The sequence below is a fragment of the Hydrogenophaga crocea genome (genome assembly GCF_011388215.1).
GTDB classification, from domain to species: Bacteria; Pseudomonadota; Gammaproteobacteria; order Burkholderiales; family Burkholderiaceae_C; genus Hydrogenophaga; species Hydrogenophaga crocea.
The window spans coordinates 1387266-1502608 of the sequence record NZ_CP049989.1; the positions used below are offsets into that span (position 1 = coordinate 1387266).

The 115343-nt window shown below is 69.5% G+C and carries 87 protein-coding genes (2 of these 87 cut by a window edge); 56 read left to right on the forward strand and 31 right to left on the reverse strand.

Annotated elements, in window-relative coordinates; genetic code table 11:
* On the reverse strand, positions 1-321 hold the start of the coding sequence (locus G9Q37_RS06765; RefSeq protein ID WP_166226378.1) for an amino acid aminotransferase. The gene continues 876 nt to the left of window position 1, outside the view; 321 of the gene's 1197 nt are visible here — the first part of the coding sequence; it begins with the start codon at positions 319-321; the stop codon falls past the left edge of the window.
* Positions 322-609: 288 nt separating this feature from the next.
* On the opposite strand from G9Q37_RS06765, the gene G9Q37_RS06770 reads away from it, so the two are divergent.
* From G9Q37_RS06770 to G9Q37_RS06850, 18 genes are all read left to right on the forward strand, one after another.
* On the forward strand, positions 610-1245 hold the full coding sequence (locus G9Q37_RS06770) for an XrtA/PEP-CTERM system exopolysaccharide export protein (RefSeq protein ID WP_166226381.1): 636 nt from the start codon (positions 610-612) through the stop codon (positions 1243-1245).
* A gap of 65 nt (positions 1246-1310) precedes the next feature.
* Positions 1311-2870, forward strand: a complete 1560-nt coding sequence (locus G9Q37_RS06775) for an XrtA system polysaccharide chain length determinant (RefSeq protein WP_166226384.1) — start codon at positions 1311-1313, stop codon at positions 2868-2870.
* 15 nt (positions 2871-2885) lie between these two features.
* Positions 2886-3803 (forward strand): XrtA-associated tyrosine autokinase, encoded by a 918-nt coding sequence (locus tag G9Q37_RS06780; protein WP_166226387.1) that lies wholly within the window; start codon positions 2886-2888, stop codon positions 3801-3803.
* A gap of 19 nt (positions 3804-3822) precedes the next feature.
* Complete coding sequence (locus G9Q37_RS06785) at positions 3823-5406, forward strand: TIGR03016 family PEP-CTERM system-associated outer membrane protein (protein WP_166226390.1); 1584 nt, start codon at positions 3823-3825, stop codon at positions 5404-5406.
* A 3-nt stretch (positions 5407-5409) separates the two neighbouring features.
* Positions 5410-6564: an XrtA/PEP-CTERM system-associated ATPase gene (locus G9Q37_RS06790; protein WP_166226393.1), complete on the forward strand. Its 1155-nt coding sequence runs from the start codon at positions 5410-5412 to the stop codon at positions 6562-6564.
* A gap of 43 nt (positions 6565-6607) precedes the next feature.
* Positions 6608-7489 (forward strand): XrtA system polysaccharide deacetylase, encoded by an 882-nt coding sequence (locus G9Q37_RS06795; protein WP_166226396.1) that lies wholly within the window; start codon positions 6608-6610, stop codon positions 7487-7489.
* Positions 7490-7499: 10 nt separating this feature from the next.
* On the forward strand, positions 7500-8534 hold the full coding sequence (locus tag G9Q37_RS06800) for a FemAB family XrtA/PEP-CTERM system-associated protein (protein WP_240936553.1): 1035 nt from the start codon (positions 7500-7502) through the stop codon (positions 8532-8534).
* Between the two features lie 3 nt (positions 8535-8537).
* On the forward strand, positions 8538-9740 hold the full coding sequence (locus G9Q37_RS06805) for a TIGR03087 family PEP-CTERM/XrtA system glycosyltransferase (RefSeq protein ID WP_166226402.1): 1203 nt from the start codon (positions 8538-8540) through the stop codon (positions 9738-9740).
* Positions 9741-9742: 2 nt separating this feature from the next.
* Positions 9743-11644 carry an XrtA/PEP-CTERM system amidotransferase gene (locus G9Q37_RS06810; RefSeq protein WP_166226405.1) on the forward strand — a complete coding sequence of 634 codons (1902 nt, stop codon included), beginning with the start codon at positions 9743-9745 and terminating at the stop codon, positions 11642-11644.
* The gene (locus tag G9Q37_RS06815) at positions 11641-12777 is read left to right on the forward strand and encodes a TIGR03088 family PEP-CTERM/XrtA system glycosyltransferase (RefSeq protein WP_166226407.1); all 1137 of its coding nucleotides are present in this window, start codon (positions 11641-11643) and stop codon (positions 12775-12777) included. The genes G9Q37_RS06810 and G9Q37_RS06815 overlap by 4 nt, the downstream gene beginning before the upstream one ends.
* An 11-nt stretch (positions 12778-12788) precedes the next feature.
* Entirely contained in the window at positions 12789-13976 is a 1188-nt protein-coding gene (locus tag G9Q37_RS06820) for a glycosyltransferase family 4 protein (protein WP_166226410.1), read from the forward strand.
* Positions 13973-15199 (forward strand): glycosyltransferase family 4 protein, encoded by a 1227-nt coding sequence (locus G9Q37_RS06825; protein ID WP_166226413.1) that lies wholly within the window; start codon positions 13973-13975, stop codon positions 15197-15199. Before G9Q37_RS06820 ends, G9Q37_RS06825 begins: the two co-directional genes overlap by 4 nt.
* Positions 15196-16815, forward strand: a complete 1620-nt coding sequence (locus tag G9Q37_RS06830; protein WP_166226416.1) for an ArnT family glycosyltransferase — start codon at positions 15196-15198, stop codon at positions 16813-16815. The genes G9Q37_RS06825 and G9Q37_RS06830 overlap by 4 nt, the downstream gene beginning before the upstream one ends.
* Positions 16816-16824: 9 nt before the next feature.
* Positions 16825-16959 (forward strand): hypothetical protein, encoded by a 135-nt coding sequence (locus tag G9Q37_RS21930; protein ID WP_277345040.1) that lies wholly within the window; start codon positions 16825-16827, stop codon positions 16957-16959.
* 42 nt (positions 16960-17001) lie between these two features.
* On the forward strand, positions 17002-18369 hold the full coding sequence (locus G9Q37_RS06835; RefSeq protein WP_166226419.1) for a putative O-glycosylation ligase, exosortase A system-associated: 1368 nt from the start codon (positions 17002-17004) through the stop codon (positions 18367-18369).
* 78 nt (positions 18370-18447) lie between these two features.
* A complete protein-coding gene (locus G9Q37_RS06840) occupies positions 18448-19374 on the forward strand; it encodes a glycosyltransferase family 2 protein (RefSeq protein ID WP_166226422.1) in 927 nt (308 codons plus the stop codon).
* Positions 19364-20401, forward strand: a complete 1038-nt coding sequence (locus G9Q37_RS06845; protein WP_166226425.1) for a GNAT family N-acetyltransferase — start codon at positions 19364-19366, stop codon at positions 20399-20401. The genes G9Q37_RS06840 and G9Q37_RS06845 overlap by 11 nt, the downstream gene beginning before the upstream one ends.
* A gap of 25 nt (positions 20402-20426) precedes the next feature.
* Positions 20427-21848: a PIG-L deacetylase family protein gene (locus G9Q37_RS06850; RefSeq protein WP_166226427.1), complete on the forward strand. Its 1422-nt coding sequence runs from the start codon at positions 20427-20429 to the stop codon at positions 21846-21848.
* 13 nt (positions 21849-21861) lie between these two features.
* On the opposite strand, the gene G9Q37_RS06855 is transcribed toward G9Q37_RS06850, so the two are convergent.
* Positions 21862-23301, reverse strand: a complete 1440-nt coding sequence (locus G9Q37_RS06855; RefSeq protein WP_166226429.1) for an oligosaccharide flippase family protein — start codon at positions 23299-23301, stop codon at positions 21862-21864.
* 32 nt (positions 23302-23333) lie between these two features.
* The gene (locus G9Q37_RS06860) at positions 23334-24017 is read right to left on the reverse strand and encodes a 4'-phosphopantetheinyl transferase family protein (protein ID WP_166226431.1); all 684 of its coding nucleotides are present in this window, start codon (positions 24015-24017) and stop codon (positions 23334-23336) included.
* Between the two features lie 186 nt (positions 24018-24203).
* On the opposite strand from G9Q37_RS06860, the gene G9Q37_RS06865 reads away from it, so the two are divergent.
* The gene (locus G9Q37_RS06865; RefSeq protein WP_166226433.1) at positions 24204-25067 is read left to right on the forward strand and encodes a cupin-like domain-containing protein; all 864 of its coding nucleotides are present in this window, start codon (positions 24204-24206) and stop codon (positions 25065-25067) included.
* 23 nt (positions 25068-25090) lie between these two features.
* Here G9Q37_RS06865 and G9Q37_RS06870 read toward each other — a convergent pair whose 3' ends face one another.
* From G9Q37_RS06870 to G9Q37_RS06895, 6 genes are read right to left on the reverse strand one after another with little or no spacing between them, the layout of a single operon-like run.
* Positions 25091-25945, reverse strand: coding sequence for an alpha/beta fold hydrolase (locus tag G9Q37_RS06870; protein WP_166226435.1), 855 nt, complete (start codon positions 25943-25945; stop codon positions 25091-25093).
* Entirely contained in the window at positions 25942-26763 is an 822-nt protein-coding gene (locus G9Q37_RS06875; RefSeq protein ID WP_166226437.1) for an alpha/beta hydrolase family protein, read from the reverse strand. Before G9Q37_RS06875 ends, G9Q37_RS06870 begins: the two co-directional genes overlap by 4 nt.
* On the reverse strand, positions 26760-38246 hold the full coding sequence (locus G9Q37_RS06880; protein ID WP_166226439.1) for a non-ribosomal peptide synthetase: 11487 nt from the start codon (positions 38244-38246) through the stop codon (positions 26760-26762). The genes G9Q37_RS06875 and G9Q37_RS06880 overlap by 4 nt, the downstream gene beginning before the upstream one ends.
* Positions 38247-38263: 17 nt before the next feature.
* Positions 38264-39109: an alpha/beta hydrolase family protein gene (locus tag G9Q37_RS06885; protein WP_166226441.1), complete on the reverse strand. Its 846-nt coding sequence runs from the start codon at positions 39107-39109 to the stop codon at positions 38264-38266.
* Between the two features lie 4 nt (positions 39110-39113).
* Positions 39114-39920 carry an alpha/beta fold hydrolase gene (locus G9Q37_RS06890; protein WP_166226443.1) on the reverse strand — a complete coding sequence of 269 codons (807 nt, stop codon included), beginning with the start codon at positions 39918-39920 and terminating at the stop codon, positions 39114-39116.
* A gap of 14 nt (positions 39921-39934) precedes the next feature.
* The gene (locus G9Q37_RS06895; RefSeq protein WP_166226445.1) at positions 39935-52615 is read right to left on the reverse strand and encodes a non-ribosomal peptide synthetase/type I polyketide synthase; all 12681 of its coding nucleotides are present in this window, start codon (positions 52613-52615) and stop codon (positions 39935-39937) included.
* A gap of 316 nt (positions 52616-52931) precedes the next feature.
* Here G9Q37_RS06895 and G9Q37_RS06900 point away from each other — a divergent pair, with 316 nt between their 5' ends.
* Positions 52932-53942 carry a polysaccharide deacetylase family protein gene (locus G9Q37_RS06900; RefSeq protein ID WP_166226447.1) on the forward strand — a complete coding sequence of 337 codons (1011 nt, stop codon included), beginning with the start codon at positions 52932-52934 and terminating at the stop codon, positions 53940-53942.
* Between the two features lie 71 nt (positions 53943-54013).
* On the opposite strand, the gene G9Q37_RS06905 is transcribed toward G9Q37_RS06900, so the two are convergent.
* A complete protein-coding gene (locus G9Q37_RS06905; protein WP_240936633.1) occupies positions 54014-55912 on the reverse strand; it encodes an RIFT barrel domain-containing protein in 1899 nt (632 codons plus the stop codon).
* Positions 55913-56969: 1057 nt separating this feature from the next.
* A complete protein-coding gene (locus G9Q37_RS06910; RefSeq protein WP_166226449.1) occupies positions 56970-58376 on the reverse strand; it encodes a right-handed parallel beta-helix repeat-containing protein in 1407 nt (468 codons plus the stop codon).
* A gap of 95 nt (positions 58377-58471) precedes the next feature.
* Between G9Q37_RS06910 and G9Q37_RS06915 the strand changes: the two genes are divergently transcribed.
* Positions 58472-59794, forward strand: coding sequence for a UDP-glucose dehydrogenase family protein (locus G9Q37_RS06915; protein ID WP_166226451.1), 1323 nt, complete (start codon positions 58472-58474; stop codon positions 59792-59794).
* A gap of 24 nt (positions 59795-59818) precedes the next feature.
* Here the strand turns inward: G9Q37_RS06915 and G9Q37_RS06920 are convergent, their stop codons facing one another.
* The 5 genes from G9Q37_RS06920 to G9Q37_RS06940 are packed head-to-tail and all read right to left on the reverse strand — an operon-like array spanning position 59819 to position 65139.
* Positions 59819-60415 carry a chromate transporter gene (locus G9Q37_RS06920; protein ID WP_166226452.1) on the reverse strand — a complete coding sequence of 199 codons (597 nt, stop codon included), beginning with the start codon at positions 60413-60415 and terminating at the stop codon, positions 59819-59821.
* Complete coding sequence (locus G9Q37_RS06925; RefSeq protein ID WP_166226454.1) at positions 60412-61014, reverse strand: chromate transporter; 603 nt, start codon at positions 61012-61014, stop codon at positions 60412-60414. The genes G9Q37_RS06920 and G9Q37_RS06925 overlap by 4 nt, the downstream gene beginning before the upstream one ends.
* Positions 61014-61757, reverse strand: coding sequence for a 3-oxoacyl-ACP reductase FabG (gene fabG, locus G9Q37_RS06930; RefSeq protein WP_166226456.1), 744 nt, complete (start codon positions 61755-61757; stop codon positions 61014-61016). Before fabG ends, G9Q37_RS06925 begins: the two co-directional genes overlap by 1 nt.
* Positions 61758-61784: 27 nt before the next feature.
* On the reverse strand, positions 61785-63926 hold the full coding sequence (locus G9Q37_RS06935) for a 3-hydroxyacyl-CoA dehydrogenase NAD-binding domain-containing protein (protein ID WP_166226458.1): 2142 nt from the start codon (positions 63924-63926) through the stop codon (positions 61785-61787).
* Positions 63927-63930: 4 nt separating this feature from the next.
* Positions 63931-65139, reverse strand: a complete 1209-nt coding sequence (locus G9Q37_RS06940) for an acetyl-CoA C-acetyltransferase (protein ID WP_166226460.1) — start codon at positions 65137-65139, stop codon at positions 63931-63933.
* Positions 65140-65240: 101 nt separating this feature from the next.
* Here G9Q37_RS06940 and G9Q37_RS06945 point away from each other — a divergent pair, with 101 nt between their 5' ends.
* The gene (locus G9Q37_RS06945) at positions 65241-66404 is read left to right on the forward strand and encodes an acyl-CoA dehydrogenase family protein (protein WP_166226462.1); all 1164 of its coding nucleotides are present in this window, start codon (positions 65241-65243) and stop codon (positions 66402-66404) included.
* 13 nt (positions 66405-66417) lie between these two features.
* Here the strand turns inward: G9Q37_RS06945 and G9Q37_RS06950 are convergent, their stop codons facing one another.
* The 5 genes from G9Q37_RS06950 to G9Q37_RS06970 form a co-directional block, all read right to left on the reverse strand.
* On the reverse strand, positions 66418-67059 hold the full coding sequence (locus G9Q37_RS06950; RefSeq protein ID WP_240936556.1) for an ABC transporter ATP-binding protein: 642 nt from the start codon (positions 67057-67059) through the stop codon (positions 66418-66420).
* A 4-nt stretch (positions 67060-67063) separates the two neighbouring features.
* Positions 67064-67798 carry a general secretion pathway protein GspB gene (locus G9Q37_RS06955; protein ID WP_166226464.1) on the reverse strand — a complete coding sequence of 245 codons (735 nt, stop codon included), beginning with the start codon at positions 67796-67798 and terminating at the stop codon, positions 67064-67066.
* A gap of 9 nt (positions 67799-67807) precedes the next feature.
* A complete protein-coding gene (locus G9Q37_RS06960) occupies positions 67808-69496 on the reverse strand; it encodes an ExeA family protein (protein WP_166226466.1) in 1689 nt (562 codons plus the stop codon).
* Positions 69497-69555: 59 nt separating this feature from the next.
* Positions 69556-70113 (reverse strand): bactofilin family protein, encoded by a 558-nt coding sequence (locus G9Q37_RS06965; protein ID WP_166226468.1) that lies wholly within the window; start codon positions 70111-70113, stop codon positions 69556-69558.
* Positions 70114-70221: 108 nt separating this feature from the next.
* Entirely contained in the window at positions 70222-71130 is a 909-nt protein-coding gene (locus G9Q37_RS06970) for a crotonase/enoyl-CoA hydratase family protein (protein WP_166226470.1), read from the reverse strand.
* A 111-nt stretch (positions 71131-71241) separates the two neighbouring features.
* On the opposite strand from G9Q37_RS06970, the gene G9Q37_RS06975 reads away from it, so the two are divergent.
* From G9Q37_RS06975 to G9Q37_RS06995, 5 genes are all read left to right on the forward strand, one after another.
* The gene (locus G9Q37_RS06975; RefSeq protein WP_166226472.1) at positions 71242-72798 is read left to right on the forward strand and encodes an FAD-dependent monooxygenase; all 1557 of its coding nucleotides are present in this window, start codon (positions 71242-71244) and stop codon (positions 72796-72798) included.
* Positions 72795-72986, forward strand: coding sequence for a hypothetical protein (locus G9Q37_RS06980; RefSeq protein ID WP_166226474.1), 192 nt, complete (start codon positions 72795-72797; stop codon positions 72984-72986). The genes G9Q37_RS06975 and G9Q37_RS06980 overlap by 4 nt, the downstream gene beginning before the upstream one ends.
* Positions 72983-73435 (forward strand): MarR family winged helix-turn-helix transcriptional regulator, encoded by a 453-nt coding sequence (locus G9Q37_RS06985; RefSeq protein ID WP_166226476.1) that lies wholly within the window; start codon positions 72983-72985, stop codon positions 73433-73435. Before G9Q37_RS06980 ends, G9Q37_RS06985 begins: the two co-directional genes overlap by 4 nt.
* A gap of 28 nt (positions 73436-73463) precedes the next feature.
* On the forward strand, positions 73464-74072 hold the full coding sequence (locus tag G9Q37_RS06990) for a GAF domain-containing protein (RefSeq protein WP_166226478.1): 609 nt from the start codon (positions 73464-73466) through the stop codon (positions 74070-74072).
* 92 nt (positions 74073-74164) lie between these two features.
* Positions 74165-76513: a YgiQ family radical SAM protein gene (locus G9Q37_RS06995; RefSeq protein ID WP_166226480.1), complete on the forward strand. Its 2349-nt coding sequence runs from the start codon at positions 74165-74167 to the stop codon at positions 76511-76513.
* Between the two features lie 15 nt (positions 76514-76528).
* On the opposite strand, the gene G9Q37_RS07000 is transcribed toward G9Q37_RS06995, so the two are convergent.
* The 3 genes from G9Q37_RS07000 to pobA all read right to left on the reverse strand — a co-directional run bounded on the left by G9Q37_RS07000 (position 76529) and on the right by pobA (position 79366).
* A complete protein-coding gene (locus tag G9Q37_RS07000; protein WP_166226481.1) occupies positions 76529-77194 on the reverse strand; it encodes a DUF1294 domain-containing protein in 666 nt (221 codons plus the stop codon).
* A gap of 94 nt (positions 77195-77288) precedes the next feature.
* Positions 77289-78170 (reverse strand): CoA transferase, encoded by an 882-nt coding sequence (locus G9Q37_RS07005; RefSeq protein WP_166226483.1) that lies wholly within the window; start codon positions 78168-78170, stop codon positions 77289-77291.
* Positions 78167-79366, reverse strand: a complete 1200-nt coding sequence (gene pobA / locus G9Q37_RS07010) for a 4-hydroxybenzoate 3-monooxygenase (protein ID WP_166226485.1) — start codon at positions 79364-79366, stop codon at positions 78167-78169. Before pobA ends, G9Q37_RS07005 begins: the two co-directional genes overlap by 4 nt.
* 133 nt (positions 79367-79499) lie before the next feature.
* On the opposite strand from pobA, the gene G9Q37_RS07015 reads away from it, so the two are divergent.
* Positions 79500-80276: an IclR family transcriptional regulator domain-containing protein gene (locus G9Q37_RS07015; RefSeq protein WP_166226487.1), complete on the forward strand. Its 777-nt coding sequence runs from the start codon at positions 79500-79502 to the stop codon at positions 80274-80276.
* A gap of 6 nt (positions 80277-80282) precedes the next feature.
* Here the strand turns inward: G9Q37_RS07015 and G9Q37_RS07020 are convergent, their stop codons facing one another.
* On the reverse strand, positions 80283-82184 hold the full coding sequence (locus tag G9Q37_RS07020; RefSeq protein ID WP_240936635.1) for an RIFT barrel domain-containing protein: 1902 nt from the start codon (positions 82182-82184) through the stop codon (positions 80283-80285).
* Positions 82185-82797: 613 nt separating this feature from the next.
* On the opposite strand from G9Q37_RS07020, the gene G9Q37_RS07025 reads away from it, so the two are divergent.
* The 8 genes from G9Q37_RS07025 (at position 82798) to G9Q37_RS07060 (ending at position 91151) form a co-directional block, all read left to right on the forward strand.
* Positions 82798-84702, forward strand: a complete 1905-nt coding sequence (locus G9Q37_RS07025; protein ID WP_166226489.1) for an O-antigen ligase family protein — start codon at positions 82798-82800, stop codon at positions 84700-84702.
* A gap of 92 nt (positions 84703-84794) precedes the next feature.
* A complete protein-coding gene (locus tag G9Q37_RS07030; RefSeq protein WP_166226491.1) occupies positions 84795-86189 on the forward strand; it encodes a TIGR03013 family XrtA/PEP-CTERM system glycosyltransferase in 1395 nt (464 codons plus the stop codon).
* Positions 86190-86302: 113 nt separating this feature from the next.
* Positions 86303-86905 (forward strand): hypothetical protein, encoded by a 603-nt coding sequence (locus tag G9Q37_RS07035; protein ID WP_166226493.1) that lies wholly within the window; start codon positions 86303-86305, stop codon positions 86903-86905.
* Entirely contained in the window at positions 86902-87195 is a 294-nt protein-coding gene (locus G9Q37_RS07040; protein WP_166226495.1) for a hypothetical protein, read from the forward strand. The genes G9Q37_RS07035 and G9Q37_RS07040 overlap by 4 nt, the downstream gene beginning before the upstream one ends.
* Positions 87192-88142, forward strand: a complete 951-nt coding sequence (locus G9Q37_RS07045; RefSeq protein WP_166226497.1) for an HprK-related kinase A — start codon at positions 87192-87194, stop codon at positions 88140-88142. The genes G9Q37_RS07040 and G9Q37_RS07045 overlap by 4 nt, the downstream gene beginning before the upstream one ends.
* Entirely contained in the window at positions 88142-89233 is a 1092-nt protein-coding gene (locus G9Q37_RS07050) for a nucleotidyltransferase domain-containing protein (protein ID WP_240936636.1), read from the forward strand. The genes G9Q37_RS07045 and G9Q37_RS07050 overlap by 1 nt, the downstream gene beginning before the upstream one ends.
* A gap of 2 nt (positions 89234-89235) precedes the next feature.
* Positions 89236-89988, forward strand: a complete 753-nt coding sequence (locus G9Q37_RS07055) for a S1C family serine protease (RefSeq protein ID WP_166226501.1) — start codon at positions 89236-89238, stop codon at positions 89986-89988.
* Positions 89985-91151: an NAD(P)/FAD-dependent oxidoreductase gene (locus G9Q37_RS07060; protein ID WP_166226503.1), complete on the forward strand. Its 1167-nt coding sequence runs from the start codon at positions 89985-89987 to the stop codon at positions 91149-91151. Before G9Q37_RS07055 ends, G9Q37_RS07060 begins: the two co-directional genes overlap by 4 nt.
* Here the strand turns inward: G9Q37_RS07060 and smpB are convergent.
* The gene (gene smpB / locus G9Q37_RS07065) at positions 91093-91581 is read right to left on the reverse strand and encodes an SsrA-binding protein SmpB (RefSeq protein WP_166226505.1); all 489 of its coding nucleotides are present in this window, start codon (positions 91579-91581) and stop codon (positions 91093-91095) included. The genes G9Q37_RS07060 and smpB overlap by 59 nt on opposite strands.
* Positions 91582-91682: 101 nt before the next feature.
* On the opposite strand from smpB, the gene G9Q37_RS07070 reads away from it, so the two are divergent.
* Both G9Q37_RS07070 and G9Q37_RS07075 read left to right on the forward strand, forming a co-directional pair.
* Entirely contained in the window at positions 91683-92129 is a 447-nt protein-coding gene (locus G9Q37_RS07070; RefSeq protein ID WP_166226507.1) for a type II toxin-antitoxin system RatA family toxin, read from the forward strand.
* A 3-nt stretch (positions 92130-92132) separates the two neighbouring features.
* Complete coding sequence (locus G9Q37_RS07075; RefSeq protein ID WP_166226509.1) at positions 92133-92456, forward strand: RnfH family protein; 324 nt, start codon at positions 92133-92135, stop codon at positions 92454-92456.
* Between the two features lie 19 nt (positions 92457-92475).
* Here G9Q37_RS07075 and G9Q37_RS07080 read toward each other — a convergent pair whose 3' ends face one another.
* On the reverse strand, positions 92476-93024 hold the full coding sequence (locus tag G9Q37_RS07080) for a DUF4124 domain-containing protein (RefSeq protein WP_205710732.1): 549 nt from the start codon (positions 93022-93024) through the stop codon (positions 92476-92478).
* A 148-nt stretch (positions 93025-93172) separates the two neighbouring features.
* Between G9Q37_RS07080 and guaB the strand changes: the two genes are divergently transcribed.
* From guaB to G9Q37_RS07095, 3 genes are all read left to right on the forward strand, one after another.
* The gene (guaB, locus tag G9Q37_RS07085) at positions 93173-94642 is read left to right on the forward strand and encodes an IMP dehydrogenase (protein ID WP_166226511.1); all 1470 of its coding nucleotides are present in this window, start codon (positions 93173-93175) and stop codon (positions 94640-94642) included.
* Positions 94643-94712: 70 nt separating this feature from the next.
* Positions 94713-96329, forward strand: a complete 1617-nt coding sequence (gene guaA, locus G9Q37_RS07090; RefSeq protein ID WP_166226513.1) for a glutamine-hydrolyzing GMP synthase — start codon at positions 94713-94715, stop codon at positions 96327-96329.
* A 307-nt stretch (positions 96330-96636) separates the two neighbouring features.
* Entirely contained in the window at positions 96637-97839 is a 1203-nt protein-coding gene (locus tag G9Q37_RS07095) for a tyrosine-type recombinase/integrase (protein WP_166226515.1), read from the forward strand.
* A gap of 89 nt (positions 97840-97928) precedes the next feature.
* Here G9Q37_RS07095 and G9Q37_RS07100 read toward each other — a convergent pair whose 3' ends face one another.
* Entirely contained in the window at positions 97929-98174 is a 246-nt protein-coding gene (locus G9Q37_RS07100) for a helix-turn-helix transcriptional regulator (protein WP_015649464.1), read from the reverse strand.
* A gap of 79 nt (positions 98175-98253) precedes the next feature.
* Entirely contained in the window at positions 98254-99234 is a 981-nt protein-coding gene (locus tag G9Q37_RS07105) for a LuxR family transcriptional regulator (protein WP_240936558.1), read from the reverse strand.
* 91 nt (positions 99235-99325) lie between these two features.
* Between G9Q37_RS07105 and G9Q37_RS07110 the strand changes: the two genes are divergently transcribed.
* The 10 genes from G9Q37_RS07110 to G9Q37_RS07155 all read left to right on the forward strand — a co-directional run bounded on the left by G9Q37_RS07110 (position 99326) and on the right by G9Q37_RS07155 (position 106482).
* Positions 99326-99559, forward strand: coding sequence for an SPRY domain-containing protein (locus tag G9Q37_RS07110; RefSeq protein WP_033996783.1), 234 nt, complete (start codon positions 99326-99328; stop codon positions 99557-99559).
* A gap of 3 nt (positions 99560-99562) precedes the next feature.
* Positions 99563-100438, forward strand: coding sequence for a helicase RepA family protein (locus G9Q37_RS07115; RefSeq protein WP_166226519.1), 876 nt, complete (start codon positions 99563-99565; stop codon positions 100436-100438).
* The gene (gene repC / locus G9Q37_RS07120; RefSeq protein WP_166226522.1) at positions 100428-101297 is read left to right on the forward strand and encodes a replication protein C, IncQ-type; all 870 of its coding nucleotides are present in this window, start codon (positions 100428-100430) and stop codon (positions 101295-101297) included. The genes G9Q37_RS07115 and repC overlap by 11 nt, the downstream gene beginning before the upstream one ends.
* 716 nt (positions 101298-102013) lie before the next feature.
* The gene (locus G9Q37_RS07125; RefSeq protein WP_047350570.1) at positions 102014-102292 is read left to right on the forward strand and encodes a TraK family protein; all 279 of its coding nucleotides are present in this window, start codon (positions 102014-102016) and stop codon (positions 102290-102292) included.
* 319 nt (positions 102293-102611) lie between these two features.
* Positions 102612-102983, forward strand: a complete 372-nt coding sequence (traJ, locus tag G9Q37_RS07130) for a conjugal transfer transcriptional regulator TraJ (protein ID WP_166226524.1) — start codon at positions 102612-102614, stop codon at positions 102981-102983.
* 265 nt (positions 102984-103248) lie between these two features.
* Positions 103249-104034, forward strand: coding sequence for a P-type conjugative transfer protein TrbJ (trbJ, locus tag G9Q37_RS07135; protein WP_033996778.1), 786 nt, complete (start codon positions 103249-103251; stop codon positions 104032-104034).
* 15 nt (positions 104035-104049) lie between these two features.
* A complete protein-coding gene (gene trbK, locus G9Q37_RS07140) occupies positions 104050-104319 on the forward strand; it encodes an entry exclusion lipoprotein TrbK (RefSeq protein ID WP_026437069.1) in 270 nt (89 codons plus the stop codon).
* Positions 104316-105914, forward strand: a complete 1599-nt coding sequence (gene trbL, locus G9Q37_RS07145) for a P-type conjugative transfer protein TrbL (RefSeq protein ID WP_166226526.1) — start codon at positions 104316-104318, stop codon at positions 105912-105914. The genes trbK and trbL overlap by 4 nt, the downstream gene beginning before the upstream one ends.
* Before the next feature lie 2 nt (positions 105915-105916).
* Positions 105917-106189, forward strand: coding sequence for a hypothetical protein (locus G9Q37_RS07150; RefSeq protein WP_210768845.1), 273 nt, complete (start codon positions 105917-105919; stop codon positions 106187-106189).
* A 62-nt stretch (positions 106190-106251) separates the two neighbouring features.
* Complete coding sequence (locus tag G9Q37_RS07155; RefSeq protein ID WP_010378963.1) at positions 106252-106482, forward strand: type I toxin-antitoxin system ptaRNA1 family toxin; 231 nt, start codon at positions 106252-106254, stop codon at positions 106480-106482.
* Positions 106483-106725: 243 nt separating this feature from the next.
* Here G9Q37_RS07155 and G9Q37_RS07160 read toward each other — a convergent pair whose 3' ends face one another.
* Both G9Q37_RS07160 and G9Q37_RS07165 read right to left on the reverse strand, forming a co-directional pair.
* Positions 106726-107085, reverse strand: a complete 360-nt coding sequence (locus G9Q37_RS07160; protein WP_047350575.1) for a helix-turn-helix domain-containing protein — start codon at positions 107083-107085, stop codon at positions 106726-106728.
* Positions 107082-107450 carry a helix-turn-helix domain-containing protein gene (locus G9Q37_RS07165; RefSeq protein ID WP_166226528.1) on the reverse strand — a complete coding sequence of 123 codons (369 nt, stop codon included), beginning with the start codon at positions 107448-107450 and terminating at the stop codon, positions 107082-107084. The genes G9Q37_RS07160 and G9Q37_RS07165 overlap by 4 nt, the downstream gene beginning before the upstream one ends.
* A 329-nt stretch (positions 107451-107779) precedes the next feature.
* Between G9Q37_RS07165 and mads1 the strand changes: the two genes are divergently transcribed.
* The 5 genes in view from mads1 to G9Q37_RS07190 are tightly spaced (at most 58 nt apart) and all read left to right on the forward strand, a layout consistent with a single transcriptional unit that may run on beyond the window.
* Positions 107780-107980, forward strand: a complete 201-nt coding sequence (gene mads1, locus G9Q37_RS07170; RefSeq protein ID WP_010378957.1) for a methylation-associated defense system helix-turn-helix domain-containing protein MAD1 — start codon at positions 107780-107782, stop codon at positions 107978-107980.
* Positions 107981-108038: 58 nt separating this feature from the next.
* Positions 108039-110807, forward strand: coding sequence for a class I SAM-dependent DNA methyltransferase (locus G9Q37_RS07175; RefSeq protein WP_166226530.1), 2769 nt, complete (start codon positions 108039-108041; stop codon positions 110805-110807).
* A complete protein-coding gene (locus G9Q37_RS07180) occupies positions 110804-112858 on the forward strand; it encodes a DEAD/DEAH box helicase (protein WP_166226532.1) in 2055 nt (684 codons plus the stop codon). Before G9Q37_RS07175 ends, G9Q37_RS07180 begins: the two co-directional genes overlap by 4 nt.
* On the forward strand, positions 112851-114062 hold the full coding sequence (locus G9Q37_RS07185; protein WP_166226534.1) for a GIY-YIG nuclease family protein: 1212 nt from the start codon (positions 112851-112853) through the stop codon (positions 114060-114062). The genes G9Q37_RS07180 and G9Q37_RS07185 overlap by 8 nt, the downstream gene beginning before the upstream one ends.
* A gap of 38 nt (positions 114063-114100) precedes the next feature.
* Positions 114101-115343, forward strand: the 5' end (the start) of a protein-coding gene (locus tag G9Q37_RS07190; protein ID WP_240936560.1) for a TrlF family AAA-like ATPase. Its footprint extends 1385 nt past the window's final position; the window shows 1243 of its 2628 coding nt (coding positions 1-1243); the start codon lies at positions 114101-114103; its stop codon lies beyond the right edge, outside the window.

The window sequence follows — 115343 nt, forward strand, 5'->3', positions numbered from 1 at the left end:
GCCGGTGCCGCCCAGGGCCTGCACCGTGGCCACGCGGCCGGCCTTCACGGGCTCGCTGTCGGCGCCGAACACCAGGCCCTTGACCGCGTTGTCGTAGGCGGCGATGCCGTCGATGGGCAGGTAGCCGCGCGCGGCGGGCTTGTCCATCATGGCCTTCTCGGCCTGCTGCACGCACTGCAGCAGCGGCAGCTTTCCGTTCTCGTCGAAGTACACCCCGACACCGAGGTTGACCTTGTTGGGGTTGGTATCGGCGGCAAATTGCTCGTTCAGACCCAGGATCGGGTCGCGCGGGGCCATTTCAACGGCGGAAAAGAGGGACATGGAGCTTGGCTGGGTTGGAGGAAAACCCGGATTTTATGCGTCGCCCCGACCTCCCCGGGCCGGCGTTGGACATGGGTACCCACCACCGGTATTGGCACTGCCGCCGCCAATCCGTCGGGCCGACCGTTCGCGTCGACGAATCGGCTCTCGTGTGCAGTAATGCATGCCTGTCCCCCCTATGGGCGATGCACAGGGGCCGGGAGACATGCGGGTAAGGAGTACCTTCAGGTATAGTTTCCAAGTTGTTAACTTTTATTAACATTTACTCCCCGGTTGGAGGTGACGAGCATGCAAAAACATACGTCCGTTGGTTCTCGCGCGATGGTCTGGATGGGCGCTTTTGCCGCCGCCGCCGTGCTGGCCGGATGTGCTTCCACGGGGAGCTATCCGCCGGCTCCGGTGCAGGCCGCGAGCAGCGCCGGCTACAACTACCTCGTCGGGCCGGGTGACACCCTGTCCATCAACGTCTGGCGCAACCCCGAGCTGTCGGCCGTGGTGCCGGTGCGCCCCGACGGCAAGGTCTCGGCCCCGCTGGTGGACGAGCTGCTGGCCCAGGGCAAGACCTCGCAGGAAATCGCGCGCGACGTGGAGAAAGCGCTCGGCAAGTTCGTGCGCGACCCGGTCGTCACCGTGATCGTCACCAACTTCGTGGGCTCGCACGGCGAGCAGGTGCGCGTGGTGGGCGAGGCGGCCAAGCCGCAGGCGCTGCCGTTTCGCGCCCGCATGACCGTGATGGACGTGCTCATCGCGTCCGGCGGCCTCACCGAATTCGCCAACGGCAACAAGGCCACCATCGTGCGCGCCGCCGAAGGCAACAAGCGCTACAGCGTGCGCCTCGACGACCTCGTCAAGCGCGGCGACATCTCGGCCAACGTCGAAATGCTGCCTGGCGACATCCTGATCATTCCTCAGGGCTGGTTCTGATCGTTCTGACCTGAACGGCCGGCGCGGCTGCGCCGGCCGCTGGGCACTCCGGGGTTCGTTTCCGCATGCACGATTTCATCCAACAACTCGGCAACGCCTTGCGCGGCATGTGGCTGTACCGCCGCACCGGCGTGATCGTGGCCTGGCTCGTGGCCGCACTGGCCACCGTGGGGGTCATGTTCATCCCCGACCGCTTCGAGGCCAGCGCGCGCGTCTACGTGGACACGCAGTCCATCCTGCGCCCGCTGATGGCCGGTCTCACCATCCAGCCCGACGTGGACCAGCAGGTGGCCATGCTGGGCCGCACGCTCATCAGCCGCCCGACCATCGAGAAGCTCGTCGAGTCGACCGACTTCGGCGTGCCCAACGCCACCAAGGCCCAGCGCGACGCGCTGGTGGCGCGGATGATGCAGAACATCCAGCTCAAGTCGACCGGCCGCGACAACCTCTACACCATCTCGATGCGCGACGAGAGCCCGCAGTTCGCGCTGCACGTGGTGGACGCGCTCATGAAGGCCTTCATCGCCTCGCGCGAAGGCGCCTCCAGCGCCGACTCGAAGAACGCGCGTGAATTCATCGACGAGCAGATCCGCAACTACGAGGCCAAGCTCAGCGAGGCCGAGTCGCGCCTGAAAGACTTCAAGCTGCGCCACATCGACATGCAGACGCAGGGCAACATCGACATGGCCGCGCGCATCGCCGAGAACACCACCCAGGTGAGCCAGGCCCGCCTCGAACTGCGCGAAGCCGAGAGCGCGCGCGAAGCGGCCCGCGCACAGCTCGAACAGGCGCGCAACCTGGCCCGCGCGGCCACGCAGAACACCGGTGGCTTCGCCACGCCCGAGGTCGATGCGCGCCTGACCGAACTCAAGCGCAACCTCGATGGCCTGCTGCAGCGCTACACCGACCGCCACCCCGACGTCGAGAACACCCGCAAGCTGATCGCCGAACTCGAACAGCAGAAGGCGCGCCAGGTCGAGGAACTGCGCCGCCAGGCGCAGGCCGCCGGCACGCAGCGCAGCGGCATCGAGGCCAACCCCACGGTGATCGAGATGTCGCGCACCCTGGCCGCGGCCGAGGTGCAGGTGGCTTCGCTGCGCGCCCGCCTGGGCGAGTACGAAAGCCGTGGCGCGCGCATCCGCGAGCAGGCCAAGGCCGCACCGCAGATCGAGGCCGAGCTGGCCCAGCTCAACCGCGACTACGACGTGCACCGCAAGAACTACGAAGACCTGGTGGGGCGCCGCGAGACCGTGGCCCTGAGCAACGAGCTGCAGAGCGATTCGCGGCTGGCGCAGTTCCGCGTGGTGGAGCCGCCCCAGGTGGGCCGCCGCCCCGTGGCGCCCAACCGCGTGCTGCTGATGCCCGTGGTGCTGCTGGCGGCGCTGGCGGCCGGCATCGGCTCGACCCTGCTGCTGAGCAACCTGCGGCCGGTGTTCTTCGACGCCGCCAGCCTGCGCGGCGCGGTCGACCTGCCGCTCCTGGGCACCGTCACGCTGGTGCGCAGCGCCCAGGTGCGCCAGCGCGAAGGCCGCAGCATCCTGCGCGTCGTGGCCTCGGTGCTGGCGCTGGTCGTGCTGCTGGCGATCGGCATGGTGGCGCTGTCCATCCATCAATCCTCTGCCTGAACGGAACCCGAGCCCATGTCCAGTCTGATCGAGAAGGCCGCCCAGCGCCTCGAGCAACTCAGGAAAGCCGGCGCCGAGGTCCCGACCACGAGCGACCTGCCGCCGCTGCCGCCGCTGAACACGCGGCACGACGCCGCGCACCCGCGCCCCCTGTCCGCCGAGCCGGCGCGTCCCGCGGTGACCTCGCGCGTCGTCGAGCTCGACCTCGACGTGCTGTCGGCGGCCGGCATCATCACGCCGAACGCCCAGCGAAGCCCCACGGCCGACCAGTTCCGCGTGCTCAAGCGCCCGCTGCTGGCCAATGCCACGGGCAAGGGTGCGGTGCCGGTGCGCAACGGCAACCGCATCATGGTCACGAGTTCGATGCCCGGCGAGGGCAAGACCTTCACCGCGGTGAACCTGGCCATGAGCATCGCCATGGAGCTCGACCACACGGTGCTGCTGGTCGACGCCGACGTGTCGCGCCCCTCGGTCATGAAGACCCTGGGCCTGCCCTCGGGCCCCGGCCTCATGGACCTGCTCATGGGCGAGCAGCTCGAAATGTCCGAGGCGCTGCTGCGCACCAACATCGACAAGCTCTCGCTGCTGCCCAGCGGCCGCCCGCACGCGCGCGCCACCGAGCTGCTGGCCAGCGACGCCATGAGCGCGCTGGTCGAGGAGATGGGCCGCCGCTATCCCGAGCGCGTGATCGTGTTCGACTCGCCGCCGCTGCTCATGACCACCGAGTCGCGCGTGCTGGCCACGCACATGGGCCAGATCGTGGTCGTGGTGCAGGCCGGCCACACCCAGCGCGCCCAGGTGCGCCAGGCGCTCGAGACCATCGAGAGCTGCCCCATCAAGCTCATGGTGCTCAACCAGGTGCACAAGGAAGACAAGTCGTCCTACGGCTATGGCTACGGCTACAGCGCGGCGCCTTCGTCGGCCAGCGCCTGAACCCCGCAGGAACCCCGCCGTGACGCGAACCCCTGTTTCCCCCACGCCCGGCCTGCGGCACGCGATCGCCGCAGCCTGCCTGCTGGCGGTCAGCCCCTGGCTGGCCGCGCAGGGCCTGCCCGCACCGTCGAACGCCGCCGGCGCGGCCGACGCCACGCTGGAGAGGCCCTCGGGCCCGCCGCCGCGCCTGTGGATCGAGCCGCGGGTGTTCGTCACGCAGACCTATTCCGACAACTACCGCCTGGCCAACACCAACCGCGAGGCCGAGCTCACCACCGAGCTCGGCGCCGGGGTGAGCGCCGCATTCAACCTGCCGCGCCTCACGGGCAACGTCGACTACAGCCTGTCGGGCCAGGTCCCCGCGCTGGGCGTGGGCGAGAACCAGCGCCGCCAGGCCTTGCAGAGCGACCTGCTGCTCGACGCCTGGAACCAGGCGGCCTTCATCGAGTTCAACGGCAACATCGGCGACGAACGCGTGTCCGCGCTCGGCCCGCAGCCCGTGGGCGGCACCAATCCCACGAACCTGTCGGAGACCAAGCGTTTCCGCGTCTCGCCGTTCCTGCGCGGCACCTGGGACAACCGGCTCGACTACGAGCTGCGCTACACGCGCCAGAGCTGGCGCACCGCGATCTCGGACCGCTACGACATGGACGAGACCGGCTGGAACGCGCGCCTGGGCAGCGCGGCCGAAGTGGGCCGGCTGGGTTGGGAGCTGTCGGCCTCGCAGAACGAGATCGACTACAACGCCGGGCGCTCCACCACCTACCAGACCGCGCTCGCGCTGCTGCGCTACGCGTTCACGCCCACGCTGCAGGGCTTCGTGCAGGGCGGTCGCGAATACAACGACCTGCTCACGCCCGAGCGCACCGGCTACAACAGCCACACCCTCGGTGTGGACTGGCGCCCCGTGGAGCTCGCGCGCGTCGCGGCCTCGCGCAGCAAGCACTTCTACGGCAACGGCCACGACGTCGCGCTCGAGTACCGCATGCGCCGGGTGCTGCTGCGCTACACCGACGCGCGCAGCCTGAACACCGGCCAGCTTGGCCTGGACACCAACGGCGCCACGCTCAACGAGCTGTTCAACAACCTCTACCAGTCGCTCGAACCCGATCCCGTGCGCCGCGCGCAGCTGGTGCAGGCCGAACTCGCGCGCCTGGGCCTGCAGGGCGATTCCACGACCTTGCCCGGTTACCTCACGGCCAGCGCCACGGTGCAGCGCAACCAGCAACTGAGCGCTGCGCTGCTCGGTCAGCGCGGCGTGCTCACCTTCCTGATCGAGCGCTCCTCGGCACGCCGGCTCAACAACGCGCAGGCCATCGGTGACGACTTCGACCTCAGCAACACGCTCGACGAGCAGGGCTGGGCCGTGCTCTACGCGCACCGCCTCACGCCCCGGCTCGCGCTCAATTTCTCGCTGACGCGCCGCGAGACCGAAGGCCAGGTGAGCACGCTGAGCAGCCGCCAGACCGCGGTCTCGGTGGGCCTGAGCGCACGGCTCGCGCGCCGCACCACCGGCTCGGTGCTGCTGCGCCACACCAGCACCGATTCCCTTCTTCCCTACCGGGAGACCGCGATCCTGGGCGCCCTGGTTCAACGGTTCTGACCCATGTACGAAGACTTCTACGGCCTCACCAGCAAGCCGTTCCAGCTCAACCCCGACCCGCGCTTCTACTTCAGCGGCAAGCCGCACCGCCGTGCGCGCTCGTACCTGGTGTACGGCGTGATGCGCGGCGAAGGCTTCATCGTCATCACCGGCGAGGTGGGCGCGGGCAAGACCACCATCGTGCGCGACCTGCTCGACAGCCTGGAGAACGGCACCGTGGTGGCGGCCCAGCTCGTGAGCACGCAGCTCGGCGCCGAAGACGCGCTCAAGCTGGTGTGCGCGGCGTTCGGCGTGAGCGTCAAGAGCAACGGCAAGGCCGACCTGCTGATGGCCCTGGAGGCCTACTTCATCACCCAGGTCTCGCAGGGCAAGCGCTGCCTGCTGATCGTGGACGAAGCGCAGAACCTGCAGCCGCAGGCGGTTGAAGAGCTGCGCATGCTCTCGAACTTCCAGTTCGGTGACCAGGCCCTGCTGCAAACCTTCCTGATCGGCCAGCCCGAGTTCCGCGACATCCTGCAAAGCCCGGGCATGCTGCAGCTGCGCCAGCGCGTGACCGCGCGCTGCCACCTCGGCCCGCTGGACGAAGAAGACACGCAGGGTTATGTGGAGCACCGCCTCAAGTGCGCGGGCTACAGCGGCAACCCCAGCATCGACCCGGCGATCTACGCGCTGCTGCAGGAAGAATCGGGCGGCATCCCGCGCCGCATCAACCTGCTCATGGACCGGCTGCTGCTGCAGGGCTTCCTGGCCGAGCAGACGCACCTGTCGCTGGAAGCCTTCCGCGAGGTGCTCGCCGAGTACAAGGCCGAGAACGCGCCCGCGCCCGCCCGTGCGCCGGCCGACCCGCAGCGCTGGGGCCACCTGGCCGTGGCACCGCCGCCCGACCGCCTGCCCACGCTCACCGACGAGCTCGACCCGCTCGATCTCGAGATCGATCCCGCGGTGGCCGACGCGGTGCACCAGCAGCTCACCCAGGTGAATGCCGAAGAACTCGGCGAGCGGCTGCTGCGCATCGAGCGCAGCGTGCTGCGCCAGGAGCGCGTGAGCCTGGAGATCCTGAACGCGCTGCGCCAGATCGTGGCCGCGAGCCGCAAGGGCCGGCCCGCGGGCCGCGACGAGCGCCAGCCCCCCAACGCCGGCAACGGAACGACCGGTTGAGCGGCCTCGCCGCCGCCACCGCACCTTCGCAGGAGAGCACGCCATGCTGATGCCGACCCGGCACGTGAACGCGTTGACCATCGACGTCGAGGACTACTTCCAGGTCTCGGCCTTCGCCCCCTACATCGCACGCACCGAGTGGGACCAGCGCGAATGCCGCGTCGAGCGCAACGTCGACCGCATCCTGGCCCTGCTGGCCGAACGCGGCATCCACGCCACCTTCTTCACCCTGGGCTGGGTGGCCGAGCGCTACCCGGCGCTGATCCGCCGCATCGTGGCGCAGGGCCACGAACTCGCGAGCCACGGCTACGGCCACCAGCGCGTGACCGACCTCGACCCGGCCGGCTTCCGCGAAGACGTGACCCGCGCCAAGCAGCTGCTCGAAGACATCGGCGGCGAGCTCGTGATCGGCTACCGCGCCCCGAGCTTCTCGATCGGCGAGCGCAACCTGTGGGCGCTCGACGTGCTGCTCGAAACCGGCCACCGCTACAGCTCCAGCATTTACCCGGTCAAGCACGACCACTACGGCATGCCCGATGCCCCGCGCTTCGCGCACCCCGTGCGCGACGGCCTGCTCGAGGTGCCGCCCACCACGCTGCGGATGTTCAACCGCAACCTGCCGTCGAGCGGCGGCGGCTACTTCCGGCTGTTCCCGTACGCGCTGTCGCGCTGGATGATCGAGGCCGTGAACGCCCGCGACGGCGAGCCCGCGATCTTCTACTTCCACCCCTGGGAGATCGACCCCGAGCAGCCGCGCGTGGCCGCGGCCGACCTGAAGTCGAAGTTCCGCCACTACGTCAACCTCGACCGCAACGAGGCCAAGCTGCGCCGCCTGCTCGACGATCTGCGCTGGGACCGCATGGACAGGATCTTTCTGCCCGACCTGGCCCCCGCCAAGACGCGCGACGAGGTGGCCCTTGCCTGAGGCGAACACCTTGCACGTTCACCGCCTCGACGGCCGCGACGTGGCCGCCGTGGCCCGCTGGGACGCCTTCGCGGCGGCCTGTCCCTCGGCCACCTTCTTCCACCGCGCCGGCTGGGAGCGCATCCTGCGCGAGGTGTTCCGCCACGACACGCACTACCTGTTCGCCAGCGACGCCAGCGGCATCCGCGGCGTGCTGCCGCTGGCGCACGTGCAGAGCCGTTTGTTCGGGCGCTCGCTCTCGAGCCTGCCTTTCGCGGCCTATGGCGGCGTGGCCGCGCTCGACACCGAGGCCGAGGCCGCGCTCGTGATGCGCGCCGAGCAACTGGCGCGCGAACTCGGCGTGGAACACCTGGAGCTGCGCAACACCGAGCGCCGCCACCCCGAGTGGCCCGTGCAAGACCTCTACGTGACCTTCCGCAAGCCCATCGAGCCCACGGAAGAGGCCAACATGCTCGCCATCCCGCGCAAGCAGCGCGCCATGGTGCGCAAGGGCATCAAGAACGGCCTGGTCGCCACCGTCGATCCCGACGTCGACACCTTCTTCGCGCTCTACGCCGACAACGTGCACCGCCACGGCACGCCCGCGCTGTCCAAGCGCTACTTCCGCGCGCTGCGCGAGGTCTTCGGCGACGACTGCGAGGTCTTCACCGTGCGCAGCGCCGAGGGCCAGCCGCTCTCGAGCGTGGTGAGCTTCTACTGGCGCGACGAGGTGCTGCCGTACTACGCGGGCGACGATTTCGCCGCGCGCGAGCTCGCGGCCAACGACTTCAAGTACTGGGAGCTGCTGCGCCGCGCCTGCGCGCGCGGGCTCAAGGTGTTCGACTACGGCCGCAGCAAGGTGGGCACCGGCCCCTACGCGTTCAAGAAGAACTGGGGCTTCGAGCCCACGCCGCTGCACTACGAGTACCGGCTGCTCACGCGCGACGCGATCCCGCAGAACAACCCGGCCAACCCCAAGTACCGGCTCATGATCGCGACCTGGCGGCGCCTGCCGCTGCCGGTGGCCAACTGGCTGGGCCCGCACATCGTGCGCCACCTCGGCTGATCCATGGCCAACCTGCTGTACCTGGTGCACCGCATGCCGTACCCGCCCGACAAGGGCGACAAGGTGCGCTCGTACCACCTGCTGCGCCACCTGCAGCGCCAGCACCGCGTGTTCCTGGGCACTTTCATCGACGACCCCGCCGATGAACAGCACGTGGACGCGCTGAGGGCGATCTGCCCCGACCTGCACCTGGTGCGCATCGACCCGCGCTGGCGCAAGCTCGCGAGCGCGCAGGGCTTTCTGCGCGGCGAGGCGCTGTCGCTGAGCTTCTACCGCCACGCCGGCATGCGCGAGTGGGTGCGCCGCATCGCGCGCGAGCACGAGTTGCACGCCAGCGTGGTGTTCTCGTCCACCATGTCGCCGTTCGCGGCCGAGCTGCTGCCCCGGGTGCCCATGCTGGTCGACATCGTCGACGCCGACTCGGTGAAGTGGACCCAGTACGCGGCCAACCACCGCTGGCCGATGTCGGCGGTGTACGCGCGCGAAGGCCGCCTGCTGCTCGCGCACGAACGCGCCACCGCGCTGCAGGCGCGCCAGTCGTACTTCGTGACGCCGCAGGAGGTGGAGCTGTTCCTCTCGCTCGCGCCCGATTGCCGCGGCCGCGTCAAGGCCATGGGCAACGGCGTCAACGCCGACTTCTTCCAGCCCGATGCGGCGCTGCCGTCACCCTTCGAGGCCGGTGAGCTGCCCATCGTGTTCACCGGCGCCATGGACTACTGGCCCAACATCGACGGCGTGCGCTGGTTCGCCGAGCACATGCTGGCCCCGATCCGCGCGCGCCACCCGCAGGCGCGCTTCTGGATCGTGGGCCGCAACCCCGCCTCGGCGGTGCAGGCGCTGGCCAGCGATGCGGTGCGCGTCACCGGCACGGTGCCCGACGTGCGGCCCTACCTGCAACACGCGGCCGCCGTGGTCGCGCCGCTGCGCGTGGCGCGCGGCCTGCAGAACAAGATCCTCGAGGCCATGGCCATGGGCCAGCCCGTGGCCACCGTGCCCTCGTGCGCCGAGGCCATCGGCGCGAGCGCCGAACAGGGCCTGCACCGCGCGGAGACCGCCGCCGACTTCGTGCAGGCCGTGCTCGACGCCTTCGCCGACCCGGCCGCGCGCCGCGCGCAGGGCGAGCGCGCGCGCGCCTTCGCCATCGACCATTTCGGCTGGACCGCGCACCTGAGCGCGATCGACGCCGACCTCCACCAGGACGCCTGAGCATGTGCGGCATCGCCGGTCTGTTCGACCCCCAGGGCCTGCGGCCCTTCGACCCCGCGCTGATGCGCCGCATCAACGACGTGCAGTCGCACCGCGGCCCCGACAGCGACGGCCTGCACCTCGAGCCCGGCCTCGCGCTGGGCCACCGGCGGCTGTCGGTGATCGACCTGTCCACCGGCGACCAGCCGCAGTTCAACGACGACGGCAGCGTGGCCATCGTCTTCAACGGCGAGATCTACAACTACCGCCAGCTCATGCCCGAGCTGCAGTCGCTGGGCTACCGCTTCCGCACGCGCAGCGACACCGAGGTGATCGTGCGCGCCTGGGAGGCCTGGGGCCCGGCCTGCGTGCAGCGCCTGCGCGGCATGTTCGCCTTCGCGCTCTGGGACCGGCGCCAGCAGACCCTGTTCCTCGCGCGCGACCGGCTCGGCGTCAAGCCCATGCACTACGCCTGGCTGCCGGATGGCAGCTTCGTGTTCGGCTCCGAGCTCAAGGTCATCACGGCGCACCCCGCGTTCGAGCGCCGCATCGACCCGCTGGCGGTGGAGGACTATTTCTCGCTCGGCTACGTGGCCGACCCGCGCTGCATCTACCAGAACGCCCACAAGCTGCCGTCGGCGCACACGCTCACGCTGCGCCGCGGCGGCCCGGCCCGGCCCGAGCCCGTGCCGTACTGGGACGTGCGCTTCACCAACGACAACCCGATCAGCGCCGCCGATGCCCAAGCCGAGCTGCGCGAGCGCCTGCGCGAATCGGTCGAGCTGCGCATGATCGCCGACGTGCCGCTCGGCGCCTTCCTCTCGGGCGGCGTCGATTCGAGCGCCGTGGTGGCCACCATGGCCGGCCTGTCGCCGCAGCCCGTGCACACCTGCGCCATCGGCTTCGACGATCCGAAGTTCAACGAGTCGGACTTCGCGAAGCAGGTGGCCGAGCGCTACCGCACCGACCACCGCCTGGAGATCGTGGGCACCGACGACTTCGGCCTCATCGACCGCCTGGCCTGGCTCTACGACGAGCCTTTCGCCGACAGCTCGGCGCTGCCCACCTACCGCGTCTGCGAAATGGCGCGCAAGCACGTCACCGTGGCGCTCTCGGGCGACGGCGGCGACGAGAGCTTCGGCGGCTACCGCCGCTACCGCATGCACCTGGGCGAAGAGGCGCTGCGCAGCCGGCTGCCGCTGGGCGTGCGCCGGCCGGTGTTCGGTGCGCTGGGTTCGATCTACCCCAAGGCCGACTGGGCGCCGCGCCCGCTGCGCGCCAAGACCACCTTCCAGGCCCTGGCCATGGACTCGGTGCAGGCCTACCACCACAGCATGTCGCACCTGCGCGCCGAGCAGCGCGCCGCGCTGTACACGCCGGCCTTCCAGCAGCAGCTCGGGGGCTACAGCTCGCTCGACGTGTTCGCGCAGCACGCCGAGGCGGCGGGCACCGACGACCCGCTCGCGCTGATCCAGTACATCGACTACAAGACCTGGCTGGTCGGCGACATCAACACCAAGGTCGACCGCGCGAGCATGGCGCACTCGCTCGAGGTGCGCGAGCCGCTGCTCGACCACGAGCTCATCGAATGGCTGGCCACGCTGCCCAACCGCCACAAGATCGACGGCGGCGAGGGCAAGGCCCTGCTCAAGCGCGCCATGGAGCCCATGCTGCCGCACGACGTGCTTTACCGGCCCAAGATGGGCTTTTCCGTGCCGCTGGCGAGCTGGCTGCGCGGGCCGCTGGCCGAGCGCGCGCGCGAAGCCGTCACGGGCGATCGGCTGCTCGGCACCGGCCTGTTCCAGCCGGAGCGGCTGCGCCAGCTGTACGACCAGCACCAGGCCGGCACCAGCGACCACGCCACGCCGCTGTGGATGTTCGTGATGTTCGAGGCCTTCCTTCGGCAGGCGGAGACCACGGCATGAAGACCCGCGTGGTGCACGTCGTCTACCGCTTTGACATGGGCGGGCTCGAGAACGTGATCGTGCAGCTCATCAACCGCCTGCCGGCCGAGCGCTTCGAGCACGTGGTGCTCTCGCTCACCACGGTGGGCGATTTCGCGCAGCGCATCGAACGCCCCGACGTGCGCCTGATCGCGCTCGACAAGCCGCCGGGCCACGCCTTCAAGCTCTACCCGCGCATCTGGCGCCTGCTGCGCGAGCTGCGCCCGCAGGTGCTTCACACCTGCAACATCGCGCCGCTGGAAATCGTGCCCGTGGCCGCGCTCGCGGGCGTGCCGCAGCGCATCCACGTGGAGCACGGCTGGGACGCGGCCGACCCCGACGGCCGCAACCCGCGCTACCGCTGGCTGCGCCGGCTCTACGCGCCCTTCGTGACGCGCTTCGTGTCGGTCTCGGCCGACCTCGACCGCTACCTGCAGACCGCCATCGGCGTGGCCGACCACCGCCGCTGCCTGGTGGGCAATGGCGTGGACACCCAGGCCTTCCGGCCCGGCGCGGGCGATCCGCCCGCGGGCTGCCCGTTCACGCCCGGCGAACACTGGATCGTGGGCACCGTGGGCCGCATGATGACGGTGAAGAACCAGCCGCTGCTCGCGCGCGCCTTCGTGCGCCTGCTGCGCGAGCGCCCCGATCTGCGGCCGCGCGCGCGCCTGGTGATGGTGGGCGACGGCCCGCTCAAGGCCGAGGTCGAGCGCGTGCTGGGCGAGGCCGGTCTGCGCGAACTCGCCTGGCTGCCCGGTGCGCGCAGCGACGTGGCCGAGCAGCTGCGCAGCTTCGACGTGTTCGCGCTGCCCTCGCAGGCCGAAGGCACCTCGTGCACGCTGCAAGAGGCCATGTCCAGCGCGCGCGCCGTGGTCGCCACGGCCGTGGGCGGCACGCCCGACCTCATCACCCCCGAGAGCGACGGCCTGCTCGTGCCCAGCGACGACGAGGCCGCGCTCGCGCAAGCCCTGCTGCGCCTGCACGACGACCCCTCGCTGGCCCTGCGACTGGGGCTGGCCGCGCGCCGCCGCGCCGTGGCGCATTTCTCCCTCGACTCCATGGTCGCGTCCTACGCCGCGCTGTTCGCCGGCGAGCCGCAGCCCCAGCCGGCCTGAGGCCGCCCGCCATGCGCATCCTTTACCACCACCGCACCGCCAGCAAAGACGGCCAGGCCGTGCACATCGAAGAAATGATCGACGCGCTGCGCGGCCTGGGCCACGAGGTGCGCGTGGTGGCGCCCATGGTCGGCGACGACACCGGTCAGATGGGCGGCGGCGTGGGCTGGGTGCACCGCCTCAAGGCGCGGCTGCCGCGTGCGGTCTACGAACTCATGGAGCTCGCCTACAGCGCGGTGGCCTACCGCAAGCTGCTGCGCGCCGCGCGCGAGTTCCAGCCCGACGCGATCTACGAGCGCTACAACCTGTTCCTGCTCTCGGGCCTGATGGCCAAGCGCCGCCTGGGCCTGCCGCTGCTGCTCGAAGTCAACGCGCCGCTGGTGCAGGAGCGCGCGCAGCACAGCGGCGGCCTGTCGCTGCAACGCCTGGCGCGCTGGGCCGAGGGCACGGCCTGGCGCGGCGCCGACGCCGTGCTGCCGGTGACGGCGGTGCTTGCGCAGCACGTGCGCGCCCATGGCGTGCCGGCCGAGCGCATCCACGTGGTGCCCAACGGCATCAACCGCGCGCACTTCGCGGGCGCACCCACGCCCGAGGCCGCCCGGCGCGCGCTCGGGCTCGAAGGCCGGCTGGTGCTGGGCTTCACCGGCTTCGTGCGCGAATGGCACGGGGTCGACCGCATCATCGACTGGATGGCCACGGCCGACGCGCCGGCCGAGTCGCACCTGCTCATGGTGGGCGACGGCCCGGTGCGCGCCGCGCTCGAAGCCCAGGCCGCGCGCCTGGGCCTGTCGCAGCGCGTGAGCTTCACGGGCGTGGTGCACCGCGACGCGGTGCCCGCCCACGTCGCGGCCTTCGACATCGCCTTGCAGCCCGCCGTCACGGCCTATGCGTCGCCGCTCAAGCTCATGGAGTACCTGGCGCTGGGCAAGGCGGTGGTGGCGCCGGCCACGCCCAACCTCATGGAGGTGCTCACGCACGAGGTGAACGCGCTGCTGTTCGACGAGCACGGCGCCGGCGCGCTCGAAGCCGCGCTCACGCGCCTGTGCCGCGACGGCGAACTGCGGGCCCGCCTGGGCCAGGGCTCGGCCGACACCATCGACCGGCTCGGGCTGACCTGGAGCGGCAACGCGCAGCGCGCGGTGCGGCTGGCCGAGGCCGCGCGGGCAGGGCAGGGCCGCACCGCGGGAGCGCGCGCATGATCAAGGTGCTGCTGTTCTCCACGCTGTTCCCGAGCAGCGTGCGCCCCATCCACGGCATCTTCGTCGAGACGCGGCTGCGCGAGCTCGTGAAGAGCGGCGAGGTGCAGGCCAAGGTCATCGCACCCGTGCCCTGGTTCCCGTCCACCGCGAAACGCTTCGGCGAGTACGCGCAGTTCGCCGCCACGCCGCGCCATGAAGTGCGCAACGGGCTCGAAGTGCACCACCCGCGCTACCTGCTGCTGCCCAAGGTGGGCATGAACCTCGCGCCCTGGGCCATGGCGCTGGCCGCGCTGCCGCTGGCGCGCCGGCTGCAGCGCGAGGGCTTCGACTTCGACCTGATCGACGCCCACTACTACTACCCCGACGGCGTGGCCGCGGGCCTGCTCGCGAAGTGGCTGGGCAAGCCCTTCCAGGTCACCGCGCGCGGCACCGACCTCAACCTGATTCCGCAGTACGCCTACCCGCGCAAGCTCATCCTCGAAACGGCCGCGCGCGCGCACGCCTCGATCGGCGTGTGCCAGGCGCTCATGGACAGCCTGCGCGATCTCGGCGGCGACCCCGCCAAGCTGCACACGCTGCGCAACGGTGTGGACCTGCAGCGTTTCGTGCCCGAGCCGCGCGAGGCCGCGCGCGAGCGCCTGGGCCTGCCAAGCGAGGGGCCGTACCTGCTGTCGGTGGGCCACCTGATCGAGCGCAAGGGCCACCACCTGGCCATCGAGGCCCTGCCGGCGCTGCCCGGCGTGACCCTGCTGATCGCGGGTGCGGGCCCCGAGGAAGGCCGGCTCAAGGCCCTGGCCGCGCGCCTGGGCGTGGCCGATCGCGTGCGCTGGGCCGGCGTGGTGCCGCAGACCGAGCTCAAGTGGTGGTACAGCGCGGCCGACGTGCTCGCGCTGTGCAGCAGCCGCGAGGGCTGGGCCAACGTGCTGCTCGAGGCCATGGCCTGCGGCACGCCCGTGATCGCCACCAACATCTGGGGCACGCCCGAGGTGGTGAGCACGCCCGACGCCGGCGTGCTGATGGCGCGCCGCGATGCCGCCGCGCTGGCCGAGGCCTGGCAGCGGCTGCAGGCCGCGCTGCCCACGCGCGCCGCCGTGCGTGCGCACGCCGAACGCTTCTCCTGGGACGAGACCACCGCCGGCCAGCTCGCGCTCATGCGGCCGCTGGCCCACAAGGACCCCGCGGCGCCTGCCAGCGCCGCCCTGCCGCACACGCCAAGCCCATGAACACGACCGACCGCTTCCCCACCGCCGACCGCTGGGCCTGGCTGCTGATCGCCCTGGTGATCGCAGCGCTGTTCCTGCAGGCCCCGCACGGCGGCGCCTTCTACTGGAGCGATGCGCCGCGCCACGCGCTCAACGGCGTGTTCGTGTGGGACCTGCTCACGTCCATGCCCCTGAGCGACCCGGCCGGTTATGCCTACCGCTATTACGCCCAGTACCCGGCGCTCACCATCCTCTTCTACCCGCCGCTGTTCTACTTCCTGAGCGCGCCGTTCTTCGGGCTGCTGGGCGTGTCGCACGAGGTTGCGCTGCTGGTGGTGTTCCTGCACTACCTGGCGCTGGGCTGGGGCACCTACCGCCTGGCGCGCTTCTGGCTCGCGCCCTTCGCGGCCGCCTGCGTGGCCCTGCTGCTGGTGTGCCTGCCCGAACTGGCCTTCTGGGGCCGGCAGGTGATGCTCGAAGTGCCGGCCTTCGCCTTCCTGGTCTGGAGCGCCGTGGCCTTCGTGGCCTACCTGCGCGGCGCGCCGGTCTCGCGCCTGTACCTCGCGGGTGCGCTGCTGGTGCTGGCCATGTACACCAAGATCAGCGTGGCCTTCGTGGCGCTGGCCTACGTGGTGGCGCTGTGGCAGCGCGACGGCCTGGGCGTGCTGCGCAACCGGCACCACTGGGCGGTGGCGCTGATCGCGGCGGTGGCGCTGGTGCCGCTCATGGTGCTCACGGTGAAGTTCGGCCAGGCCAACGTGCAGTCGGTCACCGGCGTGGCCGATTCCGTGGCCTCGCGCACCAGCCTCGCGGGCTGGCTGTGGTACCTGCGGCAGATTCCCTCGCAGATGGGCTGGGCCCTGACGGCCGCGGCGCTGCTGGGCGCGCTCGCCTGGGTCTGGCGCGGCCGCGGCGCGGCAGGGCAGGGCCGCGACGGCGGCTTCTGGCTCACCTGGTTCGTGGCCGGCTACGTGTTCTATTCGCTGATCGACCTCAAGGAGGCGCGCCACAGCGTCTACCTGCTGCTGCCGCTGGTGCTGGCCGCGGTGGTCGGCCTGTCGGCGCTGCTGCCCCCGCGCTGGCTCAAGCCGGTGCTGGGCCTGCTGGTGCTGGCCACGGCGGTGCAGACCTTCGTCTGGCGCCCGGTGTTCTACGTGGACGGCTACGCCAAGGTGGTCGACGAGATCACCCGCCTGGCGCCGCGCGACAGCGTGGTGCTGTTCTCGGGTTACCGCGACGGCTCCTTCGTGTTCAACCTGCGCGCGCGCGAGGACCGGCGCGACCTGAGCGTGCTGCGCGCCGACAAGATCCTGCTCAGCGTGGCGGTGCGCCGCGAACTCGGTGTCGAGCAGAAAGACCTGTCGGTCGAGCAGATGGCCGACATCATCGACGCCAGCGGCGTGCACTACGTGGTCATGCAGCCGGGCTTCTGGACCGACCTCGAGGTGATGCGCCGCTTCGAGAGCCTGATGGCCTCGCCGCGCTTCGAGGTGGTGGCGCGCATTCCCACGCCGGCCAACCACCGGGCCCACGAAACCGAGCTCGTGATCCTGCGCAACAAGGGCAACGTGGGCCCCAAGCCCGACAAGCTCAACATCGAGCTCAAGATCATCAACCGGCGCATCACCGTGCAGTGAGCCACCGCCATGGAAGCCTTCATCCTCACGCTGGACGTCTTCGCTGTCACCTACCTGTGCTGGCGGCTGTTCCGCCACGACCCGAGCGAGCCCGAGTCGCAGGCCCTGGGCTTCATGGGCTACCGCACGGACGGCGAGGAATGAGCGCGCTCAGGCCTTGCCACCGCCGGCTCGCAGGGGGTGCCCATGCGTGACCTGATGTTCGCCATCGCCATGCTGATGGTGATCCCGCTGGCCATCGTGCGCCCCGTCAATGCCTACCTGGTGTGGGGCTGGACCGCGGTGCTGATCCCCACCAGCTACCTGTTCGGCTTCATGCAGGGCGCGCGGCTGAACTTCCTGTTCGCGATGATCGCGATCCTGCTGGTGCTGTTCCGGCGCGTCGACTGGTCGCTCTACAAGCCCAACCGCACGGTGTGGATCTACCTGCTGCTGCTCACGCACGCGACCATCGCCTTCCTGCTGGGCTTCGACGGCAACAAGGACAACGGCACCTACTACGAGGTGCTGGCCAAGGTCATGGTGTTCTGCCTGCTCATGCCCATGTTCATCCACCAGCGCCTGCACATCCACGCGATGGTGATGGTGATCGTGTTCGGCATGGGCATCCACGGCGTGCTCGACGGGCTCAAGACCCTGTCCTCGGGCGGCGCGCACAACATGTACGGCCCGCGCGGCAGCATGATCTACGACCGCAACCACCTCTCCACCGCGCTCGCGGTGGTGCTGCCGCTGGCGTATTTCCTCTACCAGTACGCCAGGCACCGGATCATGCGCATGGGCTTTCTCGCGGCCTTCGCGCTGATCGTGCTGGCCATCATGGCGGGCGGCTCGCGCGGTGGCTTCATCGCGCTCGCCGTGGTGGGCTTCTGGCTCATCCTCACCTCGCGGCGGCGCTGGAGCACGCTGCTCATCGTGGCCACGCTGGGCAGCCTGCTGTTCGTGTTCGCGCCCGAGCGCTGGACCTCGCGCCTGTCCACCATCGAAACCGCCGACAGCGACGCCTCGTTCATGGGCCGCGTGGTGGCCTGGAAGATCAGCGCGGCGATCGCCGTGGACAACCCGGTGTTCGGCGGCGGCTTCCATGCCGTGCAGTACCAGCCGGTGTGGGACCGCTACAAGGACGCGCCGAGCCCGCTCGACTTCCTCAACATCGAGATCCCGCCGTTCAAGGCCAAGGCGGCCCACAGCATCTACTTCGAGGTCATGGGCGACCAGGGCTTCGTGGGGCTGCTGATCTTCCTCGGCATGTTAAGCCACGCCCTGTACAGTCGCGGCAGCATCAAACGCATGGCGCAGGAACTGGGACCGCGCTTCACCTGGGCGCGCGACCTCGGCGACATGCTGATGCTCTCCGTGCTGGCCTACATGACCGGCGGCGCCTCGGTCAGCGTGGCCTACCTCGAACTGATCTACATGGTGGTCATGTTGATGGAGATCCTGCGCGTGCATGTGCGTGATGCGCATGCCGCCGAGATGCGAGCCCGCAAGGTCCTGGCGACCGCCGAGCGCTCTGCCAGCCCCACTTCCGACAAGGCCGCCGCGGCCCACTGATACATGCCTTTGACTGAGCCGACCATCCCGCTCGATCAGCGCGCAACCGGGGGCCCCGCGCCCCTGGTGTCCGTGATCATGCCGGCGTGGAACGCGTTTCCCTGGATCGAGGAAGCCGTGGCGAGCGTGCTCACGCAGTCGTTCCGCGACCTCGAACTCATCGTCGTCAACGACGGCTCCACCGACGGCGACTACCGCCAGTTCGAACGCCGCGATCCGCGCGTGCGCGTGATCGAGGGCGAACGCGGCGGCGTGTCGCGGGCCCGCAACCTGGCCATGGCGGCCGCGCGCGGGCGCTACTTCGCCTTCATCGACGCCGACGACGTGTGGGTGCCGGGCAAGCTCGACGCCCAGGTGCGCTTCCTCGAAGCCAATCCCGACATCGACGTGGCCTACGGCGAGATCGCGCGCTGGGCCTGCCTGCCCGACGGCACCTACCCGCCCGCGAGCAGCTACTTTCCCTCGCTGCCCGCGGTGTACGAGGTCGACCCGGCGCGCCGTGGCTGGGGCTACACGCGCATCCTCATGGGCAGCCCGCTGGGCATGATCACGCCCGTGATGCGCCGCTCGCTCTACGAGAAGGTGGGCGAGTTCGACGTGCGCCTGTCGCGCGGCGAAGACTACGATTTCTGGCTGCGCTGCTCGCGCGAGGGCCGGCTGCAGCGCTTTCGCGCGGTGCTCGCGCTCTACCGCATGCGCCCCACCAGCGCCATGCACCAGATGGTCAAGGACAACCCGCTGGTGCAGGTGCTCGAATCGGCGCGCGAGCGCTTCGGCCTGGCCGACCCCGACGGGCGCGCCGTGACGCCGGCGCAGTTCCGCCGCCGCCTGGGCCGCTGCCACTTCGACCACGGCTACAACCACTTCTGGTCGGGCGACCCCGGTGTGGCCCACCGCGCCTTCGGGCGCGCGCTGCTGCACCGCTACCGCCCGGCGCGCTCGCTGGTGTACTGGGTGCTCTCGGGCTTCAAGCGGCTGCGCCACGGAGGCCCGCATGGCGGCTGAGCGCCTTCGCACCGAGCGCGTGCGCATCGACCGCCTGGCGAGTGCCGACCGCGCCGCCTGGGACGGCCTGCTCGCCCAGGGGCACCAGTTTCCCGCGGCCTTCATGAGCGCCACCTACGCCGAGGCCGTGCACCGCACGGTGGGCCCGGTGCAGGTGCTGGTGGCGCGCGAGCAGGGCCGCGCGGTGGGCTTTCTGCCGCTGCAGCGACTGGCCGGCTGGCCTGGCCGCCTCGGGGTGCACGAGCCGCCCGGCGGGGTCATGACCGACTACTTCGGCTGGGTCGCGCAAGCCGGCTTCGCACAGCCCTTCGCGAGCGCGTTGCGCCAGGCCGGCGTGCCCTGCGTGTACTTCACCCACCTCGACCAGCCGCAGCTCGACATGGGCATGCCCGGCGACCAGCCCAAGACCGGCCTGCGCACCAACTTCCGCGGCGGTGCCGAGGCCTACTGGGCCGAACTGCGCGAGCGCGACCGCAAGCTGGTGTCCGACACCGAACGGCGCACCAAGCGGCTGGAGCGCGAGCACGGCGAGATCCGCTTCGCGCTCGACGACCCCGATCCGCAGGGCGCGCTCGAACAGCTCATCGCGCTCAAGCTCGCGCAGTACGCGCGCACCGGGGTGCGGCGGCCGCCGCTGGGCGTGTCGGGCCACCGCGCACTGCTGCACGCGCTGTTGCCGTCCACCGATCCGCTGTGCCACGGCCGCATCAGCACGCTGCGCATCGGCGAGCGGCTGATCGCCGCGCACTTCGGCCTGCAGTGCCAGGATGTGCTGCACTTCTGGTTTCCGGTCTACGACGAGGCCTACGCGGCCTACTCGCCCGGCCGCATCCTGCTGCGCCACGTGATCCAGCACGGTGCATCGGCGGGCATCGCCCTGATCGACCGCGGCGTGGGCGACTCGCCCGCCAAGCGCGACTTCGCCAACGAAGAGCACCGCTTCTACAAGGGCCTAGTGGGCGCCGGGCCGCGCGGTGCGCTGGCGCGCCAGGGCCTGCGCGCGGGCTGGCGTTTCGGTTGGGCCTGACACACACAACGAGGGGAGTGGCGCCATGATGGAAGCGCTGGGATACGTGTTGCTGGCGCTGATCGGCCTGGGGCTGGCCGGACTGGCCCTGCTGGCCGCGGGGCTGGTGTGGCAGCGCATCGACCAGTACCGCTGGCGCACGCGCTTCGATGTGCGCCGCGACGCCGATCTGCCGCGCAGCGACCGGGTGGTGCGCACACAGGCCCTGAGCCTGGGGCCCGAGGGCCTGCAACTGCCCACGATCGACCAGCCCTTCGGCTCGGCCTTCCTCGAACTGCGCGTGCGCGCCACGGCCGCAGGCCTGCTCGCCGACCCCTGGATCGAGCTGGAGGGTGAGGGCGCGCGGGTGCGCCAGTACGTCGAACGCGGCGCGCGCGGTCGCCGCCTGGTCAATGCCACGGCGCTGCTGCGGGCCAACGGGGCCGCGCCGCGCTGGCGTCTGCGCACCGGCCTGCTTCATGTGGACGGCGCCGAGGCGGTGCTGCACCTGCTCGCGCCCTCGACCGTGGCCGACCCCGACGCGCGCACGCTCGTGATCGCGCCGCACCCCGACGACGCCGAGCTCGCGGCCTGGAGCCTGGTGTCGCGCCGCCAGACCTGGGTCGTCACGGTCACGCAGGGCGACGCCGGGCCCAACGCCTATGGCACGCACTTCGACGACCCGGTCGAGTCCTACCGCACCAAGGCCGGCATCCGCGTGTGGGACAGCCTGAACATCGTGCGCATGGCCGGCGTGCGGCTCGATCGCATCGCCAACCTCGGCTACTTCGACGGCACCCTGGCCGCCATGCAGCGTGGCGGCGGCCCGGTGCAGGCCGAGTTCCTGCAGGAGAGCGATCCCGGCGTGCGCCGCCACAACCCGATCGCGCCGCAGCGCACGCCCGCCGAGGCCACCTGGCAGGGCCTGGTCGACGACATCGCCGCGCTGCTGCGCGAGGTGCGCCCGCAGCGCATCGCCGTGCCGCACCCGCAGCTCGACCCGCACCCCGACCACCGCTGCTCCACGCTGGCCACGCTGCAGGCCCTGCAGCAGGTGGGACTGCGCGAGGGCGAGCTCTGGCTCTACACCAACCACCTGGGCTACACCAAGACCCATCCCGTGGGGCCCAACGACGGCGAGATCGGCCTGCCGCACGGGCTGCCCGAAGGCACCCTGTTCGACAGCGTGGTGTCGGTGCCCATGGACGCGCGCACGCGTTTCCTCAAGCGGCTCGCGGTCGAGGCCCAGCACGACCTGCAGGCCACGCCGCCGGTGGCCATGCCCACGCTCGCGCAGCGCGCCGTGGGCCTGCTGCGCACGCTCTACCGCAGCACGGTGGTGGCCGACATCGGTTTCATCCGCCGCGCGCCACGGCCGAACGAATTGTTCTACGTGCTCGCCTACGATCGCGCGGGCGAACTCGCCGCGCGCATCGACCTGCAGGACAGCGACGCCGGCGCGGCCTGAGGCCGCGGGCCGTTCAGGCCTTGGGCGCCTTGCGCCGCGCCAGCATCGCCGTCACCTCCACGCCCAGCGGCAGCCGCAGCGCCACCGTGGCCGCGACCCACACCGCGAGCGAAGGCAGGCCGAGCGCCACGATGTGCAGCAGCGGCGGCATGGGCGGCAGCAGCCATTCGACCAGCAGCGCGGCGGCGACCGTGAGCGCGGTCATCAACAGCACCGGCAGCACCGAGCGCAGCCACTGCCTCACGCCGATGTGCAGGAAACGCCGGTTCACCCACACCACCACGGGCAGCGCAATGAACTGGCCGAGCATGAGCGACTGTGCGAACCGCGCCAGCGTGCCATCGAACAGCCACCAGGCCACGCCCACCTTGATGGCAATGAGCGCTGCCATCGGCAGGCCCGCCAGGTAGGGCTTGCCGATGCCCGTGAGCGCGGGCTGGGTGAAGAAGAACAGCACGCCCATGCCGGTGGCCACGCACAGCCAGGGAATGGCCGCGGCGCTCGGCAGCCATTGGGCGCCGTAGAGGAACAGCACGATCGGCTCGGCCAGGATGGCGGTGAGCGCGAGCGCGGGCAGCAGCAGCGTGGCCAGGTACGAGGTGATCTTGCACACCTCGGCCGCGAGGTCTTCGTTGCGGTGGTGCAGGCGCGCGAGGTAGGGCAGGGCGAAGTAGTTCACCGCAGGCATGAGCGCGCTGCTCGCGATGTTCACCGTGGAATTGGCGCGGCTGAACAGGCCCACCGCGGCGGGCGTGCTCAGGCGGCCCAGCATGACGTCGGGGATCGCGTTGTCGAGCGCGCGCAGCGACGAGGTCATGATGGTGCCGACGCCGAAATTGGCGATGTGCGACCAGCCCTTGAGGCTCGGGATGATGGGCGCACGGTCGAGCGAGACCCAGCGGATCGCCACGCAGTGCGCCAGGATGTGGATCAGGTTGGCCCAGGCCATGGTCATGTAGCCCGCGCCCTGCCAGGCCAGCACGACCGAAGCCGTGATGTAGACCGCGAGCGAGGCCAGGCCGGCCTTGGCGGTGCGCACCACCTCGAGGTTGCGCACCAGGATCGCGCCCGGGATGGCGCCGAACGGGATGAAGACGAAGCCCAGCGCGAGCACCTCCACCACGCGCTCCACGCGCGGCTCGCCGAAAAAGCCCGCCCAGTGCGACGAGCCGAGGTAGAGCAGCAGCGCCACCGACCACGAGGTGAACATCACCACGCCCAGCGCCGAGCGGATGGCCTCGGGCGTGAGCTCTTTCTGGCGCTTGATGAACGAGCTCACGCCGAAGTCGCGGAAGATGTGCGCGATCGCCACCAGGATCGCGCTCATCGAGTACACGCCGATGTCGTCGGGCGTGAGCAGGCGCGCGAGCACGATGCTGAGCGCGAAATGCCCCACGGTCTCTGCGTTGCTCGCAATGAGCTGGATGCCGAACTTCTTGCGGACTGAACTCACGTTGGGGTTTCCGGTGGGGTGTTGGGGCAGGGTCAGCAGCGCGTGGCCACGGCCACCAGCAGGCCGCCGGGCGCCGTGTGGCTGGACAGCAGCACCGGCAGCGTGCCGGCGTCGGTGGGCACGGGCACTTCGCGCGTATCGGTTTCCAGGCCCGCGTGCAGTGCCTTGAGGTCGATCGCGAGGCCGGTGCCCACGGCCTTGAGGCAGGCTTCCTTGCGCGTCCACACGCGCAGAAAGGCCGACTCGCGCTGCACGCCCTGCAGCGCCTGGTAGCCCGCGATTTCCGCGGGGGTGAAATTCATCGCGGCCAGCGCATCGATGTCGGGCCAGCCGCGCTCGCCTTCGATGTCCACGCCGACCTCGGCCTCGTCGCAGAGCACCACCAGGCTGTGGTCTTCGTGGTGGCTCATGTTGAAGTGCGGCGCGGGCGCGGCGAGCGCCGCGGTGTCGAGCTCGGGCTTGTCGTGCAGGCCCAGGCGCAGCGGCACGGCCGGCCCGGGCAGGCCCAGGCGCTCGCCGAGCACCGCGCGCAGCGCGCGGCGGCGGTGCACGTAGCGCACGCGATCGCGCTGAAAACGCAGCCGCAGCACGCGCGCGCGCTCGGCCGGACTCAGCCAGGGGTCGTCGGCGGGGGCGCCTTCGGTGGCGCGGGGGTGGTGGAAGAGCCAGGCCTGAAGGCGGACCGGATGGTTCAGGACCAGCGCAATGCGGGGCATGGATCGGTGGGGGCGGCGTCGGATGAAAGGGCGCCCGCGCTGGGCCATCGGGAGCTGCCCGCATTGTGTGGCAAAGGCAACGCCGCGCGCGCGGCGCAATTGTTGTGCGCCATTGAAAAGCACACAATCGAACGCACACATCAATGCACACACGGGCCACAACGGGCCCGCACCTGGAGGCGAAGCATGCTGCAATGTTTCGGGCAGGGGGTGAATGCACAGTGGCTGGACCACCAGCCCTTCCGCTTCGAGCACCGGCTCCTGGGGCATCCCGCGCTCTCGATGGAGAACCTCGCTCGGGTGATACCGCGCCTGCCGCAAGGGCAGGTGATGTATTCCACCCGGCTGCTCGCCACCGACGACAACTTCGAGAAAACCTTCCGGCAGCGGCCGATCGACCGCAGCATCGAGGAAACCATCGAAACGCTGCGCACGTCGGACTCCTACATCATGGTGAATTCGCCGCAGGTCGACGAATCCTTCCGTGAGCTGTACGAGGCGCTGATCGGTGACGTCGAAACCCTGATGCGCGAGCGCGGCGTGGGCGTGAAGGCGGTCACGCCCAAGCTCTATCTTTTCATCGCTTCGCCCAACAGCGTCACGCCCTTCCACATCGACCGGTACTCGACCTTTCTGCTGCAGTTCCAGGGCAGCAAGCAGGTCACGGTGTCCATGCCCTTCGACGAGCGCGTGGTCACCGATGCCGACTGCGAAAACTATGTGTCGTACGTGAGCACGAAGCTGCCCTGGGGCCCCGAAAAAGACCGCTATTCCACCACCTTCGATTTCGAGCCCGGGCAGGCGATCCACATCCCCTTCGTCTCGGGCCACCACGTGCGCAACGGGCCGGGCGAGGTGTCGGTCTCGATGTCCATCATCTTCAACACCGCGCAAACCATGATGTGGCGCGAAACGCTGAACTTCAACCAGCGCATGCGCAAGTGGCTCGGCCCGGTGGGCATCGCGCCCGGCCACGTGGGCCGCTCGCCCTTGCGCGACGGCTGCAAGGCCGCGCTGTGGCACCAGTGGGCGCGGCTGCGCGGCTACTGAGACCGGCGCCCGTTCGGGCGGATTCAAGCGGGCGTGGCGCCCGCCGCCGCGAGTTCGGCGGCCCAGCCGCCCAGGCGTTCGATCACGAGCCGCTGCGCCGCGAGCGAGGTGGCGGTGTGGTCGATCTCGGGCACGTAGTCGCAGCGCACACGGTGCACGAAGTCGTGCTGGGCGAAGGCGTCGCGCAACTGCTCGGGGTAGTTGTAGGTCCAGAGCAGGCTGCCCGTGTACATGAAATACACCGAGGTGCCGCGGTCCACGAGCGACTGGATCGCGCGCGCGAAGGCCTCGGGCGGCGGGGCGTTGTCGCCCGCGTCCGCTTTGCCGGCCGGCACGGCGTCCGAACCGAGCAGGCCACGCGCGCCGCGTTCGATGGCCGAGCGCGTCCACGACAGCAGGGTGCGCGTCGGGTCGGCCGCGAGCTGGCGCTGCAGGCGCACGGTGTGGGTGCGCGGCGTGGGGTACACGTAGCCGTCGAGCATCCACAGGCCTTTCACGCGCGGGTCTTCCAGGGCCGTGGCCAGGCCGTTGTGCGCGCCCGAGCAGATGCCCGCGATGGCGAAGCTGTCCACCGAACAGATTTTTTGCAGGTGGTCCATGGCCTGGCGCAGGTCGTGCACCACCTGTTGCTGGAAGGGCGCGGCGTCGGCCGGCGTGCGGCTGTCGCCCACGCCCGAGAGATCGAGCCGCAGGCAGGGGTGGCCCTGGCGCGCCAGCGCACGCGCGAGCTTCACGTGCAGGCGGTGCGGGCCGATGCGGTGCACCACGCCCGCATTGGGCAGGATGAAGGCGGGCCCGCGCGGGGTGGTCGAGGCGGGCAGGGTCAGCGTGCCGATCAGGTGGCGGTCGCTGCCGAAACCGAGCGGGACTTCCTTCATGCGTCGATCCCCCGGATCCATTGGGACAGTGCCTGCAGCGCCTGCTGCGGCACCAGCGCGGTGTTGACCGCCTCTTCCGAGGTCCAGTCGAAATGCACCGGCACCGACTGGTGCACGGCCGCGATGCCCGCGCCGTTGAGGGCCTGCGCCAGGTCCTCGGGCATGGGGTCGGGTTCGTGGGTCAGCACCACGGCCTCGCTGGCGCGCAGCGCGCGGTAATCGGCCGCGCCCACGCGGGCCAGCTGCGCCGGCAGATCGGGGTGCAGGCCGAAGCCGAGCAGCTCGGTGCAGCTGATGGCGCCCTCGGCGGTGTCGGCGCCGGTCGGGGGCAGGGCCCCGGCTTGCCGCAGCGGCTGCAGCGCTCGCGCGTGCGCGGCGCGCAGCTCGGCGAGGTAGGCCTCGCCCGAGACCACGGGCGCCCACAGGCCGATGCGGTGCGGCGCCGGCGTCAGGCCGACGCAGGCGCGCGCAGCGATCACGCCGGCCAGCCGCGCGCAGACCCAGGAGAGCTGCCGCGCGCGCGAGCGGCGCAGCAGCTCGGCGTGGGCCAGGCGCAGGTCGTCGACCCAACGATCGAGCTGGCCGTCTTCGTCCTCGCCCAAGGACTCGCCGGTGCCGAAGTAGTCGAAGCGCAGCGCGGCCGTGCCGGCCTGCGCGAGTTCTTCGGCCAGCAGGCGGTAGAGGCGGTGGATGCGCACCGCCTCCTGGCCCAGGGGATTGCACAGCAGCACCGCGTGACCGCTGTTGCGGGCCGGGTGCGCGGGGTGGAACACACCATAGAGGGGGTTGTCAGGGCCGCCGAAGCGCAGGGGCGTCATCGGTTGCGGTCCTCCGTGCCGATGGCGCGCGCGATCTGGCCCAGGTTGTCGAAGATCATCTGTCGCACGGTGATGCGGGTGTTCAGGCGGCTGTTGATTTCGGCGACGGCGCGCATGGCCAGCAGGGAATGGCCCCCGAGGTTGAAGAAGTTGTCGGTGCTGCCCACGCGCTCCACGCCGAGCAGGCGGGCCCAGATGGCCGCGAGCTCGAGCTCGGTGGGCGTGCTCGGCGCGACGAAACCGGCCTCGTCGCGCTCGCCGCCGCTGTGCGCCTCGGCGGCCGGCGCGGGCAGCGCGTGGCGGTTGATCTTGCCGTTGGGCAGCAGCGGAATGGCGTCGAGGCCGACGAAGTGCTGCGGCACCATGTAGTCGGGCAGCGAGCCGCGCAGGTGGTCGCGCAGCGCCTGCACCACGGGCATTTCGCCCTCGCTCACGAGGTAGGCCACGAGGCGCTGGTCGCCGGGCCGGTCCTCGCGCACGATCACCACGGCGCGCGTGATGGCCGGGTGCGCGGTGAGCGCGGTTTCGATTTCGCCGAGCTCGATGCGGTAGCCGCGCACCTTCACCTGGAAGTCCATGCGGCCCTGGTGTTCGAGCAGGCCGTCGGCGCGCCATCGGCCGCGGTCGCCCGTGCGGTAGAGCCGGTGGCCGGGCCGCAGCGGATCGGGCACGAAGCGCTCGGCGGTGAGCTCGGCGCGGTGCAGGTAGCCCAGGGTCACGCCCTCGCCGCCGATGCAGATTTCGCCCGGCACGCCGATGGGGCAGGGTTGCAGCCGCGCATCGAGGATCTGCACCGTGGTGTTGGCGATCGGCGTGCCGATGCTGATGCCTTCGGTGCCCGTCACGCGCCAGCAGGTCGACCACACCGTGGTCTCGGTGGGGCCGTACATGTTCCAGAGCTCGCCACAGTGCGCCAGCAAGAGCGCGGCCAGGTCGCCCGGCAGGCCTTCGCCGCCGATCAGGGCCTTGAAGCCCGCATGGCCCTGCCAGCCGGCCTCGATCAGCATGCGCCAGGTCGAGGGCGTCGCCTGCATCACCGTGATGCCGTATTCCTCGCAGAGCTGCTTGAGCGCCAGGCCGTCGACCGCGTCGTCGCGGCTGGCCAGCACGGCGCGCGCACCCACGCTCAGCGGCAGCAGCAATTCGAGCACCGCGATGTCGAAGGACAGCGTGGTGACCGCAAGCAGGCGGTCGTCGGCGGTGAGGCCGGGCTGCTTCGCCATGCTCGCGAGGAAGTTCACCACCGCCTGCTGGTGCACCACCACGCCCTTGGGCTTGCCGGTGGAGCCCGAGGTGTAGATGACGTAGGCCGGGTCCTGCGGGCGCGCGTCGCGCTCGGGGTCGGGCGCGAGCGGGCTCTCGTCGGTGAAGGCCGTGAGCAGGTCGATGTCGAGCAGCAGGGTCTGGTCGCGCGGCCAGGCCAGCACGTCGACCAGGGCCGATTCGGTGATCAGCAACGCGAGCTTGGCGTCTTCGGCCATGTAGGCCAGGCGGTCGGCCGGGTAGGTGGGGTCGAGCGGCACGTAGGCCGCGCCGCTCTTGAGCACCGCGAGCTGCGACACCACCATCTCGAGGCCGCGCTCGGTGCACAGGCCCACGAGGTCGCCGCGGCCGATGCCGCGCTCGCGCAGCAGGCGCGCCAGCGCGTTGGCGCGCCCATGCAGTTCCTGCTGCGTGAGCTCGCCCACGCCGGGCTGCACCAGCGCGACCGCGTCGGGCGTGGCCTCGGTCTGGCGCTGCAGCCATTGGTCGAGGTTGAGCTCGCGCGGGTAGTCGGCGGCGGTGTCGTTCCAGCGGGCGAGCTGGTCGGCGTCGCGGGCCGAGAGCACCGAGAAGCTGCCGATGGGCTGCTGCGGCGCCTGCAGCACCTGGTCGAGCAGCGCCAGGTAGGCGTCGCTCAGGCGCTCGGCGCTGGTGCGATCGAACAGGTCTTCGGCGAACTCCAGGTGCACCTTGCCGTAGAGCTGGGTGTCGACGGTGACTGAGAGATCGAACTGCGCGGCACCACGGTCGAACTCGAAGATCTTCGGTTTCAGGTTCCCGAAGGTCGGCATGTCCATGGGCGTGTTGATCACGTTGAACATGACCTGCACCAGCGGCGAGGCGGTGGCGTCGCGGCCCGGCGAGAGTTCCTCGACCAGGCGCTCGAAAGAGGCGTCCTGGTGCGCGTAGGCGTCGAGCGCCGCGTCGCGCACGCGCGCCAGCAGCGCCTCGAAGCTGGGGTTGCCCGAGAGGTCGGTGCGCATCACCAGGGTGTTCACGAAGGTGCCCACCAGGTGTTCGGCCTCGAAGCGGCGGCGGTTCGCGATCGGCGTGCCCACGGCCACGTCCTCGTGGCCCGATACGCGGCCCAGCAGCATCGCGAAACAGGCCATCATCGTCATGTAGGGCGTCACGCCGTGGGCCGCGCTGAAGCGCTGAAGGGTGCCGAGCAGGCCCGGGCGCAGGTCGCGCACCACGCCACCGCCACGGCCATTGGCCGCGCCACGGCGCTGGCGGTCGGTGGGCAGGCTCAGGGGTTCGAGGCCGCTCAGGCGCTGGCGCCAGTACGCCATCTGCCCGTCCAATGCTTGCGCCTGCAGGGTCTGGCGCTGCCACACCGCGTAGTCGGCGTAGTCGATCCGCGTCGGGCGCGGTGCCGCTTCGCGCTCGGCTTGCAGCGCGGTGAAGACTTCGTTGAGGTCGCGCATGAGCACGCCGGCCGACCAGGCATCACCGATCACGTGGTGCATCACCCAGATCAGCACATGGTCGCGCGCGCCCAGCCGCAGCAGGTGCACGTGGTGCAGCGCCGCGGTCGAGAGGTCGAACGGCCGCTGGGCCAGCGCGGTGAGCGTCGCGCGGGCCGCCGCCTCGGCCTCGTCCAGCGGCAGGTGGCTGAAGTCGATCTGCTGCAACGACACCGGCACGTGGTCGCCGATGATCTGCATGGGCTCGCCGTCGATGAGTTCGAAGCGCGTGCGGAAGGCTTCGTGGCGGCGGCTCACCGCGTCGAGCGTGCGCTCCATCAGCGCCGGGTCGAGTTCGCCCTGCAGCCGCACGGCGAACGGCATGTTGTAGGCCGTGGTCTCGGGCGTCATCTGCTGCACCAGCCACATGCGGCGCTGCGAGTACGACACCGGCAGCGGGCCGTTGCGCGGCACGGCGGGGATCGCGGTGGGCGGCAGCGCCGCTTCCGGGTCGCGCTGCGCGTCGATGCGCGCGGCCATGGCCGACAACTGCGGGTGGTCGAAGACCTCGCGCAGCGCGAGGTCCACGCCCAGTTGCTGGTGCACGCGGGTGACAAGCCGGGTGGCCAGCAGCGAATGGCCGCCGAGGTCGAAGAAGTGGTCGCCGCGGCCCACGCGCGGCAGGCCCAGCAGCTCTTGCCACAGCGCCGCCAGCGTGTTCTCGGTGTCGCCTTGCGGCGGCGCGTGCTCGGGCTGCGCCTGGCGCAGCGCGTGCGCGTCGGGTGCGGGCAGGGCCTTGCGGTTGACCTTGCCGCTGGGCAGCAGCGGCAGATCTTCGAGTTCGACGTAGACGCCCGGCACCAGGGCGTCGGGCAGCACGGCCATCAGCGCGGCGCGGATCGGCGCCACCTGCAAGGCCGGTTCGCCCGGCAGGCGTTTGACGTAGACCACGAGCTGCGCCAGACCGTTGGCGGCGCGGTGCGCCGCGACCACGGCCTGGTGGATTTGCGGCAGCGCGTTGAGCGCGGCCTCGACCTCGCCGAGCTCGATGCGCACGCCGCGGATCTTGACCTGCTCGTCCACGCGGCCCAGGTACTGCAGCTGGCCGTCGGGCAGCCAGCGCACGCGGTCGCCCGTGGCGTACAGGCGCTGGCCCGGGTTGAACGGGTCGGGCACGAAGCGCTCGGCGGTGAGCTCGGGGCGGTTCAGGTAGCCCAGGGCCAGGCCCCGGCCACCAATGAAGAGCTCACCCTCGGCGCCCGCGGGCAGCAGTTGCCGTTCGGGGCCGAGCACATGGCAACGCGTGCCCGCGATCGGGCGGCCGATGGGCACGGGCGCACCGGGCGGCGTGTCGAGCGCGTTCACGCAGGCCACCGCGGTCACGGTGGCTTCGGTGGGCCCGTAGAAGTTGGCCAGGCGCGCCTGGGGCAAACGCGCGCGGAAGGCTTCGATGAGGTCGCTCGGCAAGGCCTCGCCGCCGCTGACCACGTGGCGCAGCGCCGTGGCCTGCGCGAGCGCGGGTTGGTCGAGCAAGGGGCGCAACAGCGAGGGCACCATCATCACGTGGGTGATGCGCTGGGTGGCGAGTTCAAGCGCGAGCGCGGCGGCATCACCACGCAGGCGTCCCGGAGCCGGTGCGACGGTGGCCGCGCCGCGCATCAGGGGCATCAACAGGTCGACCACCGAGGGGTCGAAGCTGATCGCGATGGACTGCAGCCAGCGGTCGCCCGCGCGCAGGTCCAGCGCCTGGGCGGTCCACTGCAGCATGGAACTGAGCGCGACGTGCGGCACCATCACGCCCTTGGGCATGCCGGTGGAGCCGGAGGTGTAGAGCACGTAGGCCAGGGCCTCGGGGGCGAGGTCCAGGGCCAGGTTGGTGCTGTCGTGCGCGGCCAGCGAGGGCGGCGGGGCATCGAGCGCGAGCCACTGCGGCTGTGCGCCATCGACCGCGGCCTGCAGCGCGAGCTGTTGCGCCGACTGCGTGAGCACGATGGGTGTGGCGGTATCGGCCAGCAATTGCGCCAGGCGCGCGGCGGGCAGCTCGGGGTCGAGCGGCACGAAGGCCGCGCCGCTCTTGAGCACGGCCAGGTAGGCCAGGGGCAATTCGAGCGAGCGCTGCAGGTGCAGGCCGACGGTGACACCCGGGCCTGCGCCCAGGGCCTGCAGTTCGCGCGCGAGGCGGTTGGCCTGGGCGTTGAGCTCGGCGTAGCTCAGGCTTTGATCGCCGAAGACCACGGCGGTGGCCTCGGGCGTGGCCGCGGCCTGGGCCTCGACGAGGCGGTGCACGGGGCGCGCATCGAAGGCGTCGTGCGCGCTGGCGTTCCAGTCCACGAGCTGTTGGTGGCGCTGCGCGGGCGGCAGCACCTCGATGGCCAACGCGGGTGTGTCGGGCGCGTCGAGCAGCGCATCGGCCAGGCCTTTCAGGGCCTGCAGCAGTTGGGCGGCCAGGGCCTCGGGGGCGATGCCGGCGGCGCACTGGGCCTCGATCTCGAAGCCGTCGCCGAGGTCGTCGATGGCGACGCCGATGGGGTAGTTGACGCGCTCTTCGGCGTCCAGCAGCCGACCCAGCAGCGAGGCCTGGGGGTGGTCGCCTCCCACCGCCGCCGGCGACGAGTGTCGGTAGTTGAAGATGGCCGTGAACAGGGGTTCGGACGCGGGCACGCCGCTGCAGCGCTGCGCCAGCGTCAGCGTGGCCTGCTCGTGCTGCAGCAGCGCACTCAGGGCCTCGCGCGTACGCTGCAGCGCCTCGCGCGCACTGGCCTGCTGGAGGTCCACGCGCAGCGGCAGCGTGTTGATGAACAGCCCCACGGTCCGCGCCTGCTGGTCCGCGCCGTCGAGCCGGCCCGAGAGCACGGTGCCGAAGACCGGGTCGTGGCGCTGTGCGGCGCGCGCGAGCAGCAATGCCCAGCCGGTGTGCCAGAGCACGCCCGCGGTCACGCCGTGTCGGCGGGCCGCGCGGCGGAGTTTTGCGCCCAGGGCCGCGTCCACGCTGGCGCGGTGGCCGCGCACGCCGTCGCTGCCGATGTTGCGCACCCCGAAAGGCATGGTGCCCTCGGTGACTTCGCCCAAGGCCTCCTGGAAATGGGCTTCCTGCGCCAACGGGTCGACGGCGCGTGCGCGTTGCACGAAGGGGCGGTAGGCGGGGGCGGGCTCGAGCACCGCGCCCGGGTCCTCGCACAGCCGGGCGATTTCTTGCTCGACCACTTCCAGCGACACGTGGTCGCCGGTCAGGTGGTGCATCTGGATGGCGAGCAGCCAGCGCTGGCTGACCGCGTCGTCAAGGGTATGGCAGCGCAGCAGGGGCGCTTCGCGCACGTCCATCGGGGCACGGCTGGGGGCGACGGCGGCCTTGAGGGCATTCAAGGCATCGCGGCCCGGTTCGGCCACTTGAGGGTGCACCGGCAGTTGCGCGTCTCGCAGCACCACCTGAACGGGGTGAGGCAGGCCTTCCCAGGCAAAGCAGGTGCGCCAGGCGTCGTGGCGCTGCACCATGGCCTGCAGGCCGGCGATGTAGCGCTCGCGCGCGGCCGCGCTGTCGAAGCTTCGGACCGACCAGACCAAGTACTCGTCGTGGGCTGGATTGAGGCGGTGGTGGAACAGCAGGCCTTCCTGCAGCGGCGCGAGGCGGTAGATGTCCTGCACGTTGGCACAGCCACCGGGCACGTGGGCGAGCAGGGCGTCGAGTTCGGCCTGAGACAGCTCGGCCAGCGGCACCTGCTCGGGCGTGATGCGTGTGGCACCCAGCGGCAGGCCTTGGGGGGCGGTGACATCGGCCGCTTGCGTGAGTGGTCGCAGGCGTTGCGCGAGCTCGCAGAGCACGGGGTGGTCGAACACGGTTCGAGCCTCCACATGGCAACCCGCCTCGCGCAGCCGGGCCACGAGCTGCATGGCCAGCAGCGAGTGGCCGCCGAGGTCGAAGAAGTGGTCGTGGCGGCCCACGCGCGGCACGGCGAGCACGGCCTGCCAGGCCTGCGCCAGCAGTGCTTCCTGCGCACCCTGCGGCGCTTCGTAGGCTGCACTGCCGAAGGCCAGGGCCTGGGCGTCGGGCGCGGGCAGGGCCTTGCGGTCGGGCTTGCCGCTGGGCAGCAGCGGCACCCGTTCGAGCGCGACCCAGGCCGTGGGCAACATGGCTTCGGGCAACTGCTCGCGCAGCGCGGCGCGCAGATCGCCGGGCTCCCAGCCCGCCTTGCCGACCACGTAGGCCACGAGCCGGTGCTGGCCCGGGCGTTCTTCGTGCGCCGCGACCACGGCGTGTTGCACCTGCGGCAGCGCGTTGATCGCGGCCTCGACCTCGCCGAGCTCGATGCGCACGCCGCGGATCTTGACCTGATCGTCGGTACGGCCCAGGTACTGCAGCTGGCCGTCGGGCAGCCAGCGCACGCGGTCGCCCGTGGCGTACAGGCGCTGGCCCGGGTTGAACGGGTCGGGCACGAAGCGCTCGGCGGTGAGCTCGGGGCGGTTCAGGTAGCCCAGGGCCAGGCCCCGGCCACCAATGAAGAGCTCACCCTCGGCGCCCGCGGGCAGCAGTTGCCGCTCGGGGCCGAGCACATGGCAGTGCGTGCCCGCGATCGGGTGGCCGATGGGCATGGGATCGGCCGGCTCGCGGCCCACCTCGTGCTGCACCGAGACGATGGTGGTTTCGGTGGGGCCGTAGAAGTTGCCCAGGGTGACGCCGGGCAAGCGCTGCAGCAGCGCACGGGCCAGTGCCGTGTCCAGCGCTTCGCCGCCGGCGATCACGTAGCGCAGGTCCGTGCAGTCGGCCAGCGCGGGCAGCTCGAGCACGGCGCGCAATTGCGAAGGCACGAGGATCACGTGCGTGATGCGCTGCGCGCGCAGGGTGTTCACCAGCGCGTCGGAGAGCGCGTGTTCCCCGGGTTGGGCGACCACGGTGGTGGCGCCGCACAGCCAGGGGGCGAAGAGATCCAGCAGCGAGGGGTCGAAGCCGATGCTGGTTTTGTGCAGCATGCGCTGGCCCGGGCCGAGGCCGCAGGCCTTCACGGTCCACTGCAGCACGTTGCTCAGGGCGGCGTGCGGCACCATCACGCCCTTGGGCATGCCGGTGGAGCCGGAGGTGTAGAGCACGTAGGCCAGGGCCTCGGGGGCGAGGTCCAGGGCCAGGTTGGTGCTGTCGTGCGCGGCCAGCGAGGGCGGCAGGGCATCGAGCGCGAGCCACTTGGGCTGCGCGCCCTCGACCGCGGCCTGCAGCGAGGCCTGTTGCGCCGACTGCGTGAGCACGATGGGCGCGGCGGTGTCGGCCAGCAGCTGCGCCAGGCGCGCGGCGGGCAGCTCGGGGTCGAGCGGCACGAAGGCCGCGCCGCTCTTGAGCACGGCCAGGTAGGCCAGGGGCAGCTCCAGCGAGCGCTGCAGGTGCAGACCCACGGTGACGCCCGGGCCCGCGCCCAGGGCCTGCAGTTCGCGCGCGAGGCGGTTGGCCTGGGCGTTGAGCTCGGCGTAGCTCAGGCTTTGATCGCCGAAGACCACGGCGGTGGCCTCGGGCGTGGCCGCGGCCTGGGCCTCGACGAGGCGGTGCACGGGGCGCGCATCGAAGGCGTCGTGCGCGCTGGCGTTCCAGTCCACGAGCTGTTGGTGGCGCTGCGCGGGCGGCAGCACCTCGATGGCCAACGCGGGTGTGTCGGGCGCGTCGAGCAGCGCATCGGCCAGGCCTTTCAGGGCCTGCAGCAGTTGTGCGGCCAACGCCTGCGGGGCGATGCCGGCGGCGCACTGGGCCTCGATCTCGAAGCCGTCGCCGAGGTCGTCGATGGCGACGCCGATGGGGTAGTGTGTTCCCTGCGACCGCGACAGCACGCGGCCGTCGCGAACGGCCGCTGCCTCGCGCTGGCTCCGGAAATTGAGGTTGCTCGTGAACAGCGGGCGGGCGGCGGGTACGGCGCTGCAGCGCTGTGCCACGGCGAGCGGCGTCTGCTCGTGGGCCATCAGGCCGGTCAGTGTCTCGCGGGTCTGGCGCACTGCCTGGGCCGCGCTTTGCCCCGCGAGCCGTAGCCTCAGCGGGAGGGTATTGACGAACAGCCCCACGGTTCGCGCGGTATCGCCGCCGCCAGCCAGGCGGCCGGAGAGCACGGTGCCGAAGACCACGTCGTCGCGGGCGCTGCAGCGCGCCAGCAGCAGGGCCCAGGCGGTGTGGGCCAGCACCGACACCGGCACGCCCTGTCGGCGCGCCGCGGCACGCAGCGCCGCCGATGCCGCGGTGTCCAGTCGCACGCGGTGCGCGTCCACGCCTTCGGGGCCAATGGCCGACACCCCGAAAGGCACCGTACCCTCGGCGAGGTCGCCCAGCAGCGCCTTGAAGTGAGCCTCCTGCGTCGCGCCGTCTGCCGCGCACGTGGCCTGCACGAAGTGCCGGTAGGCTGGTGCGGGCGGCAGCTCGGCTTCGCGCCCGGCAAGGATGGCCGCGGTCTCCAGACTCACGATCTCCTGAGACAGCTGGTCGCCGATCAGGTGGTGCATCTGAACCGCGAGTAGCCAGCGCCGGTGAGTCGTGTCCTGCATGGCGTGCAGCCGCACCAGCGGGGTGTGCTGCAAGTCGAACCGCGTCTGCTGCACGTGCCGGCGCAGGGTCGCCTCGGCGTCTTCGCCGGGTTCGAGCGCGTGCGTGGTCAGCGTCGGCGGCGCGTGCCTCAGCACGAGCTGTACCGGATGGGGCAGGTCGTCCCAGGCAAAGCGGGTACGCCAGGCGTCGTGGCGGGCCGCGATGCGCTGCAAGGCCTGCGCGTGGTCCTGCATCGCCTGCTCTTCGTCGAAGGCGAGCACGAGATCGAGCCAATAGGGGTCCTGGTCGGGATGCAAGCGGTGGTGGACCAGCAAGCCTTCCTGCAGGGGGCCAAGGGGGTAGACGTCCTGCAGGTTGTCGAGGCCGCCGGGTATGCGCGCCACCAGCGTGTCGAGCGCGGCCTGTGACAGTCCGGCCAAGGGCACGTCATCGGGCGTGAGCCGCTGGGTGCCAAGGGGGATGGCGGAGGGCGCATCGGTCAGATCCGAAGGCGTGTCCGCGCGCATGCGCTGCGCCAGCGTTTGCAGCACCGGCTGATCGAAGACATCGCGCACTGCGAGGCGGGACCCCGCCTCGCGCAGCCGGGCCACGAGCTGCATGGCCAGCAGCGAGTGGCCGCCGAGGTCGAAGAAGTGGTCGTGGCGGCCCACGCGCGGCACGGCGAGCACGGCCTGCCAGGCCTGCGCCAGCAGTGCTTCCTGCGCACCCTGCGGCGCTTCGTAGGCTGCACTGCCGAAGGCCAGGGCCTGGGCGTCGGGCGCGGGCAGGGCCTTGCGGTCGGGCTTGCCGCTGGGCAGCAGCGGCACCCGTTCGAGCGCGACCCAGGCCGTGGGCAACATGGCTTCGGGCAACTGCTCGCGCAGCGCGGCGCGCAGATCGCCGGGCTCCCAGCCCGCCTTGCCGACCACGTAGGCCACGAGCCGGTGCTGGCCCGGGCGTTCTTCGTGCGCCGCGACCACGGCGTGTTGCACCTGCGGCAGCGCGTTGATCGCGGCCTCGACCTCGCCGAGCTCGATGCGCACGCCGCGGATCTTGACCTGATCGTCGGTACGGCCCAGGTACTGCAGCTGGCCGTCGGGCAGCCAGCGCACGCGGTCGCCCGTGGCGTACAGGCGCTGGCCCGGGTTGAACGGGTCGGGCACGAAGCGCTCGGCGGTGAGCTCGGGGCGGTTCAGGTAGCCCAGGGCCAGGCCCCGGCCACCAATGAAGAGCTCACCCTCGGCGCCCGCGGGCAGCAGTTGCCGCTCGGGGCCGAGCACATGGCAGTGCGTGCCCGCGATCGGGTGGCCGATGGGCATGGGATCGGCCGGCTCGCGGCCCACCTCGTGCTGCACCGAGACGATGGTGGTTTCGGTGGGGCCGTAGAAGTTGCCCAGGGTGACGCCGGGCAAGCGCTGCAGCAGCGCACGGGCCAGTGCCGTGTCCAGCGCTTCGCCGCCGGCGATCACGTAGCGCAGGTCCGTGCAGTCGGCCAGCGCGGGCAGCTCGAGCACGGCGCGCAATTGCGAAGGCACGAGGATCACGTGCGTGATGCGCTGCGCGCGCAGGGTGTTCACCAGCGCGTCGGAGAGCGCGTGTTCCCCGGGTTGGGCGACCACGGTGGTGGCGCCGCACAGCCAGGGGGCGAAGAGATCCAGCAGCGAGGGGTCGAAACCGATGCTGGTTTTGTGCAGCATGCGCTGGCCCGGGCCGAGGCCGCAGGCCTTCACGGTCCACTGCAGCACGTTGCTCAGGGCGGCGTGCGGCACCATCACGCCCTTGGGCATGCCGGTGGAGCCGGAGGTGTAGAGCACGTAGGCCAGGGCCTCGGGGGCGAGGTCCAGCGCCAGGTTGGTGCTGTCGTGCGCGGCCAGCGAGGACGGCAGGGCATCGAGCGCGAGCCACTTGGGCTGCGCGCCCTCGACCGCGGCCTGCAGCGAGGCCTGTTGCGCCGACTGCGTGAGCACGATGGGCGCGGCGGTGTCGGCCAGCAGCTGCGCCAGGCGCGCGGCGGGCAGCTCGGGGTCGAGTGGCACGAAGGCCGCGCCGCTCTTGAGCACGGCCAGGTAGGCCAGGGGCAGCTCCAGCGAGCGCTGCAGGTGCAGGCCCACGGTGACGCCCGGGCCCGCGCCCAGGGCCTGCAGCGCGCGCGCGAGGCGGTTGGCCTGGGCGTTGAGCCCGGCGTAGCTCAGGCTCTGATCGCCGAAGACCACGGCGGTGGCCTCGGGCGTGGCCGCGGCCTGGGCCTCGACGAGGCGGTGCACGGGCAGGCCATCGAAGCCCTCGGGGGCGCTGAGTTGGAAGTCCTGGGGGACGGGAGCGCGCACGTTCGCTGGCGGAGCCATCATGCGCGCACCAGCTTCTGACGGATCCAGTCCGTCGTCATGTCGATGAACGCCTGTTTGGCAGGCCCGCTGGTGATGAGGTGGTCGGTGTTTTGCAGCATTTCGAACGAGACGCGGGGCAGCCAGGGTTGGCCACGGAACATGGCGGCGAATTGACCGCGGTGATTGAACCACTCGGGCTGGCCGCCGCAGTAGGCGAAGAGCAGTTCGACGCCCTGCGAGGTGAGGCGTTCCACACGGGCCATGAATTCTTCTTTGGGCGGCGAGGTCGACATCTCGCCCTTGGGCTTGGGCGGGGTGTTGTCGGGCGCCATGAGGCGCAGCCGGCGCAGCAGCATCACCGCGGCCTTCTGCGCCGAGCCGGCCAGACCGGCGCGGCCGATCTTGAAGGCCAGGGTGCGCAGGCGCGACTGCAGCGTCTGGTAGGCGTACATGTCCCACAGCAGCACGGCGCGCATGCGCGCGTCTTCGAGCGCCACCAGGTGGCCGATGATGGCGCCCGAGCACAGGCCGACCATCATGAAGCGGCCGCAGCCGAACTGCGCCTGGGCCGCATCCATCACGTCGCGCGTGTCGGCCACCCACTGCTGCGTGACGGTGCGCGTGCTGCTGCTGCGCTGGCTGTCGCCCAGGCCGCTCATGTCGAAGCGCACCGAGGGTATGCCCATGTCGGCGAGCACGCGCGCCAGCAGCACGTTGATGCGGTGCGGCCCGCTGCGCGGGATCACGCCGGAGTTGCTCAGGATGACCACCAGGGGCGTGGGTACGCCGGGCAGGCGGTTGGCGGGCGTGAAAGTGGCCACGAGGTGACCCTCCGCGCCCACGATTCGGGTGTGTTCCTGCATGGGATCAGTTCAGAGAGGCGAGCATCACGCGCGGGATGTCGGGCGGGGCGATGGCGGTGCCCATGGCCTGACTCGACATCCAGTCGGTGGGGTGTTCGACCGTGTGCAGGCGCAGCGCGGGCAGGCCGGCGTGCGCTTCGAAGGGGTTGGCCTGGCCGGGCTTGAGCGCGCAGGTGATGCGCAGCCCGCGCCGCAGCGCCGGCGCGAGTTTGAGCGCACCCAGTTCGCGCAGGCCCGCCACCAGGCGTTCGCCGAGCGCGAAGCCGAGCACGTCGCCGGGCACCTGCGGCTCCTGCACCTTGCCGCTGGCGCGCAGCTGCGCCCAGGGCTGGGCGAACATCATCGCGAGTTCCTGGCGGTGGCCGGCCAGCAGCGCTTCGAGGTAGGCCGGGCCGTCGAGCACCGGCTCCCACAGCACCAGGTGGCGCGGCGGCATGGGGGCCAGCAGCGCGGCGCGCAGCGCGATCACCGCGCCCAGGCCCATGCCGAACCAGTGCACCGGCACGCTGCCATCGCCGGCGAGCTGCTGGTGCGCGGTCAAGGTGTCGCGCACCCAGTCGTCGAGCGACTGGGCCTGCTCGTCACCGGGCGAATCGCCGGTGCCGTGGTAGTCGAAGCGCAGCGTCTCCACGCCCTCGCGCGAGAGGCGTTCGGCGGCCACGCGGAACACGGCGGCGCTGCGCACCGCTTCCTGGCCGATGGGGCGGCACAGCAGGAAGCGCGCGCGCGGGGACGCGCCGTTGTCGGGCGCCAGGTGCACGCCCACCATGGGGCGCTCGGGCGTGCCGAAATGCTGGATCGAGATGCTCATGGGCGCAGGAGGGCTCAGGCGCGCTGCACGAGCCGGCGCAGCCGGCCCAGCAGCCCGCCCGGGGCGGTGTCGGCCGGGGCCGGGTTGGCGGCGGCGGGCGCGGGCGCTTCGGCCTGCAGGCCGTCGTAGGCGGCGGCGAGCTGGGCCAGCGATTCGGACACCAGGCGGCGCGGGCTCACCTGTTTGCCGATGCGCTTTTCGAGCCGCTGCACCGCCTGCATGGCGCTCAGCGAGGTGCCGCCGAGGTCGAAGAAATTGTCGTTGCGGCGGATGGCCGTGGTGCCCAGCAGCTCGCTCCAGACCGCGAAAACTTCACGCTCGGTGGCGCTGCCCTGGAAGTGCTCGGCGACCTGGCTCGCGGCGCGGCGGCGCGGGCGCGAGGCGGAGGCCAGCAGGCGGCCGTCGGGCGTGCTCGCGAGGCGCTCGAGGCACAGCAGGTCGGTGCGCGCGCGCACGGCCGCCGGCAGCGCGGCGTTCAGGCGCTGGCCGGCGCGCTCCATCAGGGCGTCGACACCGCCGTCGGGCACGCTGGCGTCGAGCTCGATGCCGATCTGCAGGCGGCGTTCGCCCGTGGCCGTGGTGTGCAGCGCGCTGGCCACGCGCGCCACCAGCGGCAGCTGCGCAAGGTCTTTCTCCAGGGCATCGAGCGCCAGGCGCTCGCCGGCCAGCACGGCGTGCGGGCCGTCTTCGCCCAGGTACTGCAGCACGCCATCGGCGCGCCAGCGCGCGCGCATGCCGCTGGCGCGCCACGCGCCGTCGCTGCCGCGCAGCCACAGCGGTGCGGCCACGGCGAGGCCGGCGGGCCGGTCGGCCGCTTCGCCCACCACCACGGTGCCGGCCAGCAGCGGGCGGCCGAACACCGCGTGCTGCGCCACGCCGGACGCCCAGCCCGCGGCCAGCGGCAGGCCGGTGGCGGTGTCGGTGGCCATCTGCAGCACGCTGGCCTGCGTGGCGCTCAGCGCCTGCATCAGCTCCTGGCTGTTCTCGCGCACGTCGATGACGGCGATACCCGAGAGCGCCCGGCCGGCGTTGGCCGCGAGCAGGGCCGACCAGGCGGCCGCGTCGGCGGCCACCAGGCCGGTGCTGTCGGCGCGCAGCGCCTCCAGCGTGTCGGGGCGCTGCGCGGCGTCGGCCGGCAACAGCACGAGTTCGGCGCCCTGGCGCGCGGCCAGGCCGAGCAGCGCCAGCGCGAGGCCGGGGCGCGCACCGATGGCGAGCAGGCGGTCGCCGGGCAGCAGCTGCACCTGCGCGGCCAGCGCTTCGACCGTGTCGGACGCGCGCGCCCGGTCGGGGCCGGCGAGCGCCTGCACCAGCTGGTCGATCGGGTCGGTGGCGTCGGGTGCGGGGCGCGCGGCCTGCACGCGCTGCAGCAGTTCGCTCGCGCTCAGGCTGCGCTCGCCGTGGCGCAGCACGGCCGCGCCGCTGTGGCGCTCGAGCAGCTTGAGCAGGTCCGGCCCCTGCACGGGTGCGGCGTCGAGCGCGAGCACGCGGGCGCGGTCGGCCTCGGTGGCCTGCAAGGCGTCGGCGATGCGCTGGTTCGGCTGTTTCGCCAGACCCAGGAAGGTGGCCAGGAAGCGCTCGCGCAGCCAGGCCGCGGTCTCGGGCAGGAACAGGCCGGTGTCGTACTGGATGCCGCCCTCGATGCCGGCGGGGATCTCGACCAGCCAGAAGTTCAGGTCTTCGGTCGCGCCGCGGTGGCGGAAACGCGTGCGCTCGTGGGTGAGCGGGCCCCAGTTCTTGGGTCGGGCGCGCGCGTCCTGGAAGGTGAACAGCGCCTGGTAGAGGCGGCCGTGCTGGCCGGGCTGCAGGTTTTCCAGCGCGGCGGCGATGCGCTCGAAGGGCACGTCCTGGTTGGCGAAGGCCTCGACCATGGTGGCGCGCACGTGCTTGATCCACTCGATCCAGGTCAGCTCGGGACGCACCGCCAGGCGCACCGGCAGCATGTTGTTGAAGAAGCCCATGATGGGCTCGAGATCCGGGTGCGGGCGGCCCCGCACCGGCACGCCGATGGTGGGCTGCGGCTCGTCGAACAGCTGCGAGGCCAGCACGGCGTAGACCGACAGCGCCACGATGCTCAGCGTGGAGCCGGTCTGCTTGGCGATGTCGCGCACGCGTTCGGCGTCGGCCGATTCGATGCGCATGAACTCGGTGGCGCCCACGCGCTGCGCGCCGGGCAGGCGCGGCAGGTCGGCCTGCGGGGTCTGCACCGGGCGTTGCACGAACTGGCGCTGCCAGTGGTCGAGCTGGCCCGCGATCTCCTCGCTCTGCATCCAGGTGTTGTGCCAGGCCGCGAAGTCGGTGTATTGCAGCGGCATGGGCGCGAGCGCGGGCTCGCTGCCATCGAGCATGGCGGTGTAGAGCGCACTCATGTTCTCGTAGAGCAGGTCGAAGGACCAGCCGTCCCAGACCACGTGGTGCGTCATGAAGAAGAACAGGTGCTCCTGCGTGTCCAGGCGGATCAGGCGCGCACGGAACAGCGGCGCCTGGTCGAGCACGAAGGGCTGGTGCAGCCAGCGGCCGACCAGCTCCATCGCGGCGTCGTTGCGCTGATCGGCGGGCAGCTCGCTCAGGTCTTCCACAGGCAGCAGCGAGCAGGGCACGTGGTCGAGCGTGCGCTGCACCCAGGTGTCGCCGTCGCGCACGATCACCGTGCGCAGCGAGGCCTGGCGCTGCACCATGGCCTGGAAGGCGCGGTCGAACAGCTCGGGCTGCATGGGGCCGCGCAGCCGGTGCACCGAGGGCACGTGGTAGACCACGCGGCCGGGCTGCATCTCTTCGATGAAGCGGATGCGCTCCTGCATCTGCGTGAGCGGCGCCTGGCGGCGCTCGGGCTCGTGCACCAGCGGGGCGCGCTTGGGCGTCTTGCCGCCGCGCTCGTTGTCGATCGCGCGGGCGAGTTTTTCCACCGTGGGCGACTCGAACAGCACGCGCAGGTTGAGCTGCAGGCCCAGGCCCTTGTTGAGCTGGCCCATGAGCTTGGCCGCGAGCAGCGAATGGCCGCCGAGCGCGAAGAAGTCTTCGTCGACGCCGACGGCGGGCAGCTTGAGCACGGCCTGCATGGCCTCGAGCACGGTGCGCTCGGTGTCGGTGGACGGCGGCTTGAGCGGGCCGCTGGAGGCCGGTGCGGTGGCCACGGGCGCGGGCAGGGCCTTGCGGTCGATCTTGCCGTTGGGCAGCAGCGGCAGGGTCTCGAGCAGCACCACCTGCTGGGGCACCATGTAGTCGGGCAGGCCGATCCGCAGGGCGTCGCGCAGCGCGGCGGGTTCGGGCGTGGCGCCGGGCGCGGGCACGGCGTAGGCGATCAGGCGCACGTCGCCGGGCGTGTCTTCGCGCGCCATCACCACGGTGCGCGCGATGCCGGGCAGCGCGGCCAGGCGGGCCTCGATCTCGCCGAGTTCGATGCGGTAGCCGCGGATCTTCACCTGGAAGTCGAGCCGGCCCAGGTGTTCGAGCGTGCCGTTGTCCAGCCAGCGCGCGAGGTCGCCGGTGCGGTACAGGCGCGCGCCGGGCACGCGGCTGAAGGGGTCGGCCACGAAGCGCTCGGCGGTGAGTTCTTCGCGCTTGAAGTAGCCGTTGGCCACGCCGGTGCCGCCGATGCACAGCTCACCTTCCTGGCCGATGGCGCAGGGCTTGCCTTGTTCGTCGAGCACCCAGACCTGGGTGTTGGCGATCGGGTGGCCGATGCTGATCTTCTGCGCGGCGTCGGTGATTCGGCTGAGCGTGGACCAGACCGTGGTTTCGGTGGGGCCGTACATGTTCCAGAGCTCGATGCCCTGGGCCAGGAGCTTGCCCGCGAGCGAGGGCGGCAGCGGTTCACCGCCGCAGAGCGCGCGGAATCCCGCGGGCGCCTGCCAGCCGGCGTCGAGCAGCATGTGCCAGGTGGTGGGCGTGGCCTGCATCACGTTGATGCGCTGCTCGCCGAGCAGGCGGCCGAGCACCTCGGCGTCCATGATCTCGTCGCGCTGCGCAAGCACCGTGGTGGCGCCCGTGACCAGGGGCAGGAAGATCTCGAGCACCGCGATGTCGAACGACAGCGTGGTGACGGCCATGAGCCGGTCGCTGGCCTTCAGGCCGGGCTCGCGGCCCATGCTCGCGAGGAAGTTGCTCACCGCCCGCTGCGGCACGACCACGCCCTTGGGCTTGCCGGTGGAGCCCGAGGTGTAGATGACGTACATGGGCGCGTCGCCCGCGGGGTTGTGCGGCGCGGGCAGGGCCTGATCGCTGGCGGCGTCCAGGCTGGCGCGGTCGTCGTCCACGCGCAGCTGCTGTTCGCGCGGCAGGCCGCTGAGCGCGGCGTTCGCGGCCTCGGTGACCACCAGGCGCAGGCCGGCGTCTTCGGCCATGTAGCTCAGGCGGTCCTTGGGAAAGTTGGGGTCGAGCGGCACGTAGGCCGCACCGGTCTTGAGGATGCCCAGCAGCGCGGGCACGAGCTCGGGGCCGCGCGCCAGGCACACGCCCACCAGCGCGCCGGGACCGATGCCGCGCTGCGCGAGCAGTTGCGCGAACTGGTTGGCCCGGCGTTCGAGCGCCGCATAGCTCAGCGACACGCCTTGGGCCACCAGCGCGGTGGCGTCGGGCGTGGCCTGGGCCTGGCGGCTCACCGAGGCCTCCACGCGCGTGGCCACGTCGAAGGGCACGTCGGTGGCCTGGTTCCAGGCGATCAGGCGCGGGTCGGCGCTGGCGGCGGGGCCGGGCTGGGCAACGCTGCGCGCCGCGGGCGCAGCGCTGGCCGGCACGGCCGGGGCTTTCGCGACGGCGCTCACGCCGTTGAGGCGGTCGATCTGCGCCACCAGGCCGTCGACCAGCGCCTGGGCGCAGGCGGGGCTGAAGAACTCGGCGCTGTGGTGCAGGTCGAGCGTGAGGGCGTCGTCCTGCTCGTAGAAATTGAAGAACAGCTCGGCCAGGATGCCCTGCTTGCGGCCTTCGTGCAGGGCGGCCTGCAGCGGCAGGTAGGCCGAGAGGTCGACCTTGGGGTTGAGGTTGAAGTAGATGCCGGTGAGCGGCGGGCGGTCGCCGCGGCTGGGCAGGCCCAGCGCGCGCGCGAGCGTGCCCTGGGTCATCACCGGGTACTCGAGCGCGTCCATCAGGTGCGAGCGCACGCGCGCGAGCAGGGCCTCGTCGCTGTCCTGCGCGCTGCACGACAGGCGCAGCGGCAGGTCGAGCACGCCGTCGGCCATGAGCGGGCCATGGCGCTGCAGCGACTGGCTCGCGTAGGGAATGCTCACCACGAACTCGGGCTGGCCGCTGCGCTCGTGGATGAGGCGCGTGACGGCCGTGAGCAGCCACTGGAACAGCGTGGCGCCACGCGCCTTGGACTGGCTGCGCAGGCGCTCGTAACGCTCGCCGGCCAGGCGCACGCGCACGGTGTCGGCGCTGAACTGGCGGCGGCCTTCGGGGCTGCGGTCGCCCAGGTTCACCGGGGCCGGCGGCTGTTTGAGGGCCTCGCGCCAGAAGGCCAGGGCTTCCCGGCCCTGCGGGCTGTCCATGCGCGCCTGCTCGGCCTCGGCAAAGGCCAGCGGCGATTCGGCGGGCTTGAACTGCGGCGCCTGGCCGCGGCAGCGCGCCTGGTAGGCCTCGGCAAGCTCGGCGTTGAACACGCTCGAGGCCCAGCCGTCGAAGATCAGGTGGCTGGCCACCACGTGCACCACCACGCGGCCGTCGGCCAGGTCGAGCAGGCTGAAGGCCGCGAGCGGGGCCTGGTCGAAGGGGAAGTCGCGCTGGCTCGCGCGCGTGCAGAAGGCGTCGAGCGCGGCGTCGGCGTCGGCCTCGGCCTCGTGGCGCAGGTCGACCTCGGCGATCTCGACCGGGCGCGGGTCGTGCGCGTGCTGGCGCGGCTCGCTGGTGTCGAAGCTCAGGTGGAAGGCGGCATGGCGCTGGGCCACGTCCTGCAGGGCCTGGCGCAGCGCGGGTTTGCTCACGTTGCCGCGCAGGCTCACGCAGAAGGACTCGTTGAGCGCGCGGCGCGCGGCGTCGTCGAAGGCGCCGACCAGCCAGCGCTCGGTCTGGCCGGGCGAGAGCGCGGCCTCGACCGGGGCCGGACCGGCTGCGGCCGCGGGCGCGGGCGTGCCGGCGGGGGCGGGCGCGCTGCCGGGCAGCGGCGGCACGGGCTGGCCGCCGCCGGGCGAGCCGCCGTCGCGGCGCGTGATGAAGCCCAGGGCCATGAGCTCGTCGAGCGCCTGCAGCATGGTGTCGGCGATGCGGGTCGTGATCTCGTCGGTCATGGCCTCGGTCACGAAGTGGCCGAACTGCTCGTACACGTGCAGGCCGAGGTGGCGGATCAGGTAGTAGAAGAGGCTGACGTTCTTTTGCCCGTCGTCCCAGTGCAGGCGCCAGATGGACGCGCAGTTCACCGCGTTGCAGGGCGCGCCGCGCTGCGCGAAGCCGGCGTTGAGCCGGTCGACCATGCGCTGGGTGCGCGCATTGATGGTGTCGTAGAAGGCCTGGCCCTGGCGGTCGATGTGCAGCAGCGAGGCGTGTGCGGCCGCGAGCGCGAGCGGGTGGCGCACGAAGGTGCCGGCGAAGTAGGTGACGCCGGCCTCGGGGTAGGAGTCGTCGCCGTACTGCCAGTGGCCGCCGTCGAGCGCGTCGAGCCAGTTCGCATTGCCCGCGATGGCCGCGAAGGGCAGACCGCCGCCGATGACCTTGCCGTAGGTGGCGATGTCGGCGCGCACGCCGTAGAACTCCTGCGCGCCGCCGCGGCCGACGCGAAAGCCCGTGACGACCTCGTCGAAGATCAGCGCGCAGCCCGACTGGTCGGCGATCTGGCGCAGCGCCTGCACGAACTCGCGCGGGCGGATGTTGGGGTACTTGTTCTGGATCGGCTCGGTCATGATGGCCGCGAGCTGCGGCCCGTGCTCGCGCAGCACCTTGAGCGACTCTTCGCTGTTCCAGTCGAGCACCAGGATGTTCTCCACCGCGTTGGCCAGGATGCCGGGCGCGGCCGAGAGCGAGCGCAGCTGGCGGGTGCCGCGCACGATGACCTCGTCGAAGATGCCGTGGTACGAGTTGGTGAAGATCGCGATCTTCTTGCGGCCGGTGACCGTGCGCGCGATGCGCATGGCGCCCATCACGGCCTCGGAGCCGGTGTTGCAGAAGCCCACGCGCTCCATGCCGGTGAAGCGCGAGATCAGGCGCGCCACGTCGGCCGACAGCGGGTGCTGCGGACCCACCTCGAGGCCGAGGTCGAGCTGCCGGTGCATGGCGGCCAGCACGTCGTCGGGCTGGTAGCCGAGCATGTTGGCGCCGAAGCACGAGAGCAGATCGATGTATTCGTTGCCGTCGAGGTCCCAGAGCTTGGCACCCTTGGAACGGTCGACCACGATGGGGTAGACCAGGTCTTTCCAGAGCGGGTTGAAGCCGGTCACCACGCGCGGGTCGGCCATCACCTTGCGGTTGTCCTGGCTGAAGGTCTTGGACTTGCCGGTGCGCGCGTTGTAGCGGGCAATGAAGTCGGTGATCCAGCGCTGCTGCGCGGGCGTGAAGTCCTGGCCGGCCTGCAGGGTCAAGCGCGGCGAGGCGCCGAAGGGCTTTTCAACCAGCGACTTGAGCGTGGGCTCGCCGCTGTCGGCGGCCGCGGCTGCGGGCGCCGCGCTGACCGCCTGTGCAGCGGCGGGGGCGGGGGCGGCGGCCAACGGGGCCTCCACCGGCGCCGCCTGGAGCACCACCGGCGCCACGGCCGCGGCGGGCACGCCCGACAGCAGCGCGAGCTGCTGCGACATGAGCTGCATCTGCTGCTGGATCAGCTGGTGCACGGCGGCGCCGCCGGCCACGGGGGCCAGGGGGGCCAAGGGCGCGAAGGCGGCCGTCGGGTTGATCGGCGCCATGGCCGGCACGGCCATCTGCGCCACCGCGGGCGCGACCTGCGCGGCCTGCGCCACCGGGGCCGCGACCGGCGCTGGCGCGGGAGCCGGAGCAAAGCGCTCGGGCGGCAGTTGCTGGTCGAGCAGGGCCGCGAGCTTGGCGACGGTGTCCAGGTCTTCGAGCAGGCGGCGGAAGCGCAACTTCAGGCCGAACACGCGTTCGATCTCCAGCGTGGCCTGGGTGAGCGACAGCGAGTCCAGGCCCTGGTCGACGAAGGTGGCGTCGCTGGCCAGTTCGGCGGCGGGCAGGCCGGAGACGTCGCTGAAGACCCGCTTGAGTTCGGCTTCGATGGTGGGGATGCGGCTCATGGGCATGGGAGGCGGCTCGGGGAAAGGGGCGGACGCCAGCACGGGCTGGGCGTCGGTGACGGGGGCGGGGAGGGCACCGGCGCGGCGCTCGAACCAGTGGCGGGTGCGTGCGAAGGGGTAGCCGGGCAGGGCCACGCGCGGCGCCGACGCGGCGACCGGCCAGGCCAGCTCGACCCCGGCGCTCCAGAGCGCGCCGATGGCCGACAAGGCCACCACCGCGGGCTGGCCGGGGTCCTGCGCCGGGCCCAGCAGGGCCAGGTTGCGCGGCACGGTGTTCTTCGCGGTGCGGTGCTGGCGCACCAGGGCCGACAGCGCCTGGCCGGGGCCGACCTCGACGAACACCACGTCGGCGTGCGCGAGTTCGGCGCTCACGGCCTTGCTGAACAGCACCGGTGCGCGCACCTGGTGGGCCCAGTAGGCGGGGTCGGTGGCCTGGGCTTCGGTGAGCGGCTCGCCGCTCACACACGAGTAAACGGGCACGCGCGGCGCGGCCAGCCGGGCCTGCGCCAGCGCCTGCTGCACGCGGGGCAGCGCGCCGTCCATCGCGGCGCTGTGGAAGGCGTGCGAGACCTTGAGCCGCGTGCAGCCCACGTCCTGGGCTTCGAGCGTCACGGCCAGGGCCTCGATGGCGGCGAAGGGGCCGGCCACCACGGTGAGCGCGGGCGCGTTGCAGCCCGCGATCTCCACCTCGGGCGGCAGCCGCGGCGCAAGCGCGTCGGCCGCGAGGCGCACCGCGAGCATGGCGCCGGGCGGCTGGTCGAACATGGCCTGGCCGCGCGCGACCACGGCGGCCACGGCGTCTTCGAGCGACATCACGCCCGCATGGCAGGCGGCCGCGTACTCGCCGATGCTGTGGCCGATCAGCGCCTGCGCGCGGATGCCCAGGCTCTCCAGCCACGCGCCGAGCGCGTACGACATGGCAAACAGCGCGGGCTGGGCGTGGCGCGTTTCGGCCAGCTGCCGGCCCACGGCCTCGTCCTTGGGGTCGTCGTGCAGCAGCCAGGGCAGCAGGTCGGTGCCCAGGCGGGCCTGCACCAGCCGCAGGCAGTTCTGCAAGGCCTCGCGGAAGGCCGGCGATTCGTCGAACAGGCCGCGCGCCATGCCGGGGTGCTGCGAGCCCTGGCCCGGGAACACGAAGACCACGCGCGGCGCGGCGCTGGCCGCGCTCGCGCTCTTGATCTGGCGCAGCGCCTGCACCGCCTCGGCGGTGCTCGTGGCCACAGCGCACGCGCGCTGGCCCATGGCGCGGCGACCGCGCATGAGCGTGGCGGCCACGCCGGCCAGGGGCAGTTCGGGGTGGCGTTCGAGGTGGTCGGCCAGATCGCGCGCGCGCGCCAGCAGCTCGTCGGGCGTGCGCGCCGACAGCGGCAGCAGCCAGCGCTGGCCGTCGTCGGCGGGCAGCGGCCGGGCCGCGGGCGCTTCTTCGAGCACCGCGTGCGCGTTGGTGCCGCCCACGCCGAGCGAGCTCACGGCCGCGCGGCGCGGCGCGTCGGGCGTGCGCGGCCAGGGTGTGTTGGCCGCGATCACGTGAAAGGGCGTGTGCGCGAAATCGATCTGCGGGTTGGGCGCACGGAAATGCAGCGTGGCCGGGATGGTGCCCTGGTGCAGCGCCAGCGTGGCCTTGATCAGGCCCACCACGCCCGCGCCCGCGGCGAGGTGGCCGACGTTGCCCTTGACCGAGCCGATGCCGCAGAAGCCGTTGTCGGCCGTGCCGTCGCGCCAGGCCTGGGTGAGCGCGGCGATCTCGATCGGGTCGCCCAGCGAGGTGCCGGTGCCGTGGGCCTCGACGTAGCCGATGGAGCGTGGGTCGATGCCCGCGTGGTCGAGCGCCATGCGCACGGCCTCGGCCTGGCCGCTGACACTGGGCGCGGTGAAGCTCGCCTTGTCGCCGCCGTCGTTGTTGATGCCCACGCCGCGCACCACGGCGTACACCGTGTCGCCCGCGGCGATCGCGTCTTCGAGCCGGCGCAGCACCACCATGCCGCCGCCGCTGCCGAACACCGTGCCGCTGGCCTGGGCGTCGAAGGGGCGGCAGTGGCCGTCGGCCGATTCCATGCCGCCTTCGACATGCAGGTAGCCCGTGGCCTGGGGCACGTGCACGTTGGCCCCGCCGGCCAGCGCCACGTCACACTGCCCGCTGGCCAGCGCGTGCCAGGCCTGGGTGAGCGCCACCAGGCTGGTGGAGCACGCGGTGTGGATGCTGATCGCCGGCCCGCGCAGGTTGAGGCGGTTGGCGATGCGGGTGGCGACGTAGTCCTTCTCGCTCGCCAGCATGGTGGCGAACTCGCCGTACTGCTGCACCAGCTGGGGCTGTTCCTGGCGCAGCGCGGGCGCGTAGGCGTTGTTGCCGGTGCCCGCGTACACGCCGATGCGGTCGTCGCCGCGCGTGTGGTCGATGCCCGCGTGTTCGAGCGCGGCAATGCTCAGTTCGAGCATCAGGCGCTGCTGCGGATCGAGCATGGTGGCTTCGCGCGCCGAGATGCCGAAGTGGGCGGCGTCGAAGCGGTCGGCCTCGTCGAGCATGCCGTGCGCGGGCACGAAATTGGGCCGTGCGCGCAGCTCGGCCGGCACGGCGGGGTCCAGTTCCTCGGGCCGGAAATGGCGGATGCCTTCGCGGCCCTCGAGCAGGGCCTGCCAGAAGGCGTCGAGCCCGTTCGCGCCGGGCACGCGCACAGCCATGCCCACGATGGCGATGCCCTGGGTGGCGCCCACCGGCGCGCTGCGGCGCGGGCCGCGCGCGGCGCTCTGGCCTTCGAGCGCGGCAGCGATGCCTGCCACGCTCGGGCGGTCGTACACATCGGCCACGCCCACGCGGTTCACGCCGGCCTCGCGCAGGCGCGCCACGAAGCGCATCACCAGCAGCGATTTGGCGCCGAGGTCGAACAGGTTCTGATCGTCGGCGAGCGTGGGCAGGCCCAGCAGCTCCTGCCAGAGCTGGCGCACCAGCGCGCGCGGTTCGGTGGTGGCGAGGGCCGCCGGCGCGGCCTCGACCACGGGCAGCGGCAGGTTGCGGCGGTCGATCTTGCCGCTGGGGGTCATGGGCAGGCGCTCGAGCGCGACGTAGCGCACCGGCACCATGTACTCGGGCATGCGCGCGCGCAGGAACTGCCGCCACTGGCCGATCAGCGCGGCCAGCGCTTCAGGGGTCGCGGTCGCGTGCAGCACCACGTGGGCCACGAGCTGTTTGCCCACGCCGGGCAGCTCGGGTGCGGTGACCACGGCTTCCTTCACGGCCTCGTGCGCCATCAGCGCCACCTCGACCTCGCCGGGCTCGATGCGGAAACCATCGACCTTGACCTGCTGGTCGGCGCGGCCAAGGTAGGTGATGACGCCGGCCGCGTCCTGGCGCACCAGGTCGCCCGTGACGTACCAGGTGCCGGCGCGGCCGTCGGCGTCGCGGCGGAAGCGCTCGGCGCTGAGTTCGGCGCGGCCCAGGTAGCCGTTGGCCAGGGTGTCACCACCCAGCAGCAGCTCGCCCTGGGTGGCGCCGTCTTCGAGCGGCTGGGCCTCGTGCAGGGCCACCTGCACATGGGGCAGCGGCAGGCCGATCGGCGGGATCTCGGGCCAGTGGGTGGCATCGCCCGTGAGCTCGTGCGCCGTGACCACGTGGCTTTCGGTGGGGCCGTAGTGGTTGTGCAGCTCGGCGCCGGGCAGGCGCTGGAACAGGGCCCGGATCGCGGGCGTGACCGTCAGCTGCTCACCCGCGCTGACCACCTCCTTGAGGGCGGCAGGCACGGCCTCGCGCGAGGCGTCGGCGATCATCTGCAGTGCCACGTAGGGCACGAACAGGCGCTCGACGCTCCGCTCGATCAGCGCGCGGTGCAGCAAGGCCGGGTCGCGCCGCTCGGCCTCGGGCACCAACACCAGGGTGCCGCCACAGGCCAGCGTCGAGAAGATTTCCTGAAAATGGACGTCGAACGACAGCGGCGCGAACTGCAGCGTGCGCGCGGGCTGACCCAGGCGCGCGTGCCGGGCGTGCCAGTGGATCAGGTGGCGCAGCGGCCGCTCGCCCATGGCCACGCCTTTGGGTCGGCCGGTGGAGCCCGAGGTGAACAGCACATAGGCCAGATCGGGCTGGGCGGCGTGCAGGCCGGCGGCGTCGGGCGCGGGCTGTTGCAGGCTGGGCACCGGGCCCACGAGCTCGATCAAGCGCTGCAGCGCGGATGCCTCGCCGACCACGGCGCGCGGGGCCGCGTCTTCGAGCATGGCCTTGAGGCGTTCGGGCGGATAGGCGAGGTCGAGCGGCACGTAGCCCACGCGCAGGTGGGCGGCGGTGAGGATGGCGATGACGGAGTCGGGCGAGCGCGTGGCCGCGATCGCCATGCGCTGGCCCGGGGCGATGCCGGCCTGGCGCCAGCGGGCGGCTTCCTGTTCGACGCGCGCGAGCAGGGCCTGGTAGCCGAAGCTTTCGCCACCGGCCGCTTCGAGCGCCGGGCGCTCGGGCCAGGTCACAGCGCCACGCACCAGCCAGTCGCCCAGCAAGGGCGGCTCTCCAGCCTGCGCAGCACCGCGCGTCTTCTCACTCATGAATCACCGCCCCTCTTCGCCGAAACCGGGAAATCTAATACAAAATAGCACTACCCGAAACCAACTGTAACTACCCTGCGCCCAGCCGCTACCCCCATACGGGTGAGAGTATGTGAACTAATTGGAATTAAGGGTGAAGATGGACGAAACGCGCGTGTCCGGGGTCGGGTGGTGCGGCTAGGCTGTGGCCGCAGTCGCATCCGGACCACAGCCGGCACGGCGCGCAATACAAATACCATGGGGCATCGCGAGGAGAAGTCATGCTATCGAGGGAGGAGCGGGGTGTGCCGGCCGGTCGAACGCAAGGGAGCCTTGCATGACACTGCCGCCGATCGTCCCCGTCGATGCCGGCTTGCGCCTGGAGCGTCCAGTGCTGCTGGTGGTGGTGGACACCGAAGAAGAATTCGATTGGTCCAAGCCCTTTGACCGCAATGCCCGCACCACGGGCTCGATCGCCGAACAGGGGCGGGCACACGAGGTGTTTGCCCGGTATGGCGTGCAGCCGACCTACGTGGTCAACCACGCCGTGGCCGTGTCGCGTGAGGTGGCGACGCTGCGCAGATTGGTCGAGCAGGGCCTGGCCGGCTTCGGCACGCACTGCCACCCCTGGATCACGCCGCCGCACGAAGAGGCGGTCACCAATTTCAACTCCTTCCACGGCAATCTGCCGCCCGCGCTCGAGGCCGCCAAGCTGCGTTCGAGCACCGAGGCCGTGGCGCAGGCCTTCGGCGCCGCGCCGCGTGTGTTCAAGGCCGGCCGTTACGGCCTGGGTCCCAAGACCTTCGACAGCCTGCTCGAACTCGGTTACTGCGTGGACTGCAGCTTCGTGCCCGACACCACGTTCGCACACAGCCACGGCCCCGACTACCTGGGCATGCCCGCCGAGCCCTTTTTCACCGATGCCTCGCGCCGCCTGCTCGAAGTGCCGCTCACCGTGGGTTATGGCGGCTGGGCCTGGCGCATGGGGCGGCGCCTGCCCGCGCTGTGGGACAGCCCCCTGATGCAACGCCTGCACGTGCAGGGCAGCCTGAGCCGCCTCAATGCCCTGTGGCGCGCGCGCCTGAGCCCCGAAGGCTTCGACGCGCCGGTGCAGAAGCGCCTGATCGACGCCATGCTCGCGCAAGGCCATCGGGTGTTCACGCTGACCTACCACTCGCCTTCGCTGGTGCCTGGCCACACGCCCTACGTGCGCACCGGCGCGGACCTGCGCGAATTCCTCGACCGCATCGACATCGTGCTGCGCCACTTCCGCGAGCGCGGCGGCGAGTTCTCCACACCGCTCGCCTTGTGGGCGCGCGCCAGCGCGGCCGCCCCGGTCGCGGCCTGAGCGCCGCCCATGAAAAAGGCCGTCACCGCGGTCAGCGGTGACGGCCTTTGCCGTCCGGGAGGCGTCGGTTCTCAGCGCGGCACGATGGCGTACTGGGGCTCGGTGAGGAAGCCGGCCGAGCCGGTGTCGATGAGGGGCGTGAAGCCCACCCAGCGGGTGTAGGCGGCTGCGGCGTTGGCCACTCCGGCGTTGGCGGCCGAGCCCAGCATGGCGCGGGCCACGGCGGCGTAGCCGGCGGCCCAGTCGGGGTAGCCTTCCACGGCCACACCGGCGCAGGAGCTGGGCGGCGCACCGTAGTTGAGCGTGTAGTAGTCGCGCCAGGTGGTCACGTAGGCACCCGAGGCGTTCTTCACGTTGAGCCAGTAGCCCGGCGCCTTGGCCGTGCAGAAGCCCTGCGACTCGGCCATGAAGCGATCGACCTGCATGCGCGCGATGTTGGTCAGCGCCGTGGTGGCCGGCGTCTCGCCGTTCTCGCTGAGCCAGCTCAGCACGATGGTCATGAAGTCGCTCTCGTACGACGGCGACTGGTCGTTGTTGTACTGCGAGACCACGGCACCCATGGGCGAGATCCAGGGCGCGGTGAACTTGCCGTAGGTCTCGGCGAACCAGGTGAGGTTGTTGTTGAAGATGGTGCGGTAGTACGCCTTCTTCGGGTGCGCATCGGGGATGGCGAAGGCCACCTCGGCCATCGAGCGCAGGCCCCAGGACTGCCCGCGCACCTGCTCGGCCTTGATGATGCCCTTGCCGCCGTCGCGGTAGTACGGGTCGGCCGCGGCGATGTTCCAGCCGGCCCAGAACATGGCCTCCTCGAGGTAGAACGCGTCGCCCGTGACCAGGTACGGGATGTAGGAGAACGAGCCCTGGTGCGCGCCATCGGGTTCCCAGATGGTCGAGCCGATGCCGGCGGGCACGGCGGGGCTGGAGGTGCCGTACTTCAGGCTGAGGTTGGCGTTGGCGCCGTCGATGCTCACCGGGTGGCCGGTGTTCTCGTCGCGGTAGTGGATGGGCACGCCCGCGGCGGCGTCGGCGTTGGCCAGCATGGAGGCGCGGGCGCGGTCGTCCTGGGTGATCAGGTACAGCGCGGTCCAGCGCGGCACGGGCGCGATCTCCGGGCGCCCGCCGGTGCCGGGGAAGTTGGTGTCCAGCAGCGCCGGCTGCATCGGGCCGGTCTGGGCCGCGGCCAGGTACTTGGCTTCGTTGGCCAGCGTGGTCTCGGGGATCTTGAGCCCGAGGTTGTAGTTCCACGTCGCCCGCGAGGCCAGGAAGTAGGGCATGTGGTGGCGCACCCGGGCATTGGGGTTGACGCCGCCGCTCCAGACCACCTTGTGCCAGCGCGCATGGTGGTAGTGGGTGAAGCTGGGCTGGCTCAGCAGCGTGCTGCCGTTGGCCGTGACGTTGAGCGAGTAGGTGATGTTGGAGGGGCTGGCCGTGAAGGTGCGGGTGTTCTCCATCACCACGTCGGTGCGAAAGCGCGTGCCGTTGTCGTAGAGCCGGGTGTGCAGCCGCGCCACCAGGTGCGGGTGGGCGGTGCCGTTGGCGCGCATCATGGGCGCGACCACGGTGAACTCGCTGGCCACGGGGCCGTGGAGGCGGCGGTTGCTGCCCGAGGCGATCTGCTGCACGAGCTGGGCCTGGGGGTCGGCGGTGAGCACGCTGCCGTCGGACAGCGTGGCGGTGACCTTGAGGTTCCAGTTGGGCGCCGCAGGCAGCGTCACGCTGGGCGTGGTCTTGGCGGCCGTGTAGAAGTTGACGATGCGCGGGGTGTTGGCCGCCAGGTTGTTGAGCTGCGCGCTGAGCACGGCAAAGCGCACCGAGCCGTCGCTGTGGGTGGAAATCTCGTCGGCCTGCAGCGGCACGGTGTTGCCCGCGGCGTCGCGTGCCACCAGGCCCTGGGTGTTGGACCAGTCACCGCGACGGAAGGGCTGACCGAAGGTCACGGGCACGCTGGTCTGTGCGCTGCCTGCGGACACCTCAACGCAGGTGATGGCACCCGTGGCGCAGGCCAGGCCGCCAGGACCGGTGGCCGGCGCCGGAGCGGGTGCCGGAGCGGGTGCGGGAGCCGGAGCGGGTGCGGGTGCGGGTGCGGGTGCCGGAGCGGGTGCGGGAGCCGGAGCGGGTGCGGGCGCCGGAGCGGGTGCAGGCGCCGGAGCGGGTGCAGGCGCCGGAGCGGGTGCAGGTGCCGGAGCGGGTGCAGGTGCCGGAGCGGGTGCAGGCGCCGGAGCGGGTGCAGGCGCCGGAGCGGGTGCAGGTGCCGGAGCGGGTGCAGGTGCCGGAGCGGGTGCAGGCGCCGGAGCGGTTGTCCGCGGTCGCCAATTCGGATAGCGGCGCAGCCGTTCCGCGGCGTCCATCGTTTCGATATCGGCGGGATAAACCTCGGTCGCCGATGCCGTGCTCTCGAGCGCCGGGGAGCTGCCACCCCCACCACCGCAGGCGCTCAGGGTCGCGGCCGCAAAGAGGGCGGCGAGCACCGCGCGGGCCGGCTGGGGGGTGCTCGTAATCAGTTCGGGTTGCATATGATCCAGAAACTCGACAAAAGGTTGATAAGCGATTCGGGTTCGAGGAGGCCTATCCGAAAAAGGTATTCAGGGGGCTTCCTATTGGCGAAGGGTTGTGACTGTTTTCACAACCGGGCGGCCTTCCTCCCATTTCTCGGCTGCACTGTGGCGGACTTTACGGTTGACGATTTCGTGAAAAGCCGCACAAAGGACAAGCTGTTTTCGGCGAACGATGTGCGGAAATTCGCGCTGTTGGGCGGTCAGCGGCCACAGACGAACGGTAAATTGCTTACGAATAGACACAAATGGGGACAGCCGCCACGCTTGTGCGGGGAAATCCAGTGAAGGGAGATGGAAGGTTCGACGGGGTGGACCGGCGGCAAAAACCGGACAAAATCACGCGTCTGGATTATTGACCGCCAAAATTCAGCGGCCGGCCTGGCAGGCCGGTAAGAATTTGCAAGCCGAATGGCCAATCAATGCCTGGCGAGGGCAATTGTCACAAAATGTCGGAAAAGCGTGACAGACCTATTTAAAGTGAATTTAATGCGCCCGCAATGGCAATTTCCGAACGCCGAATGCGGTGAAAGTCGGTGTCGGCAAATGCAGGAATCCCCGCATTGGCAGTAGCGGGCTGCGCCCGCCATTGCAATGCACGCGCAAGTGCCGGATCAAAGAACTCGGCGAGCCGGGCATCGAGCTGGCGGTCGACCCGGCTGCCGTCGCGCACCCACACTCCGGCGTCCGAGAGGTTGGCCCGCAGCCGCACCCCGGAGCCGTTGCGGGCGCCGATGCCCGCGGTATTGACCAGCGTGTTGTGCAGCAGCTGGATGTCCTGCGCGCGGTTCGCGTCGAGCCCGACGTCGTTGCAGTGGGCCACGATGTTGTTGGCGGCCAGGCCGCCGCGGTGTTCGTGCGCGGCGCAGCGCTCGCTGCGGCAGGCGCCCGGATCGGTGCCGCCGCCGCCGAACGAAATGCCCACGCGCACGCCCGGCTGGGAAATGCCGCTGGGCGTGCAGACCACCAGGTTGCGCTCGAAGCGCGCGTCTTCGCTGGCTCCCTTGGCGAACAGGCCGTACGAGACCTGGTTGCCGTGTGCCTTCACGAAACCGGCCACGTGGTTGTCCTGGATGCGCCAATGGCTGGCCCCGACGAGGTCGAACATGACCACCGGCTTGTCGGTTTGCCGGGGCCCGCTGTTGACCAGGGTGTTCTGCGCCAGCAGCCCGTGGTCGGGCCAGTCGCCGTCCCAGCCGTTGACCTTGATGGCCGCGTTGAAGTCACGGATGCGGTTGTTGCGGATGACCACATGGTGGCCGCGCCCGACCACATGGAAGGCGTGTTCGCAATCGTCGTGGCGTGGGCACACGCCCCGGATGTCGAGGTTCTCGAAGCGCCAGTGGGCCTTGTCCACCAGCACGCCCTCGACCTGCCCGAACGCGAACCACACGGTGCCCGGGCGCTCCGCGCGCAGCGCGATGGGCGCCAGGGCCGTGCCGTCCTGCCCCAGGCGCAGCTTGGTCTCGAAGGGGTAGAGGCCGGGCGCGACCACGATGTCGGTGCCGGGCGTGGCCTGCATCAAGGCTTCGCGAATGGCCTGCGGGCTGTCCACCCGCCGGGTCTGCACGAGCCCGGCGGGGCGAGGCGCCGGCTCGCTGCGCTGGCCTTTGCCCAGATCGGGCAACGCGCCCGCCGGGGGCTCGATTTCCAGGCGCCGCTGCGCGGCCTGCAGGGCGGGCAGCAGCACGGCCTCGAGCCGGGTGTGACCCTGCAGCCGCCTTTGCAGGTGGCGCAGCGCGTCGTTGGGGCTGCGCTCGCCGAGCTGCGCGCGCCATTGGCGGCCGGTGTCGCTGGTCCAGAGCCAGACCGCAGCGGCCAGCAGACCCAGCGCCCCGAGACCGAGCAGCGCGATGAACACCTGGAACAGGAATTTCTTCATGGAATACCCCCCAGGCGTGTACCTTGGTTGTCAATTTGCGCCGCTATCATGCGCCGTCCCCGAGGAAGAGGGATGACGCAAAGGAAACACGGAACATGAAAGTCACGGTGGTGGGTACGGGGTATGTGGGCCTGGTCAGCGGTGCCTGCCTGGCCGAGGTGGGCAACGACGTGCTCTGCCTCGATGTGAATCCCGAGAAGATCCGCATTCTGGAGTCGGGCGGCATCCCGATCTACGAACCGGGGCTCGAGGAAATGGTGGCGCGCAACGTGGCCGCCGGCCGCCTGCACTTCACCACCGACGTGGCGCGCGCCGTCAACCACGGCACCATCCAGTTCATCGCCGTGGGCACGCCGCCCGACGAAGACGGTTCGGCCGACATGCAGTACGTGCTGGCCGCCGCGCGCAACATCGGCCGCCTCATGACCGACTACAAGGTGGTGGTCGACAAGAGCACGGTGCCCGTGGGCACGGCCGACAAGGTCAAGGCCGCGATCGCCGACGAGCTCGCTCAGCGCGGCGTGGACACGCCCTTCGCCGTGGTGTCCAACCCCGAATTCCTCAAGGAAGGCGCGGCTGTCGACGACTTCATGCGCCCCGACCGCATCGTCGTGGGCGGCAGCGACGAGCAGGCCATCTTCCTCATGCGCGCGCTCTACGCCCCCTTCCAGCGCAACCACGAGCGCCTGGTGGTGACCGACGTGCGCAGCGCCGAGCTCATCAAGTACGCGGCCAACGCCATGCTGGCCACGCGCATCAGCTTCATGAACGAGCTGGCCAACCTGGCCGAGAAGCTGGGCGCCGACATCGAGATGGTGCGCCAGGGCATCGGCTCCGACCCGCGCATCGGCTACCACTTCCTGTACCCCGGCGCGGGCTACGGCGGCTCCTGCTTCCCCAAGGACGTGAAGGCCCTGATCCAGACCGCCGCCACCGACGCGAACCTGGAGCTCAAGGTGCTCAAGGCGGTCGAGGCCGCCAACGACGCGCAGAAGCAGGTGCTGGCGCGAAAGCTCAAGCAGCGCCTGGGCGACGACCTCAAGGGCCGGCACATCGCGCTCTGGGGCCTGGCCTTCAAGCCCAACACCGACGACATGCGCGAAGCGCCGAGCCTGAGCTTCATCCACGAGGTGCTGGCCGCCGGCGCCACCGTGACCGCCTACGACCCGGCCGCCATGGAGGAAACCCAGCGCGTGCTCAAGGGCGTGCAGGGCCTGAGCTACGCCAAGTCGCCCAACGAAACCCTGGAAGGCGCGGACGCGCTGGTCATCGTGACCGAGTGGAAGGAGTTCCGCAGCCCGGACTTCAACCTCATCAAGCAGCGCCTGAAGCAGCCGCTGATCGTGGACGGCCGCAACCTCTACGACCCGGCCTTCGTGCGCCGCATGGGCTTCGACTACCTGCCGATCGGGCGCTGAGCCCGCGCGATGGGGCGCCCGGGTTCACACCCAGCCCAGTGCGCCCAGCAAGCCCCCCGCACCCAGCAGCCACAGCAGGTGGATGCGGGTGCGCCACACGAGCAACACCGCCGCTGCGGTGAGCAGCCACAGCCGCCAGTCTCGCGCCGGCTCGTTGTGGGCGGCCGTGAGCAGCCAGCCGGTGGCGATCAGCAGCGCCACCACGATGGGCGCCATGCCGGCCTTGAAGGCGCGCACCGCGCGGCGTTCGCGATTGTGGTGCGCCCAGCGCGTGGCCGTGTAGGTGAGCACCGAAGACGGCAGCAGGATGGCCAGCATGGTGGTGCACACGCCGAACAGGCCCAGCGCCCAGGCCCACGCGCCGCCCTGCGGGCCGCCGCCCGCGTTCAGGCCGATGTTGAAGCCCAGCAGCGCGATGAACAGCACGTTGGGGCCGGGCGCGGCCTGCGAGAGCGCGATCGAGGCGGTGAACTGTGCGTCGGTGAGCCAGCCGTGCTGCGTCACGAGGTAGCGGTGCATGTCGGGTGCGACCGTGATCGCGCCGCCCACCGCCAGCAGCGAGAGCGTGAGGAAGTGCAGGAACAGGTCGAGCCAGTCGACGGCGATCGGCAGCGCGTTCATGCGGTGCTCCGCGCGGCCAGCCGGCGCCAGGCCCAGCCGCAGGCCAGCGGGCCCAGCGCCAGCAGCACCCAGGCCAGCGGCCATCGCAACAGCCCCACACCAGCGAAGCTCGCGGCCGCGAAGGCCAGGCAGGCCCCCATGCCCATGGCGTTGTTGCGCAGGGCCGCCACGAGCTTGATGCCGGTGGCCGCGATCATGCCCGCGGCCACCGCGCCCATGCCGCGCAAGGCGCCCTGCACGGCGGGGGCATGCGCGAGCTGGGTGTAGAGCACGGCCATCACGAGCAGCAGGGCCAGCGGCGCGAGCAGCATGCCCGCCACCGCCACCAGCGCGCCCGAGAGGCCGAAGTGGCGGCCGCCGATCATCATGGCCAGGTTCACCACGTTGGGGCCCGGCATGATCTGCGCCACCGCCCAGTCCTCGACGAACTGCTCGCGCGTGAGCCATTGGCGCTTTTCGACCAGCTCGCGCTGTACCACGGCGAGCACGCCGCCGAAGCCCTGCAGGGCGAGCCAGGTGAAGGCGGTGAACAGCTCGCGGCGCGAGCGCGGGCTGGCGGGGGCGGCCTCGGTTGTGGGTGCGGGTTCAGGTTCGGGCATCACACCGACATGCCGCCGCTGACCTCGATCACGGCGCCGTTGACGTAGCTCGCGTCGTCGCTCGCGAGGAAGGCGTAGACGCTGGCGATTTCCTCGGGTCGGCCCAGGCGGCGCAGCGGCACGCGCTGCTGCATCTCGGCGATCACCTTGTCGGGGATGGTGCCGAGGATGGGCGTTTCGATGAAGCCGGGCGCGACCGCGTTCACGCGCACGCCCTTGGGCCCGAGTTCGCGGGCCCAGGTCTTGGTGAAGCCGATCACGCCGAACTTGCTGGCGGCGTAGTTGGTCTGGCCGTAGTTGCCATAAATGCCCACCACCGACGAGGCGTTGAGGATCACGCCCGAACCCTGCTGCACCATGGCGTCGGCCACGCGCTGGGCGCAATGGAACACGCCGCGCAGGTTGACGTCGATGACGCGATCGAATTGTTCAAGCGTCATTTTCTGCAGGCGCGCGTCCTGCGTGATGCCGGCGTTGTTCACCAGCACGTCGATGCGGCCGTGGCGCGCGAGCACCTCTTCCACCACGGCGTCCACGCGCGCGCGGTCGGTGACGTCGAGCGCATGGCCCTCGGCCCGCGCGCCCAGCGCCTGGCAGCGCCGCACGGCCTCGGCCACGGGCTCGGGCTTGAGGTCGGCAAGGACCACGATCGCGCCTTCGCGCGCAAAGGTTTCGGCGGTGGCCAGGCCGATGCCCTGGGCGGCGCCGGTGATGAGACAGACCTTGTTGTGCAGACGGGACATGGGTGACGGAAGCGGCGAAAGGAACGATCAGGGTTGGGGCGCGAAGCGGCGGATCGCGTCGCGCGCGGCGCCATCGAGCAGGAAGCCCTGGCCGAAGCGGCGCGCGAGATCATCGCAGCGTTTTTCGAAGGCATCGATGCCCTGGCCGTAGACGAACTGCAAGGCCCCGCCGGTCCAGGCCGGAAAACCGATGCCGAAGATCGAGCCGATGTTGGCGTCGTGCGCCGTGGTGAGCACGCCTTCGGCCAGGCAGCGCACGGTCTCCACCGACTGGCGGTAGAGCAGGCGGTCCTTCACGTCCTGCAGCGACCAATCGAGCTTGGGGTCTTCGAACAGCCCCTTGAGCTCGGGCCACAGGTGCTTGCGCTGGCCCGGCGGGTAGTCGTAGAAGCCGCCACCGGCGTGCCGGCCCGCGCGCCGCAGCGTCTTGACCATGCGCTCCACCAGCAGTTCGCCCGAGCCAGGCTCATAGACCTTGCCCTCGGCCTTGTAGTCGGCACGGGTCTGGTCGAGCACGTGCACCGCGAGCGAGAGCGCGGTTTCGTCGAGCACCGCGAGCGGGCCCACGGGCATGCCGGCCTGCACCGCGGCGTTCTCGATCACCGGCGCCGGCACGCCTTCGCCGAGCATGGTCGCGCCTTCCATCACGAAGGTGCCGAAGGTGCGGCTGGTGTAGAAGCCGCGCGAGTCGTTCACCACGATGGGCAGCTTGCCCAGGGCCTGCACGTAGTCGTAGGCGCGCGCGATGGTCTCGTCGTCGGTCTTCTGGCCGCGGATGATCTCCACCAGCTGCATCTTGTCGACCGGGCTGAAGAAGTGGATGCCGACGAATTTCTCGGGCCGCGCCACCGCCTTGGCCAGGCCGGTGATCGGCAGGGTGGAGGTGTTGCTGGCCATGAAGCCGCCGGGCGCGAGCTGGGCCTCGGCCTCGCGCGTGACCTGCGCCTTCACGTCGCGGTTCTCGGTCACGGCCTCGATGATGAGCTCGCAGCCCTGCAGGTCCTTGGCGTGGTCGGTGGGCGTGATGCGTGCCAGCAGCGCCTGTTGCGCGACCACGCTCATCTGGCCCTTGTCCACGCGCGGCTGCGTCACGCGCAGGCTGTAGGCGCGGCCCAGCTCGGCGTTCTCCAGGCTCACGTCTTCGAGCACGGTGTCGATGCCGCGGCTGGCCTGGGCGTAGGCGATGCCCGCGCCCATCATGCCCGCGCCCAGGATGCCGACCTTCCTCGGCTTGAACTTCGGCACGTCGGCGGGGCGCGAGCTGCCGCCCTTGACCGCGTTCAGGTGGAAGAAAAAGGCCGTGATCATGTTGCGCGCCACCGGGCTCACGATGAGCTGGGCGAGGTAGCGGCTTTCGATGCGCAGCGCGGTGTCGTAGTCGACCATCGCGCCTTCGACCATGGCCGCGAGCGCGGCCTCGGGCGCCGGATAGAGGCCGCGCGTCTTCTGCTTGAGCACCGCGGGCGCCACGCTGAGCATGCCCGCGATCTTGGGGTTGGCGGGCGTGCCGCCGGGCATCTTGTAGTCCTTGGCGTCCCAGGGGTGCTGGGCGCTCGCGTGGGTGGCGATGTAGGCCTCGGCCGCGGCGCGCAGCGTGGTGGCGTCGGGCGCGAGCTCGTGCACCAGGCCGAGCTCGAGCGCCTCGCGCGGGTTGAACAGCCGGCTCTCGAGGATGTAGGGCTGCGCGCCCTGCAGGCCGAGCAGGCGCGTCATCTTGGTGATGCCGGTGGCGCCCGGGATCAGGCCCAGCGTGATCTCGGGCAGACCGAGCTGGATGCGCGGGTTGTCGAGCGCGATGCGGTGGTGGCCCACCAGCGCCACCTCCCAGCCGCCGCCGAGCGCGGCGCCGTTGATGCAGCTCACCACCGGCACGCCCAGGGTTTCGAGGGTGCGGAAGTTCTTCTTGAGCTGCTCGATCTCGGCGAAGACGCGCGGTGCATCGGACGCCTGCAGCTTGAGCGTGGCCTTGAGGTCGGCGCCCGCGAAGAAGGTGCTCTTGTTGGACGCGAGGATGATGCCCTTGATGAGCGCCTTGTCGCGCACCACCAGGCCGGTCACGGTGCTCATGTCGCGCTGCCAGTCGGCGCACATGGTGTTCACCGGCGAGCCGGGCTCGTCGAAGGTGATGGTGGCGACGCCCTGGTGCAGTTCGTACTGGATGGTCTTCATGCGTTCAAACCCGCTCGATGATGGTCGCGATGCCCATGCCCCCGCCCACGCACAGCGTGGCCAGGCCGCGCTTGAGGTTGCGGCGCTCGAGTTCGTCGAGCAGGGTGCCGAGGATCATGGCGCCCGTGGCGCCCAGCGGATGGCCGAGCGCGATCGCGCCGCCATTGACGTTGACCTTCTCGTGCGGCACGCCCATTTCGCGCATGAACTTCATGGGCACCGCGGCGAAGGCCTCGTTGACCTCGAACAGGTCGATGTCGTCGACCGTGAGGCCGGCCTTGGCCAGGGCCTTGCGCGAGGCGGGCATGGGGCCGGTGAGCATGATGGTCGGGTCGGCCCCCGACAGCGCCACCGACACGATGCGCGCGCGCGGCGTGAGCCCGTGGGCCTTGGCCGCGGCCTCGTTGCCGATCAGCACGGCGGCCGCGCCGTCGACGATGCCCGAGGAGTTGCCCGCGTGGTGCACGTGCTCGATGCGCTCGACCTGCGGGTAGCGCTGCAAGGCCACGGCGTCGAAACCCATGGCGCCGAGCTGCTCGAACGCGGGCCGCAGCGCGGCCAGGCCTTCCAGCGTGGTGTGCGGCTTGATGAACTCGTCTTCGCCAAGCAGGGTCTGGCCGAGCATGTCCTGCACCGGCACCACCGAGCGCTGGAAGCGGCCTTCGCTGCGCGCGGCGGCCGCGCGCTGCTGCGAGACGAGGGCGTAGGCGTCGACGTCCTCGCGCGTGAAACCTTCGAGCGTGGCGATCAGGTCGGCGCCAATGCCCTGGGGCACGAACAGCGTGGCGCTGTTGGTGGCCGGGTCCTGCGCCCAGGCGCCGCCATCGGAGCCGATGGGCACGCGGCTCATGCTCTCCACGCCGCCGGCCACCACCAGGTCTTCCCAGCCGCTGGCCACCTTCATGGCCGCGGTGTTCACCGCCTCCAGGCCCGAGGCGCAGAAGCGGTTGAGCTGCACGCCGGCGCAGCGCCAGTCCCAGCCGGCCTTGAGCGCCGCCACCTTGGCGATCACCGAGCCCTGCTCGCCGATGGGCGAGACCACGCCCATCACCACGTCGTCGACCGCGCCGGTGTCGAATCCCTGCCGGCGCTGCAGCGCGTCCAACGTGCCGGCGAGCAGGTCGACCGGCTTGACCTCGTGCAGGCTGCCGTCCTTCTTGCCCTTGCCCCGGGGCGTGCGGATGGCGTCGAAGATGAATGCCGCTTCACTCATGTGCGTGTCTCCTCGGTGATCACCGAAAACCCGGGCCAGTATAGACTTTTGCCAAGCAACTGCTTGCTAAAAATCCCATCGGGCGTCCACTTGGAGACATCATGATCGAACGCAGCCTCTTCCATGCCGACCACGCCGCCTTCGCGGACAGCTTCCAGCGTTTCGTTGACAAGGAAATCGCTCCCTTCCACGAGGCCTGGGAGGAGCAGGGCTACGTGGACCGCGAGGTCTGGCGCAAGGCCGGCGAAAACGGCTTTCTGTGCGCCACCATGCCCGAGGCCTACGGCGGCTCGGGCGTGGACAAGCTTTATGCCGTGGCCCAGATGGAGGCGCTGGCCCGCGGTGGCTTCAGCGGCATCGGCTTCGGCCTGCACAGCGAGATCGTGGCGCCCTACATCCTGCACTACGGCACCGAGGCGCAAAAGCGCCATTACCTGCCGCGCCTGGCCACGGGCGAGATGGTGGGTGCGATCGCCATGAGCGAACCCGCCGCAGGCAGCGACCTGCAGGGCATCAAGACCACGGCCCTGGTGCAGCCCGATGGCAGCTACCGGCTCAATGGCAGCAAGACCTTCATCACCAACGGCTGGCACGCCGACCTCGTGATCGTGGTGGCCAAGACCGACCCGGCCGCGGGCGCCAAGGGCACCACGCTGCTGCTGGTCGAGCGCGGCATGCCCGGCTTCGAGAAGGGCAAACGACTGAAGAAGCTGGGGCTGAAGGCGCAGGACACGTCCGAGCTGTTCTTCAACAACGTGCACGTGCCGGCCGAGAACGTGCTCGGCGGGCCCGATTTCGTGGGCCGCGGTTTCGTCTGTCTGATGGAGCAACTGCCCTGGGAGCGGCTGCAGATCGCCATCGGCGCGGTGGCCGCGGCACAGGCCGCGATCGACTGGACCGTGCAGTACGTGAAGGACCGCAAGGCCTTCGGCAGCACGGTGGGCGCGTTCCAGAACACCCGCTACACCCTGGCCGAACTGCAGACCGAGGTGCAGGTGGCGCGTGTGTTCGTGGACAAGTGCTGCGAACTGATTGTCGAAGACAAGCTCGATTCGGCCACCGCGAGCATGGCCAAGTACTGGTGCAGCGACCTGCAGTGCAAGGTGATGGACGAATGCGTGCAGCTGCACGGCGGCTACGGCTACATGTGGGAATACCCCATCACCCGCGCCTACGCCGACGCGCGCGTGCAGCGCATCTACGGCGGCACCAACGAGATCATGAAAGAGCTGATTTCGCGCCAGATGGGCCTGGGCGCGCGCTGAGGGCTTGCGGGATTCAGCCCGCGCGGGCCGGCAGCCACACGGTGGCGGCGGGCACGCCGAGATCGGCCGGCTCGTGGTCGGCCACGAGCCAGGCGCGTGTGCCGGCCGTGGCGGCGTCGGCCAGGCACGTGCGCAGGAAGCGGATCGAGGGCGTGTCGAGCGCGGCGAAGGGCTGGTCGATCAGCGTCACGGGCGCGCCCGAGGCCAGCGCTGCGCACAGCCACAGCTTGCGCCGGCTGCCCGTGGACAGCATGTAGAGCGGCTTGTGCAGGTGCTCGTCGAGCCCGAAACCATCCACGCAGTCGGCCAGCAGGTCTTCGTCGAGCGCGGGCCAGTGGCGGGCCGCGGCTTCGAGGTAGCCGGCACCGGGCATGGCGTCGTGCTCGGTGCTGCGCGGGTCGACCCAGAACACCTGGCGGCGGTAGCCGTCCGGGTCGCGGGCGCGGTCGGTGCCGGCGGCTTCAAGACGGCCGGCCTGAGGCGCGAGCGCGCCCGCGATCAGGGCCAGCAGCGTGGTCTTGCCCACGCCCTCGTCACCACACACCCAGGTCAGGCCCGGGCCCGCCTGCAGCGATAAACCGTCGAACAGCGGCGCGGCGCCGGGCCAGGCGAAATGCAGTTGCTCCACGCAGAGCAGCGGGCGGGACGCGGACATGGGCTCAGTAGGTCAGGCGCAGGCGCTGGCCCTGGTGGTTGATGACCGCGGCGCGCGGGCCGATGGTCTCGAGCTTGAGGCCGGGCGCGATGTCCTGGCCTTCCTGCAGCACCTTGCCGTCGACGATGAGCATGCGCAGCGCGGGATTGCTGGCGTAGGTGGCGCCGCTGACCTTCAGCGCGGGCAGGCCCGCGCGCGCGGGCTCGGGCAGGTCGGCCACGCGGGGCAGGGCCTCGTCGGCCGGCGCGGGGCCGGCGGCAGCGGGTTTGGCCGCCGGGGCGGGCGCGGGCGTGGATGCAACGGCGGAAGAGGGAGCGGGGGCGGGGGCCGCCGCGCGCGCGGGCGGAGGCGGCGAAGGCGGCGGAGGCGGGGGCGGTGCCAGGATGGGTTGTACCGGCTGTACCGGTGCGGGTAGGGCCGGTGGGGCCGGCGACACCGGCGGGGCCGGGGGAGGGGGCGCGGTGGCCACCGCCGGTGCGGGCGCAGGGGCCGGCGCAGGGGCCTGGGCCGTCACCGGCGCGCTGCCACGGCCGAACCACCACCCGGCGGCCACGGCCAGCAACGCAAAGAGCGCAATCAGCAACAGCGCCAGCCGCCACGGCCGACGCGCCCCGCGGCCTGCACCCGAGCGCGCCGCGTCGCCTGTGCGCGTGGGCGGCACCTGGGTGTGCAGGCCGGGCACGCGGCCGCGTTCGCGCTCCGCGTCGGCGCGCCGCAAGGCATCGAGGATGTAGGACATGGCGTGGCCTCAGGATCGCGGCAACAGCCGGGGCTCGTCCACGCCGCTGGCCAGGTTGAGCTGCATGAAGGTGACGGGGCCGGCCGGGCCGCCGGCGTCGATGCCCTGGGCGCGCTGGAAGCTTGCGAGCCGCGCCGCGGGTTCGTCGCGCGAGGCCGGCACCCGGCCCTGCGCCTGCAGCGCGGCGATGCGCTCGGCCAGCCAGGCCCCGGCAGGACCGCTGCGGCCGTCGATCAGCCGCGTGGTCTGGCCCGGGGGCAGGCGCCACAGCGTGGCGTAGTCGCCCTGCCAGCGTTCGGCGAGTTCGGTGAGCGGCACGCGCCAGCGCTGCTCACCGCGGCCGAGCACGGCGCTGTCGCCGTTCAGGGCGGTGAGCAGCAGGCGACCGCTCGCGCCATCGGGCAGGCGCAGCTGCAGCACACCGGGGCGGTTGAGCTGGCGCAGGCCGTGCACGGTCATGCGGTCGGTGCGGTAGCACTGCAGGCCTGCGCCGATGGCCTGGGCGCAGGGGTCGTTGCCCGTGAGGCTCGCGCCCCACAGCGGCGCGATGGCCCGCCAGGCCTCGGTGTCGCTCGCGATGAGCGCGGACGCGGGCGGCCAGGCCAGGGGCAGCTCGACCTCGGCCGGCGCGGCCGCGGGGCTGGCGGCGGCCGTGGCCGGTGGCGGCGCAGGCGCAGGCGCAGGCGTGGGCGTGGGCAGCACGGTGGCCGCCGGGGCCGGCGCCGGGGCGCGCTGCTGCAGCCAGAACCAGGCCACGGCCGCGGCCGTGGCCGCCCCCACCACGGCCCCGGCCAGCGCGCCCGTGGCCAGTGCGTTCCAGCGCCCGCGCGCGAGGCGCTGCCGGGCCGCGCGCGGGTCGGACCGGCGGGGCCGCGACGCGTCGTCGAACACCTCGGTGGCGGCCTTGTCGACCGTGGCGCGCTCCACGCGGTGCTGCTGCGAGGCGTAGGCGCCCAGCAGGGCGCGGTCGCACAGCAGGTTGATGCGGCGCGGCACGCCGCGCGAGAGCTGGTGGATGCGCTCGATGGCCGCGGGGGCGAACGGCACCGGCCCCTTGAGGCCGGCCACCTGCAGGCGGTGCTGGATGTACTCGCGCGTCTCGGCGGGGTTGAGGGCTTCGAGGTGGTAGCGCGCGATCACGCGCTGCGCGAGCTGCTCGAGCTCGGGCCGCGCGACCACGTCACGCAGCTCGGGCTGGCCGATCAGCACGATCTGCAGCAGCTTGCGTTCGCTGGTTTCGAGGTTGGTGAGCAGGCGCAGCTGCTCGAGCACGTGCGGCGTGAGGTTCTGCGCCTCGTCGATGATGAGCAGGTTGCGCTCGCCGCGCGCGTGGCTGGCCAGCAGGTATTCGTTGAGCGGGTCGAGGTGGTCCTTGACCGTGGCCGGGCCGATGCCCTCGTGCCGCACCTCGACGTTGAACTCGCGGCAGATGGTGCGCAGCAGGTCGCCCACCGTGAGCTTGGGGTTGAAGATGTAGGCCACCCGGCAGTTCTCGGGCACCTGCTCGAGAAAGCAGCGGCAGATGGTGGTCTTGCCGGCGCCGATCTCGCCGCTGAGCAGCACGAAGCCGCCGCCGCCGCGGATGCCGTACAGCAGGTGTGCGAGCGCCTCGCGGTGGCGCTCGCTCATGAAGAGGTAACGCGGGTCGGGCGCGATCGAGAAGGGCTCGCGCTCGAGCCCGAAGAACTCGGCGTACATGGCCCCGAGCATACCGGGGCCGGCGGGCCTTGCGCCAGCGCGTCAGGCCCGCGCCGCGCTCAGGCCGCCAGCGCCATGGACGGCTTGCTGCCCGCGGCCTGCGTGGCCTTGCCCGTCGCCGCGGCCGCGCATTCGACGTCGCCCGAGAGCTGGCCGCCTTCCTCGATCACGACCTTGCCGTAGCGGATGCGGCCCGTGACCTTGCCGGTGGCGTGGATCACGAGCTTCTGGCGCACCGTGAGGTTGCCATCGATGGTGCCGTGCACCTCGGCCACGTCGACCTCGGCCGAACCCTTGAACGCGCCCTGCTGCGCGATCTGGATCACGCGCGAGTCCATCGTGGCCTCCACCGTGCCTTCGACGAACAGCGTGTCGCAGTCCTGGATCTCGACGCCCTTGAGCTTGATGTTCGGGCCCACGATGAGCTTGCTGCCGCCTTCGGGCGTGGCCGTGGCGGTGCTCGCGGCCGGCTGGCTGGCCGCCGGGGTCTGCGGTTCGGGACTGGACGTGGACGGGGCGGTGCTGCCGTAAGCGCCGGGGGTGGGGCGCGGGCTGGCCATGCCGGAACCCAGCGGACGGGCTTGCTCGTTGTCGCGTTTGCCGAACTGCAGTGCCATGTGACTCTCCTTGGTGTGATGGTGCGGGATGCGAGAGCCGCCATGCTAGGCAGCACAGGCCTTACATCCGGGACGGTTCCGTAAGACCTGTGTCCAGATGAACAGGGGTCAGCCGCGCGGCGGCCGGCGCGACTCCATTTCGCGGATCAGCGCGCGCGCCTCATCGCCCTCGGGGATGGGCTGGCCGCTGTCGCGCCACTGCACCGCGGCCTTGAAGCCCTTTTCCTGGGCATAGCGGCGGAACCACAGGCCCTCGGGGTTGTGGCGCGTGATGCCGTCGAACACGGTGGCCATCTGCTGCGATTGTTCGAGGCCCATGGTGAGCATCACCTGGTTGACCACCAGCTTGTGCATGGCCAGGTGCGACGAGGGCACGCCCGCGATGCGTTCGGCCAGCGCCATCGTGCGCGCGTCGAGCTGGTCGGCGGGCACGGCCTCGTTGGCCAGGCCCCAGGCGAGTGCGGTGCGGCCGTCGATCACGTCGCCCGTGAACATGAGCTGCTTGGCGCGCGCCGGGCCGAGCCGGTAGGTCCACATGGCGGTGGTGGGGCAGCCCCACACGCGCGTGGGCATGTAGCCGATGCGCGCGTCTTCGGCGATCACCAGCAGGTCGCAGCACAGCGCAATGTCGCTGCCGCCGGCCACGGCCGCGCCGTGCACCTTGGCGATGGTGGGCTTGGCGCTGCGCCACAGGCTCATGAAGTCCTCGGTGTTGCGCTTCATCACGGCGTAGTCGGCCATCGGGTCCCAGGGGTGGCGTTCCTGCTGGCAGGGGTGGTCGATATCGCCCTGGCCGTAGTGCACCAGGTCGTAGCCGCCGCAGAAGCCCTTGCCCGCGCCTTCCACCACGATCACGTGCACGGCCGGGTCGGCGTTGGCCCATTCCACCGCGGCGCGGATGTCGGCCGGCGTGCGGTCGGTGATCGCGTTGTAGTGCTCGGCGCGGTTGAGCAGCAGCCGCGCCACGCGCGGGTTCTGCGGGTCGTGGTCGATGCGCAGGGTGTCGAAAACGGGCATGGGGGGTCTCCGGGTGTGGGTCGCAATGGGGTCGGTCCATCGTATCGACGGGTGGTGCGCCGGTGGGCATGGGAATCCCTATATAGTTGCGCCCGCAACCAATTCGGAACCATGAACCCGACCCTTCCCGAACGCATTCCCGTGGCCATCGCCGGCGGCGGCCCGGTGGGCCTCACGCTGGCGGCGCTGCTCTCGCGCCAGGGCATCGCCTGCGTGGTGATCGAAGCCGACGAGGCCTATTGCACCGGCAGCCGGGCCATCTGCATCTCGCGCCGCTCGCAGGAGATCCTGGGCTGGGTCGGGGCCGATGCGCCGCTGGTGGGCAAGGGCCTGGGCTGGGTCGGCGGGCGCAGCCACTTCCGCGAGACCGAGGTGCTGCACTTCCAGATGCCCAGCGAGCCCACGCAGCGCTTCGCGCCCATGGTCAACATCCAGCAGTTCTACGTCGAGGCCTACGCGCACCAGGCCATGGGCGAGGGCGGCGCGGTGTTCTGGAACCACCGTGTGCGCGCGGTGCAGCCGCAGGCCGACGGCGTGGACCTCACGATCGACACGCCCGCCGGCGAGCGCCGGCTGCGCGCCGACTGGCTCGTGGCCTGCGACGGCGGCCGCAGCACGGTGCGCGAGCAAATGGGCCTGCAGCTCGAAGGCACCCAGTACGAGGGCCGCTACGTGATCGTGGACATCCGCCAGAAAACGCACCGCGCGGTGGAGCGCCTGGCCTGGTTCGACCCGCCGTCCAACCCCGGCTCGACCATCCTCATGCACCGCCAGCCCGACGAGGTCTGGCGCATCGACTACCAGATCCGCGACGACGAAGACCCGGCCGAAGCCGTCAAGCCCGAGAACGTGCTGCCGCGCGTGCAGAGCCACCTGCAGATGATCGGCGAGACCGAGCCCTGGGAGCCGCTGTGGATCTCGATCTACAACGCCAAGTGCCTCACGCTGCCGCGCTACCGCTATGGGCGCGTGTGCTTCGCGGGCGACGCCGCGCACCTGGTGCCGATCTTCGGCGTGCGCGGGCTCAACTCGGGCCTGGACGACGCGGGCAACCTCGCGTGGAAGCTCGCACGCGTGGTGCGCGGCCAGTCGCCCGAGGCGCTGCTGGAGAGCTACAGCACCGAGCGCGTGCACGCCACGCACGAGAACCTTGCCTACGGCGCCAAGAGCACCGAGTTCATGGCGCCGCCCGATTTCGCCTTCCGCCTCATGCGCGAGGCCGCGCTGCGGCTCGCGGTCGACGACCCGCACGTGCGCGCGCTGATCAACCCGCGCCAATCGGCGCCCATCGCGTACACCGGCTCGGTGCTCAACGTGGCCGACGACGGCGCCTGGGCGAACAACGTCGCTGCGCCCGGCTCGCCCGCTCCCGAAGCGCTGCTGCGCGGCCCGCAGGGCGAGACCCACCTGAGCCGCCGCTACGGCCAGGGCTTCGTGTGCCTGGTGTTCGGCGGCGCCGCGCCGGCCCTGCCCGAGGGCGTGGAGGCGGTGTGCATCACGGCCGCCATGGACGTGCACGGCCAGGCCTGGCAGCGCCACGGCCTGCAAGGGCCCGACGAGGCCGCGCTGGTGCTGGTGCGCCCCGACGGCTACGTGATGGGCCGCTGGCACGGCCTCGATCCGCGCCCCGTGGCGCAGGCGCTCGCCACCACCGGAGTGTTCGCATGACCGATACCGACCTGGACACCAGCTACACCGCCCTGTGCAAGGCCCTGGGCGACGTGGGCGAGCCGCAGGCCCCGCTGATGCTCGCCATGCTCAGCCTGTCGCTGCTCGCGCGGCTGCCCGACGCCGCCGCGGCCCTGCCGCTGATCGAGCAGGCCCGCGTGCGCTGCCTGCAGGAGCCCCTGGCATGAAGCCCGCGCGGCCGCTGGGCGAGCAGCTCACCTGGCGGCTGCACCGCCTGGGCAAGCTCACCGACCGCGCCACCGCGCAGGCCTATGCCGACGAGCTCGGGCTGGGCGTGGCCGAGGGCCGTGCGCTCGCGGCCGTGGGCGCGTTCGGTCCGTTGTCGGTCAACGACCTTGCCGCGCACGCCCACCTCGACAAGGCCCAGGCCAGCCGCGCTGCGCAGATGCTGGTGGCACGCGAGCTGGTGCTCAAGAGCGCGAGCGACACCGACGCGCGGGCCGTGGTGCTCAGCCTGTCGCGCCGCGGGGCGCAGCTGCACCAGCGCGCCATGGCGCTGATCGAGCGCCGCAACCGCGAGATCATGGGCTGCCTGAGCGCGGCCGAGCGCAAGACGCTGCTGGAGATGATCGACCGCCTGATTGCCCATGCAGGGGCGGGCGGAAAAACACCTTGATACACCGTGCGCCGCTATAAACCGGCGCATGAAGATGAATCCCTTTGCTCCTTCCGATTTCGGCCCCGACAGCATCTCGGTGCGGGTGTCCGAACTGCTCGTGGCCACCGCCGACAACACCGACGAAGGCATCGACCGCTCGATCGGCGAGGTGCTCAAGCTGCTGCGCGAACGCATGGGCATGGACGTGGTGTTTGTCTCCGAGTTCGTCAATGGCGAGCGCGTGTTCCGCAAGGTCGACCAGGCCCCGGGCGTGAAGGTGATCGCGGAAGGCGAGGGCGCGCCACTCGAGCAGAGCTGGTGCCAGCGCGTGGTCGATGGCCGCCTGCCGCAGTACATCGCCGATGCGAAGAAGGAGCCCGCGGCCGCGCCCCTGCTCAAGGAGTTGCCGTTTCCCATCGGCACCCACCTGAGCACGCCGCTGGTGCTCGGCAACGGCGAGGTCTATGGCACCTTGTGCTGCTTCAGCTTCGAGCCCAACGGACACGTGAGCTTCGAGGACCTCACGCGGCTCAAGCTCACGGCCAAGCTGGCCGCGCAGCGCCTGGAAAGCCGCCGGCAGGCCCAGGCCAGCGCCCCGGCACCGGCGCGCCGGGCCGCCGGGGGCGTGCCCGACTGGCAGCTCAAGCCCAAGTGAGAGGGCCCACGGCTGCGCAAACAGGGGGCGGCCGGTAAAATCGCGCGTTTTGCGCGGCGCCCGCACGGCGCGCCTTTTGCGCCCATCGCGCCATGAACGCCCCCATCGACGTCTCCTTTTTCCACCGGCCCGCCAAGCCGCTGACCAGCTACCGCCCTTACTGGGCGAAGCGCTTCGGCACCGCGCCCTTCCTGCCCATGAGCCGGGCCGAGATGGACGCGCTCGGCTGGGACAGCTGCGACGTCATCCTCGTCACCGGCGACGCCTATGTCGACCACCCGAGCTTCGGCATGGCCGTGATCGGCCGCGTGCTCGAAGCGCAGGGCTTTCGCGTGGGCATCATCGCCCAGCCCGACTGGACCAGCGCCCAGGCCTTCAAGGCCCTGGGCAGGCCCAACCTGTTCTGGGGCGTGACCGCGGGCAACATGGACTCGATGATCAACCGGTACACCGCCGACCGGAAGATCCGCAGCGACGACGCCTACACGCCCGGTGACGTGGGCGGAAAGCGCCCCGACCGCGCGGCCATCGTCTACAGCCAGCGCTGCCGCGAGGCTTACAAGGACGTGCCCATCGTTCTCGGCGGCATCGAAGGCAGCCTGCGCCGCATCGCCCACTACGACTACTGGAGCGACAAGGTGCGCCGCTCCATCGTGGTCGACAGCAAGTGCGACCTGCTGCTCTATGGCAACGCCGAGCGCGCGCTGGTCGAGGTCGCGCACCGCCTGGCCGCGCGCACGCCGGTCGAGGCCATCACCGACGTGCGTGGCACCGCCTTCATCCGCCGCCCGGGCGACCCGAGCGCCGAGGGCTGGATCGAGATCGATTCCACCGAGGTCGATCAGCCCGGGCCGGTCGAAGCCCACCTCAACCCCTACATGACCACCAGCGAGGCGGCGCAGTCGCAGGGCCAGTCGTGCTCGAAAGACGAGTCGCCTGATGCGACGGCCTCGCCGCAAGGCGCGGCCGTGCAGCCGCTGACCTTCGTGCCCAACCCCGCGCTGCAGGGCAAGGGCAAACGCCCGCCGCGCGAGCGCACCGTGATCCGCCTGCCCAGCTACGAGCAGGTCAGGAGCGACCCGGTGCTCTACGCGCACGCCAACCGCGTGCTGCACGTGGAGGCCAACCCCGGCAACGCGCGCGCGCTGGTGCAGGCGCACGGCGAGGGCGCGACCGCGCGCGACGTGTGGATCAACCCGCCGCCCATTCCGCTCACCACGGCCGAGATGGACCACGTGTTCGACCTGCCGTACGCGCGCTCGCCGCACCCGTCCTACGCCGACGAGCACGGCCGCCACGACGGCGCGACCAAGATCCCCGCGTGGGAGATGATCCGCTTCAGCGTGAACATCATGCGCGGCTGCTTCGGCGGCTGCACCTTCTGCTCGATCACCGAGCACGAGGGCCGCATCATCCAGAGCCGCTCCGAAGACTCGATCATCCGCGAGCTCGAGGAGATGCGCGACAAGGTCGAGGGCTTCACCGGCGTGGTGAGCGACCTCGGCGGCCCCACGGCCAACATGTACCGCCTGGGCTGCCGCACGCCCGAGATCGAGGCCGCCTGCCGCAAGCCCAGTTGCGTTTATCCGGGCATCTGCCAGAACCTCACCACCGACCACGGCCCGCTGATCAAGATCTACCGCCGCGCACGTGCCTTGAAGGGCATCAAGAAGGTGCTGATCGGCTCGGGCCTGCGCTACGACCTCGCGGTGCAGAGCCCCGAGTACGTGAAGGAGCTGGTGCAGCACCACGTGGGCGGCTACCTCAAGATCGCGCCCGAGCACACCGAGAGCGGTCCGCTGTCGAAGATGATGAAGCCCGGCATCGGCAGCTACGACCGCTTCAAGCAGATGTTCGAGAAGTACAGCGAAGAGGCGGGCAAGAAGCAGTACCTCATCCCGTACTTCATCGCCGCGCACCCCGGCACCAGCGACGAGGACATGATGAACCTCGCGCTCTGGCTCAAGCGCAACGGTTTCCGCGCCGACCAGGTGCAGACCTTCTACCCCAGCCCCATGGCCACCGCCACGGCCATGTACCACTCGGGCCTCAACCCGCTCAAGGGCATCCACCGCGACATCGGGCCGGGCGGCCGCTCCGAGCGCGTGGACATCGTGCGCGGTGAGAAGCGCCGCCGCCTGCACAAGGCCTTTCTGCGTTACCACGACCCGAACAACTGGCCGCTGCTGCGCGAAGCGCTCAAGGCCATGGGCCGGGCCGATCTCATCGGCAACGGCAAGCAGCACCTGATCCCGACCTACCAGCCGCTCACCGACGGCGGCTACCAGAGCGCGCGGCGCAAGAACAGCACGCCGCCCGGCCAGGCGCGCTCGCAGGGGGCCGGGCAGCCTGCGCCCAAGGGCCGCCTGCTCACGCAGCACACCGGCCTGCCGCCGCGGGCGGGCACGGGCGGCGCGGCGCGCCGGCCCAAGCCGCGCTGAGCGCCGCGGCCCTGTTCAGTGCCCGGCCAGTGGCCAGACCACCCAGAAGAACAGCCCGACCACGTTAAGCACCGCGCAGGCGATGAACATCCGCTGGAAAGCGGGCTCGTTCAGGCGGTGCTGCAGCGCATGCTGGGCCAGCCAGGCCGACGGCCAGCCGCCCAGCGCCGCCACCAGGTGGAGCAGCTCGGTCGGCACCGGCTCGCCGCCTTCCTTTTCCACGTACTGGTCGCGCCAGTAGAGGAAGAAGGCGGCGGCGTTCACCAGCACCACCCCCGTGAGCACGACCCAGGGAAATCGGCCGAAGGCGATGCCCAGCAGCCACAACAGCGACCAGCCGCCCAGCAGCGCCAGGGCCGTGATGGCCTGGCGCTTGCGGTCGCGCGCCTCGCGCCAGCGCTGCGCGGGCGAGGGGCCGGTGGCCGCGAGCACCGGCTCGGGGGCCGGCTCGGCCGCCTCGCGGCGCAGCGGCGGCGGGGGCGGCAGGCGCACCGCCAGGGCGCGCGGCCCCTTGCCGCCCACCACGATTTCGTTGAACACCACCTGGGTGCCGGTTTCGACGGGATGCGGCCCGTTGTAGTCGCCGATGTGGAAGTACACATCGGCCGGTGTGTCGGGGCTGCGGATGTAGCCGCAGGCCTGTGCGGGGTCCCAGCGGACGATGGAGCCTTGCTTTTTCATGGCCGGTGAGCGGGGGTATCGCTCGATTGTCCACCGCCACCCGCACGCCAGGGCGCCGGAAAACCGGCGAAAAAGTGGCGTTTGTCGCGCCGGTTCAGGCCAGCGTGTGCAGCGGGATGTCGCGCTCGGCGCCGAGGCGGTCGAGCTGACGGCGCGTGCGGCCGGCGAAGAAGGCCGCAATGGCCTCGTGGGTGGCGGGGGCGAACAGCGTGGCCATGCCGCTCACGGGCACGCCAGCGGCCTCGCAGAGCGCGGCCGCGAAGTGCGGCTCGAGCGCAGCCACGGCCACGCGGCCGTCCTTGCAGGGGTAGACGCGGTAACCCGCGTGCGCGCCGCCCACGGCCCCCTTGGGCTGCGTGAGGCCCCAGTGGCGGGGCAGGGCGAGCCAGGCGGCGGCGTCCGACAGCGCCACCTCGTGGAAGCTGCCACGGCCGCTGGAGCGGGCCAGCAGCACGGCCTGCAGCGCGGCGTTGGTGGCCAGCAGCGCGCCGCCCATGTCGGCGAACAGCGTGGCCGGCAGGTCCAGGCCCGTGACCAGGCCGGCGTCGGCCAGGTAGGTGAGGTCGTGCCCGGGTTCCTCAGCGCGCTCACCGGGCGCGCCCACGATGGCCACCATGGACAGCGTGGGGTAGGCCTTGTGCAGCGCCTTCCACGACAGCCCGAGCTTGGTCAGCGCCGACGGGCGGAACGAGGTGAGCAGCACGTCGGTGCGCGCGAGCTCCCGCCGCAGCGCGGCCTGGCCGGCCTCGGTCTTGAGGTCGACCGTGATGCGTTTGACGCCCTCGTGCAACTGCGCATAGGCGGCCGGGTTGTACTGGCCCATGGGATCGCCGCTGCCGCCATCGCGGCCCGGCGGTTCGGCCTTGGTGCAGGTGGCGCCCAGTGCGCGCAGGCGCATCAGGGCGGCCGGTCCGGGGAGGTTCAGCGCGAGGCTGAGCACGCGCACGCCGCGCAGGGGCTTGAGGGCTCGGGTCATGGACGCGGAGTTTCGCCGAAATTCAGCGGCAGCCCCACGTAGTTCTCGGCCAGCGTACGCGACATGGCCTCGGAGTTCACCAGGTACTCGAGCTCGGCCTCCTGCACCTTCTGACCGAAGCCGCCGGTGTCGGGGAAGCGGTGCATGAGCGAGGTCAGCCACCAGCTGAAGCGCTCGGCGCGCCACACGCGCGCCAGCGCGCGCTGCGAGTAGTGGTCGATGCCTGCGTTGCTTTTCTCGCGGTAGTGCTCGATGAAGGCCGACGACAGGTACTTCACGTCGCTGGCGGCGAGGTTCAGGCCCTTGGCGCCCGTGGGCGGCACGATGTGCGCCGCATCGCCCGCGAGGAACAGGCGGCCGAAGCGCATGGGCTCGGCCACGAAGCTGCGCAAGGGCGCGATGCTTTTCTCGATGCTCGGGCCGGTGACGATGGCCTCGGCCATGGCGGGGTCGAGGCGGCGGCGCAGCTCGTCCCAGAAGCGGTCGTCGCTCCAGGCCTCGACCTTGTCGTCGATCGGGCACTGCACGTAGTAGCGGCTGCGCGTGAGGCTGCGCATCGAGCACAGGCCGAAGCCGCGCTCGCTGTTGGCGTAGACCACGGCGTGCGGCGACACCGGCGGCACGTCGGCGAGCACGCCGAGCCAGCCGAAGGGGTAGACCTTCTCGTACTCGGTGATCGAGCCCTCGGGCACGCTCGCACGGCACACGCCGTGGAAGCCGTCGCAGCCGGCGATGAAGTCGCACTCCAGCTCGTGGCTCTGGCCGTCCTTCTCGTAGCGCACGCTCGGGCTCGCGCCGTCGAAGCCGTGGATGCTCACGTTGCCTGCGCTGTAGACCGTGGTGAGGCCAGCGGCGCTGCGCGCTGCCATGAGGTCGCGCGTCATCTCGGTCTGGCCATAGGCGGTCACCACCTTGCCGCCCGTGAGGCCGGTCACGTCGATGGGGTGGCGGGTGTTCTTGAACACCAGCTCGATGCTGTGGTGCACCGTACCGCCTTGCTCAACGCCGGCGCCCACGCCCGCTTCGCGCAGCAGGTCGACGGTGATCTGCTCGAGGATGCCGGCGCGGATGCGGCCGAGCACGTAGTCGCCGCTCTGGCGCTCGATGATCACGTTGTCGATGCCGGCCTTGTGCAGCAGTTGGCCGAGCAGCAGGCCCGAGGGGCCGGCGCCGATGATGGCGACCTGGGTTCGCATGGGACTTGTCTCCGGGTGTCAGAACAAACCCCGAGGCTAGAGCGCCGGGCGCCGCGCCTCAACGGCCACGCGCATCGTGTGCGCGGACAGCGCGCAGCTTGTGCGATCATCGCGCAAACTTTCGGAGGCCCCGGTGACCGAACTCGCCATCGCACGCGCCGACTACATCGAAGGCCTGGCCAAAGGGCTCTCGGTGCTCGAGAGCTTCGACACCGAGCGCCAGCGGCTGAACGCCACGCAGGCCGCCGAGCGCGCCGGCCTCACGCGCGCGGCCGCGCGCCGGCACCTGCTCACGCTCGCGCACCTGGGCTACCTCGACACCGACGGCAGCCACTACTGGCTCGCGCCCAAGGTGCTGCGGTTTTCGGGCAGCTACCTGGCGTCGGCGCGGCTGCCGCGCCTGGTGCAGCCCACGCTGAACCGGCTGGCCCTGCTGTCGCGCGAGTCGTTCTCGGTGGCGGTGCTCGACGGCGACGAGGTGGTGATCGTGGCGCGCAGCGCCTCGCCGCAGGCGCAGCGCCTGCTGCCCTACGGCCTGCACCTGGGCACGCGCTTGCCGGCGCACGCCACGTCCACCGGCCGCGTGCTGCTCGGGGCCATGCGGCCCACGGCCTTCAATGCCTGGGTGCGCGGCCGCGAACTGCCGCGGCTCACGCCCGGCACCATCGTCGACCCGAAGGCGCTGCGCGCGCGCATCGAGCAGGCGCGCAGCGACGATTTCGCCATCGCCCGCGAAGAGCACGAGCTGGGCGTGCTGGCCCTGGCGGTGCCGCTCAGAAACATGAAGGGCAGCACGCTGGCTGCCCTCAATGTGGTGGTCTCACCCGACCGCATGGGCGAGGACGCGCTGTTGCGCGACCTGTTGCCGCTGCTGCAGGAGGCCGCACGCGAGCTGCGGCCGATGCTGTGACGGTTCTCAGCGCGGCACGATGGCGTACTGGGGTTCGGTGAGGAAGCCGGCCGAGCCGGTGTCGATGAGGGGCGTGAAGCCGACCCAGCGGGTGTAGGCGGCCGCCGCGTTGGCCACACCGGCGTTGGCGGCCGAGCCCAGCATGGCACGGGCCACGGCGGCGTAACCGGCGCCCCAGTCGGGGTAGCCCTCGACGGCCACACCGGCGCAGGAGCTGGGCGGCGCACCGTAGTTGAGCGTGTAGTAGTCGCGCCAGGTGGTCACGTAGGCTCCCGAGGCGTTCTTCACGTTGAGCCAGTAGCCCGGCGCCTTGGCCGTGCAGAAGCCCTGCGACTCGGCCATGAAGCGATCGACCTGCATGCGCGCGATGTTGGTCAGCGCCGTGGTGGCCGGCGTCTCGCCGTTCTCGCTGAGCCAGCTCAGCACGATGGTCATGAAGTCGCTCTCGTACGACGGCGACTGGTCGTTGTTGTACTGCGAGACCACGGCCCCCATGGGCGAGATCCAGGGCGCGGTGAACTTGCCGTAGGTGTCGGCGAACCAGCTGAGGTTGTTGTTGAAGATGGTGCGGTAGTACGCCTTCTTCGGGTGCGCGTCGGGCAGCGCGAAGGCCACCTCGGCCATCGAGCGCAGGCCCCAGGACTGCCCGCGCACCTGCTCGGCCTTGATGATGCCCTTGCCGCCATCGCGGTAGTACGGGTCGGCCGCGGCGATGTTCCAGCCGGCCCAGAACATGGCCTCCTCGAGGTAGAACGCGTCGCCCGTGACCAGGTACGGGATGTAGGAGAACGAGCCCTGGTGCGCGCCATCGGGTTCCCAGATGGTCGAGCCGATGCCCGCCGGAACCGCCGGGCTGGAGGTGCCGTACTTCAGGCTGAGGTTGGCGTTGGCGCCGTCGATGCTCACCGGGTGGCCGGTGTTCTCGTCGCGGTAGTGGATGGGCACGCCCGCGGCGGCGTCGGCGTTGGCCAGCATGGAGGCGCGGGCGCGGTCGTCCTGGGTGATCAGGTACAGCGCGGTCCAGCGCGGCACGGGCGCGATCTCCGGGCGCCCGCCGGTGCCGGGGAAGTTGGTGTCCAGCAGCGCCGGCTGCATCGGGCCGGTCTGGGCCGCGGCCAGGTACTTGGCTTCGTTGGCCAGCGTGGTCTCGGGGATCTTGAGCCCGAGGTTGTAGTTCCACGTCGCCCGCGAGGCCAGGAAGTAGGGCATGTGGTGGCGCACCCGGGCATTGGGGTTGACGCCGCCGCTCCAGACCACCTTGTGCCAGCGCGCATGGTGGTAGTGGGTGAAGCTGGGCTGGCTCAGCAGCGTGCTGCCGTTGGCCGTGACGTTGAGCGAGTAGGTGATGTTGGAGGGGCTGGCCGTGAAGGTGCGGGTGTTCTCCATCACCACGTCGGTGCGAAAGCGCGTGCCGTTGTCGTAGAGCCGGGTGTGCAGCCGCGCCACCAGGTGCGGGTGGGCGGTGCCGTTGGCGCGCATCATGGGCGCGACCACGGTGAACTCGCTGGCCACGGGGCCGTGGAGGCGGCGGTTGCTGCCCGAGGCGATCTGCTGCACGAGCTGGGCCTGGGGGTCGGCGGTGAGCACGCTGCCGTCGGACAGCGTGGCGGTGACCTTGAGGTTCCAGTTGGGCGCCGCAGGCAGCGTCACGCTGGGCGTGGTCTTGGCGGCCGTGTAGAAGTTGACGATGCGCGGGGTGTTGGCCGCCAGGTTGTTGAGCTGCGCGCTGAGCACGGCAAAGCGCACCGAGCCGTCGCTGTGGGTGGAAATCTCGTCGGCCTGCAGCGGCACGGTGTTGCCCGCGGCGTCGCGTGCCACCAGGCCCTGGGTGTTGCTGGACCAATCACCGCGCTTGAAAGGCTGCCCGAAGGTCACGGGCACGCTGGTCTGCGCGCTGGCGGCCGACACCTCGATGCAGGTGATCGCGCCGCTGGCGCAAGCCAGGCCGGCGGCGCCGGCGGCCGGCGCAGGGGCCGGCGAAGGCGCGGGGGCTGGGGCAGGCGCGGGGGCCGGGGAGGGAGCGGGCGAACCGGAAGGCGCCGGCGAAGGCGCGGGGGCTGGCGCCGGGGCGGGCGAGGGCACGCCGGAGGAGGGCGCGGGCGCGGGGGTCGACCGGCTGATCTCGGTGGGGGTGCCGCCACCGCCGCCGCAGGCAGACAAAGCCAGGGTAGCGAGCAGCGAACACAGCATCCGCGAGCGATTGATCGAAGGCGAAGCGCCGGCGTTGGGGTTCATCGATGATGAAGAAAGAGCAGGTACGGCACAACCACGGCCAGCGCATGAAGGTCTGCGCGGATGTCGGGGAAGCGGGGGAGCGGGCGGCGCGGGATCGCGCATTCGCGAGGTCAACACGCCGCCAGCGGCGCGATGGTTCCACGGCTTTGTGTCATCACCGATTCAGGATGTAGGTTGCCGGCCCGCCAGCAGGGGGTGGCCAAAGGGGGTGTTTCCCTCGGAAGGGGGATGCGTGAGGTCAAAATCACACATGTTCGGACTGTTTCCTTTGGATACATTTAATCCGATGGTCGCACATCTGCGTGGCGGTGGCGCCTGGCGCATCGCGGCCCTGTTGGGCGCCTTGGGCGCGGCGGGGCTGGGCCTCTGGTGGGCCGGCCAGCACCCCCTGGGCCCGGGCTGGGCGGTGGTGGCCTTCATCGCGATCGCCGCACTGGCCGCTGCCCGGCCAACCGGCTCGGTGGTGGTGTTCGCCAGCCTGCTGCCGGTGGTGGACCTGGGCCTGCAAACGGGCCCCTGGGCCGCCGAGGAGACCGACCTGCTCGTGCTCGCGACGGCCACGGGCGTCCTGGCGCGGCTGGCCGTTCGCAGCGCCGACGCCGGGCTGCCCAGCTTGACGCGGCGCCTGGCGGTGTTCTGGCTGTGCGGCGCGCTCGTGTTGCTCGGCGGTGCGGCCCCGGTATGGGGGGCCGCGCCACCAGCCGAGCCGGGCCTGCTGTGGCCTGCGAGCAAGGCCTTCGTGTGGGCCTCGCTGCTGTTGCCCTTGTGGCTCGCGGCGCACGCCGGCGATGCGGAGCGCCTGGCCTGGCGCTGGACGCTCGGCCAAGCCCTGGGACTGGCCCTGGTGGGCGGCACGGTGCTGCTGGAGCTCGTGGGTTTCAGCGGCTGGCCGCTGGCGCTGCCTGGCTACCGCGCCGTCGGCTGGTTCTGGGAGATGCGCCTGGGCGGCGGAGCGATCGACGTTTACCTGGCCTGCACGCTGCCCCTGACCGCCTGGGCGCTGCTGCGCGAGCGCCCAGGCCGGCGTTGGTGGGTGCTGGCCGGGCTGCACCTGTTGGCCTTGCAGGTGCTGGTGGCCACGCAATCGCGGGCGCTCGTGGTCGCGGCCGCGGTGGCGATCGTGCTGCTGCTCGCCTGCGCGGCGCGCTGGCCCACGCCGGGCTGGTCGCGCCGGCAGCGCTGGCGCTGGGCGCTGTTCGCGGGCCTGCTCACCGCGCAGCTCGGCTGGGGGCTGTACATGGGTTCCGATCTGCAGCAGCGCCTGGCCACGTCCGCGGGCGACCTCGGCTCGCGCCTGCAGCACTGGGGCCGCGCGCTGGATACCCTCGCGGACCGCCCGATCGGCTGGGGGCTGGGTGCGGGACAACTGCCCGCGCGTTACGGCGCCGTGCCGGGCGAGGGCGAATTCCCCGGGCGCCTCGAATGGCGGCGCGAGGGGCAGGGCGGCGTGCGCCCCTGGCTCAGCGGCCCGCTGAGCGACCCCCGCATCGGCCACCTGTTCGGCCTGTCGCAGCGCCTCTACGGGCTCCAACCCGGCGGCCATACCGTGCGCTGGGCCATCGCGGCGTCGCAGCCGGCCACGCTGCTGCTGAGCGTTTGCGAGCGGCACCTGCTCTACGACCGGCGCTGCCAGTGGCGACGTGTGCAGGTGCCGGCGAGCGACGCCGGCGCCTCGCCCGCGCCGCTGGTGGAGACGGTGTTGCGCGGCAGCGCCTTCGAGCGCGACGGCTGGCTCGCCTCCGTTCGGCCCGCCATGCTGGGCGTGTCGGTGCTGACCCCTGGCGCCACGGTGCGCGTGGACCGGCTGGAGCTGTGGGACACGAGCGGCCGGCAGCGCCTGGCCAACTCCGATTTCAGTGACGGTGCGGCGCGCTGGGTGGGAGCAGCCCAGGGGCGGTTCGAGCCCTGGCATGTCGACAACCTCTACCTGGAGTTCCTGCTGGAACGCGGCGCGCCGGGCCTGGCAGGCCTGCTCGTGCTGCTCGGCGCTGCCCTGCTGGCAGGCTGGCGGGCCAGCCGCGCCGACCCCTGGTCGGCCGCGCCCGGCATGCTGGCGGCCGCGCTGGCCCTGGGCCTGCTCGGGCTTTTGATCAGCAGCGCTGAAATGCCGCGCCTGATGCTGCTGGTCTGGCTCGGTCTGGGCATGTGCCTGCAGTTGAAGCCAAAAACATCACACAAAGTCAGGATGTAAACGATTGTTCTGACTTGTAGCGACCGTTATCCTCGACCGGGTTACATCAGCCGCCGTGATGCGGGCATCACCGATGCCCTCGGCAAGACCGCGTGATCAAGATCTTCAACCACTACTTCGACCGGCGCACGGTGTTCCAGCTGCTGCTGGACGTGTCGCTCGTGGCGGGCGTGTTCCTCGGGGCCCTCATCGCCCTGTCCGAACCGGCCGACCTGAACCCGACGCAGATCAGCCAGGGCCTGGTGCGCGGCCTGATCATGGGGGTGGGCTTCCTCGCGATCAATTCGGCCCTGGGCTTCTACGACCGCCACAGCAGCCTGAGCACGCGCCAAGCGATCGCCCGCTCGCTGGTGTCGTTCTGCCTGACCACCCTGTTCGTGGTGGGCGTGCTGCTGCTCATGCCGCTGCAGGCCTTCTACGGCCGCACTTGGTCGGTGGTGCTGATCATGATGGTCACGGCCGGGCTGCTGATCTACCAGGTGGTGGCCGGCGAATTCCTGCCCAAGTCGGTCGCCAAGCGGCGCGTGCTGGTGTTCGGCACGGGGGAACGCGCCCATGCCGTGGGCAAGTGCCTCAGCCGCCGCGGCGCCAACGCCGAGCTCTGCGGTTACCTGGCCGGCCCCAACGAGCGCGAGCAGGTGGTGCCGAACGAAGCGATCCTGCCACCCGCGCCACGGCTGGCCGACGTGGTGGCCGCCAAGCGCGTGGATGAAATCGTGGTGGCGCTGTCGGAGCGGCGCGGCGGCAGCATGCCCATGCGCGAGCTGCTCGACTGCAAGCTCAGCGGGGTGCGCGTGACCGACATCGCCACCTTCTACGAGCAGAACGTCGGCCAGATCCGCCTGGACGCGGTGTCGGCGGGCTGGCTCATTTTCGGCGAGGGTTTCAACCAGGGCGTGATCCGTTCCTCCATCAAGCGGCTGTTCGACCTGCTGGGCGCACTGGTGCTGCTGCTGGTGTCGCTGCCGGTGATGCTGGTCACGGCCATCATCATCAAGCTCGAAAGCCCGGGCCCGATCTTCTACCGCCAGGAGCGCGTGGGCCTGAACGGCAAGCCTTTTGACGTCGTGAAGTTCCGCAGCATGCGCACCGATGCCGAGAAAGACGGCGTGCCGCGCTGGGCCACGGCGGGCGACAGCCGCGTCACCCGCGTCGGCAAGGTCATTCGCAAGCTGCGCATCGACGAGCTGCCCCAGATCTGGTCGGTGCTGCGCGGCGACATGAGTCTGGTGGGCCCGCGCCCCGAGCGCGCCTTCTTCGTCGAGAAGCTGGTCCAGGAAATTCCCTTTTACGCGGTGCGGCACAGCGTCAAGCCCGGTGTCACGGGCTGGGCGCAGGTGCGCTTCCAGTACGGCGCGACGGTCGAAGACACGGCCGAGAAGCTCCAGTACGACCTGTACTACGTGAAGAACCACTCGTTGTTCCTTGATCTGGTGGTGCTTTTCGAGACGGTCGGCGTGGTGCTGACCGGCAAAGGTGCGCAATAAGGCCGCCGCCGGGCCCCAACCGATTACTTTTTGCTACAGAACGACGTAGAATCCGCCCAAACCGCGGGGGTATCCATGATGCTCCCCAGGGTGTCAGCCAAGAGAGGCCCAGCATGACCCAACCGACCCAAGAACCGACCCCCCAGCGCCCCGCGCCCCGTGGAGGCCTGTCGCGCCGACAGATCGTGCGGGCCGGCCTGAGTGCGGCGCCCGTGGTCGCTGCCGTCAAGAGCAACACCGTGCTGGCCGGCGACCATTCGTGCGTCAAGCCGTCCACCTTCTCGTCGCTGCGTGCGGCCAACATGAAGGTGAGCGCGCAGCGCGAGATCAAGACCGACTACGAGTGCCGCTCGCACGGCTACTGGAAGAACAACAACGCCGGTCTCGAGCGCAACTTCAAGACCGCGACGCAATTCATCTCGACCACGACTGGCTTCGTCGCCAACCCGGGCAGCGCTTATGCAGGCAAGTCGCTGCAGCAGGTGCTCGAGATGGGCGGCAACCAGTACAACGCGGCGCTGGCGCGCCACGTGGTCGCGGCGTACCTCACCGCGGTGGCCTACCGCAACGACCCGACCGTCGTGATGCTCACGACCAGCCAGTGCCAGGCGATCTGGAACAACCAGGGCGTGTGGTCGCCGTTCGCCGGCACCACCTGGACCCTGGCCCAGACCATGGCCTACTTCGACACGGTGTACGGCCCTTCCTTCCTGTGACCGCCGAGGCGTCCGAAGACCGCTGGATCTGCCGGCACCCCGACGCCCTTGTCCTGAAATCCTGGCCCGAAGGTTCGGTGGTGTACGACGCCGCCGACAGCAGCCTTCACGCGCTCACCGCGGTCGCGGCCGAACTGCTGGCCCTGATGCTCGACGGCGCTGAGCACACCCCCGACGACCTCGCACGCCGCATGCTGCAGGACACCCCCGAGACCGACGAGGTGGACGGCGTGCGACAGCAGCTCTTGCACTTCGAACACCTGGGCCTGCTGGAGCGGGTGGTGGCATGAGCGCGGCGCTGCGCGTGGGCGATCTGAGCCGCGCCGAGCTCGGCGAACGCCTGGCCGGCCCCGGCGTGGTGCTGGCCATTCCACCGTTCAACGTCCACCTGCGCAGCCCCATACCGGTGGTGGCCGATGGCGTGCACCGGCTGTATGCAGCCCATGCCGTGCTCGATGCGACCGAGGCGTTCTGCGATTTCCACATCGGTCTGGTGCCGCGCCGCGGCTGGAGCGGCGCCCTGTGCGAGCTCGACGTGGACGGCATGCGCCCGTTCACGCCGCTCGCGCGCGGCGAGGCCTTTGCGCTGTTCGAGTGGGGGCTGAACTGGTGCGTCACCAGCCATTGCCACGGCTGGATCACCATCCACGCGGCCGTGCTCGAGCGCGACGGCCTCGCCGTGCTGCTGCCGGGCCCGCCCGGCTCGGGCAAGAGCACGCTCTGCGCGTGGCTTATGCACCAGGGCTGGCGGCTGCTGTCCGATGAACTTGCGCTGATCGATCCCGGACACGGCGGGCTCACCGCGTCGCCGAGGCCCATCAGCCTGAAGAACCGCTCCATCGAGGTGATCTCGCAGCGCGTGCCCGGTGCGGTGATCGGCCCGGTGGCGCACGACACGGCCAAGGGCATGGTGGCCCACCTGCAGGCCTCGCCCGACAGCCTGGCGCGCGCCCATGAGCGTGCCACCCCGCGCTGGATCGTGCTGCCGCGCTTCAGCGCCGGCGCCTCCCTCACGACCGAAGCGCTGGACCGTCCGACGGCGCTGGTGGAATTCACCTCGAACAGCTTCAACTACCACGTGCACGGGCCGCAGGGCTTCGAGCGGCTGGCCGCCACCGTGGAGGCCTGCGACACGCTGCGTCTGAGCTATGGCGATCTCGACGAGGCCGCCGCCTGGTTCGACGCGCTCGTGCAGGCGCAGCGCCGTGCCGCGGTGGACGAAGGGGCCGGCGCTTGATGCACCCGGCCCTGCGACCCGTTGTGCAGCTGCTGCGCGAGCCCTCGAGCGCGCGCGGCCTGAGCCTGGCGCAGTGGGATCTGGTGGTGCGCGTCGGCCGCCGCGCCGACCTGCTGGCGCGCATGGCCGAGCGCCTGGCGGGCGCCGGCCTGGACACCGAGCTTCCCGCCCCGGTGTGGCGCCACTTCGACGCCGCCCGGCGGCTGTCGCTGCGCCAGCACGACGAGCTGCGGCACGAGGTGCGCCGGCTGCAGCCGCTGTTCGGCCGCATCGGCCTGCCGCTGGTGCTGCTCAAGGGCTCGGCCTACGTGCTGGGCGGTATGCAGGCCGGGCAGGGCCGCATGGTGTCGGACATCGACATCCTGGTGCCGCGCGCGCGCCTGGGCGAGGCCGAATCGGTGCTCATGATCCATGGGTGGGTCAGCACCAAGCCCGACGCCTACGACCAGCACTACTACCGCACCTGGATGCACGAGCTGCCCCCCATGCGCCACCTGCGGCGCGGCACCGTGCTCGATGTGCACCATGCGCTGGTGCCGCTGTCGGGCGCGCTGCCGCCGCAGATGGACGCCATCCTGGCCGCCGCTCGTCCGCTGCCCGGCTGGCCCGGGGTCTGCGCGCTCGGGCCCGCCGACCTGGTGCTGCACAGCGCCGCCCACCTCTACACCGAAGGCGAGCTCGAGATGGGGCTGCGCGGCCTGGTCGATCTGCAGCTGCTGCTCGACGAACTGGGTCGCGACAGCGCCTTCTGGCCCGCGCTGCTGGCGCGCGCCGACGCCTTGGGCTGGCAGGCCCCGCTTGCCCAGGCCCTGCGCCAGTTGGACCAGGTGCTTGAATGGCCCACGCCCGCGGCCGCGGCCGGCTGGCTGGCCTCGCAGGGCCGCGCGCGCTGGCGCCAGCCGCTGGTGGACGCCCTGTACCGGCGAGCCCTGCAACCCGACCACCCGCTGTTCGCCAGTGCCCTGACAACCGTGTCGCGCAGCGCGCTGTACCTGCGCGGCCACTGGTTGCGCATGCCGCCGCTGCTGCTGGCGCGCCACCTGCTGCAAAAGGCCGTGATGGCCTGGCGCAGCCCCCCGAAAGCCGGTTGATCATGCGCCGACGCGAGTTGCTGGCCATGGGCGCCGCCGCCATCGCCGCGCCCCTGAGAGGGCGGGCCGCCGGCATGGCGGACACGGTGGCACGCGTCAAGCCTTCGGTCGTGCTCGTGGGCACCTACCGCGAAACCGACACGCCACGTTTCCAGCTGCGCGGCAGCGGCTTTCTGATCGGCCGCGGCCAGCAGGTGGTCACGTGTTCGCACGTGCTGCCGGGCGCCGACGCCGACCTGGTGGTCCAGGTGCTGCGGCCCGACGGCGGTTGGGCGCGCCACCCGGTGCACCTGGGCGCGCTCGACGAGCGCAGCGACCTGGCCCTGCTCACGCTCGACAGCGCCATCGGCCCCGGCCTGCCGATCGGCGACTCCGGCAAGGTCCGCGAGGGCGATGACCTGGCGTTCATGGGCTTTCCGATCGGCAACCTGCTGGGTTACTCGCACGTGGTGCACCGCGCCATGGTGTCGAGCATCACCGCGGCGCTGCTGCCCAGCCCCGATGCCGAGCGGCTGCGCGAGAACGCCATCCGCGGCCTGCGCTCGGGCAATTTCTCGCTCTTCCAGCTCGACGCCGTGGCCTACCCCGGCAACAGCGGCGGGCCGCTGTTCCGCCCCGAGACCGGCGAGGTGGTGGGCGTGATGAACATGGTGCTGCTCAAGGGCACGCGCGAGTCGGCGCTGAGCCAGCCCTCGGGCATCGCCTACGCGGTGCCGGCGGCGCGGCTGCGCGAACTCATGGAGCGCGCGCGGTGAGCCTGGAGCGCGTGGACACGGTGGTGATCGGCGCCGGCGTGGTCGGCCTGGCCGTGGCGCGCGCGCTCGCGCTGCAAGGGCGTGAGGTCTGGGTGCTCGAACGCGAGGCCGCCATCGGCACCGGCACCAGCTCGCGCAACAGCGAGGTGATCCACGCAGGCATCTACTACCCGGCCGGCTCGCTCAAGGCGCGCCTGTGCGTGCGCGGCAAGGCACTGCTCTACGACTATGCGGCCGAGCGGGGCATCGCGCACCGGCGCTGCGGCAAGCTCATCGTGGCGAACACGCCGTCGCAGCAGGGCGCTCTGGCCGGCATCGTGGCGCGCGCGGCCGGCAACGGCGTGAACGATCTGCGCCTGCTCACGGCCGACGAGGCCCGCGCGCTGGAGCCTGCGCTCGACTGCCGCGGCGCGGTGCTGTCGCCGTCCACCGGCATCGTCGACAGCCACGGCCTGATGCTCGCGCTGCAGGGCGACCTGGAACACGCGGGCGGCCTGGTGGCGCTGCACGCCAACGTGCACGCCGTGCTGCGCGACGGCACGGCCTGGCGCTTGCAGGCCGACGACGGCACCGAACTGCTCGCCGAACGCGTGGTGAACGCCGCGGGCCTGCAGGCCTGCGCGCTGGCGCAGGCCATCGAGGGCATGCCCGCGGGCCTGGTGCCGCGGCCGTTCTACGCCAAAGGCAGCTACTTCACGCTGAGCGGGCGTTCGCCCTTCACGCGCCTGATCTACCCCGCGCCCGAGCCCGACAAGCACCTGGCCGGCCTGGGCGTGCACCTCACGATCGACCTGGGCGGCCAGGCCAAGTTCGGGCCCGATGTGCAATGGGTCGACGACCCCGCCGACCTGCAGGTGGACCCGGCGCGCGGTGAAGCCTTTTACGCCGAGGTGCGGCGCTACTGGCCCGGTCTGCCCGACGGCGCGCTGCTGCCGGGTTATGCGGGCATGCGGCCCAAGATCAGCGGGCCGCACGAACCCGCGGCCGACTTCGTGGTGCAAGGCCCCGCCGAGCACGGGCTGCCGGGCCTGGTGAACCTGCTGGGCATCGAATCGCCCGGGCTCACGAGCTGCCTGGCGATCGGCGAGCTCGTGGCCGAGCGCCTCAGCGCTGGTGGTGCTTCATGGCGCGCTCCACCTCGCGCTTGCCCTCGCGTTCCTTGATGGTGTCGCGCTTGTCGTGCTCGGCCTTGCCCTTGGCCAGCGCGATCTCGCACTTCACGTGGCCGCCTTTCCAGTGCAGGTTCAGCGGCACCAGCGTGAAGCCCTTCTGCTCGACCTTGCCCACGAGCCGGTTGATCTGCTCCTTGTGCAGCAGCAGCTTTTTGGTGCGCACGCTGTCGGCGCTCACGTGGGTGCTGGTGGTGCGCAGCGGGTTGATCTGGCAGCCGATGAGGAACAGTTCGCCTTCGCGGATGACCACGTAGCCGTCGGTGAGCTGCACCTTGCCCTCGCGCAGGGCCTTCACTTCCCAGCCCTGCAGCACCATGCCCGCCTCGTAGCGTTCCTCGATGGCGTAGTTGAACAGCGCCTTCTTGTTGTCGGCGATGCGGCTGTCGCCCGTGCCGGGCTTGGATTTCTGGGAGGTGGCCATGGGCTTCTATCTGGGGCCTGAGGGCCTGTGCTGCAAGGCCACCTAGAATCAGCGCGACCTTTCGAGTGCCCCGGCAGCGGGGCGCGAGGGACCGGCATTGTATGAAAACCATCAACAAGTCGGTGCTGCTGTGGCACAGCGCGCACGAGATGTTCGCGCTGGTGACCGATGTGCAGCACTACCCCCATTTTCTGCCCTGGTGCGACCGCGCCGACGTGATCGAACGCCTCGATGACGGCATGGTGGCCCGCGTGGGCATGGCCATCGCGGGTCTGCAGCAGAGCTTCACCACACGCAACCTGCACGTCGAAGACCGCGAGGTCCACATGGCGCTGGTCGACGGCCCGTTCTCGCAGCTCGATGGCCGCTGGCTGTTCACGCCGCTGGGTGACGGCAGCCAGCGCGCGTGCAAGGTGGAGTTCACGCTGCGCTACGGTTTTTCGAGCGGCACGCTGGCGGCCGTGGTGGGCCCGGTGTTCGACCGCATCGCGGGCAGCCTGGTCGATGCCTTCGTGAAGCGGGCCGACCAGGTCTACGGCGAGGCCTGAGGCATGCGCGTGACCCTGGTGTTCGCGAGCGGACCGCGCGAGGTGCACGAAGCCGCTGTGGACGTGGCCGAAGGCGCCACCGTGGCCGACGCCCTGAGGGCCGCGGGCTGGCACGAACGCTTCGCTGCGGTGGACGGCCTGAGCCTGGCGGTCTGGGGCCGGCGTTGCGCGGGCGGGCAGCCGCTGCGCGAGGGCGACCGGGTGGAGCTGTTGCGCGGTCTGCGCGTGGACCCCAAGGTGGCGCGGCGCGAGCGCTTCGTGGGGCAGGGCGCGCGCTCGGCGGGCCTGTTCGCCAAACGCCGTCCGAATTCCAAGGCCGGCTACTGAACCCGGCGCGGGCCGGCGTTCACTGCGCCGCGGGCGCGGGCCCGCACTCGCTGCGGATGATCTGCTCGATGCGCTGGCGCTCGCTCGCGCGGGTCTTGTCGTCCATGAACTCGCGCTCGCCCTTGGCGTTGGTGATGGCCACGCGCATGCCCGAGTCGAGCGTGTTGCGGGCCTGGGTGGCGCGGTTGCAGTTGTCGGCGCGGGCGCGCGCCACGCGCTCGGCCTCGGCCTTGCGCTTGGCCTCTTCGGCTGCCTCGGCCTGCTTCTTGCGCGCTTCCAGTTCGCTGTCCTTGGCGGGCAGCTTCGGGGCGGCGGGCGCGGCCGGGCTGGCCGCGGTGGGCTCGGCGGGCGCCGCCGGCGCAACGGGCGCCATGGGGCTCGTCTGCCCGGGGCGTTTGAGGATGTTCTTGTCCGGCGTGCCCGCGGGCGGCGCGGTGTCGCTGAACACCTTGCGGCCGGTGCTGTCGATCCATTGCCACTGCGCCAGGGCGGCGGGCAGCGCCAGGGCGGTGACCAATGCCAGCGATGCCTGGGCCAGGAGGCGGTGGGGGCGGTGGGGTTTGCGCATCCGGGCAGTGTAGAACGCGGGGGCGGCGGGCCGTCAAGGACGCCCGCCCAAGCGGCCCTGGGGCAGCCCGGACGGCAGGCCCGCCATGGCCCCGCGCGGCGAAGGCCCGGAGGGCCTGGGTACAATGCCGTTTTTGGAGATCCCCCTCATGCGCCTCCTCGGCAACGCGCTCACGTTCGACGACGTCTTGCTGGTGCCCGCGTACTCCCAGGTCCTGCCCAAGGACACTTCGCTGGCCACCCGTTTCTCCCGCAACATCCAGCTCAACCTGCCTCTTGTGTCCGCGGCCATGGACACGGTGACCGAGGCCCGCCTGGCGATCGCCATCGCGCAAGAGGGCGGCATGGGCATCATCCACAAGAACCTCTCGGCCGCCGAACAGGCGGCGCACGTGGCCAAGGTCAAGCGCTACGAGAGCGGCGTGCTGCGCGACCCGGTGGTGATCGCGCCCGACACCACGGTGCGCCAGGTCATGAAGCTGTCCGACGAGCTCGGTGTCTCGGGCTTCCCCGTGGTCGACGCGGGCCGCGTGGTCGGCATCGTCACCGGTCGCGACCTGCGCTTCGAAACCCGCTACGAGCTGCCGGTGCGCGAGATCATGACGCCGCGCGAGCGCCTGATCACCGTGCCCGAAGGCACCACGCCCGAAGAAGCCAAGGCCCTGCTCAACAAGCACAAGCTCGAGCGGCTGCTGGTGGTCAACGACGCCTTCGAGCTCAAGGGCCTGATCACCGTCAAGGACATCACCAAGCAACTCAACTTCCCCAACGCGGCGCGTGACGCCGCCGGCCGCCTGCGCGTGGGCGCGGCGGTGGGCGTGGGTGAAGGCACCGAAGAGCGCGTCGAGGCGCTGGTCAAGGCCGGCGTCGACGCCATCGTGGTCGACACCGCGCACGGCCACAGCAAGGGCGTGATCGACCGCGTGCGCTGGGTCAAGCAGCACTACCCGCAGGTCGACGTGGTCGGCGGCAACATCGCCACCGGCGCGGCCGCGCTGGCGCTGGTCGAGGCCGGCGCCGACGCGGTCAAGGTCGGTATCGGCCCGGGCTCCATCTGCACCACCCGCATCGTGGCGGGCGTGGGCGTGCCCCAGATCATGGCGGTCGACAGCGTGGCCACCGCGCTGCAGGGCACGGGCGTGCCCCTCATTGCCGACGGCGGCATCCGCTACAGCGGCGACATCGCCAAGGCCATCGCCGCGGGCGCGAGCACCGTGATGATGGGCGGCATGTTCGCGGGCACCGAAGAAGCGCCGGGCGAGGTCATCCTCTACCAGGGCCGCAGCTACAAGAGCTACCGCGGCATGGGCTCCATTGGCGCCATGCAGCAGGGCAGCGCCGACCGCTACTTCCAGGAGAGCAGCACCGGCAACCCCAACGCCGACAAGCTCGTGCCCGAGGGCATCGAAGGCCGCGTGCCCTACAAGGGCTCGGTCGTGGCCATCATCTTCCAGCTCGCGGGCGGCGTGCGCGCCAGCATGGGCTACTGCGGCTGCGCCACCATCCAGGAGATGAAGGACCGCGCCGAGTTCGTGCAGATCACCGCGGCCGGCATGCGCGAGAGCCACGTGCACGACGTGCAGATCACCAAGGAAGCCCCGAACTACCGAGCGGACTGAGCCCAGCCGTTCCACAGGCCGTCGCGAGCGACGGCCTTTTTCATTTCTCCCGCCGACCCGCCCCACGAACATGCAGCACGACAAGATCCTCATCCTCGATTTCGGCTCCCAGGTCACCCAGCTCATCGCGCGCCGCATCCGCGAAGCGCACGTGTACTGCGAGGTCCACCCCTGCGACGTGAGCAGCGAGTGGGTGCGCGAATTCGCGGCCGACGGCCACCTCAAGGGCATCGTGCTGTCGGGCAGCCACGCGAGCGTGTACGAGGTGGACGACAAGGCCCCCGACGCGGTGTATGAGCTGGGCGTGCCGGTGCTGGGCATCTGCTACGGCATGCAGACCATGGCGCAGCAGCTCGGCGGCAAGGTCGAGGGCTCGAACACGCGCGAGTTCGGCTACGCCGAGGTGCGCGCGCGCGGCCACACCGCGCTGTTCAAGGACATCGCCGACTTCACCACCCCCGAAGGCCACGGCATGCTCAAGGTGTGGATGAGCCACGGCGACAAGGTCACCGAGCTGCCCCCGGGCTTCAAGCTCATGGCCAGCACGGACAGCTGCCCCATCGCCGGCATGGCCGACGAGACGCGCCGCTTCTACGCGGTGCAGTTCCACCCCGAGGTCACGCACACGGTGCAGGGCCGCGCCATCCTCGAGCGCTTCGTGCTCGAGATCTGCGGCACCAACGCCGACTGGGTCATGCGCGACCACATCGCCGAGGCGGTGGAGAAAATCCGCGCCCAGGTGGGCGACGAAGAGGTGATCCTGGGCCTGTCGGGCGGCGTCGATTCCTCGGTGGCCGCGGCCCTGATCCACCGCGCCATCGGCGACCAGCTCACCTGCGTGTTCGTCGACCACGGCCTGCTGCGCCTCAACGAGGGCGACATGGTGATGGACATGTTCGCGGGCAAGCTGCACGCCAAGGTGGTGCGGGTGGACGCGAGCGCGCTGTTCCTGGGCGAACTGGCCGGCGTGAGCGACCCCGAGCAGAAGCGCAAGATCATCGGCCGCCTGTTCGTGGAGGTGTTCAAGGCCGAAGCGGCCAAGCTCACCGCGAGCGGCGCGTCCAAGCAGGGCGCGAAATGGCTGGCGCAAGGCACCATCTACCCCGACGTGATCGAGTCGGGTGGGGCCAAGAGCAAGAAGGCCGTGACCATCAAGAGCCACCACAACGTGGGCGGCCTGCCCGAGCAGCTTGGCCTGAAGCTGCTCGAACCGCTGCGCGACCTGTTCAAAGACGAGGTGCGCGAACTCGGCGTGGCCCTGGGCCTGCCGCACGACATGGTCTACCGCCACCCCTTCCCGGGCCCAGGCCTGGGCGTGCGCATCCTGGGCGAGGTGAAGAAGGACTACGCCGACCTGCTGCGCCGCGCCGACGCGATCTTCATCGAAGAGCTGCGCTCCACCATCGAACCGAACTCGGGCAAGAGCTGGTACGACCTGACCAGCCAGGCCTTCACCGTGTTCCTGCCGGTCAAGAGCGTGGGCGTGATGGGCGACGGCCGCACCTACGACTACGTGGTGGCGCTGCGCGCGGTGCAGACCAGCGACTTCATGACCGCCGACTGGGCCGAGCTGCCCTACAGCCTGCTCAAGCGCGTCTCGGGCCGTATCATCAACGAGGTGCGCGGCATCAACCGGGTGACGTACGACGTGTCGAGCAAGCCGCCGGCGACGATCGAGTGGGAGTGATTTGGCGTCTGGCATCGGCTGGCACCGAGTAGCACGAAAACACACCTAAGCCCGCGTCACTGCGGGCTTTTTTGTGATTTCTTCCGGCACTGGCTGGCAATCTTTGGTATCGCCAAGCACCGTTTTTTCATGGCATGATGAATGGCATTGAATGCTTCGATGCCATGAGATGCCGCCGATGCCATGTAACCGCCTTTCTGGTGATCATGGTATTGATATAGCGTAGTGCAATGATTTCATTGTGTTTTTACGCCAAGGTGGGGTTGGTTCCAGATCATGGTATTTAAGCCGAATCAGGGCGAGAACCATGCTGACCGATACCAAGCTGCGTAACCTCAAGCCGAGGGACAAGCTCTACAAGGAAAATGACCGTGACGGCCTCTATGTGGCCGTCACGCCCGCTGGGGCGATCTCGTTCCGCTACAACTACTCGATCCACGGTCGGCAGGAGACCATCACCTTCGGCCGCTATGGCGTCGGCGGCATCACCCTTGCGGAAGCCCGCGAGCGGTTGGGAGAGGCTAAGAAGATGATCGCAGCCGGGAAGTCGCCGGCCAAAGAGAAGGCTCGGGACAAGGCCCGCGTCAAGGATGCGGAGACGTTCGGGGCGTGGGCGGAAAAGTGGCTGCGCGGCTACCAAATGGCTGACTCCACCCGCGACATGCGCCGTTCAGTCTACGAGCGCGAGCTGAAGCCGAAATTCGGCAATCAGAAACTGGGAGAGATCACCCACGAGGACTTGCGGGCGCTGACCGATGCCATCGTGGAGCGCGGTGCACCGGCGACCGCAGTGCATGCTCGCGAGGTGATGTTGCAGGTCTTTCGCTGGGCCATCGAGCGCGGCCAGAAGGTCGAGAACCCGGCAGAGCTGGTGCGGCCGACGACTATCGCCAAGTTCGAGCCGCGCGACCGTGCGCTGACGCCCGACGAGATCGGTCTGATGTATCAGTACATGGAGCGCATCGGCACAACGCCATCCATTCGGGCTGCCGCCAAGTTGTTGCTGCTGACGATGGTGCGCAAGAGCGAGCTGACCAACGCGACCTGGAGCGAGATCAACTTCAGCGAGGCGCTTTGGACCATCCCGAAGGAGCGGATGAAGCGACGCAATCCGCACCTGGTGTTCCTGTCCCGGCAGGCGTTGGACATCTTCATTGCCCTCAAGACCTTTGCCGGCGGATCGGACTACGTGTTGCCGTCGCGGTACGACTCGGACTTGCCCATGAGCAGCGCCACGCTCAACCAGGTGCTGACGCTGACGTATCGGCTGGCGCAGAAGGAAGGGAAGTCGCTCGCCAAGTTCGGGCCACATGACTTGCGGCGCACGGCCAGCACGTTGTTGCATGAGGCCGGCTACAACACGGACTGGATTGAGAAGTGCCTTGCGCACGAGCAGCGAGGCGTCAGGGCCGTCTACAACAAGGCCGAGTACCGCGAGCAGCGGACGGCGATGTTGCAAGACTGGGCGGACATGATCGACGAATGGACACTGAAGCGGCCGAAGGCGTAAGCCAGAAGATTACAGTTCGCTCGCCTGCCCGAACATCGAGGCATGGCCCCGGGTTTCATTGACACTTGAGGGGCGTAGCGTTTTAGCCGCTAAAAAGTGGCTGCTGCGACCGACGGGGTGAAGCCGGGACGCATGGCCTGAGTGCCCGATGCCTTGCGCGCCTCGATCCATTCCTCGACCTCGGCCAAGTCCCAGGCGACGTTTCGGCTGGTGAGCGCAATGCGACGCGGAAACTCCCCCCGCTGCTCCATATTGAAAATCGTGCGCTCAGACAGCGGGATCATCGCCAGTAGCTTCTTGCGGTTGATGAGCGTCTTACTTGTCGTTGTCTGCATCCCTTGGCCTCTTTCAGTCACTTGCGAACATGTGCCTGATGGTGCCTGTGAATGCGGATTGTTTCGTCCTATTAGTTGGTCAATTTGGTTGACGCCGCGAGCGCGACTTTGAACTCAAGTGGAACATCGCAGGGATCGACGTCAGTGCCTTCGATACGGCTTGGCGTTCTATACCTAGCTTTCGCGCAATCTCCGACTGGTTGAGTCCAGACCGCTGGAGCATCAGCATCTGCTTTTTGCGATCCGATAGCTTTGAGTCCACCATCAGCCGTGCTTGATTGCGCAGCTCTGCCTTGTCCGCCGGCTGTAAGGTCTGGCCTGCGACATAGTGGAAGAAGTAGCTGTCAACCAGTTGATCGCCCGATTTCACTTGGGCAGTGGCCGGCTTCGCGCATTGCTGGTTGAGTCTCGCCAGTTCGAGGTCGAATTGCGCGAGGGATCGCCTTGCTTGTCTGTAGACAGGGTTCCATGCGCCGCTCGGCAATTTAGGCCGGTGATCCAGGCAATACAGGCTGCTTAGTCGAAGCCTTTCCTCTGGATCGTCCGCCTTCGGATCATCGCTCCCGCCGGCGAATGAGGTCAGCTCGGCGAGTGATCCGCAGAACCGGCAGAACCCCTGGAGGCGTTCGCCATTCAGTCGGGTGTCGCGCACCTTCGACTTCACCGGCCGTTTGCAGGCGCAGTCCCATACAAGCCCGATCAACGATTCGAGTGTTGCAACAAACCGCCGATCTCTTGGCGTCTGCCTATCCTCCGTTTTGATGAACTGGCGCAGCAACTGCCGCTGCATGCGAACCATCGCATCAAGTCCAATCAGTCGAATGATTCCGCTGAAGCTCACCCCTGTTCCTGCTCCGGGGATATGGCCCAAGTAGCGTTGTGGCAGCGTCGCCGTGTACGCAGCCACGGCGGGGTCAATAAGTTCCTGTAACAGCCCAACGATGGGGTAGCGCCGCGAGGAGGCGGAATACGGCCGCCAGCGATCCTCAAACTGCCCGATGGCTTCCGAGACAGTGGGATCGCAGCCTTCCCAGATGACAATGGTTGGATCGTTCTTCATGTCAACCATTTTGGACAACTAATAAGATGTAGGCAACCCCCAATAACGCCTAACCTTCGTAGCAATTCAGTTGATAACGGAGGTTTACGCAATGACGATAGAAGACACGCTACTGCAACGCTTCGGCCCGCTGCTGAGCATGGCACAGCTCGCCTCCGTCCTGGATCGATCACCGGATGGCCTGCGGGTCAGTTTGCGCACGACGAGCGAATGGGCGGGGCGAATCAACAAGGCTCGCTTGAAGATCGGTCGGCGCGTCTACTTTCGAACCTCGCAGATCGCCGAGGTGCTGAGCGACGAATCCCTGTACGGAACGGGGAACTGAGTCGTGGCGATTGACGTCCTGGCGGCGTTCGAGTGCGAACCGCCGGTGCTGGACTTCATATGGCCGGGCTTCCTCGCGGGAACCGTCGGCGCGCTCGTCGCCCCAGGGGCCACGGGCAAGAGCTTCTGGGCGCTGGAAGCGGCCATGAGCATCGCATGCAGCGTTGCCGGCGGCGACCTCGTGGGCCTGGCCCCCGCACACACCGGGCGCGTGGTCTATCTGGCCGGGGAAGACCCGCCGCCCGCGCTTGTCCGGCGCATTCACGCCATCGGCCAGCACCTTGGGCATACAGCCCGCCAAGCCATCGCCGAGAACCTCGTGCTTGAGCCGATCATGGGCAAGCGCCTGAACGTCATGGACGAGGCTCACTTGCGCCGCGTCATCGAGTACAGCGCCGGGGCGAGGCTGATCGTGCTGGACACCCTGAGCCGCATCCACGCCCTCGATGAGAACAGCAACGGCAACATGGCCCACCTCGTGGCCGTGCTGGAGCAGGTCGCGGCTACCACGGGCGCATCCGTGCTCTACCTGCACCACGTCAGCAAAGGAAGCGCCCGCGAAGGGCAGACCGACCAGCAGCAGGCCGCGCGTGGCGCGTCCGCGCTGATCGACAACGCCAGGTGGTGCGGTTACGTCGCCCGCATGACTGAGGACGAGGCGAAGCGCCTCAGCGACCGCGCCCATGACCGGCAGCCCATCGGCGATGAGCGGCGCGGCTTCTTCGTGCGTTTCGGCGTCAGCAAGCAGAACTACGACGCCACGCCGCTTGATCGCTGGTACATGCGGCACGCCGGCGGCGTGCTGGTGCCGGTGGAGCTGTATGAGGCCAGCAGGAATGAGGAAAGACGTAATAGTCGGAGGCGAGGCGATGGCTTTTGACCTCACCCATGCCAGGCACGACCCAATGCACTGCTTGGTCCCCGGCTTGTTCCGCAGTCTCAAGCGCGGTGAACGGAAGAAACTCAAGCTCGATGTGACGTATCACTACGCCGGGACTGAACAAGCGCGGTTCGTCGGTTTCGAGCCTCTTGGCGCTGATGACATGCGGCTGCTGCAAGGTCTTGTGGCTCTTGGAGGGCCGAAGGGCATCATCCTGACGCCAGAGCCAACAGCGGACTTGCCGAAGCAACTCCGTCTATTCCTTGAGCCGAAGTTCGACGCGGTGGGGCAGGATGCGCTGGTCGTGCGAGAGAGCATGACCCGCCTGCTAGGCGAAATCGGCTTGACCGATGGCGGTGACAACATCCGGGCGATCAAGGCGTGCTTGCTGCGCATGGCAAACGTGACGGTGGTGCTCACCAAGGGAAGCCGGCAAAGGTCTTTTCACCTGATGAGCTATGCCTTCGATGAGGATGACGGACGGCTGTTTGTCGCGTTGAATCCTCAGATTGCAGAGGCGATTCTTGGGCGGCGCCCATATACCCGCATCGAGATGGTCGAGGTGCGGGCGCTGCAAACCGACCCGGCCCGCCTGATTCACCAACGGCTATGCGGCTGGATCGACCCCGGCAAAGCCGGGCGCGTGGAACTCGATACCCTTGCTGGCTACGTCTGGCCGGACGAGGCGAACGCCGAGGCCATGAAGAAGCGCCGCCAGAAGGCCCGCAAGGCTCTGGCCGAGCTTGCCACCGTGGGATGGAAGGTCAGCGAGTATGCGGCAGGGAAGTGGGAAATTGGCAGGCCGAAGCCCGTAGTAACGTTCCCCAAGCTCCGTAGCAACGTTCCCCTTCACCCGTAGCAACGTTCCCCGCCTCAAACCGGAAAACAGAGCAACGGCGCGGGCTTGCGGCTAGTCCGCAAATTCCATCCATGATCTTCCAAGATCATCCACTAGGCGCGGCACTTGCCGCCGCCCTTTAGGGCGACGCCAAGTCCTTGCCGATGGTCGGCCTGCGGCCGAGTTGTACGCCAGAAGGGCGGTCAGCTCCGGCCGGTTCTTTTTAGCGGCTAAAACGCTGCGCCCCTCAAGTGTCAATAAGATGTTGTATGTTGTATGTTGTAGCGCGCTACAACATACAACAGTTCAATTCAATGCCCTGGCCACGTCATGAGATCGGCCTTTCTTTCGCGCGCTACGTCGAGCTGCAGCATCGTCATCTCCGGCGAGGCTGGCCATGTCCGGGCCATGGTCGACCATCGCCACGTCCGACGATGCACCGAGGGCCCCATCGCCAGTTCTGACGATGACGGCCGCCGGCGCTGGAGCTCGCATCGCCACTTCTGACGATGCGATCCTCTCTTTGACACTTGAGGGGCCGAGCGGCGGGGATCTCCCGGCCTACTCCCCTCTTGGCGTTCAATTTTCCGTGCTGAATGAGCTGCCATCCCTGTTTCGATGGGCGTGCCTGTGTCATCGGCTCTATGTCAACCATTTCGGCCAATTATTGGAATGTTGTGTAGGCCAGCACTCCGTAACCTTCGGAGTAGTTCAGTTGATAACGGAGGTTTACGGACATGGCGACGACAGAAAGCAGCTACCCCGAGGAGCTGGCCGCACGGCTGGCTCTTCAGCAGAAGACCTCGCAAACAAAGCGCAGGGACTACCTGGCCGCTTTCATGGCGGTGCGCTCGGACGTGAAGGAAGCGATGGAGGCCGGCTACGCGCTCAAGATCATCTGGGAGCACCTGCGCGAGGTCGGGCGCATCCCTTTCCGGTATGAGACGTTCCTGAAGTACGTTCGCCAGCACATCACCAATGCGCGGCCTAGCTCAATGGGGCAGGGTACGAAGTAAGCAAAGTTCCATGCTCAATCGCTGCAAGCGCATGGCTGAAACGCTGTTACCGGCCTCTTGGATCTCTGCAAGCACGCGGACATTGGCAATTTCCGTTGGTTTTCCCGCTGTTGGCGCGCTGTTGCGAAGCAACGGTGCGGTTACAGCGCGAAGTTCGATGAGTCATACGAGGCAAAAACAACGCCGTAAGGCGGGCAGGATGTGTGAAGTAGGCCCACCGGCAAGCCGGTTGTCCTTCTTCACTGTCCCTTATTCGCGCGGGGCGCTCAACGGGCATCCTGCTCTGCGAGGCTGCCGGCTACCGCCGGTTGGAGGACACATGGGTGACGAGAATCGAATCACCAGGAAGGGCAGCCCGCCGATCAAGGTGTACTGCCTTCCAGAAGAACGCGAACTGATTGAGGCGAACGCCAAGATGGCGGGGATCAGCGTGGCGCGCTATCTGCGCGACGTAGGCCAGGGCTACCAGGTCAAGGGAGTCATGGACTACCACTACGTACGCGAGCTGGCGCGGGTGAATGGCGACCTTGGCCGGCTGGGCGGATTGCTCAAGCTCTGGCTGACCGACGATCCGCGCACTGCCCGTTTCGGCGATGCAACGATTCTCGCCCTGTTGGCTCGGATCGAAGCTACTCAGGATGAAATGAGTCGGCTTATGAAATCGGTGGTGCAGCCGAGGGCCGACCGTTGAGAGTTTTAGCGGCTAAATTTCCGTGTGCCGGACGCGACACGAGGCACTTCCAGGCCGCCGGCCTGAGCGTTATCAACTCTCGGGAGGACGCATAAGGCCAGGGACACCCCGTAAGGGCCGAGAGCAGAATCACCGAAGCCCGGGCCTCAGTGCCAAGGGCGATACCGATTAGCTAGTGGCGTAGCTCTTCGATGAAACCTTGCCGTGGGCAAGCGCGAGCTTGGTCAAGGCATTGCCTTTCTTTCATCGAATGGAGATTGCGACCATGAAGCACGTCCGTTTTTTAGCGGCTAAAACCGCGCTCGCCGCCGCTCTGGCCGGCAGCATCATCGTCACCCCGGCGCAGGCCGGCATCCCCGTCATCGACGGCGGCAACCTGGTGCAGAACGTCATGACCGCCATTGAGTCGGTGGCGCAGACGCTCAAGCAGATCGAGCAGTACCAGACTCAATTGCAGCAGTACGAAAACATGCTGCAAAACACCATGGCTCCGGCCGCCTATATCTGGGACCAGGCGCAGTCCACCATCAATGGACTGATGGCCGCCACCGACACGCTGAACTACTACCGGAATCAGCTCGGCAGCATCGATGCGTACCTGGGCAAGTTCCAGGATGTGGCCTATTACCGTGGTTCGCCTTGCTTCTCGGCCGCTGGGTGCTCGGATGCCGAGCGCGCTGCGATGGAGCAAAACCGCAGCCTGGCGAGCGAGAGTCAGAAGAAGGCGAACGACGCGCTTTTCAAGGGCCTGGAGCAACAGCAGCGCAACCTTTCCGCCGATGCTCGCCAGCTCGAACGGCTCCAGTCCGCCGCGCAGGGCGCGACCGGGCAGATGCAGGCCATCGGCTACGCCAACCAGCTCGCCGCCAACCAGGCAAACCAGCTTCTGCAAATCCGTGGCCTGCTGATCGCACAGCAGAACGCCGCGACGGCCAGGATGCAGGCGCAGGCCGACCTAGAGGCGCAACAGCAGGCCGCCGGCGCGACTTCCCGGGAGTCCAGGATCGAGCGGACGGCCAACCCGAGAAACTGGCTCGAACTGACCCGCTGACGGAGGCCCTGCACCATGAAGAAAACGATGCTGCTTACCGGCCTCGTGGTGGTGCTGGTGGCTGGTTGCGACAACAAGCCGGCCATCCCGCCCATGCCCGAGGTCAATGACACCAATTGCCAGATCGAGGCGATCAAGAAGATCGAGGACAGGGCCACGCGCGAGAAATTCGCCGGGCTGTGCTCGCGCCGGTCGCCGGCCGCCGGCGGCATCGCGCCGACCGAGAAGCCCATGAACTGGCTCGAACTGGCCGACCCGAAAGACCAGAAGGAGGCGAAGCCATGAAAACACTGCACAAGGCGGCGCTGATCGGCGTCGCCCTCGCGCTTTACTCCACCGCCGCATCGGCCCAACTCACCAATCAGGGGATGCTTGACCAGGTGGTGACGGAGTTCGCCACGCGAGCCACGTCCTGGCAGACGGTGGTGATGAATGCCGCGATGTTCCTGTTCTGGACGCTGGGCACGATCTCGCTGGTTTTCACCTTCGGCTTCATGGCGCTGCGCAAGGCTGACATTGGCGAGTTCTTCGCCGAGTTCATCAGGTTCATCCTGTTCTTCGGCTTCTTCCTCTGGCTATTGCGCAACGGCCCGGCCTTCGCCAACTCGATCATCCAGTCACTGGCCCGGATCGGCGAGCAGGCGTCCGGGGTGGCGTCGGTGACACCCTCGGGCATTGTGGATATCGGCTTCATGATCTTGAAGCAGGCATTCAGGAACTCGTCGATCTGGTCGCCCGTGGATAGCTTCATCGGTGTGGCCTTGAGCGTCGGCATCCTGATCCTGCTGGCTGTTGTCGCCGTGAATATGTTGCTGCTGCTCGTATCAGGCTGGCTGCTGATGTACGCCGGAATCTTCTTCCTCGGCTTCGGTGGAAGCCGTTGGACTTCCGACATGGCGATCAACTACTACAAGACCGTGCTGGGCGTGGCCGCGCAGATCATGACGATGGTGCTCCTGGTCGGCATCGGGAACGACCTGCTTTCCAGCTTCTACGCCAGGATGAACACCGGCACCCTGAACTTTGAAGAGCTGGGCGTGATGCTGGTGTTCTGCGTGGCGTTGCTCATGCTGGTCAATCGTGTGCCCCCGCTTGTCGCCGGCATCATCACCGGCTCGGGGATCGGTGGCGCTGGCGGCATTGGCAACTTCGGTGCAGGTGCCGCCATCGGTGCGGCTATGGGCGCGTCGAGTATGGCCGCCGGAGCGGCCAGCGTGGCTGGCGCGGCCGTGATGGGCGGTGCGGCCTCGGCCGCCGGCGGCATGTCGGCGATTAGGGCGGCGTTCGAGAAAGCAGGGGCTAGCGCCGGTGGCGAATCGGGCGGAGTGCCCATGTTTGGTGGTGGTGCTGGCGGTGATTCCGATGCTGGACCGTTCGCGCAGGCGGCGGGCTTTGGTGGCGGCGGTTCCAGTGCCGGCACAAGTACGCCGCTCGGCCAGGCGGCTGGCTTTTACAGCTCTGGAAGCTCCAGCAATTCGGGCGGCAGCGGCGGCGAATCGAGGGGCGGCGACAAAGCCGGCTCCAGCTCGAAGGGTAGCGGCGATGTCGGCGGCTCGAAGGCCGGCGGCGGCAGCGACGCTGGCGGCCAAGCCGGCCGAGGTGCGGGAGGCCTTGTCGCTGCGACGGCTGCGAACCTGGTGCAAGGCATTGGCGACGTTGCGCAGGCCAAGGCGGCCAGCATCCGCGACGCCGCCGCCGAACGCATCGCCGACACCACCGGAGGGAAGATCGCCGCCGCAATCCGGGCGAGCAGCCAGACAGACCGGGCGGTCGACGATGTGCCCAGCTTCGGCGGCAACAGCCTGGCAGGGGCCGATTCGGCTGCTGCTGATCCTGATGATGAAGTGGTCGCGTTCGCCAACCGCGACAAGGAGGTATGACGATGACGCCGAGAGGATTTTTCGACTGCCTGGACGTTGCCGCTGCCGAGCAGCGCCAGGCGCAGGCGGTTGAGGTTGAGCCGGTCGACGATCAATCGACTGATGCAGACCCGGCGGCAGAAGTTGCGGCCTTTGTTGATCGACCTGCTCCGCCCGTCATTGAGGCCACCAAGCTGGCGGCCAGGTCGGGCGGCTACGCCAGCAGCTACGGCAGCAGCGCGAGAAGCACGCCGCTGGCCGAGGCCGCCGGCTTCTACGGCACCGGCAGCCGATAAGCGCGTCGGCCGGCGTGGGGCCGGCCGACACTTCCACAACCCACCTGTTAGAGAGGTGAATCATGGCAACCCTGAATCCTACCAATGCAACGCAGGCCGTTCATCATGCAGCCGTGCAACTCGCCGCGCTCGACTGGCTAGACCAGGACGCGGCGCGGCAGCTCGGGCCGCTCGCCGAGGCCGTGGCGAACGCTTTCATGGTCGTGTTTTACCAGGCCGAGACGGGCCAGGCGACACCTGCCGACTTTCGCGAGGCCCTGGACGCGGTGCGGCAGTCACTCGGCGCCGCGTAGGCACGCGCACCAGGAGCAGCAAGGGCGGCCATTGGCCGCCCTTGTCATTTCCGGGCCTGCATCGTCAAAGGTGACGATGTGCGCTGGCGTGCTCGAGCATCGCCAGATCGGACGATGACGGCCGCTCTGGCCTTCTCCCTTGGCGTGGATCGCATCGTCGCTTCTAGCGATGAGATCCAGCGCACCAGAACGGCGCACGTCGAGCTGCAGCACCGCCAGGAATGGCGATGCTGGCCAGCTCTCCTACTCGATGCCGTGCATGGCCTTCGCCCGCGCTGCGACGGCCTGTGCGTGTTCGATATAGGCCGGGTCGGCTGTGGCCTCGGCTTCGGCCAGGAAGGTGCTGATCGCCTCGGCCGAGGTCAGCGTCTCGGCCGGGTCGAAAGGCGTCAGCTCACGGCCAACGGCCGGCGCATCCACCCATTCGCGTTGTTCCGGCGGCAGTGGATACACGCCGGCGGCTTCGGCCTCGGCCAGCAGCTCGGCCAGGGTGTAGCGCACCTGGTCAGGCGTGACGGCGCGGGCGGGATCGGCCTTCAAGGCGTCATAGGCCGGGCCGACCTTCTCATGCAGCCAGTTTTCCAGGTTCTTCGAGCCTGTCATCGACTGGCCTCATCAAGCATGGATGCCAGGCGCTCCAGGTCATTGACCGATTGCGAGCGAAAGCGGCCGGTCAGCAGCTCGTGCAGCGCGGCCGGCGTCAATCCGAGAAGCGTAGCCGCTTGCTCGGTCGACAACTGTCGCGCCTTGATGGCCTCGCCGATCTTGGTGACGAGTCGGGTCTTGACCAGCATTTCGCCGGCGTCGGGATAGCCCAGGTCGGCATAGACGTTGGCGCTGCCGTGCTGAATGTTCGGGGTGTCGTCAGCGTTCAGGTCGGCCAGCAGCTCGGCGACTGTGGCGAACCGCCCCGAGACACGGCCGGCGCGGCTGTCTGCAATTGCTTCCTCGGTTTCCTTCCTGCCCATCGCACACCTCACGCTGATTTGCCTAGCCCGTCTCATCCAGATGAGGCCACAGAGAGCGCGGCTGTGAAGGCCAAAGAGTACTACGTTGCGTGTTTTCCCCGGAAGAAGACACGCCGACCACCTTCTTGGCGTAAACCATCTACGACCCGGTGGCTAAAGCACATGGCCTTGCCATCGAGCCGGTGCCGCGAGCCCGCCGCAACGCATGGCGCCGGCCGAATCCATGGCGTCGCGCACATGAGATTCGGGGTTCACTTGGGTGGATCAGATGGTAAACTTGGCCAAACTTTGGAAGACTTCGCCGCGCGACACCAAGCGAGCCGCCTGACATGAACCAACCTGATAGCGAAATTCTCACGCTGGATGAAGTGGCGGTCTACCTCAAGGCAGGGAAGAAGACCGTTTACCGGCTGGCCCAGCAGGGGGAGATACCGGGATTCAAGCTGGGCGGCACCTGGCGGTTTCGTCGCAGCGAGCTGGATCGCTGGATTGCCGCGCAGATAGCCGAGAAAACGCAGGACAAGACATGAGCGCCCCGAAAAACGATAGCAACCAGGCGGCCTCGCCCCGAGAGGGGGCTGCACGTCCATGAACGCCGTAGAAATCGAACAAGCCATCACCGACCTCGCGGAGCAGCCGTTCGACCGTGCGGAGTTCCCCTATGCCTTTCTTGAGGCGTTCGGCAACAAAGCGACCACCATCAAGCGCCTGCGCGCGGGGGCGTCGAACAAGTCCGACCTCGGCGGTGTTCTCCAGACCAGCAATATCCACATCCTGACCTGCGACGTAGGGCGGGTGACACAGACGCTGGCCGCTCTCAAGGCCAGCCCGGCGACGGCCAAGGCCAAGGCGAAGTTCATCCTCGCCACCGACGGTGCGGACTTCGAGGCCGAAGACCTGGCCAGCGGTGAGACCGTCGCCTGTGCCTTCAAAGACTTTCCCGACCACTTCGGCTTCTTCCTGCCGCTGGCGGGCATCAGTACCGTCCGCCAGATCAGCGAAAACGCCTTCGACATTCGGGCCACCAGCCGCCTGAACCGTCTGTACGTCGAACTGCTGAAAGACAACCCTGAATGGGGCACGGCGGAGCGCCGCCACGACATGAACAAGCTCATGGCGCGGCTGATTTTCTGTTTCTTCGCCGAGGACACCGACATTTTCATCGGGAAGGGGCGTTTCACCGAAACCGTTGCGCAGATGAGCGCCAAGGACTCGTCCAACACGCACGAGGTCATCGCCACGCTGTTCCGCGCCATGAACACCAAGCGCGAGGACCGGGCTGCCGCCAAGATTCCTCGATGGGCCGAAGATTTCCCCTACGTCAACGGGGCTTTGTTCTCCGGCGGCGACGAGGTGCCGCGATTCAGCAAGATCGCCCGGTCCTACCTGCTGCACGTTGGTGGCCTGGACTGGACCAAGATCAATCCTGACATCTTCGGCTCGATGATCCAGGCCGTGGCCGAAGACGAGGAGCGCGGCGAGCTGGGGATGCACTACACCAGCGTTCCCAACATTCTGAAGGTGCTCAATCCGCTGTTCCTCGACGACCTGCGGGCGAAGCTGGAGGAGGCGGGCGACAACGCCCGCGTGTTGCTCAACCTGCGCAAGCGCATTGCCAAGATCAGGGTATTCGACCCGGCCTGCGGCTCGGGCAATTTTCTGGTCATCGCTTATAAGGAAATGCGCGCCATCGAGGCCGAGATCAATCGGCGGCGCGGCGAGCCGGATCGCGCGTCGGAGATCCCGCTCACCAACTTTCGCGGGATTGAGCTGCGTGACTTCCCGGCGGAGATTGCCCGCCTTGCGCTGGTCATCGCCGAGTATCAGTGCGACGTGCTGTACCGGGGGCAGAAGCTGGCCCTGGCCGAGTTTCTGCCCCTGCGTAACGAGAACTGGATCACCTGCGGCAACGCGCTGCGGCTCGACTGGTTGAGCGTTTGCCCGCCCACCGGGACGGACGTGAAGGTGCTGGCGGATGATCTGTTTGAGACGCCGCTCGACCAAGCGGAGATTGACTTCGAGAACGAAGGCGGCGAGACGTACATCTGCGGCAATCCGCCGTACCAAGGAAGCGTTGGTCAGACAGCGCAGCAGAAGGAAGACATGGCGCGAGTCCTCGCGCCCCTTCTAAAGACTTACAAGGATTTGGACTATGTAGCCGCGTTCGTTCTGAAAGCAGCTCAGTTCAACAATTTTACTGGGGCGGCAAGCGCATTCGTAACGACTAACTCCATCACTCAAGGAGAGCAAGTTGCAATGCTTTGGCCGCTCGTATTTAAAGAGTGCAACACGATCAACTTTGCGCACACATCGTTCTTGTGGAGCAACCTCGCTAGTAACAAAGCTGCTGTCACGTGTGTGATTCTCGGCCTGACGACCAACCCTGGCTCTGAAAGGAAACTGTTCGGCGAAGGCACTGTTAGATCATGCGCCAACATTAGTCCGTATCTTGTCGCTGCTGATACCGTGATTGTCACGAAGAGATCGAGTGCGCTTTCAGCCATCGGACATATGCAGTCGGGGAATAAGCCGACTGATGGAGGTCATCTGACACCATCTACTGAAGAGAAGGATCAAATAATTGCAGCGAGTCCAGATGCCAGACGCTTCCTAAAGCGCTACGTTGGATCGCGCGAATTGATAAACGGTGGAGCTCGCTGGTGCATATGGATCGAGGATGACGATCTTGAAGAGGTAAATCGCATCGATATTCTTCGTGACCGCCTCGAAAAGGTTCGCGAAATGCGCTTGAGTAGTAACGGAGCTCAAGCCAACGAGAACGCTGCCACGCCGCATCGCTTCGTTTTCGCCCCTCATAGTCGCCACGCTGCAATCGCAGTTCCGAATGTGTCGTCGGAACGAAGGTTGTTTCTTCCGTGCGAGATAACTGGATATGACACCGTTGTCTCCAATCTCGCGTCGGTGATTTACGATGCGCCGCTTTGGAACTTGGCACTGATTGCATCACGCCTGCATCTCGTTTGGATCGCCACCGTTTGTGGCAGGCTGAAGACCGATATTCGCTACTCCAATACCCTCGGCTGGAACACCTTCCCCGTGCCCACGCTCACCGACAAGAACAAGGTCGATCTCACGCGCTGCGCTGAGGATATCTTGCTGGCGCGGGAGCATCACTTCCCCGCGACCATCGCGGACCTGTACGACCCCGAGAACATGCCCGCTGACCTGCGTGCCGCACATGATCGCAACGACGAAGTGCTGGAGCGCATCTACATCGGTCGGCGCTTCAAGAACGACACTGAGCGGCTGGAAAAGCTGTTTGACCTTTATACCAAGATGACCGCTTCGGCTGCACCGGCCAAGGGCAAGAAACGCAAGGCGGGAGCCAACGCATGAGCGACAAGATCAAGTCCGTACCGTCCGTTTCCGTCACCTACGCCCGAAACGGCGCATCGACCAAGGCCAATGCTCTTGGGATGCGGCCCATGCAGGAGCGGGCCTACGAGAAGCGGGGCGAGCAATACCTGCTTATCAAGTCGCCGCCCGCATCGGGCAAGAGCCGTGCGCTGATGTTCGTGGCACTCGACAAGCTCAAGAACCAAGGCTTGAAGCAGGCCATCATCGTTGTGCCGGAGAGGTCCATCGGTGCCAGCTTCAACGACGAACCGCTGTCGAAGTACGGCTTCTGGGCGGACTGGCAGGTCGAACCCAAGTGGAACCTGTGCAATGCGCCAGGCAACGACAACGGCGGCAAGGTCAAGTCGCTGGGCGCATTCCTCGAAGGCGAGGACAAGGTGCTGGTCTGCACCCATGCGACCTTCCGCTTCGCTGTCGATGCCTACGGCGTCGAGGCGTTCGACGACCGATTGATCGCGGTCGATGAGTTCCACCACGTTTCGGCCAATCCGGACAACAAGCTCGGCTTGCACCTGGGGCAGTTCTTCGCGCGGGGCAAGACGCACATCGTCGCCATGACCGGCTCCTACTTCCGTGGCGACGCCGAGGCCGTGCTCGCGCCGCAGGATGAGTCGAAGTTCGATACCGTCACCTACACCTACTACGAGCAGCTCAACGGCTACGAGTACCTCAAGCAACTCGACATCGGCTACTTCTTCTACAGCGGGCCTTACGTCGACGACATCCTCAATGTCCTCGATCCCGCCGAGAAGACCATCATCCACATCCCGAATGTCAATTCGCGCGAGAGCACGAAGGACAAGATGCGGGAAGTGGAGCACATCATCGAGGCGCTGGGTGAATGGCAAGGCATCGACCCTGCGACCGGCTTCCAACGTGTCAAGCGCCCCGATGGCCGCGTGCTGCGGATCGCCGATCTCGTCGATGACGATGCCGCCAAGCGCGACCGCGTGTCCGCCGCGCTCAAAGACCCGGCGCAGAAGAACAGCCGCGACCATGTGGACATCATCATCGCGCTGGGCATGGCGAAGGAAGGCTTCGATTGGATTTGGTGCGAACATGCACTGACCGTGGGCTACCGCGCCAGCCTGACCGAGATCGTGCAGATCATCGGCCGAGCTACCCGCGACGCGCCCGGCAAGACCCGCGCGAGGTTCACCAACCTGATCGCCGAGCCGGACGCAGCCGAGGAAGCTGTCACCGAGGCCGTTAACGATACGTTAAAGGCCATCGCGGCGAGCCTGCTGATGGAGCAGGTTCTTGCTCCGCGCTTCGAGTTCAAGCCCAAGAACCCCGACAGTGGCCCGGTGCCGGGTTTTAACTACGGCGAGGGTGGCTACGACCCGGATCGCTGCAACATCGGCGTCAATGAGCAGACAGGGGCGTACCAAATCGAGATCAAGGGCATCGCCGAGCCCAAGAGCAAGGAGGCGGCGCGAATCTGTCAGGAAGACCTGAACGAAGTCATCGCGGCCTTCGTGCAGGACAAGCCCACCATTGAGCGCGGCCTGTTCGATGAGGAGTTGGTGCCCGAGGAGCTGACGCAGGTTCGCATGGGCAAGATCATCAAGGACAAGTATCCCGAGCTTGACGCCGAAGATCAGGAGGCCGTGCGCCAGCATGCCATCGCCGCCCTCAACCTGACGCAACAGGCCAAGCGGCTTGTCACCGAAGGCGAGAGCGACGGGTCGCCCAACACCGCCCTGATCGACGGCGTGCGCCGCTTCGCGATGGACGTGCGCGAGCTGGACATTGACCTCATCGACCGCATCAACCCCTTTGGCGAAGCCTACGCCATCCTCGCCAAGACCATGAGCGAGGACAGCTTGAAGCAGGTCGCGGCGGCCATCTCGGCGAAGCGCACGAGTCTGACGCCGGACGAGGCGAAGGAGATGGCTGTTCGCGCCGTTCAGTTCAAGAAGGAGCGCGGACGCATTCCTGCACTCGATTCCCAGGATGCCTGGGAGCGACGCATGGCCGAAGGCGCGGCCGCCTTTATGCGATTCAAGGCGGAGGGGCGCTATGAGTAACTCCGATCTTGACGAACTCGCTGCGGAGCTTGCCGAGTTCGCACCGCCCGAGGCGAAGGCCGGACGGCCGGCCAGTGAGGAGCGCGTCATCGCGGGCTTCGAGGAAATCCAACGCTTCACCGAGAAGCACGGGCGTGCGCCGCAGCATGGTGAGGATCGCGATATTTTCGAGCGCCTCTATGCCGTGCGCCTGGACCGCTTGCGTGCGCTCCCGGACTGCCGCGCCCTGCTGGAGCCGCTGGACCATCAGGGCTTGCTTGCCGGGGCGCCTACCGTTGCCGCTTCGGCAGATGAAGCCATCGACATCGACGACCTGGCCGCCGAGCTGGCGGGCGTAGCCGACGCAGACGACATCACGGTCCTACGCCATGTCCGCACCAGCGCCGACAAGCGCGCCGCCGAGGAGATCGCGGATCGCAAGCCTTGCGAAGACTTCGAGGCGTTCAAGCCACTGTTCGAGCGCGTAGCGACGGAAGTCAAGACCGGATTGCGCCAGTCCCAGCCCATAGAGGCGGGCCGCCGCGCGATTGAGGCCGGGGACTTTTTCGTTCTCGATGGAATCACGCTCTACGTCGCAGACGTCGGCGAACCGCTGAGAACCACCGCCGGGGAAGTGGACCGCCGCCTGCGCCTCATCTTCTCCAACGGCACCGAAAGCAATCTGCTGTTGCGCTCGCTCCAGCGCGCTTTCTACAACGACCCCGCCGCGCGGCGGCTGGCCTCGCCCGAGAGCGGACAACTCTCCTTCGGCGGCGAGCTTGAGGCCGATGATGTCGAAAGCGGCACGATCTACGTCCTGCGCTCCCTCTCCGATCATCCCTATGTCGCGCAGCACCGCGACATCATCCACAAGATGGGCGTGACCGGGGGCAGGGTGGAGACGCGCATTGCCAACGCCGAACACGACTCCACCTACCTGCTGGCGAAGGTCGAAGTGGTAGCGACCTACAAGCTCGCGGGCGTCAACCGCACCCGGATGGAGAACCTGTTCCACAGACTGTTCGCGCCCGCGCGGTTGAACATCACGATCAACGACCGCTTCGGTCATCCTGTGCAGCCTGAGGAATGGTTCCTAGTGCCACTTCATGTGATCGACGAGGCGGTTCAGCGCATTCGAGATGGATCGATCACCGAGTTTATCTATGACCCGCAGACCGCTCGACTGGTGGGCTACGCGCGGACTAACTATAAGGATGAACCATGATGGAAAGTCTGCGACCGAAGCAGTCAGAGGCTCGATCCATGGTCTTTGCAGAAGGGGCGCAGTGGGTCCGTGCTGACTTTCATCTGCATACCCGAGCGGACCGAGAATTCAAGTTCACGGGCGATGACAACTTCTACAACAGCAACTATGTGGATGCGTTGGAGAAAGCGGACATCCGATTGGGCGTCATTACCAACCACAACAAGTTCGACTTCGAAGAATTCAAAGCACTGCGCAAGACGGCCCAGAAGAAGGGTATTGCGCTGCTGCCAGGCGTTGAGTTGTCGGTCAATGACGGGGCTAATGGCATCCACACGCTTGTTGTGTTCTCCGACGAATGGATCGATGAACACAATTACATCAACCCCTTTCTGACCAGCGCATTCGAAGGTAAAACGCCCGCGCAGTACGAGCAGGAGAACGGGCGCACTTCATGGTCGCTTCTGGAGACCATCAAGAAGCTGGAAGGCTATCACCGGGACTTCTTCCTTGTCTTCGCCCATGTCGAAGCCCCGAGTGGCCTGTGGGCGGAGCTGGATGGCGGCCGGCTTACTGAGTTGGGGCAAAACGAGTTCTTCCGACGCAGAACGCTGGCTTTTCAGAAGGTACGCACGCACGACGGCGCAGGCAAAGACAAACCCTGCCGCACCAAGATTCAAAGCTGGCTACAGAGCTGGTACCCCGCCGAACTGGAAGGCAGCGACCCTAAGAGTGTCGATGAAATCGGTCGAGGCAAAGCCAGCTACCTGAAGCTGGGCGAACTGTCCTTCGAGGCGGTCAAGTTTGCCTTGAGCGATCCCGCTGGGCGGGTAGCCATGGAGCCGCCCAAACATCAAGCGTCGCACATCCGCAGCATCCGCTTCGACGGCGGCATCCTCGATGGGCAAGTGCTGCATTTCTCTTCCGAACTCAACACGTTGATCGGCATCCGGGGCAGCGGCAAATCGTCCATCCTGGAGGCAGTACGCTACGCCCTCGACATTCCACGCGGCGAGAAGGCGCAGGACACCAAGTACAAGGATGAGTTGATCCGCCATACCCTTGGCAGCGGCGGCAAGGTGACGCTGACAGCATGTGACGTGTACGGACAGGAGTTCACCATCTCCCGCATCTTCCGCGAAGCCCCGAATGTCTATTTGGGCGGCAAGTTGCAACCCGGCGTGTCGATCCGGGAAACCGTACTGCGCCGTCCGATCTACTTCGGCCAGAAGGACCTTTCCAGCACCGGCGAAGGCTTCGAGACCGATCTGGTGGAAAAGCTGGTTGGCGAGAAGCTGCGTG

Coding starts and splice junctions, on each gene's coding strand:
- G9Q37_RS06920 (WP_166226452.1), bottom strand. CDS start 60,415: ATGAACGCGCTGCCGATCGCCGTCGACTGGCTCGACCTGTTCCTGCAC.
- G9Q37_RS21930 (WP_277345040.1), top strand. CDS start 16,825: ATGGAAGCCTTCATCCTCACGCTGGACGTCTTCGCTGTCACCTACCTG.
- G9Q37_RS06775 (WP_166226384.1), top strand. CDS start 1,311: ATGCACGATTTCATCCAACAACTCGGCAACGCCTTGCGCGGCATGTGG.
- G9Q37_RS07075 (WP_166226509.1), top strand. CDS start 92,133: ATGCGCGTGACCCTGGTGTTCGCGAGCGGACCGCGCGAGGTGCACGAA.
- G9Q37_RS06935 (WP_166226458.1), bottom strand. CDS start 63,926: ATGAAGACCATCCAGTACGAACTGCACCAGGGCGTCGCCACCATCACC.
- G9Q37_RS07175 (WP_166226530.1), top strand. CDS start 108,039: ATGAACGCCGTAGAAATCGAACAAGCCATCACCGACCTCGCGGAGCAG.
- G9Q37_RS06970 (WP_166226470.1), bottom strand. CDS start 71,130: ATGCCCGTTTTCGACACCCTGCGCATCGACCACGACCCGCAGAACCCG.
- G9Q37_RS07125 (WP_047350570.1), top strand. CDS start 102,014: ATGGCGACGACAGAAAGCAGCTACCCCGAGGAGCTGGCCGCACGGCTG.
- G9Q37_RS07045 (WP_166226497.1), top strand. CDS start 87,192: ATGAGCGCGGCGCTGCGCGTGGGCGATCTGAGCCGCGCCGAGCTCGGC.
- G9Q37_RS06985 (WP_166226476.1), top strand. CDS start 72,983: ATGAAGCCCGCGCGGCCGCTGGGCGAGCAGCTCACCTGGCGGCTGCAC.
- trbL (WP_166226526.1), top strand. CDS start 104,316: ATGAAAACACTGCACAAGGCGGCGCTGATCGGCGTCGCCCTCGCGCTT.
- G9Q37_RS07050 (WP_240936636.1), top strand. CDS start 88,142: ATGCACCCGGCCCTGCGACCCGTTGTGCAGCTGCTGCGCGAGCCCTCG.
- repC (WP_166226522.1), top strand. CDS start 100,428: ATGGCTTTTGACCTCACCCATGCCAGGCACGACCCAATGCACTGCTTG.
- trbJ (WP_033996778.1), top strand. CDS start 103,249: ATGAAGCACGTCCGTTTTTTAGCGGCTAAAACCGCGCTCGCCGCCGCT.
- G9Q37_RS06950 (WP_240936556.1), bottom strand. CDS start 67,059: ATGTCCGCGTCCCGCCCGCTGCTCTGCGTGGAGCAACTGCATTTCGCC.
- G9Q37_RS07005 (WP_166226483.1), bottom strand. CDS start 78,170: ATGACCCGAGCCCTCAAGCCCCTGCGCGGCGTGCGCGTGCTCAGCCTC.
- G9Q37_RS06820 (WP_166226410.1), top strand. CDS start 12,789: ATGCGCATCCTTTACCACCACCGCACCGCCAGCAAAGACGGCCAGGCC.
- G9Q37_RS06835 (WP_166226419.1), top strand. CDS start 17,002: ATGCGTGACCTGATGTTCGCCATCGCCATGCTGATGGTGATCCCGCTG.
- G9Q37_RS06895 (WP_166226445.1), bottom strand. CDS start 52,615: ATGAGTGAGAAGACGCGCGGTGCTGCGCAGGCTGGAGAGCCGCCCTTG.
- G9Q37_RS06805 (WP_166226402.1), top strand. CDS start 8,538: ATGGCCAACCTGCTGTACCTGGTGCACCGCATGCCGTACCCGCCCGAC.
- G9Q37_RS06865 (WP_166226433.1), top strand. CDS start 24,204: ATGCTGCAATGTTTCGGGCAGGGGGTGAATGCACAGTGGCTGGACCAC.
- G9Q37_RS06840 (WP_166226422.1), top strand. CDS start 18,448: ATGCCGGCGTGGAACGCGTTTCCCTGGATCGAGGAAGCCGTGGCGAGC.
- G9Q37_RS07185 (WP_166226534.1), top strand. CDS start 112,851: ATGAGTAACTCCGATCTTGACGAACTCGCTGCGGAGCTTGCCGAGTTC.
- G9Q37_RS07165 (WP_166226528.1), bottom strand. CDS start 107,450: ATGGGCAGGAAGGAAACCGAGGAAGCAATTGCAGACAGCCGCGCCGGC.
- G9Q37_RS06860 (WP_166226431.1), bottom strand. CDS start 24,017: ATGCCCCGCATTGCGCTGGTCCTGAACCATCCGGTCCGCCTTCAGGCC.
- guaA (WP_166226513.1), top strand. CDS start 94,713: ATGCAGCACGACAAGATCCTCATCCTCGATTTCGGCTCCCAGGTCACC.
- G9Q37_RS07160 (WP_047350575.1), bottom strand. CDS start 107,085: ATGACAGGCTCGAAGAACCTGGAAAACTGGCTGCATGAGAAGGTCGGC.
- G9Q37_RS07095 (WP_166226515.1), top strand. CDS start 96,637: ATGCTGACCGATACCAAGCTGCGTAACCTCAAGCCGAGGGACAAGCTC.
- G9Q37_RS06900 (WP_166226447.1), top strand. CDS start 52,932: ATGACACTGCCGCCGATCGTCCCCGTCGATGCCGGCTTGCGCCTGGAG.
- G9Q37_RS07080 (WP_205710732.1), bottom strand. CDS start 93,024: ATGCGCAAACCCCACCGCCCCCACCGCCTCCTGGCCCAGGCATCGCTG.
- G9Q37_RS06795 (WP_166226396.1), top strand. CDS start 6,608: ATGCTGATGCCGACCCGGCACGTGAACGCGTTGACCATCGACGTCGAG.
- G9Q37_RS06875 (WP_166226437.1), bottom strand. CDS start 26,763: ATGACGCCCCTGCGCTTCGGCGGCCCTGACAACCCCCTCTATGGTGTG.
- G9Q37_RS06995 (WP_166226480.1), top strand. CDS start 74,165: ATGAACGCCCCCATCGACGTCTCCTTTTTCCACCGGCCCGCCAAGCCG.
- G9Q37_RS06790 (WP_166226393.1), top strand. CDS start 5,410: ATGTACGAAGACTTCTACGGCCTCACCAGCAAGCCGTTCCAGCTCAAC.
- G9Q37_RS06940 (WP_166226460.1), bottom strand. CDS start 65,139: ATGAGTGAAGCGGCATTCATCTTCGACGCCATCCGCACGCCCCGGGGC.
- mads1 (WP_010378957.1), top strand. CDS start 107,780: ATGAACCAACCTGATAGCGAAATTCTCACGCTGGATGAAGTGGCGGTC.
- G9Q37_RS06980 (WP_166226474.1), top strand. CDS start 72,795: ATGACCGATACCGACCTGGACACCAGCTACACCGCCCTGTGCAAGGCC.
- G9Q37_RS06955 (WP_166226464.1), bottom strand. CDS start 67,798: ATGTCCTACATCCTCGATGCCTTGCGGCGCGCCGACGCGGAGCGCGAA.
- G9Q37_RS07110 (WP_033996783.1), top strand. CDS start 99,326: ATGACGATAGAAGACACGCTACTGCAACGCTTCGGCCCGCTGCTGAGC.
- G9Q37_RS06770 (WP_166226381.1), top strand. CDS start 610: ATGCAAAAACATACGTCCGTTGGTTCTCGCGCGATGGTCTGGATGGGC.
- G9Q37_RS06925 (WP_166226454.1), bottom strand. CDS start 61,014: ATGCCCGAACCTGAACCCGCACCCACAACCGAGGCCGCCCCCGCCAGC.
- G9Q37_RS07000 (WP_166226481.1), bottom strand. CDS start 77,194: ATGAAAAAGCAAGGCTCCATCGTCCGCTGGGACCCCGCACAGGCCTGC.
- G9Q37_RS07100 (WP_015649464.1), bottom strand. CDS start 98,174: ATGCAGACAACGACAAGTAAGACGCTCATCAACCGCAAGAAGCTACTG.
- G9Q37_RS07035 (WP_166226493.1), top strand. CDS start 86,303: ATGACCCAACCGACCCAAGAACCGACCCCCCAGCGCCCCGCGCCCCGT.
- G9Q37_RS06990 (WP_166226478.1), top strand. CDS start 73,464: ATGAAGATGAATCCCTTTGCTCCTTCCGATTTCGGCCCCGACAGCATC.
- G9Q37_RS06915 (WP_166226451.1), top strand. CDS start 58,472: ATGAAAGTCACGGTGGTGGGTACGGGGTATGTGGGCCTGGTCAGCGGT.
- G9Q37_RS06850 (WP_166226427.1), top strand. CDS start 20,427: ATGATGGAAGCGCTGGGATACGTGTTGCTGGCGCTGATCGGCCTGGGG.
- G9Q37_RS06825 (WP_166226413.1), top strand. CDS start 13,973: ATGATCAAGGTGCTGCTGTTCTCCACGCTGTTCCCGAGCAGCGTGCGC.
- G9Q37_RS06870 (WP_166226435.1), bottom strand. CDS start 25,945: ATGAAGGAAGTCCCGCTCGGTTTCGGCAGCGACCGCCACCTGATCGGC.
- G9Q37_RS07025 (WP_166226489.1), top strand. CDS start 82,798: ATGGTCGCACATCTGCGTGGCGGTGGCGCCTGGCGCATCGCGGCCCTG.
- G9Q37_RS06780 (WP_166226387.1), top strand. CDS start 2,886: ATGTCCAGTCTGATCGAGAAGGCCGCCCAGCGCCTCGAGCAACTCAGG.
- G9Q37_RS07180 (WP_166226532.1), top strand. CDS start 110,804: ATGAGCGACAAGATCAAGTCCGTACCGTCCGTTTCCGTCACCTACGCC.
- G9Q37_RS07150 (WP_210768845.1), top strand. CDS start 105,917: ATGACGCCGAGAGGATTTTTCGACTGCCTGGACGTTGCCGCTGCCGAG.
- G9Q37_RS07070 (WP_166226507.1), top strand. CDS start 91,683: ATGAAAACCATCAACAAGTCGGTGCTGCTGTGGCACAGCGCGCACGAG.
- G9Q37_RS06845 (WP_166226425.1), top strand. CDS start 19,364: ATGGCGGCTGAGCGCCTTCGCACCGAGCGCGTGCGCATCGACCGCCTG.
- pobA (WP_166226485.1), bottom strand. CDS start 79,366: ATGCGAACCCAGGTCGCCATCATCGGCGCCGGCCCCTCGGGCCTGCTG.
- traJ (WP_166226524.1), top strand. CDS start 102,612: ATGGGTGACGAGAATCGAATCACCAGGAAGGGCAGCCCGCCGATCAAG.
- smpB (WP_166226505.1), bottom strand. CDS start 91,581: ATGGCCACCTCCCAGAAATCCAAGCCCGGCACGGGCGACAGCCGCATC.
- fabG (WP_166226456.1), bottom strand. CDS start 61,757: ATGTCCCGTCTGCACAACAAGGTCTGTCTCATCACCGGCGCCGCCCAG.
- G9Q37_RS06960 (WP_166226466.1), bottom strand. CDS start 69,496: ATGTACGCCGAGTTCTTCGGGCTCGAGCGCGAGCCCTTCTCGATCGCG.
- G9Q37_RS06965 (WP_166226468.1), bottom strand. CDS start 70,113: ATGGCACTGCAGTTCGGCAAACGCGACAACGAGCAAGCCCGTCCGCTG.
- G9Q37_RS07105 (WP_240936558.1), bottom strand. CDS start 99,234: ATGAAGAACGATCCAACCATTGTCATCTGGGAAGGCTGCGATCCCACT.
- guaB (WP_166226511.1), top strand. CDS start 93,173: ATGCGCCTCCTCGGCAACGCGCTCACGTTCGACGACGTCTTGCTGGTG.
- G9Q37_RS06890 (WP_166226443.1), bottom strand. CDS start 39,920: ATGAGCATCTCGATCCAGCATTTCGGCACGCCCGAGCGCCCCATGGTG.
- G9Q37_RS06975 (WP_166226472.1), top strand. CDS start 71,242: ATGAACCCGACCCTTCCCGAACGCATTCCCGTGGCCATCGCCGGCGGC.
- G9Q37_RS06885 (WP_166226441.1), bottom strand. CDS start 39,109: ATGCAGGAACACACCCGAATCGTGGGCGCGGAGGGTCACCTCGTGGCC.
- G9Q37_RS07055 (WP_166226501.1), top strand. CDS start 89,236: ATGCGCCGACGCGAGTTGCTGGCCATGGGCGCCGCCGCCATCGCCGCG.
- G9Q37_RS06830 (WP_166226416.1), top strand. CDS start 15,196: ATGAACACGACCGACCGCTTCCCCACCGCCGACCGCTGGGCCTGGCTG.
- G9Q37_RS07155 (WP_010378963.1), top strand. CDS start 106,252: ATGGCAACCCTGAATCCTACCAATGCAACGCAGGCCGTTCATCATGCA.
- G9Q37_RS06815 (WP_166226407.1), top strand. CDS start 11,641: ATGAAGACCCGCGTGGTGCACGTCGTCTACCGCTTTGACATGGGCGGG.
- G9Q37_RS06810 (WP_166226405.1), top strand. CDS start 9,743: ATGTGCGGCATCGCCGGTCTGTTCGACCCCCAGGGCCTGCGGCCCTTC.
- G9Q37_RS06945 (WP_166226462.1), top strand. CDS start 65,241: ATGATCGAACGCAGCCTCTTCCATGCCGACCACGCCGCCTTCGCGGAC.
- G9Q37_RS06910 (WP_166226449.1), bottom strand. CDS start 58,376: ATGAAGAAATTCCTGTTCCAGGTGTTCATCGCGCTGCTCGGTCTCGGG.
- trbK (WP_026437069.1), top strand. CDS start 104,050: ATGAAGAAAACGATGCTGCTTACCGGCCTCGTGGTGGTGCTGGTGGCT.